Raw genomic sequence first — 109,557 nt, 5'->3', positions numbered from 1 at the left:
CTGCCGGGTGCGCCATTAGGCAGCTTTGGCACAAGTAGCGCTATATGGTGGGCGTAGCTCAGTTGGTAGAGCACGGGATTGTGACTCCCGTTGTCGAGGGTTCGATCCCCTTCGTCCACCCCATATTCTGAAAAGGCGCCAGATTAATCGTCTGGCGCCTTTGCTTTAAGAGCTTCAAGCGCGGATGTGGTGGAATTGGTAGACACACTGGATTTAGGTTCCAGCGCCGCGAGGCGTAAGAGTTCGAGTCTCTTCATCCGCACCAATTTCAAGGCGTCGCCCTACCGTCAGGTAAGGTGAGGTTCAACAAAGAAGATGTATGAGTTCTTTGTTAATGCAATATGGTGGGCGTAGCTCAGTTGGTAGAGCACGGGATTGTGACTCCCGTTGTCGAGGGTTCGATCCCCTTCGTCCACCCCATATTCGAAAGGCGCCAGATTTAACAGTCTGGCGCCTTTTTTGGTTTTAGCGGTTCTGATATTCGCGACTGCAGGTGTTGGGTCGCAGCGGCAGGGCGTTTCATCGTATTTATGTGTCTCGATGATGCCGCGCTGCCTGCTCGCCCTGTTTGCGGGGTGGGCCGTCAGGGAGATGGATGACGACCTCTTCTATATATAGAAGGGGCGGCGCAGAGCCCTGGCGTGATGGGATGTATTTGTCACCGGGGCGAGGTACTTCAGTGCCTTCGTACCGATAAATTGCCGGCTGTTTTCGGGTGAGTTTCCAGTAGGGTGACTTCTTGAGTTTGACCCACTAGAATGCATGCCCTTGATTGGGGTCGGAAATGGCCGGCTAACGTCTGTGCAACGAGGAATATCCATGCAAGTTTCTGTTGAAAATACTACTGCTATCGAACGTCGCCTGAGCATCACCGTTCCGGCTGAGCGTATCGAGACTGCGGTCAACAAGCGTCTGCAGCAGACTGCCCAGAAGGCCAAGATCGCTGGTTTCCGTCCAGGCAAAGTGCCAATGAGCGAAATCAAGCGCCGTTTTGGTGCTGATGCGCGTCAGGAAGCTGTTGGCGACGTGATCCAGGCTTCTTTTTACGAGGCTGTTGTTGAGCACAAGCTGAACCCAGCTGGTTCGCCTTCGATCGAGCCTAAGTCCCTGGAAGTTGGCAAGGACCTGGAATACGTCGCTACTTTCGAAGTATTCCCAGAGTTCACCGTTGCCGGTTTCGAGTCCATCGCCGTAGAGCGCCTGAGCGCTGAAGTGGCTGATGCCGACCTGGACAACATGCTGGAAATCCTGCGCAAGCAGAACACTCGTTTCGAAGCGGTCGATCGTGCTGCCCAGAACGAAGACCAACTGAACATCGATTTCGTTGGCAAGGTTGACGGCGAAGTATTCGCTGGCGGCTCCGCCAAGGGTACTCAGCTGGTGCTGGGTTCCAACCGCATGATCCCGGGTTTCGAAGACGGTCTGGTTGGCGCTAAAGCCGGCGAAGAGCGCGTTCTGAACCTGACTTTCCCTGCTGACTACCAGAACCTGGACCTGGCTGGCAAAGCCGCCGAGTTCACCGTGACCGTCAACAGCGTTTCCGAGCCTAAGCTGCCAGAGCTGAACGAAGAGTTCTTCGCTCAATTCGGTATCAAGGAAACCGGTATCGAAGGCTTCCGCACCGAAGTTCGCAAGAACATGGAGCGCGAACTGCGTCAGGCCATCAAGTCCAAGGTCAAGAACCAGGTTATGGACGGCCTGCTGGCTGCCAACCCGATCGAAGTGCCTAAGGCGCTGCTGTCCAACGAAGTGGATCGCCTGCGCGTACAAGCTGTTCAGCAGTTTGGTGGCAACATCAAGCCTGACCAACTGCCGGCCGAGCTGTTCGAAGAACAAGCCAAGCGCCGTGTCGTGCTGGGTCTGGTTGTGGCTGAAGTGGTCAAGCAATTCGACCTCAAGCCTGACGAAGATCGCGTTCGCGAAATGATCCAGGAAATGGCTTCGGCCTACCAGGAGCCTGAGCAGGTCGTGGCTTGGTACTACAAGAACGACCAACAGCTGAACGAAGTACGTTCGGTTGTGCTGGAAGAACAAGTTGTGGATACTGTTCTGCAGAAGGCTAAGGTGACCGACAAAGCGGTCTCTTACGAAGAAGCAGTCAAACCGGCGGAAGCAGCACAAGCCGACTGATTGTCCAACTCGTTGGAAATACAACCATAAGCCAGCCTCGCGCTGGCTTATGCGTTTTCAAGACATGACTATTTGGGAGTAACTGCAGAGCATGTTCCGTAATTCCTATATTCAGCAGAACTCTGATATCCAGGCCGCTGGCGGCCTGGTCCCGATGGTTGTCGAGCAGTCCGCTCGTGGCGAACGCGCCTACGACATCTACTCGCGCCTGCTCAAGGAGCGAGTGATCTTTCTGGTGGGCCCTGTAGAGGACTACATGGCCAACCTGATCTGTGCGCAACTGCTGTTCCTTGAAGCGGAAAACCCGGACAAGGACATCCATCTCTACATCAACTCCCCAGGCGGTTCGGTGACAGCGGGCATGTCGATCTACGACACCATGCAGTTCATCAAGCCAAACGTATCGACCACCTGCATCGGCCAGGCCTGCAGCATGGGCGCTTTCCTGCTGACCGCGGGTGCCGAGGGCAAGCGTTTCTGTCTGCCGAACTCCCGCGTGATGATTCACCAGCCACTGGGCGGTTTCCAGGGTCAGGCGTCGGACATCGAAATCCACGCCAAGGAAATCCTGTTTATTCGTGAGCGTCTCAACACGCTGATGGCCAAGCACAGCGGGCGCACCCTGGAAGAAATCGAGCGCGACACCAACCGCGACAATTTCATGAGCGCCGAAGCCGCACGTGATTATGGGTTGATCGACGCAGTGATCGACAAGCGCCCCGCTTAATATAAGCCGCTCAAAATAGGGCTGGTCGGCATGTCCGACCACTGGCGGGCTTGAAAAAGCCCGCATAAGCCTTCATCTTGTGTTGCAAGCCTATCGGATTTGGATCGAACGAATGACTGACACCCGCAACGGCGAGGACAACGGCAAGCTGCTCTATTGCTCCTTCTGCGGCAAAAGCCAGCATGAAGTACGCAAATTGATTGCCGGCCCCTCGGTGTTTATCTGCGACGAGTGCGTCGACCTGTGCAATGACATCATCCGCGAGGAGGTGCAGGAAGCCCAGGCCGAGAGCAGTGCGCATAAATTGCCTTCGCCTAAAGAAATCAGCGGCATCCTTGACCAGTACGTGATTGGTCAAGAGCGTGCAAAGAAGGTTCTGGCCGTAGCGGTATACAACCACTACAAGCGCTTGAACCAGCGTGACAAGAAAGGCGACGAAGTCGAGCTCGGCAAGAGCAACATCTTGCTGATCGGTCCTACAGGCTCGGGTAAAACCCTGCTTGCAGAAACCCTCGCTCGTCTGCTGAACGTTCCGTTTACCATTGCCGACGCCACCACCCTCACCGAGGCTGGCTACGTGGGTGAGGACGTCGAGAACATCATTCAGAAGCTGCTGCAGAAGTGCGACTACGACGTAGAGAAGGCCCAGATGGGTATTGTCTACATCGACGAAATCGACAAGATTTCGCGCAAGTCCGACAACCCGTCGATCACACGGGATGTTTCCGGTGAAGGCGTGCAGCAAGCCCTGTTGAAACTGATCGAAGGCACGGTTGCTTCCGTACCGCCACAAGGCGGCCGCAAGCACCCACAGCAGGAATTCCTTCAGGTTGATACGCGCAACATCCTGTTTATCTGTGGCGGTGCGTTCTCCGGTCTGGAAAAAGTTATCCAGCAGCGTTCGACCCGTGGCGGCATTGGTTTCAGTGCCGAAGTACGCAGCAAGGAAGAAGGCAAGAAGGTAGGCGAGTCCCTGCGTGAAGTCGAGCCTGACGATCTGGTCAAGTTCGGTCTGATCCCGGAATTCGTAGGCCGTCTGCCGGTCCTGGCGACGTTGGACGAGCTGGATGAGGCTGCTCTGATTCAGATCCTCACCGAGCCGAAGAACGCCCTGACCAAGCAATACGCCAAGCTGTTCGAAATGGAAGGGGTAGACCTCGAATTCCGTACCGACGCGCTCAAATCGGTGGCCAAGCGGGCACTGGAGCGTAAAACCGGTGCACGTGGTTTGCGTTCGATCCTCGAAGGCGTGTTGCTCGACACCATGTACGAAATCCCCTCGCAGTCTGAGGTGAGTAAAGTGGTGATTGATGAAAGCGTTATAGAGGGTAGGTCCAAGCCACTGTATATCTACGAAAACAGTGAGCCGGCTGCCAAGGCTGCGCCAGACGCGTAAGCGTTTTGCAGTTGCGGTACAAACAAGGGGCCTTTAGGGGCCCCTTTGTTTTTGAAGCGTTTTTTGTCGTGAGATGTTTCCTGCGTTTAACTGCTGGCAATAAGCTTGTTTTTTTTGCATGCAGCCCCCATCTTGGTTTCAGGCTTATTTTTCATCTGTCATAGAGGCGAAATCATGAAGACCACCATCGAATTGCCTCTCCTGCCGTTGCGTGATGTCGTCGTCTATCCGCACATGGTTATCCCGCTGTTCGTGGGGCGCGAGAAGTCTATCGAAGCCCTTGAGGCAGCGATGACGGGCGACAAGCAGATCCTGCTGTTGGCCCAAAGAAATCCTGCCGATGATGATCCGGGCGAAGACGCCCTGTATCGCGTCGGCACCATTGCGACTGTTTTGCAGCTGCTCAAGCTGCCCGATGGCACCGTCAAGGTGCTGGTGGAAGGTGAGCAACGCGGCGCGGTCGAGCGCTTCATGGAGGTGGACGGCCACCTGCGCGCCGAAGTGGCGCTGATCGACGAAGTCGAAGCCCCTGAGCGTGAGTCCGAAGTCTTTGTACGCAGCCTGCTCTCGCAGTTCGAGCAGTATGTGCAGTTGGGCAAGAAGGTCCCGGCTGAAGTCCTGTCGTCCCTCAACAGTATCGATGAGCCAAGCCGCCTGGTGGACACCATGGCTGCGCACATGGCGCTGAAGATCGAGCAGAAGCAGGACATTCTCGAAATTATCGACCTGTCGGCCCGTGTTGAACACGTGTTGGCGCTGCTGGATGCCGAAATCGACTTGCTGCAAGTTGAAAAACGCATCCGTGGTCGTGTGAAGAAACAAATGGAGCGTAGCCAGCGCGAGTACTACCTGAATGAGCAGATGAAGGCCATTCAGAAGGAACTCGGCGACAGCGAGGAAGGCCACAACGAAATCGAAGAGCTGAAAAAGCGCATCGACGCCGCAGGCCTACCGAAAGACGCTCTGACCAAAGCCACTGCCGAGTTGAACAAGCTCAAGCAAATGTCGCCGATGTCAGCTGAAGCCACCGTGGTTCGCTCCTACATCGACTGGCTGGTGCAGGTGCCGTGGAAAGCCCAGACCAAAGTGCGCCTGGACTTGGCGCGTGCCGAGGACATCCTCGACGCTGACCACTATGGTCTTGAAGAGGTCAAGGAACGCATCCTCGAATACCTCGCCGTGCAAAAGCGCGTGAAGAAGATTCGTGGTCCCGTGTTGTGCCTGGTTGGCCCGCCTGGTGTGGGTAAAACCTCCTTGGCGGAGTCGATTGCCAACGCCACCAACCGTAAATTCGTGCGTATGGCCCTTGGTGGTGTGCGTGACGAAGCCGAAATTCGTGGTCATCGCCGTACTTATATCGGTTCGATGCCAGGAAGATTGATTCAAAAGATGACAAAGGTGGGTGTGCGCAACCCGCTGTTCCTGCTCGATGAAATCGACAAAATGGGCAGCGACATGCGTGGCGATCCGGCGTCCGCTCTGCTGGAAGTGCTCGACCCCGAGCAGAACCACAATTTCAACGATCATTACTTGGAAGTCGACTACGACCTGTCCGACGTAATGTTCCTGTGCACCTCCAACTCCATGAACATCCCGCCAGCTTTGCTGGACCGGATGGAGGTGATTCGTCTACCGGGTTACACCGAAGACGAGAAGATCAACATCGCGGTCAAATACCTCGCGCCCAAGCAGACTTCGGCCAACGGCCTGAAGAAAGGCGAGATCGAATTTGAGGTCGAGGCGATCCGTGACATCGTGCGCTACTACACCCGCGAGGCCGGTGTACGGGGCCTGGAGCGCCAGATTGCGAAGATCTGCCGTAAGGCGGTCAAGGAGCATGCGCTGGAAAAACGCTTCTCGGTGAAGGTGACGGCGGATTCCCTGGAGCACTTCCTGGGCGTACGTAAATTCCGTTACGGCCTGGCTGAGCAGCAGGATCAAGTCGGGCAGGTGACAGGCTTGGCGTGGACTCAGGTGGGCGGCGAGTTGCTGACTATCGAAGCCGCAGTGATCCCGGGCAAGGGGCAACTGATCAAGACCGGTTCCCTCGGTGACGTGATGGTCGAGTCCATCACAGCCGCGCAGACCGTGGTGCGCAGCCGCGCCAAGAGCCTGGGGATCCCCCTGGACTTCCACGAGAAGCACGACACCCACATCCACATGCCGGAAGGGGCGACGCCCAAAGACGGCCCTAGCGCTGGCGTGGGCATGTGCACGGCCCTGGTATCGGCGTTGACCGGCATTCCGGTGCGTGCTGATGTGGCAATGACGGGTGAAATCACCTTGCGTGGCCAAGTACTGGCCATTGGTGGCCTTAAAGAGAAATTGCTGGCCGCACATCGGGGTGGCATCAAGACCGTGATCATTCCCGAAGAGAATGTTCGCGACTTGAAGGAAATTCCTGACAATATCAAGCAAGATCTGCAGATTAAACCGGTTAAATGGATTGACGAGGTCCTGCAAATTGCGCTGCAATACGCGCCGGAGCCCTTGCCGGATGTGGCTCCGGAGATAGTTGCAAAGGACGAAAAACGCGAGTCTGATTCCAAGGAAAGAATTAGCACGCATTAATGCGGTTAAGCCTGGGGGCTTCCTTGACAGCTTTTTAGAGCCCTTGTTATAAAGCGGCTCTTAAGTGTCTGTAGGCCATTCAGCACTGGTTTTTGCTTTCACCAAAAAACTTAGAATCATACTCAATAGATATATAAGGGGACTTAGAGTGAACAAGTCGGAACTGATTGATGCTATCGCTGCATCCGCTGATATCCCGAAAGCTGCTGCTGGCCGTGCGCTGGATGCAGTAATCGAATCCGTCACTGGCGCTCTGAAGGCCGGCGACTCCGTGGTACTGGTAGGCTTCGGTACTTTCTCTGTGACTGACCGCCCAGCTCGCACTGGCCGTAACCCACAGACTGGCAAAGCACTGCAAATCGCTGCTGCCAAGAAACCAGGTTTCAAAGCCGGTAAAGCCCTGAAAGAAGCCGTTAACTAAGCTTCGCTCAAGCCTTACCTACCCGGGTCGAACGCAGGTTCGACCTGGCAGCGGAGCGGCAGCTGACCCACGTATCCATCGGGTCGCCACGCCGGGGGGAGAAATCAAGCCCCCGTCCGCTCCGCCAGTTGCGAGAAGGCGCATCCTAGGATGCGCCTTTCTTATATCCGTACTCTACCCACGCTCCACGGTTGCCTATTTTTGAAGATCAACCGTTTCTGGGGGACGCATGCTGCAAAATATCAGGGACAATTCACAAGGCTGGATTGCCAAGACCATTATCGGGATCATCGTCGCGTTGATGGCGTTCACCGGTATCGAAGCCATTTTCCAGGCTTCGGGTAACAACAAGCAGGACGTGGCCAAGGTCAACGGTGAAGAAATCACCCAGACCGAGCTGAGCCAGGCCGTCGACATGCAACGTCGCCAGCTGATGCAACAGCTGGGCAAGGATTTCGATGCTTCGCTGCTGGATGAAAAATTGCTGCGCGAAGCGGCCCTTAAAGGTCTGATCGATCGCAAGCTGCTGCTGCAAGGCGCGGCTGATTCCAAGTTTGGCTTCTCTGAAGCGGCACTGGACCAGGTGATCCTGCAGACTCCGGAATTCCAGGTGGACGGCAAGTTCAGCGCCGAACGCTTTGACCAGGTGATCCGTCAACTGGGCTACAGCCGCATGCAGTTCCGTCAGATGCTGACTCAGGAAATGCTGATCGGCCAGGTTCGTGCAGGTATCGCCGGTAGCGGTTTCGTGACCGACGCCGAGGTGCTGGCATTTGCCCGTCTGGAAAAACAGACCCGCGACTTCGCCACCGTCAACATCAAGGCCAACCCTGCGGCGGTGAAGATCACCGACGACGAGGTCAAGGCTTACTACGACCAGCACGCCAAAGAGTTCATGACGCCGGATCAAGTGGTCATCGACTACCTGGAACTGAAGAAGTCGTCTTTCTTCGACCAGGTGACCGTCAAGGACGATGAACTGCAGGCTGCCTATCAGAAAGAAACCGCCAACCTCGCTGAACAGCGTCGTGCGGCGCACATCCTGATTGAAGTCAACGACAAGGTCACTGACGCCCAAGCCAAGGCCAAGATCGAAGAGATCCAGGCACGCCTGGCCAAAGGCGAGAAGTTCGAGGCCCTGGCCAAGGAGTTCTCCCAAGACCCAGGTTCGGCCAGCAATGGTGGTGACCTTGGCTTTGCCGGCCCAGGCGTCTACGACCCGGACTTCGAAACCGCCTTGTACGCGTTGAACAAGGACCAGGTTTCGGCACCGGTGCGTAGCACCTTTGGTTGGCACCTGATCAAGCTGCTGGGCGTTGAAGCACCTCAAGTGCCGACCTTTGCCAGCCTGAAAGACAAGCTGACCAAAGAGCTCAAGACCCAACAGGTTGAGCAGCGTTATGTCGAGGCGACCAAGCAATTGGAAGACGCGGCATTCGAAGCCTCCGACCTGGCACAGCCAGCGTCCGACCTGAAGCTGACCGTGCGTACCTCTGCGCCGTTTGGCCGTGAAGGTGGCGAAGGTGTTGCGGCCAATCGTGCCGTGGTCACCGCTGCATTCAGCCCGGAAGTGCTGGATGAAGGTGCCAACAGTTCCGCTATCGAACTGGACCCGGAAACCATCATTGTGCTGCGTGCCAAGGAGCACTTGAAGCCTGCGCAACTGCCGCTGGAAAGCGTCGCTGCAGCGATCCGCACCCAGATGACCAAGGAGCGCGCCAGCGCGGCTGCCAAGGCTCATGCTGACGAGTTGATCGCCAGCCTGCGCGATGGCAAGACCCCGCTGAATCAGCCGGTCGACGGTCAGGCGTGGAAGGTTACCGAAGCTGCTACCCGTAATCAGGAAGCGATCGAGCCTGCCGTGCTGCAAGCCCTGTTCCGCATGCCTAAGCCTGCGGCCAAGGACAAGCCGACCTTCACCACCGTGACCCTGGCCGATGGTAGCCTGGTGATCGTGCGCTTGAATGGTGTTAACGAAGCGGCTGCTCCAACGGACGAAGAAAAAGCGCAAATCCGCCGCTTCCTCGCCTCCCGTGTTGGCCAGCAAGACTTCGCGGCGTACCGCAAGCAGTTGGAAGAAAAGGCTGACATCAAGAAGTTCTGATGTCGCTTTGAACAAGAAGCCCCCGGCCTGAAAAGACCGGGGGCTTTTTTATGTGCGCTAGAGTGAACGTATTGCGCGCGCGAGCGCTATCACCTGGGAAGGAGTGTCGAGCGTGTCGGTTCAAGGAATGGATGGGTGGCTGATTCGCCGCGCCAGTGTGGCGGATGCTCCTGCGGTGCTACAGGTGTTTGACGAAGTGATTGCCTGGTTCGTCGGCATGGGCAATGACGCTCAATGGGGCACTGAGCCCTGGTCTGCTTTGCCCCGGCGGATCGAGCAAGTATCGCAAGCTTGCGCGATGCCGCAAGCGTGGGTCGTCGAGGGTGCTGACGGTTGTATCCTGGCTGCGCTGGTGTTGGGCGAGTCGATGCCCTATGTGCCTGCAGCGACTGAGCCGGAGGTTTATGTGCGATTGTTGATTGCTGCACGTGGCGAGTACGCGCGCGGAGTTGGCCGACGCCTGATGGCCTTTGCCGACGACTGCGCGCGCGCTGCAGGCGTGCAACGCCTACGGGTGGATTGCTATGCAGGTGGGTCCGGTGCGTTGGTACGTTTCTACGAGTCTTGCGGGTATACGCGAATCTCAGTGCTTGACGTGAAGGGATGGCCGGCTCAGTTGTTGGGTCGCCGTCTTTGACGCGCCGATCAGGGCAAGCAACATCAGCAAAATGACTGCCCATGGAAAGGCCGTGACGCCCCAGGCTTGAAGCAGTACACCGCCCGCCAAGCCACCGCCGGCGATGCCCAGGTTCCATACGGTCACCAGCATCGATTGCGCGGCATCGGCTGATTCTCCCGCCGACTTGGCCAGTGCCGTTTGCAGCAATGCCGGCAGGCCGCCAAACGCCAGGCCCCACGATGCGACCGCAAAATAGACGATCGCCGGCACACTGATCCAGAACGCCAGCACTACAGCGATCAGTCCAAATAGCCCACAACTGATCAACAGCAATACGCGCAGCCACCGGTCGATCAGCACGCCAGCCAGCCAGATACTCAGCAGTGCCGCCAGGCCGAACACCAGCAGTACCCGGTCGATTTCCACTGCAATCCCGGCAGGCATTAGCAGTGGGGCGATGTAGGTGTACAGAATGTTGTGGGCCAACACGTAGGTAAAGGTCACCCACAGCACCGGACGAATGCCGGGTAGGGTCAGCACCTGGCGTAACACCATGCGTTTTTCGGCGGGCTGGCCGGCAAAATCCGGGAGCTGCCAACGCGCCCAGACCAGCAGTATCAGTGTCAGCCCGGTCATGATCGCAAAACTCAGGCGCCAGCCGACAACGTTACCCAGCAAGGTGCCGGCTGGCACGCCCAGGGATAAGGCCAGTGGTGCGCCAAGCATCGCCACGGCAATCGCACGACCTTGCAGATGTGGCGCTACCATCCGGCTGGCATAACCAGCCAGCAACGCCCACAGCAGCCCGGCGAATACCCCGGCAAAGAAGCGTGCCACCAGCGTGAGCCCATAGTGACTGGATAAGGCGGTCACGCTGTTAACCAAGGCAAAACCGCCGATGGCGAGCAGCAACAACGGACGTCGACGCCAACCGCGGGTCAGCAACGTCAGGGGGATGGCGGCCAGCAATGAGCCCAACGCGTAGAGGGTGACCAGTTGGCCAACCAGTGCAGGCGACACGCCCAGGCCATCGCCCATCTGTGGCAACAGCCCGGCGGGCATGGCCTCAGTGAGGATGGTAATAAAGCCCGCACTGGCCAGTGCCAGCAAGCCGCCCAGCGGCAGCGTATCCGGGGAGTCGCTAACAAGTGAAGTCATGACGCTGTATCCATGCAAAAGGGCAAGGACGCAGAGTAGGGGGCTGCTGTCTGCGGAAAAACAGGCTAAGGTTCCGAACTTATCGGACACACTCGTCCGTAATGCAGGGTCACATCATGGACAGTTTGGGCAGCCTTTCGGTATTTGTGCAGGTCGCAGAGACCCGCAGTTTCACGGCTGCGGGGCGCGTCTTGGGCGTGTCATCCTCGGCGGTGGGCAAAAGTATCGCGCGTATGGAAGAGCGCCTGGGCGTGCGGTTGTTTCATCGCAGTACGCGCAGTATCACGCTCACCGGCGAAGGCACGTTATTCCTTGAACGCTCGCGGCGTATCCTGGCCGAGGTCGAGGCCGCCGAACGCGAGCTAACCGAAGCCAGTGCGACGCCTCGGGGCAAGTTGCGCATCAGTCTGCCGCAGGTGCGTGGGTTGTTGATGCCGGTGCTCAGCGACTTCATGCGTGCTTACCCTGAGATCGAGCTGGATGTGGATTTTTCCGACCGCATGGTGGACGTGATCGAAGAGGGTTTCGACGCGGTCATTCGCACCGGCAAACCGGAAGATTCACGGCTGATGGCCCGTCACCTGGGGCACTACCAGTTGGTGTTGGTGGGCACCCCGGCTTACTTCCTTCAGCACGGCACTCCGCAGCACCCCCACCACTTGAGCGACCACGCCTGCCTGCGTCACAAATTCTGCGCGACAGGCAAACTGGAGCCTTGGCCATTGCGTCTTGCGCCCGGCGCCGCAGAGCCGGTCTTGCGCGCTCCGTTGGTGAGCACCACCATCGAATCCCTCAACCATGTGGTGCACGAGGGGTTGGGCATTGCCTGCCTGCCGGATTACATGGTCAACAGGGCCGTGGGGGAGGGGGGCCTGCAACGGGTATTGGATGATTACCTGGAGCACCGTGGCAGTTTCTGGATGTTGTGGCCATCAAGCCGCCATGCCTCGGCCAAATTGCGCGTGTTTATTGATCATATGTGTGCAGGGCTTTTTCCTGCAGGCACCGTCGCGTAGGCCTGTGACGTTTTACCGACAGGAATGCGCGCGCCAAGGCCTCGTTCTGTTGCACAATACCGCCCGGACCGTTTTCCTCAGGATTTTCAATGTCGACATCATTTCACTTGCGTAGCCTCGGGCTGGCGCTGGTGCTGGCGGGCGCCGCGGGCTGCTCGTCACCCAAGACCGCTATTTATGAACATGAGAATTTCGACGACTCCGGTACGTTTTCGCGCGATTACCCGGTCAGTGATGTGGCAGCGTGTGAAGCCGCGCGCCGCGCCTTGCTGAGCCAGGGCTACATCATTACCAGCAGCGACCCTAAGCTGGTGGTGGGTAACAAGAGTTTCCAGCAGACCGGCGAGACCCATCTGCAGATCAGCTTCAACGTGGTGTGTGCCGATGATGGCAAAGGCACCAACCATTCGACGATGTTCGCCAACGCCTTGCAGGACCGCTATGCGCTGAAGAAGGTCAACAACTCGGCGAGCCTGGGCGTGGGCGTGTTGGGGTCGGTATCGATGCCGATTGGCTCCACGGATGACTCGATGGTGAAGGTGGCCAGCGAAACCGTGTCCGCACCGAAGTTCTACGAGCGTTACTTTGCGCTGGTGGACGTGTTCTTGCCGCAAGAGGTGAAGAAGGCCGAGCACATTGCCGAGAAGCCAAAGGCTGACTTGGGCGTGCCGGAGCCAAAAGTCGCACCGGCTGCCGAGAAGGTCGAGGCGCCGAAGGCAGAACCCGCAGCGTCGGAGCCGGTCGCACCGCCTGTCGAGCCTGCGCCGATTGCGCCGCATGAAGAGCCGGCCGCCGCGCCCGCGACGACCAACCCAGAACTGCCAGCGCCGACAGAAGCGATTCCACCGCTGCCGACGCCTGCGCAGTAAATCAGACCGCTACGGGGTCGGCCTTGTCGACGTTGATCCCGTAGCGCCTGATCGCCTCACTGACTTTATCGCGGCCGATCACGCCGTCATCCGCCAACGCCTTCAAGGCCGCCAGTGCGATGAAGTAGCGATCTACCTCAAAGAACTCCCGCAAGGTTTCCCGCGTATCCGATTGCCCGAAGCCATCGGTACCCAGCGCGACAAAGCGTCGGCCCGGTACGAATGGGCGGATCTGGTCGGCGAATAGCTTCATGTAATCCGTGGCGATCACCAGCGGTCCAGCTTCGTTGACCAAACATTGTTCCACATAACTCACACGCGGCTCGCTTTCCGGGTGCAGCAGGTTCCAGCGTTCTACCGCATGCCCTTCACGGCGTAACTCGGTGAGGCTGGTTGCGCTCCACACGGCACTGCGCACGGCAAAATCCTTTTCCAGCAACTCAGCGGCGGCGATCACCTCCCGCAGGATCGAACCGCTGCCCATCAGTTGCACCTGTGGCTGTTCGCTTGCGCTCAGTCGGTATATGCCCTTGAGAATCCCATCCTCGACACCTTCGGGCATGGCCGGGTGTGGGTAGTTTTCGTTGAGCAGGGTGATGTAGTAGTAGATGTCCTCCTGTTCGACATACATGCGCCGCATGCCCTCGCGAATAATCACTGCAAGCTCGTAGGCAAAGGTCGGGTCGTAGGACACGCAGCACGGGATCACCGACGACAGAATGTGGCTATGGCCGTCGTCATGCTGCAAGCCTTCGCCCATCAGCGTGGTACGTCCCGCCGTGGCCCCCAGCAGGAAGCCGCGTGCGCGTGCGTCGCCCGCCGCCCAAGCCAGGTCGCCTACGCGCTGGAAGCCGAACATCGAGTAAAAGATGTAAAACGGCACGGTCATCAGGCCGTGGTTGCTGTAGGACGTGCTCGCCGCAATCCATGAGGAAATGGCACCGGATTCGTTCAGGCCTTCCTGCATGATCTGTCCGTCTTTGCTCTCCTTGTAGTAGCTCAATTGCCCGGCGTCCTGTGGGGTATAGAGCTGGCCGACGGCGGAGTGTATGCCGATCTGACGGAACAGGCTTTCCATCCCAAAGGTGCGCGATTCGTCTGGCACGATAGGCACGATCAGTTTGCCCAGGTGCGGGTCCTTGAGCAGGGTGCCGAGGATGCGCACAAAAGCCATGGTGGTGGAGATCGCGCGGTCGCCGGTGTCCTTGAGCTGGGTGGCGAATGCGCTCAGTTCGGGGATCTGCAGCGACTCGACGGCACTGTGGCGCGCGGGTACATAACCGCCCAAGGCTTGACGGCGCGCAGCAAAGTAGCGGGCTTCCTCGCTGTCGGCGGCGGGCTTGATGTACGGGATGTCGGCGAGCTGTTCATCCGCCACTTCCAAGTCGAAACGGTCGCGGAAGGCTTTCACCGCGTCGGCACCCATCTTTTTCAGTTGGTGATTGATGTTTTGGCCTTCGCCGGCTTCGCCCATGCCGAAACCCTTGACGGTCTTTGCCAGGATCACCGTCGGTTGGCCGGTGTGGCGCACAGCGGCAGCGTAGGCGTTGTAGACCTTGTCCGGATCATGCCCGCCCCGTGAGAGTTTCCAGATATCGTCGTCGGACATATCCGCAACCAGCGCAAGCAACTCCGGGTATTTACCGAAGAAGTGTTCGCGCACGTAGGCGCCGTTCTGGGATTTGTAATTTTGATAGTCGCCGTCCACGCACTCCATCATGCGCTGGCGCAATAGGCCGCTCCTGTCCCTTTCCAGCAGGGCATCCCAACCACCGCCCCAGATCACCTTGATCACGTTCCAGCCAGCAGCGCGGTACAGGCTTTCGAACTCTTGGATCACCTTGGCATTGCCGCGCACCGGGCCGTCCAGGCGTTGCAGGTTGCAGTTGACCACGAAGATCAGGTTGTCGAGTTTCTCGCGCCCGGCCAGGGAGATGGCGGCCAGGGATTCCGGCTGGTCCATTTCGCCATCACCGAGGAAGGCCCACACTTTGCGGCCCTGGTGTTGCTTGAGGTCACGAAATTCCAGGTAACGCATGAAGCGCGCCTGGTAAGCGGCTGTGATCGGGCCGAGGCCCATGGACACGGTGGGGAATTGCCAGAAGTCCGGCATCAGCCGTGGGTGCGGGTAGGAGGAAATGCCTTCGCCACCGGCTTCGCGGCGAAAGTTATCCAACTGCGCTTCGCTGATGCGGCCTTCCAGGTAGGCGCGCCCGTAGATGCCTGGGGAGGAGTGGCCCTGGATGTACACCAGGTCGCCGTCGAAGCTGTCGGTACGCCCACGGAAGAAATGGTCGAAACCTACGTCATACAGCACGGCGGCTGACGCATAGGTCGCGATGTGCCCACCCACACCTGAGTGTTTGCCTGCACGCAGTACCATCGCCATGGCGTTCCAGCGGATGTAGGCATTAGTGCGGCGTTCTATGGCCAGGTTGCCGGGGTAGGGCAGTTGGCGGTCCACCGGGATGGTGTTGACGTAGGGGGTGGTGACCCGCCCGTAGAAGTCGCCATGCCGCGCCACGTCGAAATCCAGCAACTGATCGATCAGGTAATGAGCGCGCGGGCGGCCTTCGGTGGACAGCACCGATTCGATGGACTCCAACCACTCGCGGGTTTCCTGTGGATCGTCGTCGCGTCTGACTGCGTTATTCGGGGTCATGTGAGGCTCCAGGGTAGGCGGGTTTCAAGTGGCGGGCTCCTTGTGGGAGTGCCGTCAAAGTAATTGCAATTGCAACTACATGATCGAATCTAGCGCGGGATGAGCTACTATTGCAACCTTCTTGAAATTCCCCGGATGGTGTTGCATGTCGTCGAAAGAGCCTGATGTATGGTTCCGTTTTGTCAGGGCCCACAGGACGGTCATCCGTGAAATCGAACGGCGCCTGGCCGATGCCGGCTTGCCGCCCTATGCCTGGTATGACGCGTTGTGGGGCCTGGAAAGCGGCCCCGACGGCACCCGCCGCATGCACGAACTGGCCGATGTACTGGCTATCGAGCGCTACAACCTGACACGCTTGGTCGACCGCCTGGAAAAGGACGGCCTGGTGGTACGTTCGCGTTCCGACGGCGATGGCCGTGCGGCGTTTGCCACCATCACGGATGCCGGGCGGGTATTACGTAAAGAGATGTGGAAGATCTACGAGAGCACAGTGGATGAGTTGTTCCTGTCGCAAATCGAGCCAGAGCAGCGCCAAGGGTTTGCCGATGTGTTGAAGCGAGCGGCGGGGATGGCGGTGGAGGCGGGTGTGCAGACCCGTGGCCGTCGCAGAATCTAACGAGCAATCGAAAACCCTTGTGGGAGCAGGCAAGCCAGCTCCCACAGTTAATCGCATTCCAGTGCATAACGATTCATCGCTATCTCAACCTGTCGCCAATCCAGGCGCTCTTTCTCCACCAGCGCCCTTAGCGCCGACACCACAACCCAATACCGGCTCGGCGCATGTCCCAGCGCGACAAACCTTGCGTCGACGTACCCCGCCAGTTGATCGACGATCGGCTGCGGATAACCGGTGACGGCAATCACGGGTGCCTCGCTTCCCATAAGGCATTCGCGCAAGTGGCAGCTACGCTTGGTGGCCGTGGGATGCAGGCGATTCCAACGCTCAGCGACGGCTGCCTCGCGCGCTAATCGGGTGTAGCTGGGGCAGCTCCACACTTGCGAAGTCACTCCCCAATCCTGCTCCAGCAATTGCGCTGCCTGGATGACCTCCTCAAGGGCCTGCCCCGCGCCGAGCAATCGAACATCACCATTTGGCCGGCGCTGGAGGGGGTACATACCCTGGAGTGCCGCCTCACGGTCCCTTTCATCCAATGGCATTGCGCGCTCGTGATCATGCAGCGCCAGGTAGTAAAACCCCGGCTGGCCCTCGACATACAAGTTGCGCAACCCGGCCAGCACAATCGCTCGGGCTTCTTCACCGCAGGATGGGTCGTACGGCGTACAGCGTGGGTGGGTGGTCAGCCAAAGAGGCAAGGACGGCTGTGCGCCCTTGGGCCAGGGGGACGGGTGGTTCTCGATGTCGTTGCACAAAATGCCGCGCAGCGCCGTAGCCTCCGACAGGGCACATAACTGCGCCGACGATGCCGCGCTGTGCAGGTACAGCATTGGCTTTTCCGAAGTATTGCGTGCAAACCACGTGGGCCAGTTGCCCAGGCGCCGAGAGCGTGTCTGGCCCCGAATCACCCACGCCTGACGGCTGAGTTCCAGCGTATTGGCCATGGTCATCACGGTGTACAACGGCGAATGGCAGGATTGGCCGGCAGTGTCCAGAGCGTCGAGGCAGAGTTGTGCCGCGTGGGCGGTAGAGGCGGGCATGGGTCGAGTCCCCTGATGGCGAATACCCATACCCTACTGGAGAAATGTATTTGATTGCAATTGCAATGATTGCAATAGTTGGTGAAAACCCAGGTGCTAAATTCCTGCAACGCTGCTACGTTTAATCCTGAAGCGCAGGAACGTCATGGCGTCGACATTTTTTCGTCATGACGGCACTTTAGGCTGGTGATGCAGGTCACTTATCTGCAGCCGCTTTTAATTCAAGAAGGAGTCCAGCATGGACGATTACCAGGAAGAACTGCTCGAGTACCACGCGATTGAGCTGGACCCGCTGGAACCGGCAGACGACGCAACCGAGCTGTAAGACCGACTTCAGGCGGAATGCCGCTGACTGCGGCGAAATTCCCCTGGGGTCTGGTTGTTCCACCGCCTGAACGCCCGTTGAAACGCTTGGGCTGAGGCAAAACCAAGCAGGTAGGCGATTTCGCCGAATGCCAGTTCCGTATCGCGAATGTAGGTCATGGCCAGATCGCGGCGGGTATCGTTGAGAATCGCGCGGAACTGAGTGCCTTCTTCGGCCAGTTTGCGGCGCAGTGTCCAGGTAGGCAGCTTCAAGCGTGCCGCCACTTCTTCCAGGTCGGGTTCCCGGCCACCATTGAGCATCGGCCCGAGCAACCGGGTAATGCGCTCGCGCAGGCTGCGGGTGCGCGTCAACTGCTCCAATTCCCGTTCACACAGCTGCAACAACAGGTGCCAGGTACTGGGACAATGCTGTGGGTTGCGCAATGCCAGGGCGTGCTGGTTCAGACGCAGTTGATTGGACTCGGCGCCGAACAGAAGGTGACCGTCCCCCAACACGCTGTACTGCTCGCTGTAGTCGGGTGCTTCGAACTCGATTTCGATACGTTGCGCCTGCACCGGCTGCTGCACCAACGCCGACAACTGAAACAGCCAGCCGGCGATGATCGAGTCCACCACAAAGCGGTTGTAGGCGTTGTACGGGCTGATGGAATAGAACCGCAGCCAGGCGCCTTCGGCATCTTCATGAAAGCTCGATTGCCCGCGATAATTGGAGCCGTACAGCGCTTCGAAGCGAGTGAGGGCGCGCGCGGCCTCGCGGACATTGGGGGCTTGCGCGGCGGTGACACCCGCAAGCCCCGCCTGGCTCAAACGACTGAGCTGGCCCATGCGCAGGCCCAGGCCGGGGTTGCCGGTGAGTTGGATGCCCGCATGGCCCAAACGCATGTAGCGCGGGATCGACAAGCGTGCCCCGGCCTCGGCGAGGCGCGCTGGATCAAGGCCGTATTGCAGCAGCAGCGGTTGCGGATCCAGGCCGTGGCTTTGAATGGCATCGGCCAGGGTGTGCACGAAGCCCACCGACAGGTCCCCCAGCCGTACCGGCTTCACAACCACACATTCAACAGGCGCGCGCCACGGGCACCGTCGTCGGCGCTGATCTGCCCGTTGCTGCTGAGGAAGCTGTGCCCGGCGGTGCCCAGGTCCCAGAACTGCCCACGCAGGAACACACTCATGCCCGCAGCGGCTTGGCTGATGGGTTGTTGGCTGATCAAGGTCAGGCGACGCCACGCTTCGCCCTCACTGAGTTCTTCGGGCCTGAGGCTGATTTCTGGCGGCGTGGATACGCTTTTGAAGCCGCGCCAAGGCCGGTCCCAAGTGTCGCGACCGAGTACGAACGCCGGCACCGCAATCAATTGCGCGCCTTGCTCGTTGAGCTTGCGGTAGTTGTCGGGGTACCAACTGTCACTGCCAACCAGCACGCCCAAGCGCCCAGCCGGGGTGTCGACCACGCTCACGACGTTTTCGTCGCCGGGTGCGATAAACCCGCGCTCATCGTAGATCGGGTAGAGCTGGCGCTGGGGCTGGCCCACGGGCAAGCCGTCGGCGTTGAACACCAGGCTGGCATTGAACAAAGCGCCATGGCCGACCTGCAATTGTCCCTGGCTCACACTTGGATTGGGCAGGGCGATGGAGCCGGCCACCAGGGTGACGCCAAACTCCTTGGCCAGGCCGCCAAACAGCGCCTGGTAGTCGCGGGCCATGCCGGAAGCCTTCATGCGCAGGTAGGCGTCATCGGTGCGGTTGTCGCCGGTCGCGCTGATCCAGGCGCGGGCAAACTGCAGTGGATTGCTGACGGACAACCAGTTCATCGCGTCCTTTGCATGCAACGCCTGGTACACCTCATTCTTTTCGCCCTTGAGCATCAGCCAGGTGCCGATGTGCTCGGGCAGCACCACGATGGTCTTGTCGTTGATCAACCCCTGGTCGCGGGCCTTTTGCAGGTAGGCCGCGAGTTTCAGGTGCAGGCGCTCCAGGCTCTGGTAATCCGCCGGGAACAGCTCCGGCTGGATGCCCAGCAAGTTGCCGCGATCGGCCGGCAGGCCTTCGTTCACGGCGAGGGTGATCCGCAGGTCCGACAGGTAATGCGCCACGGGGCGCTCCTGGGTCCAGACCAGATACGCGGCGATGGCGGCAACCAAGGCCAGGGAGACGGTAAAAGCTAGAAGTTTACGCATGGGGCAACAGACAACAGACCGTGTGCAGGGTTCGCCGACTAGGGTAGGGCCCGCGCAACGGATTGCCAAGGGGCGCTGTGCATTTGGATCAATAACTTGTCAGTTTCGGTCATTGAGCCGTCGTCCACTGCCTCTTAGTCTGTGGGACATAAACCGATGGCGGGCCATTCGAGCCTGCCACGTCCCGTGATGATCTGTTGTGGAGCTTGACCATGACCGCTGCTGCCTACCCGCATCTGCTGGCCCCGTTGGACCTGGGTTTTACCACCTTGCGCAACCGCACCCTGATGGGCTCGATGCACACTGGCCTGGAAGAAAAGCCCGGTGGTTTCGAGCGCATGGCGGCCTATTTTGCCGAACGTGCCCGTGGCGGCGTGGGCCTGATGGTCACCGGCGGCATTGGTCCAAACGATGAAGGCGGCGTGTACGCGGGGGCGGCCAAGCTGACCACCGACGAAGAAGCGCAAAAGCACAAGATCGTCACCCAGGCGGTGCACGCAGCGGGCGGCAAGATCTGCATGCAGATCCTCCACGCCGGCCGTTATGCCTACAGCCCCAAGCAGGTTGCACCGAGCGCGACCCAGGCGCCGATCAACCCGTTCAAGCCCAAGGAGCTGGACGAAGAGGGTATCGAGAAGCAGATCCAGGACTTTGTCACGTGCTCGCTGCTGGCCCAGGTCGCCGAGTATGACGGCGTGGAAATCATGGGTTCCGAAGGCTACTTCATCAACCAGTTCCTTGCCGCGCACACCAACCATCGCACCGACCGCTGGGGCGGCAGCTATGAAAACCGCATGCGTCTGGCAGTGGAAATCGTGCGTCGGGTGCGGGACGCGGTAGGCCCAAACTTCATTATTATTTTCCGCCTGTCGATGCTCGACCTGGTGGAAGGTGGCAGCACCTGGGAAGAAATCGTGCAGTTGGCCAAGGCCATCGAGAACGCCGGTGCGACCATCATCAACACCGGCATCGGCTGGCACGAAGCGCGAATCCCGACCATCGCCACCAAAGTACCGCGCGGTGCGTTCAGCAAAGTCACTGCCAAGCTGCGCGGCGCCGTGCAGATTCCGCTGATCACCACCAACCGTATCAACACCCCGGAAGTGGCCGAGCAAATCCTGGCCGAAGGCGACGCGGACATGGTCTCGATGGCACGGCCGTTTCTTGCCGACCCGGAGTTCGTCAACAAGGCGGCGGCCGGGCGTGCGGATGAAATCAACACCTGCATCGGTTGCAACCAGGCCTGCCTGGACCACACCTTTGGCGGCAAGCTGACCACCTGCCTGGTCAACCCGCGGGCGTGTTATGAGACTGAGCTGAATTACTTGCCGGTGAAGCAGATCAAGAAAATCGCAGTGGTCGGCGCCGGCCCTGCTGGCCTCGCCGCTGCCACGGTCGCGGCTGAACGTGGCCATCAAGTGACCCTGTTCGACTCTGCCAGCGAGATCGGCGGCCAGTTCAATGTCGCCAAGCGCGTACCGGGCAAGGAAGAGTTCTTCGAAACCCTGCGCTACTTCAAGCGCAAGTTGCAGACCACCCACGTTGAGCTGTGCCTCAACACCCGCGTGGATGTCGAGCAACTCAAGGCGGGCGGCTATGACGAGATCATCCTGGCCACCGGCATTGCACCGCGCACGCCGGCGATTCCCGGCATCGAGAATGCCAAGGTGCTGAGCTACTTGGACGTGATCCTGGAACGCAAACCGGTTGGCAAGCGCGTGGCAGTGATCGGTGCGGGCGGTATTGGTTTCGACGTGTCGGAATTCCTCGTGCACCAAGGCGTGTCTACCAGCCTGGACCGCGAAGCGTTCTGGAAAGAGTGGGGCATCGACACCCAACTGCAAGCCCGTGGCGGCGTGGCCGGTATCAAGCCTGAGCCTCACGCCCCGGCACGTGATGTGTTCCTGCTGCAACGTAAAACCTCCAAGGTCGGCGACGGCCTGGGCAAGACCACCGGCTGGATTCATCGAACCGGCTTGAAGAATAAACACGTGCAGATGCTCAACAGCGTCGAGTACCTGAAAATCGACGATGAAGGCCTTCATATCCGTATTGGTGCCGACGGCGAGCCGCAGGTGTTGGCGGTGGACAACATCGTCATTTGCGCCGGCCAGGACCCGCTGCGCGAGCTGCAGGACGGCCTGGTCGCGGCAGGCCAGAACGTGCACTTGATCGGCGGCGCTGACGTGGCGGCCGAGTTGGATGCCAAGCGCGCTATCAACCAGGGCTCACGCCTCGCTGCCGAGCTGTAAGGCCAAAGGAGGGGCGGTGATAGACTACCGCCTCTTTTTTTGACGCAGATGCACTTCGATGGGCCCCTTCGATTGGCTTCCCAATGCCCCGCTTGAACCCTTGCAGCTCGATTGGCTGCAAGGTGTGGAGTTGGCCGTGTTACGGCTGGACTGTATCGACCCGCTGATCAGCGGCAACAAGTGGTTCAAGCTCACCGGGCACTTGGCCCAAGCGCACTGCGCCCACGGCATCATCAGCCTGGGCGGTGCGTATTCCAATCACCTGCATGCGTTGGCGGCAGCGGGGAAACGCTTTGGTTTTCCCACCGTCGGCCTGTTGCGCGGCAACCCTCAAGAAAACGCCACCATCCACGACCTGAAGGCCTTTGGCATGCAACTGCATTGGCTAGGCTATGGCGGCTATCGTGCGCGGCATGAGCCGGATTTCTGGCAACCGTGGCGCGAGCACTATCCGCATCTTCATCCAGTGCCCGAAGGGGGTGGCGGGCTTGCCGGTGCGGTCGGTTGCGGCGTGCTGCTCGAACAGGCGCGCGCGCAGTTGCACACGTTGGGCTGGGACGATTACGACGCGTGGTGGCTGGCGGCAGGTTCGGGGACCACACTGGCGGGGCTGGTGTTGGCGGAGGCGGGGGCGCACCCGGTTTACGGCGCCATGGCGGTGCCGGATGGCCACGGTATCGCGCAGAACGTGCAGGCTATCGTGCAGGGTGAGTACGAGCTGTTCGACGCTAGCCGAGGCGGTTTCGCCAAGGTCGACCCGGTGTTGCTCGAGTTTATTCAAACCACGGAGCAAGCGTGCGGCTTGCCACTGGAGCCGCTCTACACCGGCAAAGCGCTGTTGGCATTGAAGCAGCAGGTCGAGGCCGGGCGCTTTCGCCCCGGCACCCGCCTGATCTTCATTCATACCGGCGGCCTGCAAGGCCTTCGAGGGTTTAATAGTTAGCGCGCTTACCCGGCATCATCCGCAACGCGGTGTTATCGCGCAGGATGTAGTGGTGATAGATCCCCGCCAACGCGTGCAGCCCAATCAGCCAGTAACCGACCTTGCCGAACAGCACGTGCCAGCCTTCTATTTCCTTGGCCAGCGCCTTGTTTTCGGCGATCAATGGCGGCAACTCGATGCCGTAGAACATCACCGAATGCCCCTCGGCACTGACGATCAGCCAGCCGGCAATCGGCATGCCGATCATCAACGCGTACAACGCAAAATGCATCACGGTTGCCAACAGGCTTTGCCATTGCGGCGGTGCGGGCACGATCTTCGGTGCCATTCCCAGGCTGCGCGCAAACAGGCGCAGCCATACCAGTACAAACACGGTGAGGCCGAACATGAAGTGCATTTCGACGATCAACGTTCGCCCACCACTGCCTTTGGGGAACTGCCCGCGTAACTCAATGCAGGCGTAGACCACCGCCAGCAGCACCACCATCAACCAGTGCAACGCAATCGACATGGTGCTGTAACGCGTATCGGAGTTTTTCCACGGCATCGCTGTGTTCCTCACTCATCAGGTCAAACCTCCGTTCTTTGGCGACGGAGTCCTTTAACTGTATGCCGGTTTTGAGCGCTTTGCCTGGCGCAATGCCGTTGTCTTGACCTCTATCAGTGGCTTTGCGGCATTTCACCGCGGGCCAGGCGCAGGTTGATATCGGCGATCACCGCCGGCAGCTCGTTGATGGTGTCGATCAGGTAGTGCGGGCGTGAACCTTCGAACATCGTTTCGATGCGCGTGCGTTCGCTCGCCAAGGTCGCGGCGTCCAGGGTGCGGAACTGCTCGTAGGTCAGGCCCAGCGCGTTGCCGGAGCAGGTCAACGCCACGGTCCACATCCCCGCGCGGCGACCTTCGAGGATGCCCGGCACGGTGTCGTCGACCTTCACGCAGGCCGCCACATCATCAATGCCCAAGGCAATCACGTTGGCCAGGGCCTGGGCCGGCCAAGGGCGACCGTTGGGCACCTCGTCGGTGGCCACTACATGGTCGGCGATATAGCCGTTGGTGGCGGCCAGGGCGACCACTTTGTCCATGACTTGCTTGGGGTAACCGGAGCAGGAACCGATCTTGATCCCGTTCAGGCGCAGCCGCGTAATAGTGTCGAGGGCGCCGGGAATCAGGGCCGAGTGCTCGGCGATCTTCTCGATTTGCAGTGGCATGAAGCGCTGGTAGATCGCGGTCACGTCATCATCCGTCGGCGTACGGCCCAAGGCCTTGCGGTAGCGTTCAGCAACCTGCGGCTGGTCGCAGAGGGTGCGGATATGGTCCCACTTGCCCATGCCCATCGGGCCACGGGCTTCGTCGATGGACACCTGTACGTCGAACTCGGCAAACGCCTCGACAAAAATCTGCGTGGGGGCGAAGGAGCCGAAGTCGACCACGGTGCCGGCCCAGTCGAGGATCACCGCTTGCAGGGTGTTGGGTTTTTGATAGTTCATGCGTGTGCTCCAGAAGAAGAAAGGGTGATGCCCATGGCCTGCAAGGCGTGTGCAATGGCGGTGACGGCGGCGTGCATGTCGGTGGCATCGACGTGGCCGATGCAGCCCACGCGGAAGGTGTCCACTTGGGTCAATTTGCCCGGATACAAGATAAAACCCTTGGCCTTGACCCGTTCGTAGAACGCCTTGAACTGGTAGCGCGGGTCCTGTGGCGCGTGGAACGTGACGATGATCGGCGCCTGGATCGCTTCGGGCAGGAAGCTGCGCAGGCCCAGTTCGGCCATACCGTCCAGCAGCGCCTGACAGTTACGCGCATAACGTTGATGACGCGCGGGCAAGCCGCCTTCTTCAGTGTATTGCAGCAGCGCTTCGTGCAGGGCTGCGACCACGTGCGTCGGCGGGGTGAAACGCCACTGGCCGGTCTTGGTCATGTAGGCGTGCTGGTCGAACAGGTCCATCGCCAGCGAGTGGCAGTTGCCTTGGGCGGCGGCCAGCGCCTGTTTGTCGGCGAACACAAAACCCATGCCTGGCACGCCTTCCAGGCACTTGCCCGAAGCGGCAATGAGCGCGTCGAACGGCACGGCACGGGCATCGATCGGCAGTGCGCCGAAGGAACTCATGGCGTCGATGATCAGGTACTTGCCGTGGCGTTTCACGACTTGGGCGATCTCGGCCAGCGGGTTGAGGATGCCGGTGCTGGTTTCGCAGTGGATCAACGCGACGTGGGTGATGGCCTTGTCGGCGTGCAGCAGGCGGTCCACGTCGGCTGCGGTGGTGGGTTCGTCTTCGGCGGTTTCGAAGGTACTGAACTCACGTCCCAGCACGTGGCAGATGTTCGCCAGGCGTTTGCCGTAGGCGCCGTTGATCAGTACCAGAACCTTGCCATTGCGCGGCACCAGCGTACCGATGGCGGCCTCGACGGCGAAGGTGCCGCTGCCCTGCAACGGCACGCAATCGTGGCTGTCGGCGCCGTCGATGATTGCCAGCAATTGCTCGCAGACGCTGGCGGTGAGCTGGTTGAAGCGCTCGTCCCATGAACCCCAGTCCACCATCATCGCCTGGCGGGTACGGGCGGAGGTGGTCAGGGGGCCGGGAGTGAGCAGGATGGGCGCAGCGGTGGTCATCACAAATCCTCGCAAAGCTTTGGCTGAATCTACGGCGCCTAAATTGCAGTTTGGCTTGTCATCAATCAAATTGTTTGTTGTTATGCGAGCTATCAGTGAGGCCGATAGCTATGAACCTGTTCCAACTGCGTGCATTCGATGCCGTGGCCCGCGAGGGCAGTTTTACCCGTGCGGCGGCGCGGCTGTTTATCAGCCAACCTGCGGTGACCGGGCATATCAAAGCCCTCGAGGAGCACTACCAGATCCCGTTGCTGCGCCGCACCGCCAGGCGCGTGGAGTTGACCGAGGAGGGCGCACGACTGGCGGCGATTACCCGGGCCATCTTTGGCCTGGTGGACGAAGCGCAGACCCTGCTGGAGGCCAATCGTCAATTACTGACCGGGCGTCTGGAAGTGGCGGCGGACGGCCCGCACCTGGTGATGCCGATGATCGCCAGTCTGCGGGCGCGCTACCCAGGCATCACCGTCAACCTGCGTTTGGGCAATGCCCAGGAAACCCTGGCGGCGCTGCTGTCCGAGCACGCGGACGTGGCGGTGCTCACCGAGGTGGAACCGCGCAGTGGCCTGCATCTGCAGCCCTTGAGCGAATCGCGAATCTGCGCCTTGGTGCCGGCCAATCATCCATGGGCGGCGCAGTCCGGGGGCATCGACCTCGCGCAATTGAACGAAGTGATCATGGTGCTGCGCGAACCCAGTTCCATCACCCGGCGCACCTTCGATGACGCCTGCCAGGCTGCCGGTGTGCAGCCCAAGGTGCTGCTGGAGTTGGACAGCCGCGAGGCGGTCACCGAGGCGGTTGCCGCTGAGTTGGGGGTTGGGGTGGTGTCGTCGATGGAGGTCAGCCCGGACCCGCGAGTCAAGGCCATCCCCTTGCAGGGCGACGGGCTGGTCAACCGGCACATGCTCGGCTGCATGGAGCGCCGCCGCTCATTGCGCCTGATCCAGGCGTTTTTCGAGTGGGTGCCTTGATGGTTTTTTGGTGGAACGAAGGGTTTTTGCGCTATAAACTCTGCCCCCAAAGCGCCGGCCAGTAGACGTTTGGGCGCGATGGACGAAAAGAGAGTGAGTCATGGGCGCACAGTGGAAAGTCAAACATAAAGAAGCGGCATCCAATGCCAAGGGCAAGATCTTCGGCAAGCTGGTGAAAGAAATCACCATCGCCGCGCGCAACGGTGCCGACACCGCGACCAACGCCCACCTGCGTCTGGTGGTGGAGCAGGCCAAAAAGGCCTCGATGCCCAAGGAAACCCTGGAACGCGCCATCAAGAAAGGTGCAGGCCTGCTGGGTGAAACCGTGCAGTACCACCGTGTGACCTACGAAGGGTTCGCCCCGCACCAGGTGCCGTTGATCGTCGAGTGCGTGACCGACAACATCAACCGTACCGTGGCGGAAATCCGCGTGGCGTTCCGCAAAGGGCAACTGGGGGCTTCCGGCTCCGTGTCCTGGGACTTCAACCACGTTGGCCTGATCGAAGCCTCGCCGGACACCCCGGACGCTGACCCGGAAATGGCCGCTATCGAAGCCGGTGCCCAGGATTTCGAAGACGGCGAAGAAGAAGGCAGCACCTTGTTCATCACCGAGACCACCGACCTGGATGCCGTGCAGAAGGCGTTGCCGGAGCAGGGTTTTACCGTGCTGTCGGCCAAGCTGGGCTACATCGCGAAGAACCCGGTAAGCGGGTTGACCGATGAGCAGATGGCTGAGGTTGAGGCCTTCCTGGAAGGTTTGGACAACCACGATGACGTGCAGGATATGTTCGTCGGGCTGGCTGGCTAAGCAACTGGAGTCAATGCTTGACCAGTGTGGGAGCTGGCTTGCCTGCGATAGCGGAGTGTCAGCTTTCACATCTGTGACTGATAGACCGCTATCGCAGGCAAGCCAGCTCCCACATTTCGATTGGGTTTATTCAGGCAGACTGCAGCAACGCTTCAATTTCCTCGAAACCAGGCCGCGCCAATACATCCGGCTGACAGCATCTGTCTCTTAACGCCAGCAGCTCCCCACTCACCCCCGCTTCAACCCGCTCCAACAACTCCCCCAACAACACCCCGAACGCCCGCACTTCAATGCGTTGCAGCGCGCGGGTTTCCAAGGTGTCCGCCGTGGCATGGAACGACGCCGCGCCAAAGTCCCCCAGCAGGCAGTCGCCCGCTTCATTCCACAGGATATTGTGGCCATACAGGTCGCCATGGGTGATGCCGTGCCGGTGCAGGTGCGCCGCTACCGAGGCGATCCCCCGGGCCATATGCAACGCCACTTCGATGCTGAAACGGGTGTCGGGCGTATAAATATCGCGGGTGCATGAGGCCAGGCTCGGCAGGGCGGCGAGGTTGCGGTAGCTCGGGTCGATCAGGTCCATCACCAGAGCGGCTTGGTCATCCGGATGGCCGACCACGCGGCCTTCCACCTTGATCAAGTTGGGATGCAGCCCGGCGGCAATGCACGCCTGCATTTCGTGCAGCGGCGAGCCGTCGCTGGTGATGGTGCCCTTGTAGAGTTTCACCGCCACGGGCTTGCCCGAGGCTTTCCACAAGGCCTTGCGGATGACCCCAGAGGCACCTTCGCCCAGCACTTCGGCCAGGTCCAGCTCGGCCCATGGGATGTTCGGCGTCGCATCGTCAGCCTGAACTTCAACCGCCATTTCCACTGGATTACCGGCGTAGGCCAGCCAGGTCAGGCTTGGCAGCGCCAGCAGCCATTGCGGCAGTTGGGTGAAACGGTTGGACGCGATGCGCAGCAGTTCGAGGTTATGGCAGTTGGCCAGGCTTTGCGGCAATTGCGCCAGATGATTGCCGGCGAGCATGAGCTTTTGCAGCAAAGGTCGCGCGCCCAGCTCATCGGGCAATTGGCTGATCTGGTTGTCGGTGAGGATCAACCAACGCAGCAGAGGCGGCAGCGCGGCAGCGGGTACAAGGCTGATCTGGTTGGCCTTGAAGCCGATCATGCTCAGCTTGGCGCATTGGCCCAGGCATTCCGGCAACGTGGTAAAGGCGTTGTCCGAGCAAAACAGCACACGCAGATGGGGCAGGCGGTGCAGGTCATCGGGCAGGCTGCTCAGGGCGTTGCCGCTGAGGTTGAGGATTTCCAGGGAGTCGGCCAGTTCGAAGATTTCCCGGGGGAATTCGGTCAGCCCGCAGGACAGGTCCAGGCGCGTGATGCCAGCCAGTTGGCCGGCTTTGAGTTGGGCGAGGGTATGCATGAACAACGCGATCTCAGGGCAATGGGGCGTGAATGGCGCTCATGATACCGGGGCGGCCTGCGGGTTGGCTTGTTGTAATTGACCCAGGCGGCTGGCGGTGCGGGCAAGGTCGATGGCCTGGCCATGCAACGCGTGTTCAAGCGGCTGCTCGCCGATCAGGGTCAGGTGCTTGTCCTTGTCGTAGAGCACGTCCACCAGGTTGATAAAGCGTTGCTGCACGGCAATCGGGCACTCCGCCAGGTGGGGCAGGCCGTCGATGATCCAGTGGTCGAAGTCCTGGCACAACAGCAGATAGTCCATCACCGCCGTCAGTTGCTCGCACAGGTCGTTGAACGTGAAGGCGATGGAGCGACCTTGCTCGCGGCGGCAGCGTAATTGGCGGTTGCCGACCGCCAGGGGCTGCGCCGGGCAATCGGCAGCAGGGAGGCCAAGTGTTTCACGCTGGCTGGCGGTGCCCGGCCACACGTATTTGCCAGTGGTGAAACGTTGCGTGCTCTGGGCCTGGGGCAGGCTGCGAAAGTCTTGCGGCGAGCTGACCTCCAGCACGTCCATGCGCGCAGCAATCAGGTCGATCACCGGCTTGAAACGTTCGTGGTACAGGGGATTGGGCAGCAGCCCTTCGGGTGGGTAGTTGGAGGTCACCAGCACCAGTACGCCGCGTTCGAACAGCGCCTTGAACAGGCGTGTAATGAGCATCGCATCGCCGATGTCATGGACGTGGAACTCGTCAAAACACAGCACCCGGCAACCTGCCAGTAGCTCATCCAGGGTGACGGCGAGAGCGTCGGATTGTTGGCGATGGCGGAACATGCCCTGGTGCAGTCGGGCGAAAAAATCGTGGAAGTGCACGCGTTGTTTTTCTGGCAGAGGCAACGCCTGGAAAAAACCATCCAGCAGCCAGCTTTTGCCACGTCCCACTGGCCCGTGCAGATACAGGCTGCGCGCGGGCTGGCCGGCGAGCAGGCGCTGGGTTTCGCGGGCCAGGGCATTGATAGCCGAGGTCTGGCCGACGCTGAGGGTGTAGCCCTGCTGCGCGGCTTTTTTCTGAAAAAAAGCTGGAATGGGCGAGGCGTCGAGTGTGTCGGTTTTTTTTGCGAACAAACGACGGATCAGGGAACGCGCGGCCAAGGCAAATCACTCTGCATTTCAGTGGTCGCTCACTTTAGGGCGCTCATCGCGATTTGACCAATAGAGAAGGGCGCGCCCAGCTATCTCGAAAAGGCATGCCGTCGGTGCATTTCCCCGAACACTGGCAGATTCCCGCTGACTGACTAACCTCTTACAACGTAGTCACCCCTGTACAAGGATTTGGGGCTGTGAAGGGACGAGCAGTAGGGATAGTCATGAGCGCGATGCTCTGCAACACGGCTTACGGCGCACAACTGCAAGTTGAGGTGCGTATTGACGTGCAGCGGGGCTGCCAGTTGGTGGGCATGACCCGCGAGGCGGGTATCGAGCAACTTGGCGTATTGGATTTCGGTAGCGGCCCGCGTCTGGATGACCCGGCCGGGCCCCTGAGTGCGGCTTTGATCAGCCAGCGCCAGCCACGCCTGGAGTGCAACCCCGACACGCCTTACCAGATGCGTGTCGACGGCGGACTGCATGGTGGCACCGGTGAAGTGCGTTACCTGAGCGCCGCCGTTCCTTCGAGCAAACCCATTCCCTATCGTATCTACGCCGATGCTGCACGGCGTATTCCGCTGCCGGTGGATGTACCGCTCAGCGGTCGTGTACCGGATTCCGGCAGTGTCGACTTGCCCCTCTACGGTCGTATAGAACCGCTCAAGGACATTCCCGCCGTCGGTCGTTATTCCGACCTGCTCAAGGTCACGGTCACATGGTGAGCCGTTGCCTGGCCCTGGTGGCCATGGGTGGCCTGCTTCTGCTGGCGGATGATGCGCAGGCGACGGCTGCCACCGGGCAGATCCACGCGCGCCTGGTGATAACGGCCAGTTGCGAGGTGAGCAAAGGCGTCGAAAGCGCCCCGGTGACCCCGGACAGTGGCTCGGCCTTGCTCGATTTCGGCAGTCATGGACCCACCTGGGACAACCGCCTGACCAGTGGCGTCACCGACAGTGACAAGGCGCCGTTGGCCGTGTCCTGCAACCCCTCGCTGGTCAGCAGTTTCACCGTGACCATCGATGGTGGCGTAAACGGCGACGGCACCACACGGCGCCTTAGCAACGGTCGCCAGACCATTCCCTATCGTTTGTCGGCTGACCCGCTGGGTCGCAGCACCTACAGCATCGGCCAGCAACGCAATTTCGTCGTGACCAAGGGTGCCCAAGTACCGATCCCGGTATTTGGCTCGGTGGTGGCGAATACCAGGGCCTTACCGGCCGGCATCTACACAGACACCCTGACGGTGACTCTGGATTGGTAAACCATGAGGATGAATATCATGCATGCACTTGTATCCAAGGCAGTTTTTCCATTACTGGCACTGGCGTGGGTGTCAGGATCACAGGCGGCCACGGTGGCCGGCACAGTGACTGCGACGCTGATACTGACCAGTAGTTGCCAGGTCAACGGCGCGGCGGCGACCGGTGGGATGAGCTTCGGTGCGTTGAACTTCGGTACTGCCAATAGCCTGTTCACCGAAGCCGATGGCCAGGTGCTGGGGGGCGGCGGCGGCGCATTGTCCATTCTTTGCTCGGCGGGAACATCGCCGACGCTGACGGTATCGGCCGGCGCCAACGACGGTAAATCCGTCGGTGGGGGGCGTGCGTTGTACGACGGCGTGGCCAACTACGTCCCTTACGACCTCTATACCGACAGTGGCCATTCGACCTTGCTGGCGATCGGCGGGGTGATCAACCTCGCGCCCAGCACCGGCGTGGCTCAGGCGGTGAATATCTATGGCAAGGCCAACGGTAAGGCAGGGCTGCCGGCCGGTACTTATACCGACACGGTAAACGTGACGCTGACGTTCTAACGAGCATGAACCGTGTGCGTTGGGCAGCGCTGGCGGTGTGCATCGGCTGGGGGATGCCGGTGTCGCTGCTGGCTGTGACCAGCCAATCGTTCCAGGTCAGCGCGACGATTACACCCGGCTGCCTGGTGGCCAGCGGCGGCACCAATTACGGAAGCCTGGCCTTTGGCAGCTATTCGGCATTGGCAACCAGTACTGCGTCGGTGGCACTGACCAGTTCGGTGGTTCTGCAATGCACGCCAGGGGTCGCGTTGAGTATGACGGTCGATGGCGGTTTGTATAACAGCGGCGGTCGGCGCATGCAGCTCAATAGCGGCACGGCCAAGGTGGCCTATCAGCTGTTTCGCGATGCGGCGTTCAGCCAAAGCCTTGGCATCAGCCAAAGCGTCAGCGTGGTCTACAGCAACGCCAACAACATTACCTTGCCGATTTACGGCCGGGTGCAGTTACCGGGCAACACGCCTGGGGGGACGTACAGCGACACGCTGCAGGTGCAGCTGACGTGGTAAGGCGATTGGCATAAGGAGTGGGACCTATGTTTTCAGCTTCCCGGCGGTGGTGGGTAGCGGGTTGTTTCGGTTTGCTGGGTTTGGCGGTGGGGCAGGCACAGGCGGCCAGCTCGGTGTTGATCTGGCCGATTGATCCGGTGTTGGAGGCCGATCAACAGGCCAGCGCGTTGTGGCTGGAGAACCGTGGTACCGAGACCGCCAACCTGCAGATTCGCGTGTTTGCGTGGAGCCAGAACGGCTTCGATGAGCAATACCAGAGCCAGCGTGATGTGATCGGCAGCCCGCCGGTGGCGAAGATCGAACCGGGACAGAAGCAATTGGTTCGCCTGACCCGTACGAAGGAGGTGCCGCCAGGCCAGGAGTTGGCATACCGCATCATCATCGATGAGATCCCGTCGGCAGTGCCCGTGGCGGCTCCGGCAGATGGCAAGACCGCCGCAGCGGTGCGTTTTCAGATGCGCTATTCGGTGCCGTTGTTCGCGTATGGTCCAGGCCTTTGGAGCAAGGTCGACGGCACCCGTGACCGTGACCCCAAGACCGCCGGTAAACCAGACCTTAGCTGGAAGAAAGTCACCGTTGCTGGCCACAATTATGTGGAGATGCGTAACCAGGGCGCAGTGCATGCCCGCCTGACCGATGCCAGCTTCAAGCAGGGCGGCCAGTCACGCCCGCTGGTGGACGGCCTGATGGGCTATGTGCTGCCGGGCGCGACCATGCGCTGGCAAGTGCCGGACGGTTTACCCGTGGACCAGCCCTTGCAGGTGCGGATCAATGGCGCAACACAACTGGAGAGTCTTGCACCGGGCCGATAGCGGCGTGCAACAGGGCAGGGAATAGCCCTTGGTTTTAGCGGATGGAGATGTCCATTGATGGACACAAAGCCTTGGTGAGCCTGGATCAGGCTCGTTGTCTATGGCGGTTGGTGTGGGTCGCGGGAAGCGTGTCTGGCCTGGTGTTTGCCCCGCTGGGCATGGCTGCGCCGTTGCCGCCCCCTCCCAGCAGTATGGAGGCTGTAGCCGATGCTCAGTTGTTCCTGGAACTGGTGGTCAACCAGCGGGATACCGGCCGGGTGGTTGCCGTCAGTCAACGAGCGGGGAGCTTGTTTCTGCCGGCGAGCGTGTTGCAGGAGATCGGGATGAAACTGCCGGGAGACCTGCCCGTCGAGGTCGACCTGGACAAGTTGCCGGGCCTGCACAGCGACTACGACACCCAGGCCCAGCGCCTGGTGCTCACGGTGCCCCCAGCGTGGTTGCCGGAGCAGTTTATCGGCAATCGCAATAACTACCCGCGTGGCCAAGCGCTGACCAGTTTTGGCGCGCTGCTCAACTACGATGCCTACCTCAACGACACCGACGACAGTGGCACCTACCTGGGCATCTTCAACGAAATACGCCTGTTCGATACCTGGGGCACGCTGTCCAATACCGGCCAATACCGCACCACCATTGGCCGTGAAACCGAAGGCAGCACCCTCAACAACGGCTACCGACGCTACGACACCACTTGGCGTTTCTCTGACGATGAGCGCTTGCTGACCTACGAAGCGGGCGATGTGATCAGCGGCGCGTTGCCCTGGAGCAGTTCGGTGCGCCTGGGTGGGGTGCAGGTGTCCCGCGATTTTGGTGTGCGCCCGGATTTGGTGACCTACCCCTTGCCGCAGTTCGCCGGGGAAGCCGCGGTGCCGTCGTCGGTCGACCTGTTTATCAACGGCTACAAATCCAGCAGCGCCGACCTGCAGCCCGGGCCCTACACCCTGACCAACGTACCGTTTATCAACGGTGCTGGCGAAGCGGTGGTGGTGACGACTGATGCCCTTGGGCGGCAGGTCTCGACCACGGTACCGTTCTATGTGACCAGCACGTTGCTGCAAAAGGGCCTGACGGATTTTTCGGTGTCGGCCGGTAATTTGCGTCGTGACTACACCGTGCGCGATTTTGGCTACGGGCCGGGAGTGACCAGCGGCACGTTTCGATACGGGCTATCGGATGCGTTGACCGTGGAAGGGCATGCCGAAGCGTCGAATGACCTGACCCTCGGCGGTGTGGGTGGCAACCTGCGATTGGGCAATTTTGGCGTATTGAATACGGCAGTGAGTCAAAGCCAGTTCGATGGCGGTTCGGGGCAGCAACTGAGCCTGGGGTATCAGTACAGCAGTCAGCGCTACAGCCTGTCCTATCAGCGGATTGAGCGCCGTGACCAATACGCCGACCTCACCCTGATCGACACCCCTTACGCCAGCCTCAGCAAGCGCAGTGAACAGGTGACGCTGAGCCTGAACCTCAATGACTTCGGCAGCCTGGGCGTGGGCTATTTCGATGTGCAGGCGGCGGATGATTCGCGCACTCGCCTGCTCAACCTGACGTGGAGCAAATCGCTGTGGCGCAACACCAGCTTTTACCTGTCGGCCAACCGTGAGATGGGTGACAGCAACTGGGCGGTGCAGGGGCAATTGATCGTTCCGTTCGATGTCTACGGCAGCCTTAGCATGGGCAGCGAGCGCAGCAATACCGGCCAGGTGCAACAGCGGGTCAATTACAGTCGCGCGGTCCCGGCGGCGGGCGGTGTAGGTTTCAACCTGGGCTATGCCAGTGGCGACGCCCCGACCTACCGCCAGGCTGACCTGACTTGGCGCTTACAGTCGGTGCAGTTGCAGGCCGGCGTGTATGGCACCCCTGATGCGCAAACCCGTTGGGCCGATGCCGCCGGCTCGCTGGTGTGGATGGACAAGCAGTTCTTTACCGCCAACCAGGTCAACGATGCCTTTGTCGTGGTGAGTACCGACGGTTTTGCCGGGGTGCCTGTGCGCTACGAAAACCAGGTGGTCGGCGAAACGGACCGCAACGGACACTTGCTGGTGCCCTGGAGCAGCGCCTACTACCGCGCCAAATATGAGATCGACCCGTTGAACCTGCCTACCAACGTGCAAGTTGCCAACGTTGAGCAGCGGGTGGCGGTACGTCGGGGCAGTGGCTATTTGCTGGAATTTCCGGTGCGCCGGGTGGTGGCGGCCAGTATCACGTTGGTGGATTCCCAGCATCAGGACTTGCCCCTGGGCAGCCAGGTACGTCATGAGCAAAGCGGTGGGGTGGCGGTGGTCGGCTGGGACGGTTTGGTCTACCTGGAAAACCTGGCGGCGCATAACACCCTGCAGGTCACGCTCGGCAGTGGGCAGAGCTGCCAGGCAACCTTTGATCTGGACACTTCCCAGGAGCAGGTGCCCCTGGTCGGTCCGCTGGTGTGTCAATGAGTTAAGGAGTGTGCGTGTGCGGGGCAAGGGACGGCTGTGGGGTCTGTTGGTAGCGGCGAGCTTGGGGATGGCGGGGCAGGTACACGCCGCATGCAGTGTGGTTGCTACCTCACCGGCCAGTTTTGGCTCGGTGAGTTCGATGTCGGTGCTCACCACGGTGCAGCCCAGTTCCACCCCCAACGCCGGCTTGAGCTGCGCACCGCTGTTGCTGTCGGTGCTGGGGAGTGGCGACCACTTCATCGCTACTGTCACGGGGTCGACCCAGGGCGGAATGCTTGGGCCGACGGGCGACGTGATCCGCTATACCCTCTATGCCAACAACACCACGACCTATCCGATGACACGCGGCACCGCGTTCGACTTTGGCGGCAGTGGCGGTATCGCTCAGTCATATGGGCTGGTGTTTGGCCCCGGTACAAAGACCCTGCCGCTGTACCTGGGCAGCCTCACGGGTAGCAACGTGGCAGCGGGCTTGTACAGCGAAACCCTGAGCATTGTCTGGAGCTGGAACTATTGCTCGGGCATTAACCTGATCGGCGTCTGCCTGGGCCGCGACACTGGGACCAATACGGCCACGTTGACCGTCAGCATGCTGGTGACCAACGACTGCCAGATCACCACGCCCCCCATCAGCTTCGGCAGCGCGCCGGTGGTCAGTGGTTTTTCCACCGTGACTGGTCAGGCCAGCGTCAACTGCACCAAGGGCAGTGCCTATACCGTCGGCCTCAGTGATGGCCAGCACCCGGTCAGCGCGGGAGGGCGACGGCAGATGATTTCGGGGACCAACCTGTTGGCCTACGACATTTTTGTGAGTGCCGGAACCACCCGCTGGGGCAGTGTGGGCGCGGCGCGACGGGCCAGTGGCACGGCCGACGTCAACCCCGGTAATGGCCTGGGCACCGGTAGCCAGATCTTCAACTACAACGCCAAGATCTACACCGACCAGGCCACGCCACCGGGCGGCACCTATCTGGATAACGTGATCCTGGACGTCGGGTTCTAGAACGTCTGCAGCGGCGACGGCTGATCTACCGGGCTGACCATCGCGTAGTTGTAGCCGCCGCCCGACCAATACTCGGCTTGCAAGCCGTCGGCGCTGCGGCTGCCCCGAGGCAGGAAACCGTTATCCGGGCCTGGCGGGCGGATGTAGAAACTCATGCGCCGACCTTGCCGATCCTCATACAACACCATCGCCGCCGCGCCTTGATCGGTGGTGAGCAAACGCCCGCTGACCGGCGTAAACCCCGCTGCGCTCAAGTCCGGCAGGCGGTGGGCCTGGTTGAAGTAGCGGTCGAGCCAAGCCTGCATATTGCCACCACCCTGGGCCTGGTAATCGGCGGGCATGATGCCGTCCTGGGCAAACAGCCGGTAAGCCTGCATCGCATCGGCCATCGGCAGCAGCGGCGGTTGCGTGGCTTCGCGGGCATGCCAGCCCCCCAGGCCACCGAGGCTGACGGCAATCAGCAGCAGCGCCGCCGTGGCTAAATGCCGGCGTGATTGGTGCTTGATGCGCTGACGTATCAATGCCGGGTCAAGGTCCGGGTTGGCGGGCTGTTGCAGGGCACCGCCCAACGCGGCACGCAGCAAGTGCGCATCCTGCTGCCAGGCATGGACCTGGGCGGCCACGTCGGGGTGGGCTGCCATGTAGGTTTCAAGCACACGGCGGTCGCTTTCCAGGAGTTGGTGATCGACGTAGGCATGCAAATCGCGTTCGCTGGGGGGCAGGCTGATCATTTGAGTATCCGCAGGGAAGGGCTGGCAATTTCGCCATCGCTGAGTTGGCGCAGGGCTTGGCGTGCCCGGGACAGGCGCGACATCACGGTGCCGATGGGCACATCGAGGATCTCGGCGACCTCTTTGTAGCTCAAGCCCTCCACCGATACCCACAGCAACAGCGCGCGTTGCTCAGTGGTGAGTTGATCGAAGGCTTGCAGGGTCGACTGGGCGATGACCGTGCGTTCCACCGACGGCTGCGCGTCATCACGGCCAGTAAAGAATTCCAGCATGCGGGCATAGCGCCGCGTACGGCGGTGGGCGTCGAGGAACTGCCGGTAGAGGATCGAGAACAGCCACGCGCGCAGATCACCTTCCAGGCGTTTATCGGCCCAACGGGTGATTGCCCGTTCCAGGGTCGATTGCACCAAGTCGTCGGCGCTGCTGGCGTGACGGGTCAGGGACACGGCAAAACGCCGCAGCCTGGGGATGAGTTCACGTAACTGTTCGTCGAGTTCATGCATGGGAGTCTGGTTGGTCACTACGCTGGGACTAGGGAGACGTCCGGCTTCGACGGTTATTCCAGGCTGCGAAAAATAAATCCAAGGCCTGGGAATAGAGCGGATTGGCGTTCGTCCTAATGCTCCGACCTTATGTTTCACCCCCCTAAGGCCTTTGGCCCTGGAGTTCCTTCATGGTAGATCACTCATCACCGCCCCGTCCCCCGTTGAGTAAAGCGAGCCTGATCGCGCGACTCGCGGCGATTGGTGGCGTGGTTGCGGTTGTGGCGGGGGCGTTTGCCTACGTCAATGGCACCCTCGACCCACAACGCCTGCGCCCGAAAACCTTGGTCAACGCACTGGAAACCAACAATGGCGTGCACCCGGGCTTCCGTCGTAACCATGCAAAGGGGGTCTGTGTAGCCGGATACTTTGAAAGCAGTGCCGAGGCGCGAGCGTACTCCAGTGCCCAGGTGTTCAGCGAGGCCAAGACCCCGGTGATTGGGCGGTTTGCCTTGCCCAGCGGCAACCCTTACGCGCCGGACAGCAGTGTGCCCATCCGCAGCTTTGCCGTGCAGTTCAGCCAGGCCAACGGCCAGCAGTGGCGTACGGGGATGAACAGCATGCCGGTGTTCCCGGTCGGTACGCCCGAGGCGTTTTACCAGATGCTCAAGGCTGGCGCGCCCGATCCGGCCACGGGCAAGCCGAACCCTACAGCGATGCCAGCGTTTTTTGCCGCCCATCCCGAGACGGCGCCTTTCCTGGCGTGGGTCAAGACCGCCAAGCCGTCGGCGAGCTACGCAACCGAAACCTATAACGGCATCAACGCGTTTTACCTGGTGAGCGCCGACGGCAAGCGCCAGGCCGTGCGGTGGGGCGTGGTACCACAGAGTCAGGATGCCGTGGGCGATAGCGCGCCGGCCGGTGGCGACTTCCTCGAAAAAGACTTGGGGCAACGTCTGGCTGCTGGGCCTTTGCGCTGGCAATTGACGATGACCTTGGCCAACCCAGGTGATCCGTTGGACGATGCGAGCAAGACCTGGACTGGCGAGCACAAGGTGCTGAATGCCGGCACCCTGATTTTGCAAAGCAGCCAGCCGCAAGCTGACGGTGATTGCCGCGACATCAACTTCGACCCGCTGATTTTGCCCAGTGGCATCGAAGCCTCCAGTGATCCATTGCTGGCCGCCCGCTCGGCGGCGTATGCCAGTTCGTACCTACGCCGCGCCGGTGAAGTCAGCGCGTTGCACAGTGCCCCCCAGGAGTCGAAGCCATGAATGCTCAACCACGGTTTTTTGCTCCGTTGGCGCGCCTGCTGCACTGGTTGATGGCGCTGATGATCATCGCCATGTTGTTTATCGGCGCAGGCCTGGCGGCATCGGTTTCGGAACGGCATGAGTGGTTGATCCACCTGCACAAACCGCTGGGGATTGCGATTTTGGCGTTGGTGATCGTGCGGCTGGTGGTGCGCTTTTCCACGCAGCAACCGCCGTTGCCCGCTGACTTGCCGTTGTGGCAAGTGCTTGCGGCCAAGGCGTCCCATCTGGTGTTGTACGGCTTGATGCTGGTGTTGCCGTTGCTGGGCTGGGCAATGATTTCAGCCGCGGGGGACCCGGTGATGCTCAGCAGTTCGGTGCAGTTGCCGGCGCTGGTGGGGGCCAATGCGCCGTTGTTTGCGGTGTTGCGCAAGGCCCATGGGTATCTCGCCTACCTGTTGTTTCTGACGGTGCTGCTGCACCTTGCGGCGGCGCTGTTCCATGGGTTGATCCGCCGCGATGGTGTACTGCAGAGCATGACCGGCACCAAACCCTAGCGCAGGACGTTGACGATATCGGCGATGCTGCTCAACACGTCCTTGCCCAGTTGCATCGAGCGTTTGCCCGACCAACCGGTGTGCGCGTTGGGGGCGTCGTTGTTGTCTTTGAACGGCATTTCCAGGGTCAGCGACAGGCAGTCGTATTGTTCACCCACGGCGTTACACGCCAGCGTCATGTTGGCTTCGCCCGGCAGGTCGCGGGTGTAGCCGTGGGTGGTCTGGAAGTCGCGGGTCAGTGAGCTCAAGTGGCTGCGAAAATGTTTCTCCAGCTTTTCGATGCGCGGCGAGTAGCCGGGGTTACCTTCACAACCGGCGGTGAAGACGTAGGGGATTTCTTCGTCGCCGTGGATGTCGAGGAACAGGTCTACGCCGTAGTGTTCCATTTGTTGCTGGACGAACAGCACTTCGGGGCTGATCTCCTGGCTGGCACTCTGCCAGGCTCGATTGAGGTCCTGGCCCATGGCGTTGGTGCGCAGATGGCCGTGGAAAGCGCCGTCCGGGTTCATGTTGGGCACCAGGTAAAGATCGGCAACTTTCAGCAGCTTTTTCATCTCGGTATCGCCGTCTTGCTGCAGGCGTTCGATGATGCCTTCCATAAACCATTCAGCCATGTGCTCGCCGGGATGCTGCTGGGCGATGATCCAGATCTTGCGTCGACCTTCGCCACCCTGGCCCCGACGTAGCAGTTGGATATCACGGCCTTCGGCGCTTTTTCCGGTCGCCAACAGTTTTGTACCGGCGCGGTTCAACGCCTGGTCGATCAGCCAGTCGTGACGCTCACGGCTATAGGGTTCGAAATAGGCAAACCAGGCGTACTTTTGACGTGTCTGGAGGCTGATATGCAGGATTTCCCCATCAAAGCGCGAAGGCACCCGAAACCAGTTGATATGGTCATAGGATGCTACGGCGTTGTAGTCACTCCATGCGTGTGGGTAAGAGGACTTGCCCGCATTGCTCAGGCGAAACGTGTGGGTGTGGCCCACGTGCATGCCTTCGGCCTTGAAGTGGAACCATTGGAAATGTTGGCTGCGTGTGTCGGGTTTGATTGCCAGCAGCAACTGATAGGCGTCATGGGCATCCAGTACCTGGATATTGCCACTGTCGAAGTCGGTGCTGATCCTGATGGACGTCAAGGCCACGGTCATAGTCTGGTTGCCTGAATATGAGTGTTGTGGCAGATATCTTACACAGGCGCGGGGCAAAATCTTGACGCAAAATTGTTGCAGGGAGGAGGGGGCGTCGTCCTTGACGCCGCAGCAGCTTAGAGTCTATGAGATTGATTCTCAAGCGCTAATTCGCAAAGATCCGGTCTAGAGCGCTGGTTCGGCTTTCTTTTGGCGATGGTCTTTTGCTACCATGCGCGCCATCGAGCAACACACAGTCTTCATTAGCCTGAAGCCATGCCAGGGAAACTGGCAAAAAAAAGACCCGGCCAAAGAGCCGGGTCAAAAACCGTGATTAGCCTGATGAGGAGATATTCCAAGAGTCCGACCTAAGGTCCCTTGGTCTATCGACTGATCTCGCGATCAGCTAGGTCCAATAATAATCATTATCATTTGCAAGTCAAATGTTTTTATCCATGAGATAGAAATATTTTTGCTTCGCGTCTGTTATGCGTTCGCTTGAGCCTCTGGCGCCTGCAACGACCGCTCCACCATCGCCTTCGCCATATCAATCAAGTACACCACGGAAAACGCCAGGTCACGTTGGTTGCCCTGATGGCTGCTTGCTGATTCATAAGCGGTAGCGGCGGCGCTGCGTAGCAGGTCAGAGGCATGTACCAGGGCTTCTTCCTGGCTGATGCCGGGTTTTATCGCAAACAACGCCCCGTCCGGGTGTTGCGCCGACAGTTCTTCTTTCAGGTAATAGTCCAGCGCACGTTGAGCTGCGCCGCTGCTGCGCATGTCGTGCAGTTCATCGTGTCCAGGTGGTTCTGGCAGGTGGCTGGGGCTTGTCGTCATGGCGGGCGGTGCTCCGGGTGGGTGTCGAAAACCTCATACCCGATAATAGTACGTATCGTATTTATGTCGTTTTATGGATTACTACAAACTGTTTATTGCCCTGCAAAATACCTCGCGTATGGTCACGCTCCATGGATAACTGGATAGCGTTGGTCAAGGCCAACATGAAAGAGCGCAAGGTCACTCAGGGCGAGCTAGCTGAACGCTTGGGCATGACCCAGGGCGGCGTGGGCCACTGGCTCAACAAGCGACGGGTACCGAGCCTCGAAGACATGAACCGCCTGCTCCGAGAGTTGGGGCTCGGTGATCTGGAAGTGGTGCTGGAGATTCGCGAACGCAGCGAAGATGAACCCCGGTCACCGCAAGAACACTACAACCCGTATTTCCGCTACCCGGTCAACGAATGGAAAGGCCTGTGCGAAGTCCGTGAAGACCGTGCGACCTATAGCGCGTCACGCTTCGAACTGACGGATTACCACGCCGCGGGCGAAGCCTACTGGCTACCCGTCACGGGCGACGCCATGACCGCGCCCAGCGGCTTGAGCATCAGTGCAGGCATGATGATTCTGGTGGACCCGGCGATTACCGCCGAACCCGGAAAACTGGTAGTCGCCCAATGGGCCGATAGCGCTCAGGCGACCTTCCGCCAGTTACGCGAAGAGAGCGGCCAGCTTTACCTGGTGCCACTCAATCCGACGTATCCCAAAGCACTGTTCACCGACGACTGCCGCGTCCTTGGCGTCGTGGTGCAGGCGACAGCCAAGTTTTAATCGGCCGTATCGAGTTCCACCAGCGCGCTGCCTTCGGCAACCATTTCACCCTCCTGGCAGAACAGCACCTTGACCACCCCCGCCTGGGGCGCGCGGATACTGTGTTCCATCTTCATCGCCTCAAGCACCACCAACTGTGCGCCGGCTTCAACCGATTGGCCCACCGCCACCAACACACGTACGATGCTGCCGTTCATTGGCGCTGTCAGGCCGCCCTGGTGGCTCTGGTTGGCTTCCACCGCGGCAATCGGGTCGAACAGGCTTACCGCGTGCATCTCGCCATCCCACCGCAGATACACGGTTGCTTCGTTGCGAACGGCCAGATGGGCGCGACGCACGCCCTGATCTTCAATCAGCAACTGCTCACCGTGCAGATGAGACTTTCCAGTCAGCGTGACCAGCCGATCCTGACCATTACAGCTCAGATGCAGGGACACTTCGGCGGGTAAGCCCGTGCGGAACCCACGCGTGTCCGCCCAAGGCCCATCACCCGCCGGCAAGCTCTGTATGAAGGCCGAACCGGCAGCCTGCCAGAACGCCTCACTCAACGCTCCGGGCTCGGGCAGCAACTCATCCTGATAGCGCGGAATAAATCCGGTATCCAGCTCAGCTGCCGCAAAGGCCGGGTGGCCGATGATCCGGCGCAAAAAGCCCAGGTTGGTCTTGAGCCCGCCGACGGCGAATTCATCGAGCATGCTCAACAACCGCAACCTTGCCTGTTCACGGTCCTCGCCCCAGGCAATCAGTTTGCCAAGCATCGGGTCGTAGAAGGGGGACACGCTATCCCCTTGTTCCACGCCACTGTCCACGCGGCGTCCCGGGCCTGGTGCGGACTCGCGATACAGCGTCAGGTTGCCGGTGGCCGGTAGAAAATCATTGGCCGGGTCTTCGGCATACAAGCGTACTTCGATCGCATGCCCAATCAGCGGCACCTGCTCTTGAGTGATCGGCAATGCCTCACCCTGGGCCACACGAATCTGCCAGGCGACCAGGTCCAGGCCGGTAATCGCTTCCGTTACAGGGTGTTCCACTTGCAAGCGCGTGTTCATCTCCATGAAGAAGAACTCGCCGCGCGCATCCAGCAAGAACTCTACGGTGCCCGCGCCCACGTAGCCGATGGCCTGGGCCGCATGTACGGCGGCTTCGCCCATGGCTTTGCGTTGCTCAATGCTCAGGCCAGGCGCCGGTGCTTCCTCGACGACTTTTTGATGGCGGCGCTGGATCGAGCAGTCACGCTCATTGAGATACAGGCAATGCCCATGCTGGTCGGCAAACACCTGGATTTCCACGTGACGCGGCTTGAGCAAGTATTTCTCCACCAGCATCTGCCCATTGCCGAACGACGATAGCGCCTCACGCTGACCGGAGGCCAGGGCTTCGGCAAGCTGGCTGACGTCTTCGACCACCTTCATACCCTTGCCACCGCCGCCGGCCGTGGCTTTCAGCAACACCGGGTAACCGATGCGCTCGCACGCCGAACGGAAGGTTTCCAGGTCCTGGGCTTCACCGTGATAACCCGGCACCAACGGCACGCCAGCCGTTTCCATCAGGGCCTTGGCCGCAGACTTGCTGCCCATGGCGTCAATGGCCGAGGCGGGCGGGCCGAGGAAGATCAGCCCTGCGGCTTCAATTGCACGGGCAAAGCCTGCGTTTTCCGACAAAAAGCCATAGCCTGGGTGAATCGCCTGGGCGCCGCTGGCATGGGCCGCTGCAATCAATTTGTCGGTTTGCAGGTAGCTGTCGGTGGCCTTGCTGCCGCCCAGGTCCACACGGATATCGGCTTCACGGCTATGTCGGGCATCTCGGTCGATGGCACTGTGTACCGCCACGGTAGTCAGGCCCATGGCCTTGGCGGTGCGCATTACCCGGCAGGCAATCTCGCCGCGATTGGCCACCAGCACGGTGGTCAGTGTGCTCATGAGCGCGGCTCCTGTGCTTGCCAGCTCGGCGCACGTTTTTGCAGGAACGCGCGCAATCCTTCCTGGCCCTCGGCGCTGACACGGATACGCGCGATGGCATTTTCACAGTAGCGGCGCAGGGCCGGGGTAAGGGCGCCGCTGCCGACTTCTCGTAGCAGGTCCTTGCTGGCGCGCATAGCCGCCGGGCTGTTCTGCAGCAGGTTGGCGATCCACTGTTCCACGCGCAGGGCCAATTCAGCGCTTGGGTAGCTTTCCGCCAGCAAGCCGATTTCCCGCGCTCGCTGCCCGCCAAAGCGTTCGGCGGTCAGTGCGTAACGCCGCGCCGCCCGTTCGCCGATGGCTTGCACAACAAATGGGCTGATCACCGCAGGGGCGAGGCCGATGCGCACTTCCGACAGGCAGAACTGCGCATCATCGGCGCCAATCGCCATATCACAGCAACTGATCAGGCCCAGCGCGCCGCCGTAGGCTGCGCCTTGCACCACCGCCAAGGTCGGGATTTTCAGCTTGGCCAGGTTGTACATCAGTTCTGCCAGCTCACGGGCGTCGTCCAGGTTGGTGTGGTAATCCAGCTCGGCCGATTGCTGCATCCAGGCCAGGTCGGCACCCGCGCTGAAATGCTTGCCGCGCCCGCGCAGCACCAAAAAGCGCAAGGAGGGATCGCCCTGCACGTGGTCGAGGGCGATGATCAGTTCGCGGATCATCTGGGCATTGAACGCGTTGTTCTTGGCTTCACGACTGAGCCACAGCGTGGCAAAGCCACGGCTGTCGGTGATCAGTTCGAGGGTGTTGAAATCGCTCATGGGATACAGCTCCATTTACATGCGGAACACGCCGAAGCGGCTCGGCTCGATGGGGGCATTCAACGCGGCAGAGAGCGCCAGCGCCAGCACGTCGCGGGTTTGCAGCGGGTCGATGACACCGTCATCCCACAGGCGCGCGCTGGAGTAATAAGGGTGGCCCTGGGTTTCGTACTGGTCGAGGATCGGCTGCTTGATTGCGGCTTCTTCTTCGGCACTGAACGCCAGCCCTGCGCGTTCGGCCTGCTCGCGCTTGACCTGCACCAGCACGCCGGCGGCCTGTTCGGCACCCATCACGCCAATGCGTGCATTCGGCCACATCCACAAGAAGCGCGGGTCATAGGCGCGACCACACATCCCATAGTTACCGGCACCAAAGCTGCCGCCGATGATCACCGTGAACTTCGGCACCTTGGCGCAGGCCACGGCGGTCACCAGCTTGGCGCCGTGTTTGGCGATACCGCCGGCTTCGTATTTCTGGCCGACCATGAACCCGGTGATGTTCTGCAAGAACAGCAGGGGAATTCCGCGCTGGCAGGCCAGCTCGATAAAATGCGCGCCTTTTTGCGCGGCTTCGGCAAACAGAATCCCGTTGTTAGCCAGGATCGCAATCGGGTAGCCATGCAGGTGTGCAAAGCCGCACACCAGCGTCGTGCCAAACAGCGCCTTGAACTCATCGAACACCGAACCGTCCACCAGCCGCGCGATCACTTCGCGCACATCAAAGGGCTGCTTGGCATCGGCGGGTATCACGCCGTACAACTCTTCGCTGCTGTATAGCGGCGCCACTGGCGTGCGTTGCAGTAGTTCGCCTTGTTTGCGCCAATTGAGGTTGGCCACGCTGCGCCGGGCCAGCGCCAGCGCGTGTTCATCGCTGTCGGCGTAATGGTCGGCCACGCCGGAAATTTTACAGTGCACGTCGGCACCGCCCAGGTCTTCGGCGCTGACCACTTCACCGGTCGCGGCTTTCACCAGCGGCGGCCCGGCGAGGAAGATGGTGGCTTGCTGGCGCACCATGATCGCTTCATCCGCCATGGCCGGCACATAGGCGCCACCGGCGGTGCACGAGCCCATCACCACGGCGATCTGCGGGATACCTTGGGCGCTCATGTTGGCCTGGTTGAAGAAGATGCGCCCGAAGTGCTCGCGGTCGGGGAACACCTCGTCCTGGCGTGGCAGGTTGGCGCCGCCGGAGTCCACCAAATAGATGCACGGCAGGCGGTTCTGCTCGGCGATGGTCTGGGCGCGCAGGTGTTTTTTCACGGTGAGCGGGTAGTAGGAGCCGCCTTTTACCGTGGCGTCATTGGCGACGATCATGCATTCGACGCCTTCCACCCGGCCGATCCCGGCAATCACGCCAGCGGCGGGCACGTCTTCGCCATACACCTGATGGGCGGCCAATTGGCTGAGCTCCAGGAACGGCGAGCCCGGGTCGAGCAGGCGATTGATGCGCTCGCGCGGCAGCAGTTTGCCGCGCGAGGTGTGCCGCTCCTGAGCTTTAGCGCCGCCGCCTTGCTGTACATGGGCTAGCAGTGAGTGCAGGGCGTCGACCTGTTGGCGCATCGCCGCGCTGTTGGTGGCGAACTCAGCCGAACGCGGGTTGAGCTGGGTGTGCAAGGTGGCCATGGCGCGCTCCTTCAGCGGGTTTCGTTGAAGAGTTCGCGACCGATCAACATCCGACGGATCTCACTGGTGCCTGCGCCAATTTCGTACAGCTTGGCGTCGCGCAGCAGGCGTCCGGCAGGGAATTCATTGATGTAGCCGTTGCCGCCGAGGATCTGGATTGCATCAAGGGCCATCTGTGTGGCGCGCTCGGAACTGAACAGAATCACCCCAGCGGCGTCCTTGCGCGTGGTCTCGCCGCGCTCGCACGCCTGGGCCACTGCGTACAGGTAGGCGCGACAGGCGTTGAGCTGGGTGTACATGTCGGCGACCTTGCCCTGGATCAGTTGGAACTCGCCGATGCTTTGGCCGAACTGCTTACGGTCGTGGATGTACGGCACGATCAGGTCCATGCACGATTGCATGATGCCGATCGGGCCACCGGCCAGTACCACACGCTCGTAGTCCAGGCCGCTCATCAACACTTTCACGCCGCCGTTGAGGCTACCGAGTATGTTTTCCTCAGGCACTTGCACGTCATCGAAAAACAGCTCGCAGGTGTTGGAGCCGCGCATGCCCAGCTTGTCGAACTTGCTGCCCCGGCTGAAGCCTTTCCAGTCGCGCTCGACGATGAAGGCGGTGATGCCGTGTGGGCCTTTTTCAAGGTCGGTCTTGGCGTAGATCACGTAGGTGTTGGCGTCGGGGCCGTTGGTGATCCAGGTCTTGCTGCCGTTGAGCACGTAGTGGTCGCCGCGTTTATCCGCGCGCAACTTCATCGAGACCACGTCGGAACCGGCGTTTGGCTCGCTCATGGCCAGCGCGCCGATGTGTTCGCCGCTGATCAGTTTGGGCAGGTACTTGAGCTTCTGGGCGTGCGTGCCGTTGCGGTTGATCTGGTTGACGCACAGGTTGGAGTGGGCGCCGTAGGACAAGCCCACCGAGGCCGAGCCGCGGCTGATCTCTTCAATGGCGACCACGTGCGCCAGGTAGCCCAGGCCGGCGCCGCCGTATTCCTCTGGCACGGTGATGCCCAGCAGGCCCATGTCACCGAACTTGCGCCACATATCGACGGGGAACAGGTTGTCACTGTCGATCTGTGCCGCACGGGGTGCCAGTTCCTTGGCCACGAAGGACTGCACTTGATCGCGCAGCATGTCGATGGTTTCGCCGAGGGCGAAGTTCAGGGACGGGTAACTCATGACAGGCACCTTAAATTGAACGTTGTTTTTGTGTGGCGGGCGGTCGGGGAGGGCGCTCACCTTTACGTTAACGTAAGCCTTGCGTTGCAAGGCTGTCAATCGTAGTTTACGTTTACGTCAACCAAGCGCTATCCACCTACAACAAAGACAATAGGGGTCGTTATGGAACAACCGAACCAGAGCTACAGCCGGGGCTCTCAGGACAAGACCTTGTTGGCCATGACCATTGGCCACGCCTTCGATAGAACCGCTGCGCACTACCCTGATGGCGAGGCCTTGGTGGTGCGCCATCAGCAGCGCCGCTACACCTGGCGGCAGCTGGCCGAGGCGGTTGAATTGCACGCACGTGCCTTTATTGCACTGGGCATGCAAACCGGCGACCGCCTGGGGATCTGGGCGCCCAACTGTGCCGAGTGGTGCATCAGCCAGATCGCCAGCGCCAAACTCGGGGTGATCCTGGTCAACATCAACCCGGCGTACCGCAGCAGTGAGTTGGAGTACGTGCTCAAGCAGTCCGGTTGCCAGTGGCTGGTCTGTGCCGGCTCGTTCAAGAGCTCCGATTACCACGCCATGCTGTTGGAGTTGAAGCCGGACCTGCGCGGTATGATCAGCCTGGACCAAAACCCGCCGCCGGAGTTCATGCCCTGGTCGCAACTGGCGGCCCTCGGCGCTGGCGTTCTGCCCGAACAGTTACAGACGCGCCAAGCCAGCCTGCACTTCGACCAGCCCGTGAACATCCAGTACACCTCCGGCACCACCGGTTTCCCCAAGGGGGCCACCCTCAGTCACCACAACATCCTCAATAACGGCTACATGGTCGGCGAAAGCCTTGGCCTGACCGCGCAGGACCGCCTGGTGATTCCGGTGCCGCTGTACCACTGCTTCGGCATGGTGATGGGCAACCTGGGCTGCATCACCCACGGCACCACGATGATTTATCCGAATGACGGCTTCGACCCGCTGCTGACCCTCACTGCTGTCGCCGAAGAATGCGCCACCGGCCTGTACGGTGTGCCCACCATGTTCATCGCCATGCTCGATCATCCGCAGCTTGGCGACTTTGACCTGTCAACTCTGCGCACCGGCATCATGGCCGGTGCTACATGCCCCATCGAAGTGATGCGCCGGGTGATCAGCGAGATGCACATGAACGAGGTGCAAATTGCCTACGGCATGACCGAAACCAGCCCGGTCTCGCTGCAGACCGGCGCCAACGACGACCTGGAACGCCGTGTCACCACAGTAGGGCGCACTCAGCCACAGCTGGAAAACAAGATCATCGACCCTGCCGGCAACACTGTCGCGCGCGGCGAGATCGGCGAGTTGTGCACCCGTGGCTACAGCGTGATGCTCGGCTACTGGAACAACCCCGACGCCACCCACGAAGCCATCGACGACGCCGGCTGGATGCACACCGGCGACCTGGCGAGCATGGATGAGCAGGGTTATGTGTGCATCGCTGGACGCAACAAGGACATGATCATTCGCGGAGGCGAAAACGTGTACCCGCGTGAGCTGGAAGAGTTTTTCTTCACTCATCCTGCGGTGGCGGATGTGCAGGTCATCGGCATTCCCGATGAGCGCTACGGCGAAGCCATCGTCGCTTGGGTCAAGTTCCATCCCGGTCACGTGGCCAATGAGCTTGAGTTGCAAACGTGGTGCAAGGGGCGGATCGCACACTTCAAGACGCCCAAGCATTTCAAGTTTGTGGAGGAGTTTCCGATGACAGTGACGGGCAAGATCCAGAAATTTCGCATGCGTGAAATCAGCATCGAGGAGCTGCGCGACGACTGTTGATACGCGGTGCATGTCTACAGCTTTGCGCTGGAAGGCGGTGCCTAAAGTGGAGGATTGTCTCGCCACTTGAGGGCCCTGCCTATGACCAGCACTACTATTGATCCCCCCGCGCGCTTGGCTGTAAGCGAACAGAGCCCACATGGGCGCGTGATCAAGGACAACACCCCAGATTGGTACACGGATGCGCTGGATGAGCGCAAAACCGAACTGGCGTCATTGGAACTGAACATTCCTGACTGGTACAAAAAGGCCCCGGCGGCTGCAAAAGAGCGCATGAGTGCGATTCACGTGCGCAGCAGGAAGTCGTTGAATCAACTCGATCAGATGTTCAAGGAGTTGAAAGGGCCGGCCGAGTATGCCGAGCCGCTGTTAGCGGCCGCGATCGAAAAAAAATTCGGGCAGCGCCTGGATACCAGGCAGGTATTCTATGCCCGCAAGATGGAACAGAAAGAATGCGAAATCGGCCCCCAGGAAGTCTCGACCAGCCACTCCAGCCCACTGGCTTCGCAGTTCTATTTCTACCGGGGTACCAGCCTGCTGGAAGCCGCGCTGAACAACTTCACCGAGGCCGAAGCGACCGAACCGGTGTGCGCGGATTGCCACCTGATCACCCTTTACAACTTTTTTCGCTACCCAAGCACCCGGCTTCACCCTCCAGGTAACGTCCAATCCGTCACGCTGGGTATCAAGGCGCATGCGTTTGCCGCAATGTGCCGGGAACTGGACCTGGGCGACTCGTACTACGAGTATGTGCGAACCTACATCAATAGCCGGATTCATATCTCCACCACAGAAGCGGGAATCGGCAAGCTGTACAGCACCCTGATTCTGAGCCACCGGCATCAATTGGAACTCGCCGCAGAGGTTGCCTTGATGAAAGGCGACATCCAGTCCGACGGTCACCAGTTGATCATTGACCTTTTGCGAGACCAGTCGAAGGGCGAATGGGCAGGGGAAGAAGTAAGGTTTTCGCCGTTTCGGTTACTCGCCTTCGATATCGAAAATATTCTAATCATTGGCCCGGTCGAGTGGCGATCCAACCTTAGAAATGCTGAGTTGGTGCCTCACCCCTGTATCGTCTACATCCCGGGTGACCCACTTCATCCGCTCAAGGCCTATGACAATATCGCCGCGTTTACCGATTACCTGACGACACGCCTGTGTCGTGTCGAATATCGCACCTTCTTCAGCCAGTTCTTGCCTCTTGCCAGCCAGGATGCATTTTTCACCCGGCTCAAGGCGTTTCTGGACCCGGACGCTCGTTATACCGATAACGTGGATTTTGCCAGCGCACAAAAGAGCCGGGTCAATCATCAGGGCAGCTATGCGCCGTCATGGCGTGACGTCTGGTCGGATAGCGCTATAAGGCGGATGCGACTGACCGTGGAAAATGCGCGTACCAGCGTGGTGCCTACCGACGATGTCGATGAGCGTGTCTACAACGCCTGGCTGTGGTCGTTCGGCAGTCGTGCACTGGACATTCTCAATCTCGCCTCGTTCGTGGTGCCTTTCCTGGGCGAGGTCATGCTGGTCGTCGCCGCTGTACAGATGGCCTACGAGATAGGCGAAGGTATTGAAGCATGGTCGCACGACGATGCCCGAGAGGCCTGGGCACATTTTTCGGCGGTGGGACTCAACCTGGCAGGGCTTGCGGTGCCCAAAGTATTGTTGGCAGGCAAAGACACCTCTTTCATCAAGCACCTGGTGCATGTGGAGTTCGGTGGGCGTACGCGTTTGTATGCGTTCAACTCGGAACACTATCTGCACCGGATCACGTTGCCCGACGGGCAAAAGCCCACTGCGCAGGGCTTGTATCGGCATGAAGACGCGTTGTACCTGCCTGCACGGGACGGAGGTCATTACAAGGTCCGCGCCAGCAGCAAACCTAATGAGTTCAAGCTCCTGCACCCCGAAGGTGATTCACGTTATGCCCCCCGAATCCGACACAACGGGGAAGGGGCCTGGGTGCATGAATTCGAGCAGCCTTTGACCTGGGACCGCAAGACCCTGTTACGGCGCGTGGGTCATACCGTCGATCACCTGAGCGACAGCCAACTGGAGCAGGCCAGGGCGATCAGCGGCGTGTCTGATGATGAGTTGCGTCGTGTCTTCATTGAGCATCAAGCGCCCGCACCGCTGTTCAAGGACATGCTTCGTCGGTTTGAGTGCGCCGGCAGGTATCAGGCGGCTATGGACCAGTTAGCGCACCCAGACCCTGCGGTGTTTTGTCGTGTCGACTGGAAGATGCAGGTGCAGTTTTTGGTGGAGGGCGGGATGTGGCCTGAGTCTCGGGTATTGGTGGCGTTGGATGCAGAGGGGAATGAGGTCTGGCGTTCGGCTGCGCCGGAAGAGCCAGGCCAAGTGGTCCAGTTGGGGCACGAGCAACTGAACAGTGGTTTGCTGTTTCCATCGTTTGTTGAGCAATTGACGGAGCCTGAAATGCGTGAATTGTTGGGTGAGCGCGTGATTACGGAGCGGGAAATCGGCGAAGTTTACTTTCGTACCCGAGATGTCTTTGATAATGGCCCTTCCTCTCGTACCGTGTTGCCGGGTGATGAGAACGATCCATTGATGCAGCACTTACGCGGACCTTATGCAAGGGCCGTAAGGTATCGGGACCGCCTGCTGAGCGCGGGCAACAAAAGCCGAAGCACGCTTTTCAATCGCGATATCTCAGCCGGCGATGTGTCCACTGACGCCAACGTTAAACTGATCCAGCGCGACTTTCCCGGTATACCAAAACTGGTTGCCGAAGAACTGATGACCCATGCCAACAGTCAGGAACTGGCTCGCATGCAGTCCACCTCGCGTGTGCCGCTTCGGCTGGCAGAAGAGGCACGTGTTTACGTGCAGAAGGCGCGTGTTATGCGGGCACACGCTGATCTTCTGTTCGACAATCAGTTGACGCTGGATAGCGTCCACCTGGCGTTGCACAAAATGGCCTCCCTGCCTGGGGTGCTGGAGGGAACCTGCATCGAGCTGCGTGCGCAGACCTATGATGGTCTTTTGTTGGATCGGGTGGGCGATGTGGTGGCCCCCCGTCAACTTCGTCTTATCCATGCGGATTTGAAAGAGTGGAAGCTCTTGAGCAGCCCGGGAACAGTAGAGTACTGGCGCCGCGACAAGGATGCCTTCTTCAACGCCTTATGGATGGCAAGCAGTGGCAAGTTCACCGGGTGGCCGACGTTCAGCGCGGCAGCACAAAAGCTGAAAAGGCAGATTGCACAACAACCCCTGATTGACGTGGCGAGTCGGCGCGTACTGGGCTTGCGAGCGATCAGGCCCGGTTTCAAATCACCCATGCGTCTGGCTGACGGTCGCGTTGGTTATCCGCTCAGCCCGTTGGGTGGTGCTACCGAGCGACCGTCGGTGTGCCAAAGGGCGGCGATGGCGCTCTACCCCTCCAGGTCCACGGAGGAGGTTGAGGCAATGCTTGACCTGGTTGATGCGGACGATGCCGTGCTGCTGGCGAAGCTGACTCAACTTGAAAGGGAGTTTGCAGAGCTGGACACGGCGCTGACCAAGTGGCAGCAGGAAGGTGGGTCAGTCTATGCGAGTGCCAGGCGTAGGGTGTCGGGTACTCTCAAGGCCGTTTGGCGCAGAGTGGGTGCCGAGGCACTCGCAGGGGATGGAGCGCCGATCGGTCATGTGCTGGACCTGTCGGATGAGATGATCGGCGAGCTGCCCGCGATCAGCGCAAACATGGATCACATTGGTTGCCTGAAGCTGCGTCGAATGGCACTTTCAGACGAGTCCTTGCCTTTTCTGAGTGCGTTTGGCGGCGTGCGCTGGCTGGATATCGGGGAAAACAATCTGACCCAACTGCCAGAATTTGCGAACGGTGGGGCGAGGCTCACCAAACTGTACTTGAGTGGAAATGATATCCAGCTGACCGAACCAAGCCGCCTGCGCCTGGAGGGCATGCAGAGTCTGAAGATACTCAATCTTGAAGACAACCGTCGTTTGGGATGGCGCGCCGATTTGCGTGGTTTGCGAAATCTGAACCAGCTGTATCTGGCCAACACGGGCACGGACTCATTTCCTTCCGGTGCCGAGCACGCGCCTCGCCTGGCTCACATTGACCTGCATTCAAACCGGATCACCACGCTACCTGAATACGCTTATCAGCATCTTGAGCGCATCAATGTGCATGACAATCCCTTGTCAGCGGCCACGCTCGCCCGGTTGGGGCTGCCTTTCAATGTGGCGCAGTGGGGTGAGCACATCAGCGTGGACGAAGCGCGTGGCGTGTGGCTGGCAGGGTTGTCGCCCATGGAGTTGGCGCGGCGCGGCGCGATTTGGGATGAGCTCAGGGGCAGCCTGGGGTCAGCGGCTTTTTTTACAGTCATGGCCGATATTACCCGCAGTGCCGAGTACAGCAGCGAAGCGGCTCGCCCGGTACTGGTCGAGCGAGTGTGGGACATGTTGGAGGCTGTGGGCGAAAGACAGGGCATTCGTGAAGCGTTATTTACAGCCGCCGATGACCGGGTTACCTGCGGTGATGGCAGTTCGGTGGAGTTCATGAACCTTGAAAGTGAGCTGCTGGGGGCAAGGGCACTTGAGCTGGCAGAGACGGATAATGCCGAGGGTGCGTTGATTGCTACCGCCAGGAAGCTGTTCCGTTTAAACCTGGTAGACGCCCTTGCTCTAAGGGATGTTGCGGCGAGAGGGCCTGGGTTTACCGAGCAGGTTGAAGTCGTCCTGGCCTACCGGACGCGGCTTGCAGACCGACTGGCGTTGCCGGTCAAGTCACGCGGCATGTTGTTTCCCCGGCAGGCTGATGTGGCTCAGGCGGCTGTCGATGCCGCTTGTGAACAGGTGCTCAGGGACGAGCGCAGCCCTGCTGCTGAGGAGGCCTTTTTTGTCGGGCGCATGTTCTGGGAAACGCATCTTCGCGCTCGCTATCCTCAAGAGCTCAACGCGCTGATGGCGCCGGAGCTTGTGCTGATCGATGAGAAAAGTGCTGCGCTGTTCGAGCTGTCGGATTTGCAAGGCCAACAGGATGCAGGTGCTGACTGGCAGATCAAACATGATGAGGCCGCCGACCGGTTGGCACGCCTGTTAGGCAAGCGCAGGGATGAACTCCTGGTGAATGGCTCGATGCAAAGTGTATTTTACGAACAAGAGCTCAATCAGCTGGGGGCCGAACGGCAGGCGCTGGAGCAGAGGTCACTGAGGGTTTTGACGCGCAGGGTGTTGAACAACTTCGCAGCGGTAGAGGGAACATTGCTCTAAACGGTTATGTCAGACAGCACAAAGGGGACCCAAAGGTCCCCTTTAATTTGTCGTTGCGTGCTCTTTTTTTATTATTGAGGGGCGGTCTATTGTTGTTTTTGGCAACCGTTACCCTTTACCGCTGTTTTTGGCGACCCCCATCCGGGGTCAAGAGCAAACGTATTTTTTTGAGCGCTGATCTGCTTCTTCGTTACCGATCCAACCAGTGGGTAGCTACCTGAGGTAGTTTTATTTTTCTCTAACCGGTTGCGGGTTTCGGCATTGCCGTTCCCTGCGAAGCACATCTTCTCCAAAAAAATCTGTTAGCTGCGTCTCTGCCGTGTTGTTTTTGTTATGTCAGAGTCGTTTCGTCTTATTTTTATTAGGTTTGGCGCTTTTTATTCTTGTTATGCAATAGAGATAGCAGAAGCCGTGCCAACTTTTTAAATTCCTTTAAAATCAATAGGTTGTATTTTGTGAAGGAAATGCCCTACGGCAAATGCGACAAAATATGTTCCCGTGTTACTCGATAGGTAGGCGGGCGGTAACACATTGTCACGGCTAAGCTACTCAACCGGCGTTACGCGCCTTGGCCACGCGTGACCCGCTGGGCCGGCCCAGCACGCTGCTGATTTGCTGGCCCGCGCCAATCAATGCCTCCAGGTCGATACCGGTCTCGATGCCCAAGCCATTGAGCAGGTACACCACGTCTTCGGTGGCGACGTTACCGCTGGCGCCCTTGGCATAAGGGCAGCCGCCAAGGCCCGCGATGGAGCTGTCGAACACGTTGATCCCTTCCAGCAGGCTGGCGTAGATGTTCGCCACGGCCTGGCCATACGTGTCGTGGAAATGCCCCGCCAGTTTGTCCCGTGGCACTTGAGCGCCCACCACCTCGAACAACCGCCGCGTGGCGCCTGCGGTGCCGGTGCCGATGGTGTCGCCCAGCGACACTTCGTAGCAACCCATGGCATACAGTTCCCGCGCGACCGCCGCGACTTGCTCCGGGGCGATCTCACCCTCGTAGGGGCAACCCAAAACGCAGGACACATACCCACGCACACTGATGCCATGTCTCTTGGCCGCCGCCATGATCGGGGCGAAGCGCTCCAGGCTTTCACTGATGGAGCAATTGATGTTGCGCTGCGAAAACGCCTCGGACGCTGCTGCAAACACCGCGACTTCCTTGACGCCGGCCGCCAACGCGTCCTCAAAGCCACGCAGGTTCGGCGCCAGTGCGCCGTAGGTCACCCCGGGCTTGCGCTGGATCTGTGCAAACACCTCGGCAGAACCGGCCATTTGCGGTACCCATTTGGGCGAGACAAAACTGCCCACTTCGATATAGCTCAAGCCTGCGGCACTCAGCGCGTCCACCAACCGAACCTTGTCTGCCACGCTGATAGGTTGGGCTTCGTTCTGCAAACCGTCGCGCGGGCCGACTTCCACCAGGCGCACATGAGAGGGGAGGGACATGGCTGTTACCTTCTGATCAATGGCCAACCTGGCTCATGGTGTGGGCGAGGGCCTGGGTGCAGCGCTCTTCGGCGGTGTCCAACTCCAGCTTCATCTGTTCGATGTCCAGCAGTTGCTGTTCCAACTGCTCGCGACGCTCGGCGATCTTGCCCAGCATGCTGTTGAGTTGCACATGGTTGCCGCTGGTGGGGTCGTAGAGTTCGATGAGTTCGCGGCATTCGGCCAGGGAAAAACCGATGCGTTTACCGCGCAGGATCAGCTTGAGGCTGACCTTGTCCCGCGCCGAGTAGATGCGCTCCTGGCCCCGGCGTTCCGGGGCCAGCAGGCCTTGTTCTTCATAGAAGCGAATGGCGCGGGTGGTGATGTCGAGCTCGCGGGCGAGGTCGGAGATGCTATAGGTGGTGCTCATGGACGGCGCTCAAGAAAGTCTTGGCGTTAAGCTAAAGGCAGGTTGACGTTAACGTCAAGCCTGCTTGCCATCCAACTTCTTTTCATGGGCCGTGACCTGTTGGCACAACTCGATCATCTGCTCGCGCATCCAGCGGTTCGCCGGGTCCTGGTCGGTGCTTTCGTGCCAGTACAAATGGGTTTCCACGGGCGGCACGTCGTTCACCGGCAGGTTGAACCAATGCAGTTCGTGGCGGCGCGCGAAGCGTTCGGGCACGGTCATCACCATGTCGGTCTGCTGCAGCACCTGCGAGGCCATCAAGTAATGCTGGGAGCGCAGGGCGATCTTGCGTTGCAGGCCCATCTTGCCCAGAGCCAGGTCGACATGCCCCAGGCCGTTGCGGCGGCTGGAGATGTGAATGTGGGTCAGCCCGAGATAATCATCCAGCGTCAGCTTGTCCTTGCCCGCCAGCGGATGGCCCTTGCGCATCGCGCACACGTATCGGTCTTCCATCAGTTTGACGTGGCGCACCTGCGGGTCGGTGTTGAGCGGTGCATCTACGGCAAAATCCAGGCGCCCGGCGGCGAGTTCCTTGGTGGTTTCACGGCGTTTGGACAGGAAACTCTCGATCACCACCGTGGGCGCGAGGCGGCGCAGGCGCTGGAACAGCAGCGGCAAAATCACCGCTTCGGTAAGGTCCGTCATGCTGATGCGATAGGTCTTGGCCGCCTGCTGCGGGTTGAAGATGCGGCTTTCCTGCACCGACACCCGCAGCAACGACAGCGCGTTGCGCACTGGGCCGATGATGTTCTGCGCCATGGGCGTCGGCACCATGCCTTGGGCGGTGCGCACGAACAGCGGATCGTTGAAGGTCTCGCGCAGACGCGCCAGCGCGTTGGACACCGCCGGTTGAGTGATGCCCACAATCTGCCCGGCGCGGGTCAGGTTGGCTTCGGTGTAGATCGCGTCGAAGACGATAAAGAGGTTGAGGTCGACCTTGCTCAGATTCATTTTGTTGCGCTCTTATTGTTAGGTGGCCATACGTCGATCATATATCGGTGATGAATGTTAATACACGCCGAGAATAGGTTAGGTAAATTTTCGTAGCTCATCTAGCATCGAACTCATGACCTAAACAACCTCTCAGAGAAGGGAGCTGCTCATGGATTTCGCCTATTCGCCCAAGGTTCAGGAACTGCGTGAACGCGTCACCGCGTTTATGGACACTTACGTTTACCCGGCCGAGCCGGTGTTTGAGCGCCAGGTCAGCGAAGGCGACCGCTGGCAGCCCACCGCGATCATGGAAGAGTTGAAAGCGAAGGCGAAGGCCGAAGGCCTGTGGAACCTGTTCCTGCCGGAATCCGAGCTGGGTGCCGGCCTGACCAACCTCGAATACGCGCCGTTGGCCGAAATCATGGGCCGCTCGCTGCTGGGGCCGGAGCCGTTCAACTGCTCCGCACCTGACACCGGCAACATGGAAGTGTTGGTGCGCTACGCCAATGAAGAGCAAAAACAACGCTGGCTGGAGCCTCTGCTGCGCGGCGAGATCCGCTCGGCCTTCGCCATGACCGAGCCGGAAGTGGCCTCCTCAGACGCCACCAACATGGCTGCCCGCGCCGAGCGCCAGGGTGATGAGTGGGTGATCAACGGCAAAAAATGGTGGACCTCCGGTGCCTGCGACCCGCGCTGCAAGATCCTGATCTTCATGGGCTTGAGCAACCCCGATGCGCCGCGCCACCAGCAGCACTCGATGATCCTGGTGCCGGTGGACGCCCCCGGCGTGAAAATCGTGCGCCCGCTGCCGGTATTCGGCTACGACGACGCGCCTCACGGCCATGCCGAAGTACTGTTCGACAACGTGCGGGTGCCGTACGAAAACGTCCTGCTCGGCGAAGGCCGTGGCTTCGAAATCGCCCAAGGTCGCCTTGGCCCAGGCCGCATCCACCACTGCATGCGCTCTATCGGCATGGCCGAGCGCGCACTGGAGCTGATGTGCAAACGCTCCGTCAGCCGCACCGCGTTCGGCAAGCCGCTGGCCCGTCTGGGCGGCAATATCGACAAGATCGCCGACTCGCGCATGGAAATCGACATGGCGCGCCTGCTGACCCTGAAAGCGGCGTACATGATGGACACCGTGGGCAACAAAGTGGCGAAAAGCGAAATCGCCCAGATCAAGGTCGTCGCGCCGAACGTGGCATTGAAGGTGATCGACCGCGCGATCCAGATTCACGGCGGTGCCGGGGTTTCCAACGACTTCCCGCTGGCCTACATGTACGCCATGCAACGCACCCTGCGCCTGGCCGACGGCCCGGATGAAGTGCACCGGGCGGCGATTGGCAAGTTCGAGATTGGCAAGTATGTGCCTCGGGAATTGATGCGCAGCGGTCAGTAAGACCGCATCGCGGGCAAGCCCGCTCCCACACGTTGATTTGTGAACACATTCAAAATGTGGGAGCGGGCTTGCCCGCGATGAGGCCAGTGCCAACACCAGAAAACTTTCTGCCTCAGTACACCCAAACCTCCACCCGCCGATTCTTGATCCGCCCCTCATCCGCCGTATTCGCCGCCACCGGCATCTGCGCGCCAAACCCTTGGATATCCCTTAGCACCACGCCGTTCTTCACCAGCTCCCGGCGCACCGCCATCCCTCGCAACTTCGACAGCAACGCTGCGCGCTGCGGGTCATTCTTGGCGTCACCGAACCCCACCAGTGTCACCTGTTTGTCGAGCTTTCCGTGCTTCTTCAGATACGCCACTACCCGCTGCAAATCCTGGCGCGCCTTGTTGTCCAGGCTCGCGCTGCCTTCTTCAAAACGGAAGTTCACGGTCAGGCGCTGGGCATCCCGTGCGATGGCTTGATAACCCTCCGGCATCGACGGGCGCGGCTCTACAGCCATCGCCTGCACTTGCTGCGCGATAAACCCGCTGGCCGCGACAATCGCTTGGCCTTTGCTGCTCTGGGTAAAGTCCACCAGTGCCTTGGCCCAAGGGTTGTGGCCCGAAGGCGGCAGGTAGAAAAACAGCCGCCGTGACAACGGGTAATCCTCGGTGGCGATCAGGCTGTTCAAAGGCAGCATCGGTTGAGAGTCACCGTCGACAATCGCCACCGCTTTGGCCTGGCGCACATAGGGCAGGCCGATAAAGCCGATGCCCTGGGGGTCATGGCTCACTGCATCGGACAACTGCTCGCTGGACTCGAATCGCTTGGCCGCAACCGCCAAGGGCTTACCGCGCCGGCTCAGCACCAGCTCCTTGAAGGTGTCGTAGGTGCCGGACTGATCATCCCGAGCATATAAATGAATGCTTCCACCGACGCCGCCCAACGCTTCCCAGGTGCTGACCTCGCCATTGAAGATCTGCGCCAGTTGTTCGGTGTTCAGGGTATTCAACGGGTTTTGCGGGTTGAGGATGATCGCCAGGCCATCGATGGCAATGACTTGTTCGGCGTCGGGGCTTTTCAGGTCGCCCAGGGGTTCGAGGTCGACCAGCTCGCTGTCCTTGATCGGTCGGGAGGCTGCCGCCAGATCGGCAGTGGACTTTTTCAGCGCGCTGAACCCGGTGCTGGAACCGTGGGCCGCAACTTCGATCGTCACCGTCTTGCCCTGGCGAGTCTTGCCGAGCACGCGCTGTTCATTGGCGCCCGCACCGGGTTCACTGTGCACCGCCTGCAGGCCCTGATGCTCCATCAACCCTTTGACCAACGCAGGGCCGAGGGCGGCGCCAATGGTGTTGGAACCCTGGATGCGCAACGCGGGGCCTTGATCGGGAGCGGGTAGGGGGACAGCAACAGCGGACAGGGGGAACAGGACCAGCAGGAACAGAACGCGCAGCCTCATGCCGGCACCTTCTTAAGCCAAAGGGAGTGCCGCGAGAATAAGTCAGTAAGATTTCAGCAGTGTGACTGGCACACTGCTGATCAAAAAGGTTGTCAGCTCAGTTCTAGCCAGATCGGCGCATGGTCCGACGGCTTTTCCAGCCCGCGCAGCTCGTAATCCACTCCGGCATCCTTCACTCGTGGCAGCAAGCCATTAGACGCCAGGATCACATCAATGCGCAGCCCACGCTTGGGTTCATCCTCAAACCCACGGCTGCGGTAGTCAAACCAGCTGAAACGGTCGGCTACGTCCGGGTTGAGGTGGCGAAAGCTGTCCACCAGGCCCCAGTTTTTCAGGCGGGCCATCCACTCGCGCTCTTCCGGCAGGAAGCTGCACTTGCCGGTCTTGAGCCAGCGTTTGGCGTTGTCGGCACCGATGCCTATGTCGATATCTTCCGGGGAGATGTTGATGTCACCCATCACCACCAGCGGTTGCTCGTTGCTGAACTGGCTTTCCAGCAGTTGCTGCAGGTCCTCGTAGAAGCGCTGCTTGGCCGGGAACTTAGTCGGGTGGTCGCGGCTTTCGCCCTGAGGGAAGTAGCCGTTCATGATGGTAATCGGGTTGCCGTTTTCATCGGCGAAGCTGCCCCAGATAAACCGGCGCTGGGCGTCTTCTTCGTCGGTGGCAAACCCTTTGTGCACGCTCAGGGCTTCTTTGCGCGAGAGCAGCGCTACGCCGTAGTGGCCTTTCTGGCCGTGGTAGTACACGTGATAGCCCAGGGCTTGTACTTCGGCGAGCGGGAACTGGTCATCGTGGACCTTGGTTTCCTGCAGGCCGATCACATCCGGTTGGTGCTTCTCGATCAGTGCCGCCAGCTGATGAGGGCGCGCGCGCAGCCCGTTGATATTGAAGGAGACGATTTTCATGGTCGGCAGTCCAGTCTTGGCAAAAGGGCGATGCTAGCCGACAAGTCGGATGGGGGCCAGCGTGGCGGTAGGACAGTTGCACTGCTAATGTCTGGGAACGACTCGTGCTGTGTAGGTTCGTACCCATAAGAACGCTGCCTTTTGAGCAGCGCCCAGGGAGATTGACTGTATGCCGGACACTTCAACTGCACCCGCTGAAATTCGCCTGCTCAACAGCGGCTATTCCCGCGAAGCCCGTTCCCTGTTGTACCAGGCCTATCGGCATGAGCCGACCTTCGCCTACATCTTCGAAGCCGAGCGCCCAGGCTACGAACAACGGGTGCGGGCCACGGTGCGTGAACTGGTCAAGCAACATTTCTTTCAGAAACTTCCCGCCATCGGCCTGTTCGTCAACGACCGGTTGATCGGCATTGCGCTGATCGCGCCGCCGCAACGGCGCCTGGGCATTACTGAGAGTTGGGCCTGGCAACTGCGCATGTGGCTAAGCACCGGCGTACGCGGTACCCGACGCTATCTGGACTACCACCATGCGGTGCTGGCATGCCTGCCTAGCGAGTCGGTGCACGTGCTGCCATTGTTGGGCATTCACCCGCAGTTCCAGGGCAAGCACTACGGTGAACAGCTGCTGGAAGCGGTGCACAACTGGTGCGCCGAAGACCCGCATTCGTCCGGCGTGGTACTGGACACGGGGAACTCTCGCTACTTGGAGTTCTACAAACGCCAGGGTTATGAGGAGATCGGCGAGGTCGCCGTGGGACCTATCCTGGAGCATGTGTTTTTCCATCCCAACCCTCAGCCGTTACATGCTGCAACGCCTTGATCCAGAATTATTCAGATAAATCCAGGTTCAAAGAATCTCCCTTGCTCGTGTAGCATCCCCGCCTATGAAGTTTCCAGGAAGATACACCAGCGGCTTGATTCTGCTGTTCACAAGCTGCGGCGCGTTGGCGCAAAGCGAACTGGACGTGCGGATCAAGCCCTCAAACGACGCGTTGAAAGCCAACATCGAAGGCTACATCGGCGGGGTGGGCGATCGTGATGAAGAGGCGTTGCTGCGGTTCAGCCGCGGCGCCGAGGAGCAGGCGCGCAAAGCCGCCCAGGCTCTGGGCTTCTATCAGCCACAGATCGAAAGTGACGTGAAGGGCGGCAAGAACCCGCGCCTGATCCTCAGCATCGACCCCGGCGAACCGGTGCATTTGCGCAACGTGACCATTCGGGTCGACGGCGAGGCCGCGAACCTCAAGGCGTTTCGCGTGCCCGCCAGCGACGACCTCAAATCCGGTGCCGTGCTCAACCACGGCCATTACGAAGACGCCAAGCGTCTGATCCAGAACCAGGCCTCGCGCTACGGCTTTTTCAGTGGGCGCTTTACCCGCCAGAAGCTCTCGGTGGACCCGCAGGCCGGTGTGGCCGATATCGAACTGATCTACGACAGTGGCCCGCGCTATACATTGGGCAAGGTCAACTTCAAGGGCGATACACCCTTTGATGACGAACTGCTGCAACGCATGGTGCCGTTCAAAAGTGGCACCCCTTACGACTCCGAACTGATCGCCGAACTCAATCAGAACCTGCAAGGCAGTGGCTTCTTCGAAGGTGTGCGCGTGGACGCAGCGCCAGCCGCTTCGACCAACGATGTGATCCCGGTGGCGGTGCAACTGGAAACCCGCAAGCCGCGCACCATGGGCCTGGGCCTCGGTTACTCCACCGACGTCGGCCCGCGCGGCAAAGCCAACTGGACCCGGCACTGGGTCAACCCCCAGGGCCACAGCTATGGCTGGGAGGCCGAGTTGTCGGCGCCGCGCCAGAACGTCGGCCTGTGGTACGACATTCCACTGGACCCACCGCTCACAGACAAGCTGCGTTTTGCCGGTGGTTACCAGAACGAAGAAATCGCCAACACCGACACCGTGAGTAAATTGCTCACCCTCGGCCCTGAATGGCACAGCAAGTTGCCCAGCGGCTGGACCCGGGTGATCTCACTCAAATACCAGCGCGAAGAATATCGCCTGGGCAATGATTCCGGCCTCAGCAACCTGGTCATGCCGGGCGTCAGCTATTCCTACCTGCGCAGTGACAACCGCATCGACCCGCACAATGGCTATCGCCTGCAGTTCGATACCAAGGTGGCCAAGGAAGGGCTGGGCTCCGACACCAACCTGCTTTATGGCACGGCCATGATCAAGGGCCTGACCACCCTGTGGGATAACCACCGCTTCCTCGCGCGTGCGCAGTTCGGCGGCAGCGCCACCAATGGCTACAAGTCGGTGCCGCCGTCGCTGCGCTTCTTTGCCGGTGGCGACCAGAGCGTGCGCGGCTACGAGTATCAGACCTTGTCACCCGAGAACGATCGGGGCGACCGCATCGGTGGTCGCTACATGGTAGCCATGAGCGCCGAGTATCAATATTCCATCGCCGAAAAATGGCGGATCGCGACCTTCATCGACCAGGGCAACTCCTTCAACACCCTGGAAATGCCCAGTTTGAAAACCGGCGTCGGCGTCGGTATCCGCTGGGTTTCGCCGGTTGGCCCGATTCGCCTTGACCTGGCCCATGCCCTCGAAGATCCGGGCGGCATTCGTTTGCACTTTTCCATGGGGCCTGAGCTGTGATGCGTGGTTTGAAAGTAGCGGGGCTGGCCGTGTTGACCATCCTCGCGTTGGTGTTGCTGGCGCTGTGGACGGTACTCGGTACCCAGGCCGGCAGCCACTGGGCCCTGGGCCGCGTGCCGGGGTTGACCATCGAGAACTTCCAAGGCCACTTGGGTGGCCAGTGGAGCGCCGATCACCTGCTGTGGCAGCAGGATGGCAGCCGTGTCGAGCTCACCACGCCGACGTTTGATTGGTCGCCCGCGTGCCTGTTGCGCATGACCTTGTGCATCAATCAGTTGGATGTGGAGCAGGTCAGCCTGCAATTTCCTCCCAGCACCGAAGAAAGCAGCGGGCCGATCCAATTGCCCGAGCTGAAGCTGCCGGTTGCCATCCAGTTGGGCGACGTTCGCGTAGGTAGCCTGCTGTATAACGGCAGCGAAGAACTCAAGGGCCTGCAATTGGCGGCGCATTGGACCTCTGCTGGCATGCAGATCGACTCGGTGCACCTGCAACGCGATGGCCTTGTCTTGGACCTGGCCGGGTTGCTGCAACCTGTCGGCGATTGGCCGTTGATCGCCACCGGTAACCTGAGCCTGCCGTACGCGCCGGATGGCGCACCGTGGAAGGTCGCGCTCAAGGTCGATGGTGACCTGCTCAAGACCCTCAAGCTCGACGCCGACAGCAGCGGCTACCTGCCCGCCAAGCTCACCGGCGAGCTGCAACCGCTGGTTCAGAACCTGCCAGCTCAGGTGCATATTACCGCCGATGGCTTCAAGCCCAGCGCCGACCTGCCCGACACCCTGCAACTCAATCAACTGGACCTCACCGCCAAAGGCGACCTGAGCCGTGGCTATCAACTGCTGGGCAAAGCCGTGCTACCTGCGCAAAAGGGCCCGGTGGACCTGCTGCTGCAAGGCAAGGTCGACGCCAAGGGCGCGCAGATTGCCGGCTTGGACCTGACGGCAGGCGAAAAACAAAGCCTCAAACTCACCGCCCAATTGGACTGGCAGCAAGGTTTCAGCGCCGACGCCAAGATCGACTGGCTGGATTTCCCTTGGCATCGCCTCTATCCGCTGATCGACGAGCCTCAGGTCGCGTTGCGTACCTTTAATGGTGAGATTTCCTATAAAGACGGCAACTACCTGGGCAACCTCAAGGCCGACCTCGACGGCCCGGCGGGCAAGTTCAATGTGGTCACGCCGTTCAGTGGCGACCTCAAGCAAATCTTCCTGCCCGAGCTGAAACTCACGGCAGGCCAGGGCAAGGCCGAAGGCCACCTGAACGTCCAGTTCGCCGATGGCATCGCCTGGGATACGGCGCTGGACCTGTCGGCACTGAACCCGGCGTACTGGGTCGCCGAGTTGCCTGGCACCCTCGCCGGGCCGCTGCGCAGCAAGGGCGAGTTCAAGAGCGAGCAACTCAAGCTCAATGCCGACCTCGACCTCAAGGGTCGCCTGCGCGGGCAAACCGCTGTGCTGGCGGCCAAGGCCGAAGGCGCGGGTGAGCAGTGGACCCTGGCCAACCTGGATATTCGTCTGGGTGACAACCGCATCAACGGCAGCGGTAGCCTGCAACAACGCCTGGCCGGGCAGATTGATATCAAGTTGGCGCGCCTGGCCCAGTTGTGGCCGCAATTGCGCGGGCAGATCAATGGCCGTCTCGACGTTGCGGGCAGCCTCAAGGCACCGCAGGGCAAACTCGATCTCAAGGGCCAGCAACTGGCTTTCGCCGACAATCGCCTGCAAAACCTCACCCTCGACGCGACCCTCGATAACGCCCAGCGCGCGAAAATCGACCTCAAGGGCAGCGGCATTCAATCCGGCGACACTCAGGTCGGCACGCTCACCGCCAGCGCCCAAGGCGATATCAAGAGCCAGAAGGTGCAACTGGACCTGGCCGGACCGCTGGTCAAGTTGGCCCTGGCGTTGGACGGCAACCTCGACAAGGGTAATTGGCGCGGGCGCCTGGCCAGTGGCGATGTGCAGGCCGGTGGCCAGGACTGGAAGCTGCAAGCCCCAGCGAAGATCGAGCGCCTGGCTGACGGCAAGCTGACCTTCGCCGCACATTGCTGGGTGTCCGGCGCGGCGAGCCTGTGCGGTGAAGACCAGCGCCTGATGCCCGAGCCCAAGCTGCGTTACCACCTCAAGCAGTTCCCCATCGACAGCCTGGCGGCGTTCTTGCCCAAGGACTTCGCGTGGCAGGGCAAGCTCAACGCCGACGTGCAACTCGACCTGCCCGCCAGCGGCCCCAAAGGCGTGGTGTCGGTAGACGCCAGCGGCGGCACCCTGCGGGTCAAGGACAAGGACCAGTGGCTGGACTTTCCCTACGACACCCTGAAGCTGGAAACCACTCTTAACCCCAAGCGTATCGACACTCAGTTGAATTTCCGTGGCGGCAAGCTCGGCGAGCTGATGGTGCAGGCGCAGATCAACCCGCTGCCCAAGAACAAACCCATCACCGGCAATTTCAGCCTCACTGGCCTGGACCTCGCGGTGGCGCGGCCATTTGTGCCGATGGTGGAAAAACTCAACGGCAAGCTCAACGGTAACGGTCGCATCTCGGGTGGTCTGTTGGCGCCTCAGGTCAACGGCAATGTGAACTTGATCGGCGGTGAAGTCTCCGGCCCCGAGCTGCCCATCAGCCTGGAAGGCCTGAACGTGCAGGCGCTGATCGCCGGTGAAAGCGTGCAGCTCAATGGCGCGTGGCGCAGCGGCAAGGCCGGGCAGGGCAGCCTCAAGGGGCAGATCGATTGGGGCCAAGCGTTGGTGGTGGACCTCAGCCTTCAAGGCTCGCAGTTGCCGGTCACGGTGGAGCCCTACGCCGTGCTGGAAGTGGCGCCCGACCTGAAAATCAGCATGAAGAATGACAAGCTGGCCATCGCCGGCAAGGTGCAGATCCCGCGCGGCGATATCACCGTGCGCGAGCTGCCACCGTCCACCGTCAAGGTGTCGGATGACACCGTGATCGTCGGCAGCCAGACCGAGGAGGGCAAACCGCCGATGGCCATGGCCATGGATATCGACGTGGCAGTGGGTGAAGACCAGCTCAACTTCTCGGGCTTTGGCCTTACCGCCAAGGTCCAGGGCCACGTGCATATCGGTGACAACCTCGACACCCGAGGCGAGCTATGGCTTAACGATGGCCGCTACCGCGCCTACGGCCAGAAACTCGATGTGCGGCGTGCGCGCCTGCTGTTCGCCGGTCCGCTCGACCAGCCGTACCTCGACATCGAGGCCATCCGCAAGACCGACGACATCATCGCCGGTATCCGTCTGAGCGGCAGCGCCGAGCAGCCCACCACGCAGATCTTCTCGGAGCCGGCCATGAGCCAGGAGCAGGCGCTGTCCTACCTGGTGCTGGGCCGTCCGTTGAGCAGCACCGGTGAAGACAACAACATGCTCGCCCAAGCCGCATTGGGCCTGGGCTTGATGGGCAGCGCCGGGGTTACTTCGGACCTGGCCAAGAACCTGGGCATCCAGGACTTTGAACTCGACACCCAAGGCAGCGGCACCTCCACGGCGGTGGTGGCCAGCGGCAAGATCACCGAAAAGCTCAGCCTGCGTTATGGGGTGGGCGTGTTCGAACCAGCCAGCACGATCGCGTTGCGGTATTTGTTGAGCAAGAAGGTGTATCTGGAAGTGGCAAGTGGTGTGGCCAGCTCGCTGGATATCTTCTACAAACGGGATTTTTGAGGCTCACAGGCAAAGAAATGTGGGAGGAGGCTTGCCCCCTCCCACATTGATCAGGGGTGTTTCTAGAGTTTGGGAGCGCATGTCAGCGCAACCCGCTCATAGTTCAGCGCCTTATTGCGTTCCCCCAGCGCATAGCTTGCCTCGCATTGCCGCTCGGCCCACTTGATGATCAGCGTGCCGGTGTCCTGCTCAACCAACGCCAGCGCCTTGCCGCTGGGGTCGGCAATGGCTACCTGCTTGCCTGCACGGTCTTCCAGTGAGGCGCCGAACGGAATCGGTTGGTGTTGGGCATCAAACAACTCGAACTGCACCCGTCGCCCGCTCTTGCTGGCATAGCGTGCCAACACCACTGCCCCGCGTCGCGGCACCACTTGCTGGGTGGCGTTATCAATCTCGATGTCGCCGCCCAGGTCACGCGTGTCCAGGCTGATCCAGTTAACTCGGTAGGGTTGCGCATTCGGCACCACTGCATAGCCGTTTCCGGCGGTCTTTGCCCCGCTGAAACTGCCGATCTTCACCCCCGACACGCCTTCGACCTGCGCCAGTGCAAACGTCTCGCCCACGGTCTGCCCCAGGTTGATACCGCCCGCGTGGGCCACCACCGATCCTGCCACGTTGAGGTTCTGTGTGTTGTACCCACGGCCCTGGCTGTAGCCGCCGCTGATGTCCATCACCGAGGTGCGGGTGCTGAGGTTGGCTGAACCGGTACTGCCGCCGGAGCTGCTATAGCCGCCTTGCAACGAGTAATAGGTGTCGCTGTTCTGCGTCAGGTAGCCGTTGATGCCCATTTGCGTGGTGTCATTGTCTTTTTGCGTACTGGCAGAAACGAACGCCCTTGGCGCGCGCGGCGCCGAGCCCAGCGGGAAGGACAATGACAGGTTGACCAGAGTGTCGTTGTTCGCCGGTCCATAGTTGCCCACATCCTTGGTGTAGGTGGCGCCAAGGTTGTAGCTGACGTCGCCCCAGTAGTTGCTGTAGCCCGCCGACAGGCTTTGTGAACCGCCGCGGCCCCAGTAACGCTGGTCACTGGCGTTGACGTACACGCTGCCAAACTGCTGGTTGCGGCCCAGGCTCTGGTTGACGGTCAGGTCGGTACGGGTTTTCGAGTTGCCCGTGCGCTTCTGGCCCTCGTTGCTCAACTCGTCGACATGGTCGCTCAAGGTGCGGTAGCCCTCGGTGGAATACCGATAGGCCGCCAGGGTGAAGTTGGTGTCAGTGCCGGTAAAGGTCTTGGCATACAGCGCGCGCAGGCTGTTACCCGTGACCTGCTGGCCAAAGGTGCGGCTCACGGAGTGAGTCATGTCCAGTGACACTGCGCCAATCACCGTGTTGCGCCCGGCTCCGACCGACAGCGCCTGGAAGTCTTGGGTGGCTTGCACCCCGACAATCCCCGACAAGTTGCTGCTCACGCCATACGCAAGGGTGCTGCTGACAAACTGCGGCTTCTTTTGTGTATCGCTATTGCTGTTGTATTGGCCGGCCGAGACGCTGTATTTCAACTGGCCTTCACGCACCATGATCGGCAGGCTGGAAAACGCCTGCACGGTCACCCGACGTTGGCCATTGGCTTCGATCACGGTGATCTCGAGGTCACCGTTGGAGCCGCTGGGGTAGATGTCGCTGATCTCGAACGGGCCCGGCGGTACGTTGGCGGTGTAGAGGATGTAGTTGTTCTGGCGAATTTCCACGGTGGCGCTGGACTGCGCAATGCCACGGACGATCGGCGCGTAGCCGCGTTCGCTGTCAGCGCGCATGCCGTCATCGGAAGCCAGCTTCAGGCCGCGATATCGCACGCTGTCGAACAGGTCCGCATCCGAGAAAATATCCCCGGCACTGAACTGGCCCTTCAACACGGTCACGTCATGTTGCAGGTAACTGCGGTTGCTTTTGAACGTGCTGGGGCTACCGGTGCTGCTGTTGAAGTTCGACTCGTTGCGCAGCCGCCACGCGCCCAGGTTAATGCCGTTGCGCAGGCCCAGGTTATTTGAAAGCGTCGTGTCGGCGTCGGTGCTGCTGCGGTTGCTGCTCAGTTGGTAATTGATAAATGCAGCGGGTACGCCTTCGTCCCACAGGGCCGGGTCGACATAACCGCGACGGCCGCGCGCCATGGCGCGTTGCGGCACGCTGACCAGCAGGCGCAGGCGCGGTATGTCGTAGCGCACGCTGGCATGCTCGATCAGTGCGGGCAGGTCCAGGCAGGCATTCGGGTCGGTGTCGACGAGCTTGCCGCTGGCCTGCAAGGCATCGGTATCGACCCCCAGTTGTTGCAACATTTCCAGGGTCAGGCAGGCTTCTATTCGACCGTTGCCGGGGTTGCGGCGAAAGTCGATATCGCGCCGGCCCACCAGGATCTCGTTGCCGTAGAGGTCGACCCGGTAATTACCCGGCACCACACTGCTGCTGGAGAGCAGGGCGTGCAGGTCGACGGAAGAGGCCGCACCTTGTAAAAAAGACGTGTTGAACTGTTCATCGCCTTCTGCCTGGCACACCGAACTGAAGCCCAAGGCAATCAATAACGGTGCCAATCCATCGCGCTTAAATACAAACATGCAGGAACCCTATATCACCTCCGATACGAACTAGCGGAGCGAAGAGAAATACAGTGAAAGTGCGGCTGCGTTAAACGCAGGCGCGTTATGGCGACTCTTTGTTCAAGCCGGCCCGAGTGGGCGCGCTATTGGAAAGTTGCGCGGTGTAACGGTCTTGTGCGCCGTAGTCATTGATGCTGCTGAACTTCAACTGCAACGCCTGGGTGGACTTGAGTTGCTTGAGCACAAACTCTTTTCGTTCACCGGGCGCAATCATCATCGAATCGAACGGGTGTTCACTGACGGCACCGGCCTGTAGCGTGATGTCGGCAATCGACACGTGATAAACCCCGGGGTTGCTGACCTTGAGCACGGGCTTGCCATCAAGTTCGGCCAACTGCCAGGCCAGTTCGGTCGGTGCCAGGTAAGCGTTGTTGTTCAGCCCCGCTGGGCGGAAGAACACCTTGATGCGCTGGCGCACGGCAAGCTGCAAGGTGTTCTGGGTTTTCGAGGCCTGGGGGATTTCCTGCACGTTGAGCCACACCACCGACTCGCGGTCAGTGGGCATGCCCGTGCCTTCGTAGATCACCCGCAACAGTTGCTGCTCATTGTCCCGGACCCTTGCCAACGGCGGGGTCACGGCAAAGGGCACCGTGCTGGCATCCGCGGTGTCGACCCAGGACTGGATCAACACGTCTTCTCCGCTGTTGCGCACGGTGATCCCAGCTTCTTTGTGTTGTCCATCGAACACCAGGCGTGTGCTACTCAACGAAATACCGGCTGTGGCCTGGCCGACCGCAAGCAAACCGAGCAGGCCTGCGCAGAAGGACAGTGAAGGGCGAAAAAACATAATGGCTACCGCTAGGATCGAGAGATGTGCGAGGCCCGCAGGCCCCGCATCGGGCTGGAGTTATTCGTACTGCAGGGTGAACGGCAGGGTCGCGTCGCCGCGTCCGGCCACGGCAGAGGCCGCGTCGACGGTGGTGACATAGGCGGCCGAGAATTTCAGCGTGGTGTTACTGTCCTGCAGAGTGTTCTCGATCTTCGCGGTGCTCGGCGAGCTCAGGTCGATCAACGCACCGTTGGCATCCAGCAGGGCGATACCCACGTTCTTGGCAGCGCCCAGACCGTCGATCAGCTTCAGCACTTTGGTGCCGGTGACGATGCCGGAACCCGCGCCCTTGGTCGGCTCGAAAATCATCGCCACCTTGGTGCCAGCGTTGCAGTTGATCTTCATGTCGAAGTTCTCGGCGCTCAGGGTGCCGTTGCCTTTCGGCGCGGTCGCGGTGCCCATGTCCTTGATCGACACTTCGCCCATGTTCACCGAGATGGTTTTGTTAGCCCCGATACCCTCGACGGAGCAGGCATCGTTGTTGATGGATCCGGTAAAGTTGATGGTGCCGCTGCCGGCCTTGGTCGGTGTTACCGGAGGGTCGGCGGCGAACGCAGTGCCGGCGGAGAAGATCGACAGGGCCAGAAGAGTGCGAGACAGCTTCTTCATGTTGTTTTCCTTGGTGGGGTTAAAACAACACGATAAGGCGCCGGTGATTAGTAGGACATCAGACGATCCCTAGAAGTGAGTGTTAGTTGAACAAGTTGCGCTCTATGCAATAAGCCAACAAGTCTTGGTCGCTGCTGACTTCCAACTTGCGCATGGCCGCGACTTTTTGTGTGCTGATGGTTTTGGCACTGCGGTTCAACCCGCGTGCAATGTCATTGACACTTTGTCCTGATACAAACAAACGCAGAATTTCGTGTTCCTTAGGGGACAGCCGAGTGAAGCGCTCGTCAAGATCGGACGATTCCAGTACCGAGGTCGGTTGCGTGCCCTTGCTGCGAACCGGACTGCCTCGGGCAATGGCCTTCAGCGCCGCCTGGATCTCGTTGTGCAGTTGGTTTTTCTGGATCACCGCGAGCACGCCCAGCTCCTGCAAGCGCGTGAGGATCAACGGGTTGGAGATCATCGTCAGTACCAGCACGCGCACGTGGGGAAAGTGTCGCACCAGATACTCCACGAGCTTGAGGCCGTCGCCGTAGGGCGAGTCCGCGGGCATGTTGAAGTCGGTGATCACCAAGTCCACGGCGGTGCTTTGCAGCAGCTCGATCAGTTCGTTGGAACACACGGCTTCGCCCACCACGCGAAAGCGTTCATCGCGCTCGACCAGTTCCCGTACCCCGACCAGCACGATGGGGTGATCGTCTGCAATGACAACGTTGAGGGTTTCCATCGGTTGATTATCCAGAGTGAGGTTATTCAAGAGTGTCGAGCAACGCGGTGAGTCGAGCGAGGGTCTGCCGTACGTCCAGAGCCAGGGCCGGGGTGACCGCCATGCCAGTCAGGCGCAGTTCAAGCTCGACAAAGGCACCAGCCATGTCAGCGACCTGTACCGCGCCCAAGGCTCCGGCCATGCTGTGCAGTTGCTGCGCCGCGCCATTGGCGTCCCGATTGTCTAGCGCGGTCAAGGTGGCCTGCACATCCTGACGCAGCGTCGTGACAAACAGCTCGCGCATTCTGGGCGACAACGGCGGCATGTCGACGACGGCAGGCACCTCGATCTTGCAGTGTTTTTCCAACTGCGTGCGCAGAGTGGCTAGGTTCAGCGGCTTGACCATCCAGGCATTCATACCGACGGCTGCACACTGTTGGCCTTCTTCGCGCAGGGCATTGGCGGTGATCCCGATGATCGGCAGTGCGGTGTCTTGTCGGCGCAGTGCCTCGGTCAACTGATAGCCATTCATCACCGGCATGTTCACGTCGGTCAGCACCAGGTCAAAGCGCCCTGGCACCCACTGCATCAGCGCCTGTTCGCCGTTGGCAGCCAATGTCACCGTGCAGCCCAGCGCTTCCAGTTGTTCCTTGATGATTGCGGCGTTGATCACGTTGTCTTCGGCCACCAACACCTGCAGGTTCAACGGCCGTGCTGTGGCGGGTAGTGCAGGGCGGTGACCGCGGGTGGCACCTTGCTGTGCCAGGTGGACGGCCCAGGCGATCGCACGGATATCGTCAGCGTCGACGGCCCAATCGGCACCGCTTGGCTGCGCCGGGTTCGGCCCGCCTGCCGTGGCGAGAATGCGTGTGCCGGACCAAGCCAGGTCGTGGCCCAGATCAACCAGCAACGCGCCGGGCGGCATGTCGTTCGAAAACGCGCGGCCATCGAGCCCCAACCGCTTGAGCCAATTGACCAGGTGATGCACCCGTTCAGGCACTTGAGCGCGTACATACACGGCAGGCATGCCGGGGCTGAAGACGGGGCAGTCTGCCAGCGCGCCGGGGGCGGGTTCCAGGGCGATTTGCAGGGTAAAACTGCTGCCCAGGCCGGGTTCGCTCACCACGTTCAATTGGCCTTGCATCAGCTCGCACAGCCATTTGCAAATCGCCAGGCCCAGGCCGGCACCGGCCTGGCTGGTGGCATCTTCGGCCTGGTAGAACGGGTCGAACAGCTGTTGTTGCTGCGCCTGGGAAATGCCCACGCCCGAATCACTGACCTGCCAGTGCAGGCTCACCCGGCCCTCGGTATTGTCCAGGACGCGCAGGCGCAACACGACGTGGCCGTTATCGGTGAACTTGATCGCATTGCTCAGCAGGTTATTGAGGATCTGGCGGATGCGCAGTGGGTCACCGCGCAGCCGATCCGGCAGGCCTGCGTCGATACAGGCATACAGTTGCAAGCCCTTTGACCGGGCAAAGGCGCTGTAGGTACGCACACTGTCTTCGGTCAGTTCCAGCGGGCAGAACTCCTGGAGTTCGAGCGTCATCTGCCCGGCCTCGATCTTCGACACGTCCAGCACATCACTGATCAGTTGGAACAGGGTGGTGGAGGAGCGTTGGATGGTCTGCAGGTAATCCTGCTGACGCGGCGCGAGGGGCGTCAGGCCGAGTAGCTCCAACGTCCCAAGTACACCGTACAGCGGCGTGCGGATTTCATGGCTCATGGTCGCGAGAAAACGGCTCTTGGCCTGGTTCGCCGAGTCGGCAGCCTGGCGTGCGTCTTCCAGGGCGGCAGCGTCTTCAATATGCCGGGTCACGTCATGCATCGCGCACAGCCAAGCGTCCTGGCCCTGGTAGCGGGTGGGCAGGAAGGCGACATGCAAGTGACGGCCATCGCTCTCAAGGTCGGCCTGGCCGGGTGCAGTCGAGTGCTGTTGTTTGAGTAGGTCGAACAGCGGGCGCGCGTCTTGCCACTGCTGGGCGCGCTGGTTCTGCAAGAGCACGCGATGATCGCTGCGACGAATTACGCACAGGCCGGTGGGCGCGGTGTCGATGACGGCGCGGCTGAACGCTTCGCTTTCGGCGATGCTGGCATGGGCTTGATGGGCGGGCAGTACCACCCGCGCCCTGTACCAACGATTGAAAACGCGACCGCTGCCGAGTATCGCCAGCACCAGCGCCACCAGGCAGAGCAATGGCCACAGTGCGTAGTCGAGAAAACGTTGCAGGCTGATCACATAGATCGCCGTCCAGTGGTGTTCGCCCTGGCTGGTGAGCTTGAACACCAGGCCGTCGCGGTTGAAGTTCACGCCTTCCTGCAGTGCTTGGCCGGGTTTCACGGCACCTGTCAGGACTACGCCACCGGGGGTGATCAACGTGAAGTCGTCGTAGATCGACCATTGCATCAGCCGCTCGATGTTATTGACCTTGGACAGGTCCAGCAGCGAAGCCACCACCACCCAAGTGTTGGCGCCGTCGATGGTCAGCGCGGTCGACGCCAGGTTGATATCGACATAGCCCAACAGCATGGGGGCGTCCTTGCCATCGGGGGCGGTGTCATAGGGTTCCCAGTGCACGAGGTGATCCGTGAGTGATGCGTTCTGTACACGCAGGCGCTCATTCAATTGGGTCATCACGTCTACCAGCACGCCGATGTGCACGTGGCCGCCATCACGCAGTCGGCCAGTGGCGGGCACGCTGATGTCGAAATTATCCGGCCCGTTGACCACCACCACCTGCGGGGCCTGGTAATGGGACGCTGCCCAGAACGCGCTGTAGTACGCCGACAGGTAGGTGCCCAGGGCGAAGACTTTGGGGTATTGGTACGTGCTGATTTTGTCGGGGTTGATTTTCAGGCTGTAGGGCAAGGAGAACGGCAACCCACGGCCTTCATAAATATTCGGGCCTTCTTCAGGCAGCGGCTTTTGCATAAACGGCGGCAGCAGGGCGGAGGGGTTGAATTCGCCCTTGGTGCTTCCTTTTGAGATATCGCCGAGAAAGGCTTCCTGTTCGCGGATGTTTTCCATCAGCCGGGCGAAGTGAAACTGCAAGGTGTCGCGCTGCTCATCGACCATGCGCAGCACCCCCAGGTAGCTGATGCCCAGCAACAGCAGCACCAACGCGCCCAGCACCAGCAAGCCTTTATTCAGGCGCAGCGAACTGCTGGTGAGTTTCTCCAGAAAGGCGTTGGGGTGATGCATGACGCGGTGACCTCGCAAGCAAGCGGTGTTCGTTCACACCCGGCCAGCGGGTCAATAGGCACTCGCCGGCCCGTCCTGGGTCAGCAAGTACTGGAACTGATCCGAAGACACGGCGTGGGAGATCAGGAAACCTTGGACCTGAGTGCAGTCGATCTTACGCAACAGCGCAAGTTCTTGCGCGGTTTCCACCCCTTCGGCCACTACGGTCAAACCGAGCTGGCGGCCGAGGCTGACGATACTGGTCAGCGCCTGGGCCAATTCTTCGTTGGCGTTGCAGCCTTGCACCAGTGCCCGGTCGATCTTCAATTCGGTGAAAGGCGCCGACACCAGGTTCATGTACGAGCTGTAGCCCTTGCCGAAATCATCCTGGGACAAACCGAAGCCCTTGATCCGCAAGCGGCACGCCCCGGCGTAGAAGTTGCTGATGTCGTCGGGCACTGAGCACTCCATCAACTCGAAACAGATACGCGCGGGCAACCCCTGGTGCTTCAACACGAAGGCGAGGATACGGTCGGGCAGGTCGTGGCTGTTGAGCAAGTGCGTGGGCAGGTTCACCGATACCGGGATGTCATAGCCTTGTTGGCGCCATGCGGACTGGGCCGCCATCGCCTGTTTCAGCACGCACCACAGCAAGCGCTCCTCCAGCCCGCAGGCGATCAGCGCCGGCAGGAACGCACCGGGGAGCAACGTGCCATGTTCGGGGTGTACCCAGCGCACCAAGGCTTCGGCGGCGACGATGCGGCCATTGCTCAAGGCTTTCTTGGGCTGGAACCAGGCTTGCAGGGCGTCGTTATCCAGTGCCGTCACAATCGCCTGGCGGTCGATGCCGGGATGGCTGTCGACCAGAGCGACCTGGCGCAATGCCTGCAGTTGATCGGTCAGGCAACGCAGTGCGGCGGCATTCACCGGTTTGGAAATCAGCCCGATGACCTTTACCTGCAGGTTGCTGGCCACCAGGCTTGCGCCCATCAACATGCGCCGTGACGCGGCGCTCATGATTGCCAGGGCAGGGCGCGAAGGGTGCGCCGCGAGACCCTGGATAAATTGCACGCCGTCCATGCCCGGCATCAGCAGGTCGGTGAGCACCAGGTCAAAGTCCCGGTGTTTCAGGCAGGCCAGCGCTTCTTCGCCGTCCCTGGCGCACACCAGATCGAAATCCCCCAGCTCGTTGAACAGGTTCTGCAAATACACATGCTGAAAGGGGTGGTCTTCGACAATCAAAATGCTACAGGGCTTCATGGGTGACTCGTTCGTAGGGAGCCAGGACAGTGAACAAGGCTCGTAGCGTGAAGGGTTTGACCAGGCAGTGATCCATGCCGGCCGCCAGACACAAGGCATCTTCACCGCGCAGGGCGTTGGCGGTGGCGCCGATGATCGGGAGAGTGCAGCCCTGGCGTCGTAGGGCCTCGGCCAGTTCGTAGCCATTGAGACGGGGCATGTTGACGTCGCTGAGGACAATATCGAAGGTGCCGTCGTGCCAGCGCGACAAGGCGTCTTCGCCGTCACCGGCCAATTCCACCGTGCAGCCGAGCTCTTCGAGTTGGTCGCGCAGGATCAACTGATTGATGACGTTGTCTTCGGCCACCAGGATATGCAAGTGCAAGGGGCGCAGGTCGCGCAGTTCAAAGCGCTCCTGAGGCTGGGCCACTTGCCCGCCTTGGGCATGGTGTACTGCCTGTTGGATGGCGTTCAGGTCGTTGAGGTTGACCTGCCAGCTGTCGCCGCTGAGCTGTGGCGCGTGGGCGCCGTTGCAACTGGCAAGTACCCGCGGTCCCTGCCAGCTCAGGTCGATGCGGCGTTCGACCAGTTCCAGCAGTACAGACGACGTGGACAGGCCGGTACTGGACGGCAGGCCGACTTGCGCGCGGGCGCCCCAGCGCCGCAGCCACCCGCAAAGGCTGTCGGCCAGCTCAGGGATAGGCGAGAGCACGTAGACGGTGTCCGGCGCCAACGTCGGCAGGCTCGGCAACGGACGGCCGCACGGTTGTTCCAGCGGCACGGTCAAGGAAAAACTGCTGCCCAGGCCCGGCTCGCTGACCAGGCGCAGGTTGCCGTTCATCAAGTGGGTCAAGCGCAGGCAGATGGGCAGGCCCAGGCCGGTGCCGGCGACGACATTGGTGTTGCCTTCGGTCTGGTAGAACGGCTCGAAAATAGCCGCTTGGTCGTGATGGGCAATGCCTTTGCCGGTGTCCGAGACCTGCCATTGCAGGCATACCCGTTCGCCTTCGCGGCTCAGCGCCTTGACCCGCAGCACCACGCGCCCGGAGTCGGTGAACTTGACCGCGTTGCTCAGCAGGTTGTTGAGGATCTGGCGAACGCGGCTGGCATCGCCGATCAAGCGTTGCGGCAGGTGCGGGTCGAGACAGGCGTACAGCTGCAAACCCTTGCTCTGCGCCGCTGCTGCGTAGCCCTGCACCACTTCCTGCACCAGGGTTGGCACGCAGAACTCGCTCAACTCCAGGGCCAGTTGCCCGGCTTCGATCTTCGACACGTCCAGCACATCGCAAATCAATTGCAGCAAGGTGGCGGAGGACCCTTCGATGGCGTGCAGGTAGCTTTTCTGCTGGGCATCCAGGCGGGTGCGGCCGAGCAATTCCAGGGTGCCGAGCACGCCATACAACGGTGTGCGGATTTCGTGGCTCATGGTTGCCAGGAACAAGGTCTTGGCCTCATTGGCGGCATCGGCCGATTGGCGCGCCTGTTCCAGTGCCGCTTCGATTTGCGTGCGTGCACTGATGTCGCTGAAAGCACACAGCAGCACGTCTTCACCTTTGTAGCGGGTAGGCGCGCAACTCAGGTAAAGGTGGCGGCCGTCGGCGGCTTCGAAGTAATCGGTGAGGCATGGGGCGTCTGGGTCGAACGCATGGCGAATCCAGCCGGGGCCGAGGTGTGCGCCGCACTCACCGAGCCATTGCTGGGCGAGGGTGTTTTTCAGCACCACCGCGCCGTCGGTTCGCCGCAGCACGCACAGTGCCACGGGGGCGGTCTGGATCACGTCGCGGCTGAACAGCTCACTTTCCACCAGCGCCTGGATACGGTGGATCGCCGGGGTGATGAAGCGGTGCTCGAGGCGGCGAGTGAGCAGGCACACCAGGCTGATGCTCAGCAGGCAGAACGCCAATGCACCGAGCATCTGGGGCCAGAGCGCCGCCAGCACTGCGCGCAGGTCGATGGAGTAGGTGAGCTGCCAGTCCGACGACTTCAATTGTTTGCGCAACACCAATTGCTCGGGCAGCCAGCCGTCGCCGACAAAGCCGAAGAAGTCTTGCTGGTGCAGATGCGGCAGGTTTTGCCCGGGCGGCGGTTTGTGGCTGTTGCTGTTGCTGAACAATGGCATGCCTTGGGCATTGAACATGGTGAACTCGCCGGCGCTGTGGTCGCTCAAGGCGTTGGAGACTTCACGGTCATCCATCTCCAGGCCGAGCCAGCCGGAGTTCACGTCGCGTTCGTCCAGGCGGATGAAGATGTACAACTGCGAATGGTCGTCGGAGGCATGGGTCAGCCATAGCTCCTGCAAGGCGCCGGTAAGCTTGAGGGCTTCGAGTTGCTCCAGCAGGGCCAGGGGGAAGTCGCCGCTGACCGGGGTGGCGTTGTACAACCGCAGTACCTGGGCCTCGGGGCTGACATACAGCAGGTTCAGCTGCTTGGCCTTTAAATAGTCGCGCATGCGCTGGGTCAGCCAGATGCTCCACTGCTTGCCCGGGGTTTGCCCCAGCAGCAGGCGGATCTCTTCTTCGGACACCGGCAGGTTTGCGTCGGCCTTGCGTGTGGCCGACAGGCTGAGGCTTTCCAGCAAGGCTTCTCGGGTGGTGAAAAACGTATGGGCTTCTGCGATGGCGCTGCTCATGTAGCTGCGGCGTTGGGAGACTTCATTGTTGAAGGTAAACAGCAGGAAGCTGTACACGCCCCCCAGGATGCCCACCAGCAGCACCAACGCAAAAATGCGCAACAGGCGCCTTGCTGCATGGGGCGTGGACAGGACGGGGCTGATCTGATGAAGGTAGCTCTTTAGTCTCATCCGGGCACTCTATGGGCGGCCCGGCGTAGGGAAAATCAGACGATCCTTAATTTTTTACAGGTAGTTCACGATAAAGGTGACTTCGGTGTTGGCACTGCCGGCCTTGAGATCGCCGGTCGGCAGGCGGTAATACGCCGCGGACAAGGGGATCTTGAAACTAGTACCGGTGGTGGTGAAACCGTTGAAGGTGTAGTCAGTGCCGAATGCGACAGGTTGCCCGGTTTCGTTCATCAATTGCAGGCCGATGCCGGTGGCAGTGGAGCCGGCATTCAGCGCCACTACACCTTTTGTCGCGTCGATGACTGGTGTCGTGGCCTTGAGCGAATAGGTCACTTTTTTGATGCCGGTCTGGCACTGGTTCAAGCCGATGTTGAAGCGAATGGTCCGAGGGGTCGAGCCGGCATCGCGAAACTCCCAGAGCTGATAGTCGTCGCCCATGGCCACCGGTACGGACGGGGTTTGGCAGGACGCGGCGTTCAGCACGAGCGCGTTGGTCAGGTTGAACTTGGAGATGATCAGTTCGTCGTCTTTCAAGGTGGCCAGGTTGCCAGACGCAATCTTGACCTGTGAAGCCAGCGGCCCGGACTTGATGATTTCCAGCCGGACCGACCCCGCCTGAATGCCATAACCACCGGCCTTGAGGGTGAATGGCGCAGTCTCATAGCGACTCAGTGTGTCGATCCAGATCCGGAACGACAGCCCCGTCTTGCCCAGGGGGAAGGTCGACCCAGTGGTGACTGTGCCAAATACAGGGTTTATCACCATGCCGTATTGCGAGGCGGCACTGCAGCTCCAGCTGTTTTGAGCGGATTGCACGGTTTCCTGGTAAACCACCGTGCCGTCGGGTGTGTCAGCGGGAATTGTCAGGCTGCCGGTGGCCAGGCTTGCGCCGAAATTGAGGGTTTCATTGGTATTGACGCTGGCTGTGCAATTCGCGGCGAAGGCGGCGGGCGTGCCTATCAAAGTGAGCGCTGTGAGGCAGGTTAGCTGTTTCAAATAGGTCATGGGGAAAGGCGACAACGGTTGGCCAAGGGGTTATGAAGACTAATCGGCCGATGTGTTGTGGCCCATCAGGCAATCCCTAGAACGCCACCGCTCATCCGGCAATTAGCAAGCAAGCTAATTATTCCATTTGACATTCGCTGCCTAAGCAGTAACATCTGGTCATACTTTCACTGCCTAGGCAGTAATAAGGTGACTTCCAAATGAAACACTTCACCCCCGACAACTTCCACAACTGCCACCTCGGCCTGTTGCTGGGCCGCGCCGCATTGCTCAAAGACCGCATCATCGACACCCACATGGAGCCGTACGGCATCACCGCCGCGCAGTTCAAGGTGTTGGTGATCATGGCGCTCTACGGCATCGACACCCCGGCCGAGCTGTGTCGCCACCTGTCGCTGGACAGCGGCTCGATGACGCGCATGCTCGACCGCCTGGAGCAAAAGGGCCTGCTTGAGCGCCAACGCACCGCCCAGGACCGTCGCCAGGTTCAGCTCGTATTGACGGCCGAAGGCCAGAAACTCGCGGACACCTTGCCCCACGTCGGCACCGACGCCTTGAACCAATTGGCGGGCTCCCTGGAACCCGGCGAGCTGGAAGCCCTGGAACGGATTCTCAAGAAAATTCTGATAGCCGCAGGTGACTCGATCACGCTGTTGCGGGTAGGTAAATGATGAACACACGCGCACTTAGCCTCGTGTTGGTGGCCATGAGCATGGCCGGTTGCGCCAATTTCAGTGGTCTCGACACCCAGGGCCAGCGCCTTGATGCCAATACCCTGCAAACCGGCAAGTCGTTGAGCGGCGTAACCTTGTCGCAGGCTGCCTGGCCCACCGCCGACTGGTGGAAAAGCCTCGGCGACCCACAACTTGACGGCCTGATCCAGGAAGCCCTGCAGAACAGCCCCGACATGCAAGTGGCCAGCGCCCGTGCCCACCAGGCCGAAGCTGCGGCCTTTGCCGCCGACGCCGCGCGCATGCCGACCCTGGACGCCAGCGCCGGTATCAGCCGTTCGCGCCTGGCCAAGGACCAAGACCCGCTGGGGCAGGGCGATGCCTACGCCACCGTGCGTAACATCGGCGCCAGCTTCAATTACAACTTCGACCTGTGGGGTGGCCAGCGCGCCGCCTGGGAAGCCGCGCTGGGCCAGGCCCGCGCCGCCGAAGTCGACCAACAGGCCGCCCGCCTGACCCTGGCCGCCAACGTGGCCAAGGCCTACAGCGACCTGGGCCAGGCGCATATCGTGCGTGACCTGGCCAGCGATGACCTCAAGCGCACCCGCCAGATGCTCGACCTGGGCAAGCGTCGCTTGAGCTCGGGCATTGACAGCCAGTACCAGTACCAGCAGACCGAAAGCCTGGAAGCCAGCTCCCAGTCGCAATTGATCGACGCGGAAAAACAACTGTCGAGTGCCAAGATCGCCCTGGCCGTGTTGCTCGGCAAAGGCCCGGACCGTGGCAGCGAGTTGACCCGCCCCAACGTGCTCAAGCCTAGCGCCGTGGCCGTGCCTTCGGTGTTGCCTGCCGAACTGCTGGGTCGCCGCCCTGACCTGATCGCCGCCCGTTGGCGTGTCGAGGCCGCGAGCAAAAACGTGGCCGCGAGCAAGACCCGCTTCTACCCCAACCTCAACCTGAGCGCGAGCGCTGGGGCGGAGTCGTTGCTGGGGGATGCGATGTTCGGTTCGGCCAGCCGCTTCTTCAGTATTGCGCCGACCATTTCGCTGCCGATCTTCGACGGCGGTCGCCTGCGTGCTGACCTCGATGCGCGCGACGCCGACTACGACCTGGCCGTGGCCCAGTACAACAAAACCCTGGTGCAAGCCCTGGGCGATATTGGCAACACCCTTGCTCAGTTGCGCGACACCGGCCGGCAGATCCAGGCCCAGCAACATGCTGCCGACATTGCCCAGCAGTCCTACGACACCGGCGTGCAGCGCTACAGCTCCGGCATCGGTAACTACCTGGATGTGCTCAGCATCGAGCAGCAATTGCTGCAGGCCCAGCGTCAGCTGGCGACCTTGAATGCCGCGCAGATCGATCTGTCGATTCAATTGATGCAAGCCCTGGGTGGCGGGTTCAACGCCGCAAATGTGGCAGCGGCCACCCCAGCAACGCGTACGGAATAATTTGAGGTATTAGTCATGGCCACTGCCGACAGCAACGCCGCAACAGAAAAAGACACCAACCCACGCAAGCGCAAGGTCATGCTGATTGGCCTGGCGCTGATTGTCATCCTCGGCATCGTGGGCGTATGGGGCTGGTATGAGCTCTACGGGCGCTTCAGCGAAAGCACCGACGACGCCTACGTGAATGGCAACGTGGTGGAAATCACCCCGCTGGTCACCGGTACTGTGGTGAGCATCGGCGCCGACGATGGCGACCTGGTCCACGAAGGCCAGGTGCTGGTCAACTTCGACCCGAACGATGCGGCTGTCGGCCTGCAAAGTGCCCAGGCCAACCTGGCCCGCACCGTGCGCCAGGTGCGTGGTTTGTACAGCAACGTCGATGGCATGAAAGCCCAGGTATTGGCGCAACAAGCCAACGTGCAAAAGGCCCAGGACAACTACAACCGTCGTAAGAACCTTGCCGCCGGCGGCGCGATTTCCCAGGAAGAACTGTCCCACGCCCGTGACGACCTGACCTCGGCGCAAAACGCCCTGGCCAACGTGCAGCAGCAGTTCAAGACCAGCAGCGCGCTGGTGGATGACACCGTGATCTCGTCCCACCCGGACGTACAAGCCGCCGCAGCCCAATTGCGCCAGGCCTACCTGACCAATGCGCGCAGCACCTTGATCGCACCGGTCACCGGCTATGTGGCCAAACGCACCGTGCAGTTGGGCCAGCGCGTACAGCCAGGCACGGCCTTGATGGCCGTGATCCCGCTGGACCAACTGTGGATCGACGCCAACTTCAAGGAAACCCAGCTGCGCAATATGCGCATCGGCCAGCCAGTAGACATCGAGTCGGATATCTACGGCAGTGACGTCAAGTTCAGCGGCACCATCGACAGCCTTGGCGCCGGCACCGGCAGCGCGTTCGCCTTGCTGCCCGCGCAGAACGCCACCGGTAACTGGATCAAGATCGTGCAACGGGTACCGGTGCGCATCCACGTCAACGCCGACGAACTGGCCAAGCACCCACTGCGGGTAGGGCTGTCCACCGTGGTCAACGTCGACCTGCATGACCAGAGCGGCCCGGTGCTGGCGCAACAAGCGCCGCAAAAAGCCTCGTTCACCACCAACGTGTATGACCGCCAATTGGCCGAAGCCGACGCCATGATCACCCAGTTGATCCATGACAACAGCCTCGCCGCTCCCAAGGCTGTGCAACGCTAATGAGCAATAACGCCTCCTTCACGCCACCCAGCCTGTTGATGGCCACTATTGGCCTGTCGCTGGCGACCTTTATGCAGGTGCTCGACACCACCATCGCCAACGTGGCGTTGCCGACCATTTCCGGCAACCTCGGCGTGAGTTCGGAGCAGGGCACCTGGGTGATCACCTCGTTTGCGGTGAGCAACGCTATCGCCTTGCCGCTGACCGGTTGGCTGAGCCGCCGGTTTGGCGAGGTGAAGCTGTTCCTGTGGGCGACCATCCTGTTCGTTCTGGCCTCGTTCCTGTGCGGTATTTCCACGTCCATGCCCGAGCTGATCGGCTTTCGGGTGCTGCAAGGCTTGGTAGCGGGGCCGTTGTACCCGATGACCCAGACCTTGCTGATCGCGGTCTACCCACCCGCCAGGCGCGGCATGGCCCTGGCGTTATTGGCGATGGTCACGGTGGTCGCGCCTATTGCGGGGCCGATCCTCGGCGGTTGGATCACCGACAGCTACAGCTGGCCGTGGATCTTCTTCATCAACGTACCCATCGGCATTTTTGCGGTGATGGTGGTGCGTTCGCAGTTGAAGAAACGCCCGGTGGAAACCAGCTATCAGCCGATGGACTACGTCGGCCTGCTCAGCCTGATCGTCGGGGTGGGTGCCTTGCAGATCATCCTCGACAAGGGCAATGACCTGGACTGGTTCGAATCCAACTTCATCATCATTGGTGCGGCAATTTCGGTGATTGCCCTGGCGGTGTTCATCATCTGGGAGCTCACTGACAAGCACCCGGTGGTCAACCTGCGGCTGTTTGCTTATCGCAACTTCCGCATCGGTACCATCGTGTTGATCCTGGGGTATGCGGGCTTCTTCGGCATCAACCTGATCTTGCCGCAGTGGCTGCAAACCCAGATGGGCTACACCGCCACCTGGGCCGGGCTGGCGGTAGCGCCGATCGGTATCCTGCCGGTATTGATGTCGCCGTTCGTGGGCAAGTACGCGCACAAGTTCGACCTGCGCTTGCTGGCGGGCCTGGCGTTCCTGGCGATTGGCTTGAGCTGCTTCATGCGGGCCGGCTTTACCAATGAAGTGGACTTCCAGCATATCGCCCTGGTGCAGCTGTTCATGGGTATTGGCGTGGCGCTGTTCTTCATGCCCACCTTGACCATCCTGATGTCCGACCTGCCGCCGCACCAGATTGCCGACGGCGCTGGTTTGGCGACGTTCCTGCGGACCTTGGGCGGTAGCTTCGCGGCGTCCTTGACCACCTGGATCTGGATTCGCCGGGCTGACCAGCACCATGCGTACATGAGCGAGAACATGACCACCTACGACTCGGCGACTCGCGATGCGTTGCAGGCGCTGGGTGGGGCAGGGCACAAGGCCTACGCGCAACTGGACCAGATTCTCACCAGCCAGGCGTACATGATGTCCACCGTGGATTACTTCACGTTGCTGGGGTGGATGTTCATGGGGTTGATGTTGCTGGTGTGGTTGGCGAAGCCGCCGTTTACGGCGAAGGCGGGGCCAGCGGCTTCAGGCCACTGATCAACTAAGATTGGAATGCAATCCCCTGTGGGAGTTGGCTTGCCGGCGATAGCATCACCTCGGTCTATCAGATGTACCGAGGTGTCCGCATCGCAGGCAAGCCAGCTCCCACATTTTGATCAGTGTTGAGGCTGAGATTTAGGCGCCAGGCAACGCCAACTGCGGGTTCACAAAATCAAACGCCGCTAACTGAAACCCTTGCTCATCCACCTGCAACGCCCATCCTTGTTTGTCCCAGTCCCCCAGCACAATACGCTTGGCCGCTTGGTCGCCAATCTGCAGCTTATGAATGGCGGGGCGGTGGGTATGGCCGTGGACCAGAGTGCGCACGCCAAACTGTTGCATCACCCGTGGCACTTCCTCGGGGGTCACATCAACGATGTCGTTGGCCTTCATGCGCGTTTGCGCACGGCTCTCGCTGCGCAGCTTGCGCGCCAGTTTATGGCGGGTGCTGAGCGGCAGGTGTCGCAGGATAAACAGCACAATCGGGTTACGCAGGATGCGCCGCAGCTTCATATAGCCAACGTCGCGGGTGCAGAGGCTGTCGCCGTGCATCAACAGCACGGGTTCACCTGCCAACTGCACGACACTCGGGTCCTTGAGCAAGGTGGCACCTGCAGCTTTGCAGAACGCCTTGCCGATCAGGAAATCGCGGTTGCCATGCATGATGAAAATCGGGGTGCCGCTGTCGCTCAGTTCGCGCAGGGCTGCGCAAATCGAACGCTGAAAGGGTGTCATCCCATCGTCGCCAATCCAGGCTTCAAAAAAGTCCCCCAGAATGTACAACGCCTGGGCGCCACGGGCGCGGCCGTGGAGCAGATCCAGAAACGCCCGGGTGATGTCCGGGCGCTCCTCTTCCAGATGCAAGTCTGAAATCAGCAATATCACCCAACGATCTCGGCTTTCTCGACGATAACGTCTTCTACCGGAACGTCCTGGTGACCGGCTTTACCGGTGGTTTGCACGCCTTTGATCTTGTCGACGACGTCCTGGCCTTCGGTGACTTTACCGAATACCGCGTAGCCCCAACCCTGCACGTTCTTGCCGCTGTGGTTCAGGAAGGCGTTGTCGGCGACGTTGATGAAGAACTGCGCGGAGGCCGAATGCGGCTCCATGGTACGGGCCATGGCGACGGTGTACTTGTCGTTGGAAAGGCCGTTGTCCGCTTCGTTCTGGATGCTTGGGCGCTTGTCTTTCTTTTCTTTCATGCCAGGCTCAAAACCGCCGCCCTGGACCATGAAGTTGCCGATGACACGGTGGAAAACGGTGTTTTCGTAGTGGCCGGCGTTCACGTACTCGATGAAGTTGGCGACGGTGATCGGCGCTTTCTCGGCGTTCAGCTCGATGACGATGTCACCGTGGTTGGTGGTCAGTTTGACTTGAGTCATGGTCGTTTCTCTTTCAAGGAATTCGTGGGTGTGGACGCATGCAGCGCCTTACCGGTTTGGCGAAACTTGGGCCAAGGCGCGCAGTTTAGCGTGCCCAGCAGGAATTTCGAGGTGGTTTTTTATCGCGTTCGTCATTAAAGCAGTAATTAAAGCAGCAGTTTTTGGTCGCGACCTGTCAGTGTCTTGACCGCTTCGGCTATTATGAGCGCTTTGTTTTATCTGGCCCCAACCGGCCACGAACCTGTCTGTTCAAGGATCCTATGAGCAAGCCCACTGTCGACCCTACCTCGAACTCCAAGGCCGGACCTGCCGTCCCGGTCAATTTCCTGCGCCCGATCATCCAGGCGGACCTGGATTCGGGCAAGCACACGCAGATCGTCACCCGCTTCCCGCCAGAGCCCAACGGCTACCTGCACATCGGTCACGCCAAGTCGATCTGTGTGAACTTCGGCCTGGCCCAGGAGTTCGGTGGCGTCACGCACCTGCGTTTCGACGACACCAACCCGGCCAAGGAAGACCAGGAATACATCGACGCCATCGAAAGCGACGTGAAGTGGCTTGGCTTCGAATGGTCCGGTGAAGTGCGCTATGCCTCGCAATACTTCGACCAGTTGCACGACTGGGCCGTCGAGCTGATCAAGGCCGGCAAGGCCTACGTCGACGACCTGAGCCCGGAACAAGCCAAGGAATACCGCGGCAGCCTGACCGAGCCGGGCAAGAACAGCCCGTTCCGCGACCGCTCCGTAGAAGAGAACCTCGACTGGTTCGCCCGCATGCGTGCCGGTGAGTTCCCGGACGGTGCTCGCGTGCTGCGCGCCAAGATCGACATGGCCTCGCCGAACATGAACCTGCGCGACCCGATCATGTACCGCATTCGCCACGCCCATCACCACCAGACCGGTGACAAGTGGTGCATCTACCCGAACTACGACTTCACCCACGGTCAGTCGGACGCCATCGAAGGCATCACGCACTCCATTTGCACCTTGGAGTTCGAAAGCCATCGCCCGCTGTACGAATGGTTCCTCGAGCACCTGCCAGTGCCGGCGCAGCCGCGTCAGTACGAATTCAGCCGCCTGAACCTGAACTACACCATCACCAGCAAGCGCAAGCTCAAGCAACTGGTCGATGAAAAGCACGTGCATGGCTGGGACGACCCGCGCATGTCCACGCTGTCGGGCTTCCGTCGCCGTGGCTACACGCCTGCGTCGATCCGAAACTTCTGCGACATGGTCGGCACCAACCGTTCCGATGGCGTGGTGGATTTCGGCATGCTCGAATTCAGCATCCGCAACGACCTCGACCACAGCGCCCCACGCGCCATGTGCGTGCTGCGTCCGCTGAAAGTTGTGATCACCAACTACCCGGAAGACAAGGTCGACCACCTCGAACTGCCGCGTCATCCGCAAAAAGAAGAACTCGGCGTGCGCAAGCTGCCGTTCAGCCGTGAAATCTACATCGACCGCGATGACTTCATGGAAGAGCCGCCAAAAGGCTACAAGCGCCTGGAACCGGCGGGCGAAGTGCGCCTGCGCGGCAGCTACGTGATCCGTGCCGACGAAGCGATCAAGGACGCCGATGGCAACATCATCGAACTGCGTTGCTCCTACGACCCGGAAACCCTGGGCAAGAACCCGGAAGGCCGCAAGGTCAAAGGCGTGATCCACTGGGTGCCGGCTGCGGCCAGCATCGAGTGCGAAGTGCGCTTGTACGATCGCCTGTTCCGCTCGCCGAACCCTGAGAAGGCCGAAGACAGCGCGAGCTTCCTCGACAACATCAACCCTGACTCCCTGCAAGTTCTCACTGGTTGTCGTGCCGAACCCTCGTTGGGCGACGCACAGCCGGAAGACCGTTTCCAGTTCGAGCGCGAAGGTTACTTCTGCGCGGATATCAAGGACTCGAAACCAGGTAAACCGGTATTCAACCGTACCGTGACCTTGCGTGATTCGTGGGGCCAGTGATTAGTCAGAAGGGTTCATCGTGCTAACGATCTACAACACACTCAGCAAGACCAAAGAAGTCTTCAAGCCGCTCGATGGCAACAAGGTGCGCATGTACGTGTGCGGCATGACCGTGTACGACTACTGCCACATCGGCCACGGCCGCAGCATGGTTGCCTTCGACCTGGTGACCCGCTGGTTGCGTTTCAGCGGCTATGACTTGACGTACGTGCGCAACATCACCGACATCGACGACAAGATCATCAACCGCGCCAACGAAAACGGCGAGTCGTTCGATGCGCTGACCGAGCGCATGATCGCCGCCATGCACGAGGACGAGGCACGCCTCAACATCCTCAAGCCAGACATGGAGCCGCGTGCCACGGACCACATTCCGGGCATGCACGCCATGATCCAGACCCTGATCGACAAGGGTTACGCCTACGCCCCAGGCAATGGCGACGTGTACTACCGCGTCGCCAAGTTCATGGGCTACGGCAAGCTGTCGCGCAAAAAGATCGAAGACCTGCGCATTGGTGCACGGATCGAAGTCGACGAAGCCAAGCAAGACCCGCTGGACTTCGTGCTGTGGAAAGCCACCAAGCCGGGCGAGCCGAGCTGGGAGTCGCCGTGGGGCGCGGGCCGTCCGGGCTGGCACATCGAGTGCTCGGTGATGTCCACCTGCTGCCTGGGCGAGACCTTCGACATTCATGGCGGCGGCAGCGACCTTGAGTTCCCGCACCACGAAAACGAAATCGCCCAAAGCGAAGCCGCCACCGGCAAGACCTACGCCAACGCCTGGATGCACTGCGGCATGATCCGCATCAATGGCGAGAAGATGTCCAAGTCCTTGAACAACTTCTTCACCATTCGCGACGTGCTGGAAAAGTACCATCCTGAGGTTGTGCGTTACCTGCTGGTGTCGAGCCACTACCGCAGCGCGATCAACTACTCGGAAGATAACCTTAAGGACGCCAAAGGCGCCCTGGAGCGGTTCTACCATGCGTTGAAAGGCTTGCCTGTTGTCGCCCCAGCCGGCGGCGAAGCGTTCGTTGAGCGCTTCACCCAGGTGATGAACGACGACTTCGGCACTCCGGAAGCCTGCGCCGTACTGTTCGAAATGGTGCGTGAGATCAACCGCCTGCGCGAGAGCGATCTCGACGCAGCGGCAGGCCTTGCGGCGCGCCTGAAAGAACTGGCCAGCGTGCTGGGCGTGTTGCAGATGGAAGCCGATGACTTCCTGCAAGCCGGCGCTGAAGGGCGTGTGGATGCGGCAGAAGTGGATGCGCTGATCCAGGCGCGTTTGGCTGCACGTACCAACAAGGACTGGGCGGAATCCGACCGACTCCGCGACCAACTCACCGCCATGGGCGTGGTGTTGGAAGACGGTAAGGGTGGGACGACGTGGCGGTTGGCTGATCAGGCTTGATAGGTAAACGCTGAATAAAAAACGCCCCGACTGGTTCGGGGCGTTTTTTTTGCAAAATAGCGATGCCCCCCCTTAGCGTTTCCACCACCCATTTAAGTCACGCTTTACTGGGAATGCACTTGCATGCAACAGAAAACAGGTAAGTGCTAGCCATCCGATGAAGATGTGTTCGTTAATTATTTCAGGCCTGTGCCCTATGAGTGGATATTCATCAAATGCCGCAATTTTGTAATGTATTCTCATGGCGAGCATGTTCGGTATTAAACCTAAGAAAAGTCTTATGTATCCTAGATTTTGACTGGAGAGTATTACTCTCAGTGAGAATGCGCAGAGGACTCCAGTGATTGACAACAGAGGGAATAACCAGATAGTCATTTTTTTGTTTCCTGATACAGCTGTTCTAATGTAATGCTATCTATAATTGCTTCAGCTCCCAATGAACTTGGTCTCATGATTTTATAGGCGCGTATACGGTCGCTGTCGAGGTATCTGAATAAGCGCCAAGCATCTGGCTTTAACACATGCCTTACAACACTGTAGGCGGACAGTCCGATATCAACTGAGCCATAGGCCATATTAGCCTCTCGTTCACCGTGCCCCATAGCTAATGCAGCCGACTGATAAGCGCTGCGAACCGGACCCACCGTATCCGATTGCCCTGTCATCATGTTACGCCCACCCTCATATACGTTATTTGCACCATGCGCCATTAGCGGCACTCCCGCGATAAGGCAGAGCGTACCAACAGAGGCGTAGCAAACTCCGGCCCCCGTCGCTATTTGTAGCGCGCCCGCAACAACTCCGATGCCATTTCGTCCAATCGCTATGGATTGGTCCAGCAAGCTCCGCTGTTCTCGCTTTATTTCGGTGAGCCCTTCCGTGACAGTTTTTTTTCCCTGTTTTACATCGCCAACGATACTGCGCGCGTAATACGCAACTTCCCGATTGAATATTGACCGTGTCATACCATCCTGCAGATGGCGCGCGCTGATGGTGCACGCTTGGCTGGTGAGTCTTCCTGCAGCTTGGCTGACTTCCCATAAGTCTTGAAACGTTGGGGCCTGGTTTTTGCTTTTCGATGTCATCGCCCGGCTTCCCATGAGCCGTAACCACTGGTGCCCGCGAGATGATGGGTCCAGATGATCTCTCGATAACGAAGGGCCAGGTGTTCCTGCGCTTCTACATCGGTTAACAGGACAGCGTGCGGAACCTCGACCGTCAGGTTGGCGATGATGCAGCCCCTGATATCGACGGTGTAGTACTTCTCGCGCTGACCCGACGGCGACGTGCGATAAAAGTTAATTACGCAGTCCAGTTCTTCTCTGTTCGATAAAGCCACGGCTAATAAAGGCGATGATTTATCAATGTTTTTTGTGATGACCACCGGACCGTGGGTGGATGCCCTGACGTTGCCCGTATTGAGCATGTTGTGGTTATAGGACATCACCATGATTTCGTCTTTATGACCCTCCTGGCACTTATTGCCGATAGAGTCCTGGGTCGAACAGCCCGCCGAAATCAGGCCTTGGGATTGTCCTTTGATGGACATGTAGCCGTGGTATGCCATGGGGTAAACACTCTGAGTTGTCTGCCCCGAACATACGGAAAAAATGAAATAGGAAATATCGGACGCTTCGCTTTTTATAGTGCGAGTTGGATGTAGGAATGTTCGAGGTTTGCAGCTGGAAGTACGCAGGGCGCGCAGCTATCAACAGTTATGTGGATTCGCCTTTTCTGCCGCGCGGCGCACGTAATCCACCCACTCATATTCAAGGCCTTGGTGTTCCCTGACGCCATGACGGCAAACCTCGCTGAACTCACTCTCGAAGCTGGGGAATTTGGCCTCACCTTCATGATCATCATTGAAGAGGGTGAGGTACAGCCTGTCCACCTGGTCTATCACCTGGTCATAAAGCTCCGGCCCGCCGCCGATATGAATCTCTTCGGGCGCAAACGCCGCTGCGCATTCCAGGGCCGATGCCAAGGATTGGCAGATAATGGCGTGTTCGTGCCGATACGCAGGATTGCGCGTCAGCACGATATTGGGCCGATCCACAAGCGGTCGCCCGCTAAGCGCAATCACCGACTCAAATGTCTTGCGCCCCATGATCACCGGCTTGCCGATGGTCTTGGCAGCGAAGCGGCGCATGTCATCGGGGACATTGCGCAATAGCCCGCCGGCTTTGCCGATGGAGCGGTTGTGGCGGCCCATGCCGGCCACCAGTGCGAGGGGAATGCCCATCATGACGTCACTGCTTTCGCAATGGCATAGCGGCTCTGCACAAAACCGTTGTCCGACGCGTAGGTGCCGAGATGGCGAAGTTCATGCTCGCTGCCCACCTGGCTGAACAACGAAATCCCTTCGCCCAGCAACACCGGAATACGCGTGATGATCAACTCGTTGATCAACCCCGCTTCAAGAAACGCCTGGACCGTCTGCCCGCCGTCGATATACAGATGTTTCATGCCGCGCTCGGCCAACAGCTCGACCAGGGCGCTGACATCCGCCTCAAGTACTTCGACCTTGCCTTGCAAATGCGCGGGAATCTCCAGCGGTTGGTGAGACAACGCTATGACGGGCAAATCTTCATACGGCCACTCAGGAAACGACAGGACTTTCTCCAGGGTCTTGCGCCCCATGACCAATGTGTCGACGGTGGCGATGAAGCTTTCATACGTCACGCCGTTCAAGGCTGCGGTTTCGTATTCTGGGCGGTGTAGCCATTCGATGTCACCGTCTGGTCGTGCAATGAAACCGTCAACGCTGGCTGCGATAAATACGGAACACTTGATATCCATGGCGGGCTGAAACTCCTTTTGTTTTGACGTGTGCCGAATCCTAGCTTTAGATGATCGCCACGAGCAAACCCACGATTGAAATGGCAGTGATTAAAATGGATTGTATTTTCTGCAACATTGTCCGCAAAACCTCCCCAGCCCACATCCTCTGGGAAGACGACCAGCACATGGCCTTCCTCTCGATCTTCCCCAATACCCCCGGTTTCAGCGTGGTGATCCCCAAGCAGCATTACGGCAGTTACGCGTTTGCGCAGTCGGATGAGGTGCTGGCGGCGCTGGCGGTGGCGGCGAAGAAGACGGCCTTGCAAATCGACAGGGCGTTTCCTGATGTGGCGCGTACAGGGTTGATCATGGAGGGGTATGGCGTGGATCACCTGCATGCGAAGTTGTTTCCCATGCATGGGACGGGCTCGGACAGTACGTTCAAGCCGCTGAGTTCGAAGGTGGACAAGTTTTTTGAGGCGTATGAAGGCTATATATCGTCCCACGATCATGTGCGGGCGGATGATGCCGAGTTGGCAGAGTTGGCGGCCAAAATCCGATCTTTCGCCTAGCGCAAAGCCAAATGTGGGAGCGGGCTTGCTCGCGAATACGGTGTGTCAGTCAAAGATATATTCACTGATACACCGCATTCGCGAGCAAGCCCGCTCCCACATTTTGAACTGTGTTTGCCTGAGAAATCAGCGACGGCTGCTGACCTCGGCGGGCACATCATCACCCGCCATGCGCTTGCGGAACAACGCCGTACGCGCCAACAGCAACGTGGTCACCGGCACGGTGATCGACAACAAAATTGGAATCAACCAGCCGTGCAACACCGGCCCGGACTTGAGCACCGAGAAATACACAATCGACGCCAACGCCACGCACCAAGCCCCCAACGTCGAGGCCAGTGCCGGCGGGTGCATGCGCTGGAAGAAGTCTTTCATGCGCAGCAACCCAATCGCGCCAATCAACGCAAACACGCTGCTCAGCACCAACAGCACCGCCACGATCACTTCCACCCATAACGGCATCATTCAATCACCTCGCCACGCAGCAGGAATTTCGCCAGGGCAAATGAGCCCACAAAACCGAACAGCGCAATCAGCAGCGCCGCTTCAAAGTAGGTGTCACTGGCATAACGAATACCCAGCACCAGCATCATGAGCATCGCCAAGATGTACAGGTAGTCCAGCGCCAGTACGCGGTCCTGGGCCGACGGGCCTTTGAACAGGCGCACCAGGGTCAGCACCATGGCCAGGGAGAACAGGAACAGGCTGAACAGGATCGCATTGGAGAGCAGGGCACTCATTCGAAGATCTCCATCAAGGGCCGCTCGTAGGTGGTCTTGAAGTGCTCGATAAACGGCGCTTCATCCTCCAGGTCGAACACGTGCAAGAGCAAAATGCTGCGGTCCAACGCCAGTTCCGACCAGATGGTGCCGGGCACCACGGTAGTAATCATCGACAGGGCGGCAAGGCCGTTGGCGTCGCGCAGGTCCAGGGGGATCTTGATAAAGCGCGAGCGGGGCGGGCGTGAGCCGCAGGTCAGCACGCCCCAGGCCACTTGCAGGTTGGAGACGATCACGTCGCGGCCCACCAGGAAAAACAGGCGAATGATCACGCCAGGACGGCGGATGCGGATCGGCAACGGGCGCAGCGGCGCCATCAGCAGCGGCGCCAGAAAGCCCAGCAGCGCGCCCAGCAACAGGTTGCCGGGGCTTACCGACAGGTTCAGCACCAGCCATAACAACCACAACGCCAACGACAACCACGGGGCAGGGAACAGGCGTTTCATGGTTGCACCTCCAGCGCGGCGGCCTTGGCTTCAGGGCTAGGCACGGGACGCGTGGCCATCACCGCCATCACGTAGTGTTCCGGGTTGTTCAGGCTGACGGCGGTGTCCTGGGTGTAGCGCATCAGCGGTTCGGCCTTGAAGGTCAGCAAGATGCTCAGGCCCAGCAGGAAGAAGATCGGCACACACTCGTAGCGGCGCAGCAGCGGCGAGGGTCGCTCTTCCGGGGTCCAGAAGCGTTGGATGCCGAGGCGGGCGAAGGCGATCAGCGAGGCGAGGCCAGAGAGAATCAGCAGCGCCACCAGGCCCCACGCAGCAGGGCGGATCGGTGCGTCAACGCTGACTCCAAGGCCCAACGGATTGACCAGCGCACTCAACAAGCTGAGCTTGCCGATAAACCCGGACAGCGGCGGCATGCCGATGATCAGCAGGGCGCAGGCAATGAAGCTCAAGCCCAGGAATGCCATGGTCCAGGGAATCACCTGGCCAACCACCGCCTGTTGCTCATCGTCGAGGTTCACGCCAGGACGCGGATGCAGGGATTCCATGGCTTTAGGCAGCGCATCGATTTCTTCGTCCAGCGGCAGGTCGTTCGCCGAACGTGAACGCTCGATCAGTTCAGCCAGCAGGAATAGCGCGCTCAACGCCAGGGTTGAGCTGACCAGATAGAACAGTGCACCAGCGGTCAGGCTGGGTTGGGCGAAGCCGACGGCCGACAGCAAAATCCCCGCCGACACCAAAATGCTCAAGCTGGCCATGCGCTCCAGTCGCTGCGCCGCCACCATCGCCAACCCGGCGCAGATGATCGTCGCCATGCCGCCATACACCAGCCAGTCGCCGCCAAACAGCGCCGACGCACCGGCCTGGCCCGAGAACAGCAAGGTCCACAGGCGCAGCACGGTGTACACGCCGACCTTGGTCATGATCGCAAACATCGCCGCCACCGGCGCACTGGCCGAGGAGTAGGCGGGCGCCAGCCAGAAGTTCAGCGGCCACATGCCGGCCTTGGCCAGGAACGCCGTGGCAAGAATCGCCGCACCAGCATGCAACAGGCCGCGATCGGCTTCCGGCACCAACGGGATTTTCAATGCCAGGTCAGCAAAGTTCAGGGTGCCGGTGACGCCGTAGATCATGGCCGCGCCAATCAGGAACAGCGACGACGCCAACAGGTTGATCGCAATGTAGTGCAATCCCGCCGACACCCGTGCGCGGCCTGAACCGTGCAACATCAAGCCATACGACGCTGCCAGCAGCACCTCGAAGAACACGAACAGGTTGAACAGGTCGGCGGTGAGGAACGCGCCGTACAGGCCCATCATCTGCACTTGGAACAACGCATGGAAACTGGTGCCCGCGCGGTCCCAGCGGGCCATGGCGAACAGCAGCGCGCTCACGCCGATGATGCCGGTGAGCACCAGCATCAGCGCCGACAGTTGGTCCACCACCAGCACAATGCCGAACGGCACCTGCCAGTTGCCCGGCAGGTACACGCCAATCGAACCGGGGCCGCCTTTTTGCGTCCAGTACAGCAGCAGCACCGCGATGCCCAGGCCGATCAGGCTGGAGACCAGGTTGATCTTGGCCTTCAACGGCCGACGTTTTTCGCCGAGCATCAGCATCAATGCGGCGGTCAGCAACGGCAGCAGGATCGGCGCGACGATCAGTTGATTCATCCACGTCATTCCTTGGGCTCCCGGCCGTCTACATGGTCAGTGCCGGTCAAGCCCCGGGAGGCGAGCAGCACCACCAGGAACAAGGCCGTCATGGCGAAGCTGATCACGATCGCCGTGAGCACCAGGGCCTGGGGCAGGGGATCGGTGTAGTTGAGCAGGTCTTGCGGCACGCCGTCCTTGATGATCGGCTCCTTGCCGATAAACAGGCTGCCCATGCTGAAAATGAACAGGTTGACCCCGTACGACAACAGGCACAGGCCCATCACCACCTGGAATGTCCGTGGCCGCAGGATCAACCACACGCCGGAGGCCGCGAGGACCCCAATGGCGATTGCGATGACTTCTTCCATCAGGCGGCTCCTTCTGTTGCGGCAACCACTTTGGCCTGGTTGCTCGGTTTATGCGCGCGTACCGACTGGTGACCGAGGGCGGTGAGCATCAGCAGCGTCGAGCCGACGACCATGGCGTATACGCCGACGTCGAAGAACAAGGCGCTGGCGACATGAATATCCCCCAGCAGCGGCAGGCTGAAATGCCAGGTGTGTGTGGTGAGGAACGGGTAACCGGCAAACAGCGCACCGAGACCGGTAAGGGTCGCCGAGAACAGGCCGAAGCCCATCCAGCGCATCGGACGCAAACTCATCTGCGCCTCGACCCACTGCGTGCCCGCCACCATGTATTGCAGGATGAATGCTACGGACATCACCAGGCCGGCGACAAAGCCGCCGCCGGGTTGGTTGTGGCCGCGCATGAACAGGTAGAACGACACCACCAGCGCAATCGGCAGCAGCAGGCGCACCAGCACCGCCGGCACCATCATGAAACCCAAGGCGGTGTCGCTGGCCTGGCGCGGGTTGACCAGGTCGGTGGCCACGTCCGGCGCCAGTTGGCGCTGTTGGGCGGGCAGTTGCATGCTTTCTTTCGACGGGCGGAAGCGACGCAGCAGGGCGTATACGGTCAGCGCCACGGCGCCGAGTACGGTGATTTCGCCCAGGGTGTCGAAGCCCCGGAAGTCCACCAGCATCACGTTCACCACATTGCTACCGCCGCCTTCGGGCAGCGCGCGGCTGAGGTAGAACGAGGAGATGTCGTTGGGCGTCTGGCGCGTCAGCATCGCGTAGGACAGCAGTGCCATGCCGCCGCCCACCACGGTGGACAGCAGGAAGTCGCGCAGGCGGCGGATACGCGCCTTGCGCAGGGAGCTTGGCAGTGGCGAAACTTCTTCGATCCGCCGTGGCAGCCAGCGCAGGCCCAGCAGGATCAGCACGGTGGTCACCACTTCCACGACCAGTTGCGTCAGCGCCAGGTCCGGCGCCGAGAACCACACGAAGGTGATGCAGGTCATCAGGCCGCACACGCTGACCATGGTCAGGGCCGCCAGTCGGTGGTATTTGGCTTGCCAAGCAGCGCCCAGCGCGCAGGCAATCGCTAGCAGCCACAGGGTCACGAACACGATGGAACCCGGGATTTTCGGCCGGTCGCCCCAGCTGAGGCCGCTGTGCAACATTGGGATCACACCGGCGACCACCGCCGCCAGCACCAGCAGGAACAGCTGGGTTTGCAGGCGCTTGGTGCTGATGCGTTTTTCGATCTTGCGCACGCCGCGCATCATCACCACCAGGCAGCGCTCAAAACCACGCTTGCCGTTGAAGTAGCTGATCAGGGGCGGGTATTTGAAGCGGCCACGCTTGAGTTGCTTGCGCAGGATCAAATACAGCACCACGCCGCAGCTCATGGCCACCAGGCTCATGATCATCGGCGCGTTCCAGCCGTGCCAGATCGCCAGGCTGTATTCCGGCAGCACGCCGCCTACGACCGGCAGGGCGGCAGCGGCCAGGATCGAACCCACCACCTGCGCCGGAAAAATCCCTACCAGCAGGCAGGTAAATACCAGCAACTCCACCGGTGCGCGCATCCAGCGTGGAGGCTCATGGGGCGTGTGCGGCAAGTTGGTGGCGGTGGGGCCGAAGAACACATCAACGGTAAAGCGCAGCGCATAGACCACGCTGAACGTACCCGCGACGGTCGCGATCACCGGCAGGGCGAATTCCACCCAGGCCGTCGACGAGATAAACACGGTCTCGGCAAAGAACATCTCTTTGGACAGGAAGCCATTGAGCAATGGCACGCCGGCCATGGATGCACTGGCGACCATCGCCAGCGTTGCGGTAAACGGGATCAAGCGGACCAAACCACTGAGTTTGCGAATGTCCCGGGTGCCGCTTTCGTGGTCGATGATCCCCGCCGCCATGAACAGCGAAGCCTTGAAGGTGGCGTGGTTGAGGATGTGGAACACCGCGGCGACGGCGGCCAGCGGGCTGTTGAGACCCAGCAGCAAGGTAATCAAGCCCAGATGGCTGATGGTGGAATAGGCCAGCAGGCCCTTGAGATCGTTCTGAAAGATTGCGCAGTACGCGCCGAGGAGCAGGGTGATCGCGCCGGCACCGCCGACGATGTAGAACCATTCTTCGCTGCCGGACAGCGACGGCCACAGGCGGGCCAGCAGGAACACGCCGGCCTTCACCATCGTCGCCGAATGCAGGTACGCCGAAACCGGCGTCGGTGCCGCCATCGCGTGGGGCAGCCAGAAGTGGAAGGGGAATTGCGCGCTTTTGCTCAAGGCGCCGATCAGCACCAGGGCCAGCATGACCGGGTACAACGAATGCGCGCGAATCTGTTCGCCCGCCGCCAGTACCAGGTCCAGGTCGTAGCTGCCGACGATATGCCCCAGCAACATCACGCCCGCCAACAGGCACAAGCCGCCCGCGCCCGTGACCATCAACGCCATATAAGCGCCACGTCGCGCATCGGCGCGGTGGTGCCAATAACCGATCAACAGGAACGAGAACAGGCTGGTCAGTTCCCAGAAGAACACGATCTGGATCAGGTTGCCGGAGATCACCAGCCCGAGCATGGCGCCCATGAAGGCCAGGAAAAACGCAAAGAAGCGCGGCACCGGGTCGTCCGGCGACATGTAATAGCGTGCATACAGCGACACCAGCGTGCCGATGCCCAGCACCAGCATCGAGAACAGCCAGGCAAAACCGTCCATGCGCAGCACGAAGTTCAACCCAAGGCTGGGCAACCACATGAATTCTTCGCGGATCACGCCACCGTGGGCGATCTGGGGGTAGAGCAGGGCGACTTGAATGGTGCCGACCAGGGCCACAAGGCCGGCCAACAGGGATTCGGTGTTACGTGCATTGTGCGGCAGCAAGGCCGCCAGACAGCTGCCGAGAAACGGCAGAAGCAGTAGAACTATCAGGGACATAGGCTTCTAATCTGCGGGAGTTTGGGATGCATCATACGTGCCGCTTTCACGATCACCAAACGGCAACATGTGGCAGGATCCTACAAGGTAAGCCGAAAACTCGTATAACGCACTGACAGATAGATCGTTCCCACGCTCTGCGTGGGAGCGATCATCAGCTCTGACGTTCTTGCTCCAAGTCGCCTTGCGCCGCCAACGCCTTCCGCCCCTTGGTCTTCATCTCACTCACAATCACCGCCGCCACAATCAACGCCGCCCCCAGCATCGCAATCGGCGGGAAGCGCTCCCCGGCAATCCGCCCAACCACGCCTGCCCACACCGGTTCCCCGGCATAAATCAACGTCGCCCGTGTTGGCGAAACACTTTGCTGCGCCCAGTTCATCGCCACCTGAATCACCGCACTGGTCAAGCCCAGGCCCACTGCGCTGAACAGCAGCAACCACGAGAACCCCGGCAGCGCCTCACCCATTGGTACCACCATCATGAACGACAGCACCGAAGCCGTGGCCAGTTGCACCACGGTAACCCGGCGCACATCCACCTGGCCGGCAAAGGCGCCGATCAGGATGATCTCGGCGGCAATCGCCACCGCGCCGATCAGCGTGGCGATTTCACCAGGGCTGAAATTCAGCGAAGCGCCCGCAGGCCCGGTCAAGAGCATCAACCCGGTAAACGCCAGCATGATGCCAATGCTCGGCATCAACCCCGGGCGACGTCCCAGCACCAGCCACTGCAACAGAGGTACAAAGGGCACGTATAACGCGGTGATAAACGCCGACTGGCTGCTCAGGATCGTCTGCAGGCCAATGGTTTGCAGGCCGTAGCCAAACATGATCGCCACGCCGATAAACACCCCGGCCTTCAACTCGAATAAGGTCAGGTCACGCAGGGTGCGCAGCGAAAAGAAGCCGACCACGATGGCGGCGGCAGCAAAACGCAGGCCGACGAAGAACATCGGCCCGCTGACGGTCATGGCGTGCTGTACCAGCAAAAAGGTGCCGCCCCAGATCATGGTGATCACCACCAAGATGCATTCGGCTTTGCTGAAACGGTTGAAACGCGAAGGGGATTTTGGGGTGGTCATGGCGGCTCGGTCTTGCAAGGGAAAGGCACGGATCGCACAATGCGCCGCACGCTGGGCAGTATACTGCTCACACCCACCTGTTGAGCAATATAGTGCACAAAGAAAATCCGCAACGGGCCTCGGTCCTGCAGCACGTCAGCCAGAACGTTCGTCGCCTGCGCCACGCCGCCGACTTGAGCCAGACTGCGCTCTCGGAAAAGTCCGGGGTCAGCCGGCGCATGCTGGTGGCCATCGAGGCGGGGGAGAAAAACGTAAGCCTGTCCACATTGGACCGGGTGGCCGAAGCGTTGGACGTGGCTTTCAGTGACCTGATCCAGGCGCCTGACGTGCGCGACCACAGCCGCATCAACGAATTGGCTTGGGCAGGGGAGATCGATGGCAGCAAGGCGGTGTTGCTGGCCAAGGCCACCGCACGCCGCGAAGTGGAGTTGTGGGAATGGCGTCTGGAACCCGGCGACCGCTATTGCCCCGACCCCGATCTGGAAGGCTGGAGCGAACAATTATTTGTGTTCGAAGGCAGCCTGACCCTAGTGGTGGCAGGCGTGGAAAACCTGATCGGCGCCGGCGAGTTCTTTATGTTCGCCAGCCACCAGCACCACATCTATCGCAATGACGGTGACGTGGCTGTGCGCTTTATACGTAACGTGGTGATCTAACTGTTCGCCAGGCAACAGTGGATGGACACTTTGCTGGTTTGAAACGTCGCCCTTCACGCGATTTCATCGGCAACCTGCTGATTTTACTGACGATTCAATTCAGGCACGACTCCTGCAAACACTCCAGTATTCCTTCGGAGCCTGGAGTCGGCCCATGTCAGCCCACCCTCTACACCCTGCCCACATCATCCGTTCGGACGCGGAAGCCATCGAAGTCGCGACCCGTCTGGCCAAAAGCTTCGCCGTTGACGCCAGCGTGCGTGATCGCGAGCGCCGTTTACCGGTGGCCGAGCTTGACGAATTTTCCGCCAGTGGCCTGTGGGGCATCACCATTCCCAAAGCCTACGGTGGCGCCGAGGTGTCCTATGTGACGGTGGCCGAGGTGATCAAGTTGATCTCCGCCGCCGACCCGTCCCTGGGGCAGATTCCGCAAAACCACCTCGGCGTGGTGGACATCCTGCTGCAAACCGCCACCGAGGAACAAAAGCGTTACTACTTCGGCAAAGTCCTGGCTGGCTACCGTTTCGGCAACGCGTTCTCCGAAGCCAAGAGCAAGAACGCCGGCACCTTCGATACCCAGATTCGCTTCCACGGCGACACCGCGCAAATCAACGGTGAGAAGTTCTACTGCACCGGCGCGCTGTTCGCCCATATCGTGCCCACGGTGGGCAATAACGAAAAAGACCAGGCATTCATTGCCTTCGTCGAGCGTGACGCCCAAGGCTTGAGCGTGATCGACAGCTGGGACGGCTTTGGCCAGCGCACCACCGCCAGTGGCGGCGTGACGCTCGATGGCGTGACTGTGCCCCTGAGTGCGGTGATCCCGGCCCATCTGGCTTTTGACCAGCCCACTGCCAACGGCCCTATTTCACAGATCATCCAGGCAGCGGTTGATACCGGCATCGCCCTCGGCGCCCTTGAACAAGCCAAGATTTTTGCGCGCCAGGCCCGCCCCTGGATCGACAGCCAGCAGGATCACGGCTGGCAAGACCCGTTCACCATTGCCGCCATCGGCGACCTGGAGTGGCGCGTACACGGCACTGAGGCCATTCTCGCCAAAGCCGGAAAAGCTGTGGACCAGGCGCTCGCCGAACCCAGCGAAGACACCGTCGCCCACGCCTCACTGGTCGTAGCCCAAGCCAAAGTGCTGTCCGCCGAAACCGCCTTGCTCGCCAGCAGCAAACTGTTCGAACTGGCCGGCACCCGCTCCGTCACCGGCAAGCACAACCTCGACCGCTTCTGGCGCAACGCCCGCACCCACACCCTGCACGACCCGGCCCGCTGGAAATACCACCTGATCGGCAACTTCGTGCTCAACGGCGTGAAGCCTGCACGCCACGCCTGGAACTGAGGAGCTTACCCATGACCGCCCTGAACCTTGCGCGCCAACTACTGGACAGCACTCGCCGCCATGTGGAGACCAGCGCCGACCCCTACGTGATCAGCCGCTTTGGCGACCTGCAGATTCGCGTCGATGTGGCCGCCGCCTTGCTCGAACGCGCCGAAACCCACCCAAGCCCCGTGGCCGCGACCGAAGCACAAATCGCTGCTGCCGAAGCCTTGATTGCCGCCAGCAACGCCGAATTCGAACTCACCGGCCAACGCACTGCGCTGCCCTCGACCCTCGATGACCCCCTGCGCGCCAAATACCAGATTGTCGGCAACTACCACCTCAACGGAGTGCTTTGATGTCCCGTGAAATCCGCTTGAATGCCTTCGACATGAACTGTGTCGGCCACCAATCCCCCGGCCTGTGGGCACACCCGCGTGATCGCTCCTGGCAGTACAAGGACCTGGAATACTGGACCGACTTGGCCAAGATCCTTGAGCGTGGCAAGTTCGACGGGCTGTTTATCGCCGACGTGTTGGGCATCTACGACGTGTACAACGGCAACGGCGAAGCCGCCATCCGCCAGGCTACTCAAGTGCCGGTCAACGACCCGCTGTCGTTGATCGCACCGATGGCGCTGGTCACAGAACACTTGGGTTTTGGCCTGACCGCCTCGCTGTCTTTCGAGCACCCATACCCGTTTGCCCGCCGCCTCTCGACACTCGATCACCTGACCAAAGGGCGCATCGGCTGGAACATCGTCACGTCTTACCTGGAAAGCGGCGCAAAAAACATCGGCCAGAAAGCCCAGACCGAACACGATGCGCGCTACGACTACGCCGAGGAATACCTGGAGGTCTGCTACAAACTCTGGGAAGGCAGCTGGGAAGAGGGCGCGGTGCTGCGCGACCGCGAGCGGCGGATTTTCAGCGATCCGAGCAAAATTCATGAGATCCGCCACGTGGGCAAACACTTCCAGGTGCCCGGCATTCATCTGTGCGAACCGTCGCCGCAACGCACGCCGGTGCTGTACCAGGCCGGTGCGTCCAGCCGTGGCAAACAGTTCGCTGCCGAACAGGCCGAGTGCGTATTTGTTGCCGCGCCGTCCAAGGTGCTGCTGAAAAAAACCGTCGCCGACATCCGCCGCCGCGCCGCCGAGGCCGGGCGTGATCCAAAGAAAATCCTGATCTTCAACCTGCAGACGGTGATCGTCGACGAAACCGACGCCAAGGCCAAGGCCAAGTTCGAAGAGTACAAGTCCTACGTCAGCTACGAAGGCGCGATGGCGCTGATCTCCGGCTGGACCGGTATCGACTTCAGCCAGTTCAAACCGGATGAGCCGCTCAAACATGTGCACACCAACGCCATTCAGTCGGCGGTGGAGGCGTTCTCCACGGCCGATCCGAACAAGGTGTGGACGCCGAATGAACTGGCCGACTGGGTGGGTATCGGCGGCTTTGGCCCGTTGTTCGTCGGCGGCCCGGAAACCGTGGCGGACCTGTTGCAAGAGTGGGTCGAAGAGACCGACGTGGACGGCTTCAACCTTGCCTATGCGCTGACTCACGAGACCTTTGTCGACGCCGTTGAATGGCTGGTGCCGGAGTTGCAGAAACGTGGCGTGTACAAGACCGAATACGCCCAGGGCACGTTGCGCGAGAAGTTGTTTGGTGAGGGCGCGCGGTTGGGTGCCAATCACCCAGGCGCCGGCTATCGCGACCTCAGGGCCACCACCCTCTGATTGAAACACCTCGGTCAATGTGGGAGCTGGCTTGCCTGCGATAGCGGACTGTCAGTTGATACATTTGTAGCTGACCCATTGCTATCGCAGGCAAGCCAGCTCCCACATTTGATCTTCATTGTTTCATCTATATCGGCCAGCGGACCACCGCACGCACACCCCCCAATAGGAGCTTTACCCCTATGAGCGTGCATGAACTCAAACGCCCGCAGGTTTTGGAATGGCCTGCCGAACTGCTCGGCCATCTGCCCAAGGCACTGGAACAACTGCACCACTGGGCGCAGATCACGCCGCTGCACACCGCCCTGCGCCACAAACGCTACGGCCAGTGGTATGCATGGCGCTGGATCGACGTGTTACGTGATGTGGAGCGCCTGGCCGATGGCTTGCGCCAGCAGGGTTTCAGCGAGCAATCGCGGCTGGCCCTCAGCGGCGCCTTCGAACCGAACCTGCTGCTGTTGGCCCTGGCCGCCCAGACTATCGGCGGGCAGGTGCTGACGCTGGCCGACACACTTGAACCGGAGGCGTTGCAGCAGCACCTATGGCGTATCCGTCCCACCCATTCCTATACCCAAAACCGCCAACAGGCACGGCATTGGCAAACGGCCAACCTGTTGGATTTTGCCCAACTGCTCGGCCCGCTGGACCCGGCACAGCACCTCACACGTTGGTGGCAACCCAGCGGCGAAACCGCGTTGTGGAGTGAAGAGGGCACCGATTGGCAGGGCGGCCTGGCGGTGGTGCTGGAGCAGTGGTTGAACAGCGGCCACGGGTTGGCCTTCCCGGAAAGCCTGGGCTCGGCGCAACGTGATCGCCGGGAAGTGGCCCCCACCGGCCTGCTGTTGTCGCCCGCCCGCTTGCAGCATTTGGCCGATGAGATCGAAAGCCGCCTCGCACCCCACGGCACCTGGCGCCGACGCTTGTATGACTGGGCTATCGCCCACCCGCACAGCGGCCTGCGTCGCCTGCTGAAAAATCGCGTGCGCAAACTGCTGGGCTTCCAACGCCTGGCCTATATCTGGCAACCCCTTAAATCCAATCCTTCGCCTGCGTGGCTGGCTGAATTCAAACGGGATATCGCATGAGCCAAGCCATTCTCCAGGTGCGGGACATCTCGCTGTCGTTCAAAGGGGTCAAGGCCATCAATGCCTTGTCCTTCGACGTGCAGCGCGGTGAGATCTGCGCGCTGATCGGGCCTAACGGTGCGGGCAAGAGTTCGTTGCTCAATGTGCTCAACGGCGTGTATCGCTTTGATGCCGGCGAGATCGTTTTCGAAGATCAGCACTTTCACCGCATCGACCCGTTGGGCGCTGCTCGTCGTGGCATTGGCCGTACCTTCCAGAACAACGCGTTGTTCAAGAAGATGAGTGTGCTCGACAACATCCTCACCGGCCTGTCACGGCACATGCGCAGCACCTTTATCGAACAGGCCCTTGGCTTGCCCCGCGCCCGGCGTGAGGCGCAAGCCTTCCGCCAGCGCGCCCAGGGCATTCTCGAATTCCTCGAGTTGCAAGCTCATCGCGATGTGCTGGTGGGCAACCTGTCCTACGGCTTGCAAAAGCGCGTGGAGCTTGGCCGGGCGTTGATCGCCGGTCCCAGCTTGTTGCTGTTGGATGAACCGATGGCCGGGATGAACGCCGAGGAAAAACAGGAAATGGCGCGCTTCGTCGCCGACGTGAACCGCGACCTCGGCACCACGGTGGTGTTGATCGAACACGACATCGGCGTGGTGATGGGCCTGTCCGACCATGTGGTGGTACTCGATTACGGACGCAAGGTCGGCGACGGCACACCGGCCGAGGTCCAGGCCAACCCCGAGGTGATCGCCGCCTACCTGGGAGCCGTGCACTGATGACCTTCTTCTTTGAAACCCTGCTCGGTGGTCTGCTGGCCGGCACTATGTATTCGCTGGTCGCGATCGGTTTTGTACTGATCTACAAGGCCAGCGGTGTGTTCAATTTTGCCCAAGGCTCGATGCTGCTGTTTGCGGCGCTGACCTTTGTCAGCCTGCATGACCAGGGCGTGCCGTTTGCCTTGGCGCTGCTGCTCACGGTCATCGTGATGATCGTCGGCGCCTTGCTCATCGAACGCCTGGTGCTGCGGCCGTTGGTGAACCGTTCGCAGATCACCTTGTTCATGGCCACGCTGGGCCTGTCGTTCATCATCGAGGGCTTGGCCCAAGGTTTGATGGGCTCGCAGGTACGCGCCCTGGACCTGGGTATCGACGACGTGCCGTTGTTTGTCGGGCCGCTGATGCTCAGCCAATTCGACCTGATCGCCGCTGCCGCAGCGGTGGTGTTGGTGACGGTGTTGGCGCTGCTGTTCAACAAGACCCGCATCGGCGTATCGCTGCGCGCCGTGGCGGATGACACCACGGCGGCGCTGTCCATCGGCATCAACCTCAACCGTATCTGGCAGATCGTCTGGGCGGTGGCCGGTGTAGTCGGGCTGGTGGCCGGGTTGCTGTGGGGCGCACGCCAGGGCGTGCAGTTTTCGCTGTCGCTGGTGGTGCTCAAGGCGTTGCCGGTGTTGATCATCGGTGGTTTCACCTCGATTGGCGGAGCGATTGTCGGTGGGCTGATTGTCGGCGCGGCAGAGAACCTGGCCGAGGTGTATATCGGCCCGTTGATCGGCGGCGGCATCACGCCGTGGTTCGCTTATGTATTGGCCCTGGCCTTCCTGTATATCCGTCCCGCCGGCCTGTTCGGCGAGCGCGCCATCGAGCGAGTCTGAAACCATGTCGATCCCTATTGCTCAAGAAACCGCGCCGTTGCTGCTGGTCCAGCGGCGCATCCCTTGGGGCCTGCTCGGCCTGTTGGCCCTGGCGTTTATCGTGGTGCCGCTGTGGGGCAATGACTATTGGCTGAATGCGATCCTGATCCCGTTCCTGGTGCTGTCCCTGGCTGGGCTGGGGTTGAACCTGCTCACCGGTTACACCGGGCAAACCTCGGTGGGCGCGGCGGGGTTCATGGCCGTCGGCGCGTTTGCTACGTATGGATTCCTGCTGCGCCTGCCAGAGTTGGGCTTGCCGGTGGCGCTGCTGGGGGGCGGGATCATCAGCGCGTTGGTCGGCTTGCTGTTCGGCTTGCCCAGTTCGCGGATCAAGGGTTTCTACCTGATGGTCACCACGTTGGCCGCGCAGTTTTTCCTGGAGTGGCTGTTCGTCAAATTCCCTTGGTTTTACAACTATGGATCGTCCGGGACCATTTCCGCGCCAAAGCTTGCGCTGTTCGGCCATGACCTCAATACGCCGCTGGGCTGCTACTTGCTGACGTTGGTAACGGTGGTCGTGCTGACCTGGACCGCTATCAACCTGGTGCGCAGCCAAGTCGGGCGCAACTGGATGGCGATCCGCGACATGGACACCGCCGCCGCCGTGGTCGGCATCCCCGTGGTGCGCTACAAGCGCCTGGCGTTTGCGGTCAGCTCGTTCTACCTGGGCATTGCCGGTGCGCTGTGGGCCTTTGCCTACCTGGGCACGGCCAGCGCCAGCAGCTTCGATATCAATCGCTCGTTCCAGATCCTGTTCATCATCATCATCGGTGGCATGGGCAGCATCGCTGGCAACTTCGTCGGTGCGGCGTTTATCAGCCTGTTGCCGATCTTTCTCAGCCACGCCGGGCAGGCCTTGTTCGGCGGTTCGGTGGATGCGGGGCAGTTGCAGAACCTGCAAAAAATCATCTTTGGCGTGTTGATCATCGTGTTCCTGATCAAGGAACCCGAGGGCTTGATTCGCCTGTTGCACAACCTGCGTGACCGTGTGCGGCAGTGGCCGCTGCGTTTCTAACCCCACAAGAGAATCCTTCATGCGTGCATCTTTGAAACGTTCCTTCGCCGGTGCTGCCTTTGCACTGGCGGCATTGGCCGGTGCTGTGCCCCAGGCCGTGGCTTCGCCGGACCAGCAGTTCATTCCCCTGGCCACCTACCGCGTCGGCGCCTATGCCTCCAGCGGCGTGCAGGTGTGGGCCGGGATGATCGACTACCTGCGGTACATCAACGAGGTCGAAGGCGGCATCAACGGCGTCAAATTGGTATGGCAGGAATGCGAGACCGAGTGGACGGCAGAGAAGGGCATCGAGTGCTACGAGCGCTTCAAGAATGGCCTGGATGGCGCGCCGGTGGCGGTGTACCAGCCCAATGGCGCGCCGGCAGCCTATGCGCTGAGCGAGCGGGCGGAAGTGGACAAGATCCCGTTGATCACCCTCGGCTATGGCCGCACCGAAGCCACCGACGGCACGGTGTTCCCCTACAACTTCCCGGTGATGCTGACCTTCTACAGCGAGGCCTCGACCTTGGTGAACTACATCGCCCAGCGCGAGGGCGGGTTCGACAAGCTCAAGGGCAAGAAGATCGCCACGGTCTACCACGACTCGGCCTACGGCCGCGAAACCCTTGGCCCGCTGAAATTGCTCGCCGAAAAGTATGGCTTTGAAAACATCCAGATTCCGGTCGCCGATCCCGGCAACGAGCAATCCGCGCAATGGCGCCAGGTACGCCAGGCCAACCCGGATTGGGTGTTCCTGCGCACCTGGGGCGTATCCACCCCCGTCGCGGTGAAGACCGCTGCACGCTTCGGCTTCCCGGTGGACCATATCATTGGCGATATCTGGGCCAGTTCCAGCGAAGACGTATTGCCTGCCGGCGCCGCTGCCAAAGGCTACCTGGCGCTGACGCCGTACCCGGCAGGCAGCGACTTCGAGATCCACAAACGCCTCAAACAGTACGTCCTCGACAAGGGCCACAGCGACCTCAAGGATTTGAAAAACTTCGGCAGCGTCTACTACAACTCAGGCCTGGTGAACGCCGCCGTGGCGGTGGAAGCGATCCGCACCGGCCAAGCCAAGTTCGGCAAGCGCCCGCTCAATGGTGAAGAAGGCCGCTGGGGCCTGGAGCACCTGAATATCGATGACGCACGGTTGAAAGCCATGGGCTATCTGGGCCTGATGCAAAACCTCAAGCTTT

General features: G+C 60.5%; 90 protein-coding genes and 3 tRNA genes (1 of these 93 running past the window's edge). 49 read left to right on the top strand and 44 right to left on the bottom strand.

The genetic code is table 11. The features are described from left to right. The first annotated feature begins 47 nt into the window (after positions 1-47). From CFE47_RS16380 to CFE47_RS16335, 10 genes are all read left to right on the top strand, one after another. Positions 48-123, top strand: a tRNA-His gene (locus CFE47_RS16380). Between the two features lie 57 nt (positions 124-180). Beyond that, positions 181-265: transfer RNA gene (locus CFE47_RS16375), tRNA-Leu, on the top strand. Positions 266-344: 79 nt separating this feature from the next. Then, a tRNA-His gene (locus tag CFE47_RS16370) sits at positions 345-420 on the top strand. A 399-nt stretch (positions 421-819) separates the two neighbouring features. Next, positions 820-2,130, top strand: coding sequence for a trigger factor (gene tig, locus CFE47_RS16365; RefSeq protein ID WP_286838502.1), 1,311 nt, complete (start codon positions 820-822; stop codon positions 2,128-2,130). A 91-nt stretch (positions 2,131-2,221) separates the two neighbouring features. Further along, positions 2,222-2,857 carry an ATP-dependent Clp endopeptidase proteolytic subunit ClpP gene (clpP, locus tag CFE47_RS16360; RefSeq protein WP_017736926.1) on the top strand — a complete coding sequence of 212 codons (636 nt, stop codon included), beginning with the start codon at positions 2,222-2,224 and terminating at the stop codon, positions 2,855-2,857. 112 nt (positions 2,858-2,969) lie between these two features. Then, positions 2,970-4,253 carry an ATP-dependent Clp protease ATP-binding subunit ClpX gene (gene clpX / locus CFE47_RS16355; RefSeq protein ID WP_286838499.1) on the top strand — a complete coding sequence of 428 codons (1,284 nt, stop codon included), beginning with the start codon at positions 2,970-2,972 and terminating at the stop codon, positions 4,251-4,253. A gap of 174 nt (positions 4,254-4,427) precedes the next feature. Beyond that, positions 4,428-6,824 (top strand): endopeptidase La, encoded by a 2,397-nt coding sequence (gene lon, locus CFE47_RS16350; protein WP_135288929.1) that lies wholly within the window; start codon positions 4,428-4,430, stop codon positions 6,822-6,824. Positions 6,825-6,957: 133 nt separating this feature from the next. Further along, positions 6,958-7,245, top strand: coding sequence for an HU family DNA-binding protein (locus CFE47_RS16345; protein ID WP_221034285.1), 288 nt, complete (start codon positions 6,958-6,960; stop codon positions 7,243-7,245). A 229-nt stretch (positions 7,246-7,474) separates the two neighbouring features. Continuing rightward, positions 7,475-9,349, top strand: coding sequence for a SurA N-terminal domain-containing protein (locus tag CFE47_RS16340; protein WP_286838497.1), 1,875 nt, complete (start codon positions 7,475-7,477; stop codon positions 9,347-9,349). Between the two features lie 112 nt (positions 9,350-9,461). Further along, a complete protein-coding gene (locus CFE47_RS16335) occupies positions 9,462-9,986 on the top strand; it encodes a GNAT family N-acetyltransferase (RefSeq protein ID WP_286838494.1) in 525 nt (174 codons plus the stop codon). On the opposite strand, the gene CFE47_RS16330 is transcribed toward CFE47_RS16335, so the two are convergent. Continuing rightward, positions 9,933-11,126: an MFS transporter gene (locus CFE47_RS16330; RefSeq protein WP_286838492.1), complete on the bottom strand. Its 1,194-nt coding sequence runs from the start codon at positions 11,124-11,126 to the stop codon at positions 9,933-9,935. The genes CFE47_RS16335 and CFE47_RS16330 overlap by 54 nt on opposite strands. A 116-nt stretch (positions 11,127-11,242) precedes the next feature. On the opposite strand from CFE47_RS16330, the gene CFE47_RS16325 reads away from it, so the two are divergent. After that, positions 11,243-12,142 (top strand): LysR family transcriptional regulator, encoded by a 900-nt coding sequence (locus CFE47_RS16325; RefSeq protein ID WP_286838491.1) that lies wholly within the window; start codon positions 11,243-11,245, stop codon positions 12,140-12,142. Positions 12,143-12,231: 89 nt separating this feature from the next. After that, positions 12,232-13,011 (top strand): DUF2242 domain-containing protein, encoded by a 780-nt coding sequence (locus CFE47_RS16320; RefSeq protein ID WP_185706419.1) that lies wholly within the window; start codon positions 12,232-12,234, stop codon positions 13,009-13,011. A 1-nt stretch (position 13,012) separates the two neighbouring features. Here CFE47_RS16320 and aceE read toward each other — a convergent pair whose 3' ends face one another. Beyond that, on the bottom strand, positions 13,013-15,673 hold the full coding sequence (gene aceE / locus CFE47_RS16315) for a pyruvate dehydrogenase (acetyl-transferring), homodimeric type (protein ID WP_286838489.1): 2,661 nt from the start codon (positions 15,671-15,673) through the stop codon (positions 13,013-13,015). Positions 15,674-15,818: 145 nt separating this feature from the next. Here aceE and CFE47_RS16310 point away from each other — a divergent pair, with 145 nt between their 5' ends. Continuing rightward, entirely contained in the window at positions 15,819-16,289 is a 471-nt protein-coding gene (locus CFE47_RS16310) for a MarR family winged helix-turn-helix transcriptional regulator (RefSeq protein WP_286838487.1), read from the top strand. A 47-nt stretch (positions 16,290-16,336) separates the two neighbouring features. On the opposite strand, the gene CFE47_RS16305 is transcribed toward CFE47_RS16310, so the two are convergent. From CFE47_RS16305 to CFE47_RS16295, 3 genes are all read right to left on the bottom strand, one after another. Continuing rightward, positions 16,337-17,329, bottom strand: coding sequence for a transketolase-like TK C-terminal-containing protein (locus CFE47_RS16305; RefSeq protein ID WP_286838484.1), 993 nt, complete (start codon positions 17,327-17,329; stop codon positions 16,337-16,339). Positions 17,330-17,662: 333 nt separating this feature from the next. After that, on the bottom strand, positions 17,663-18,697 hold the full coding sequence (locus CFE47_RS16300; RefSeq protein WP_286838481.1) for an AraC family transcriptional regulator: 1,035 nt from the start codon (positions 18,695-18,697) through the stop codon (positions 17,663-17,665). Next, entirely contained in the window at positions 18,694-19,824 is a 1,131-nt protein-coding gene (locus CFE47_RS16295) for a carbon-nitrogen hydrolase family protein (RefSeq protein WP_185706424.1), read from the bottom strand. The genes CFE47_RS16300 and CFE47_RS16295 overlap by 4 nt, the downstream gene beginning before the upstream one ends. A 212-nt stretch (positions 19,825-20,036) precedes the next feature. On the opposite strand from CFE47_RS16295, the gene CFE47_RS16290 reads away from it, so the two are divergent. Further along, positions 20,037-22,076: an NADPH-dependent 2,4-dienoyl-CoA reductase gene (locus CFE47_RS16290; protein ID WP_286838479.1), complete on the top strand. Its 2,040-nt coding sequence runs from the start codon at positions 20,037-20,039 to the stop codon at positions 22,074-22,076. Positions 22,077-22,134: 58 nt separating this feature from the next. Then, positions 22,135-23,019 carry a 1-aminocyclopropane-1-carboxylate deaminase/D-cysteine desulfhydrase gene (locus tag CFE47_RS16285; protein ID WP_286838477.1) on the top strand — a complete coding sequence of 295 codons (885 nt, stop codon included), beginning with the start codon at positions 22,135-22,137 and terminating at the stop codon, positions 23,017-23,019. Here CFE47_RS16285 and CFE47_RS16280 read toward each other — a convergent pair. The 3 genes from CFE47_RS16280 to CFE47_RS16270 form a co-directional block, all read right to left on the bottom strand. Continuing rightward, a complete protein-coding gene (locus CFE47_RS16280) occupies positions 23,009-23,566 on the bottom strand; it encodes a cytochrome b (protein WP_286838475.1) in 558 nt (185 codons plus the stop codon). The two genes, CFE47_RS16285 and CFE47_RS16280, sit on opposite strands and share 11 nt — an antisense overlap. 113 nt (positions 23,567-23,679) lie before the next feature. Then, positions 23,680-24,507, bottom strand: a complete 828-nt coding sequence (gene phnX, locus CFE47_RS16275) for a phosphonoacetaldehyde hydrolase (protein ID WP_286838473.1) — start codon at positions 24,505-24,507, stop codon at positions 23,680-23,682. Then, positions 24,504-25,631, bottom strand: coding sequence for a 2-aminoethylphosphonate--pyruvate transaminase (locus CFE47_RS16270; protein ID WP_286838470.1), 1,128 nt, complete (start codon positions 25,629-25,631; stop codon positions 24,504-24,506). The genes phnX and CFE47_RS16270 overlap by 4 nt, the downstream gene beginning before the upstream one ends. Before the next feature lie 110 nt (positions 25,632-25,741). Here CFE47_RS16270 and CFE47_RS16265 point away from each other — a divergent pair, with 110 nt between their 5' ends. Further along, on the top strand, positions 25,742-26,599 hold the full coding sequence (locus CFE47_RS16265; protein WP_286838468.1) for a LysR substrate-binding domain-containing protein: 858 nt from the start codon (positions 25,742-25,744) through the stop codon (positions 26,597-26,599). Positions 26,600-26,699: 100 nt separating this feature from the next. Next, on the top strand, positions 26,700-27,407 hold the full coding sequence (locus CFE47_RS16260) for a YebC/PmpR family DNA-binding transcriptional regulator (protein WP_185706438.1): 708 nt from the start codon (positions 26,700-26,702) through the stop codon (positions 27,405-27,407). Between the two features lie 130 nt (positions 27,408-27,537). On the opposite strand, the gene CFE47_RS16255 is transcribed toward CFE47_RS16260, so the two are convergent. Both CFE47_RS16255 and zapE read right to left on the bottom strand, forming a co-directional pair. Continuing rightward, positions 27,538-28,830 carry a protein kinase gene (locus tag CFE47_RS16255; RefSeq protein WP_286838465.1) on the bottom strand — a complete coding sequence of 431 codons (1,293 nt, stop codon included), beginning with the start codon at positions 28,828-28,830 and terminating at the stop codon, positions 27,538-27,540. Between the two features lie 39 nt (positions 28,831-28,869). Next, positions 28,870-29,958, bottom strand: coding sequence for a cell division protein ZapE (gene zapE / locus CFE47_RS16250; RefSeq protein ID WP_286838463.1), 1,089 nt, complete (start codon positions 29,956-29,958; stop codon positions 28,870-28,872). A gap of 215 nt (positions 29,959-30,173) precedes the next feature. Here zapE and CFE47_RS16245 point away from each other — a divergent pair, with 215 nt between their 5' ends. The 7 genes from CFE47_RS16245 to CFE47_RS16215 all read left to right on the top strand — a co-directional run bounded on the left by CFE47_RS16245 (position 30,174) and on the right by CFE47_RS16215 (position 36,521). Further along, the gene (locus CFE47_RS16245) at positions 30,174-30,674 is read left to right on the top strand and encodes a Csu type fimbrial protein (RefSeq protein ID WP_446677023.1); all 501 of its coding nucleotides are present in this window, start codon (positions 30,174-30,176) and stop codon (positions 30,672-30,674) included. Continuing rightward, positions 30,668-31,213, top strand: a complete 546-nt coding sequence (locus CFE47_RS16240) for a Csu type fimbrial protein (RefSeq protein ID WP_286838462.1) — start codon at positions 30,668-30,670, stop codon at positions 31,211-31,213. The genes CFE47_RS16245 and CFE47_RS16240 overlap by 7 nt, the downstream gene beginning before the upstream one ends. Before the next feature lie 18 nt (positions 31,214-31,231). Continuing rightward, on the top strand, positions 31,232-31,765 hold the full coding sequence (locus CFE47_RS16235) for a Csu type fimbrial protein (protein ID WP_286838459.1): 534 nt from the start codon (positions 31,232-31,234) through the stop codon (positions 31,763-31,765). Positions 31,766-31,770: 5 nt separating this feature from the next. Further along, positions 31,771-32,271, top strand: a complete 501-nt coding sequence (locus CFE47_RS16230) for a Csu type fimbrial protein (RefSeq protein WP_286838458.1) — start codon at positions 31,771-31,773, stop codon at positions 32,269-32,271. A gap of 26 nt (positions 32,272-32,297) precedes the next feature. Continuing rightward, positions 32,298-33,083 carry a fimbrial biogenesis chaperone gene (locus CFE47_RS16225; RefSeq protein WP_286838456.1) on the top strand — a complete coding sequence of 262 codons (786 nt, stop codon included), beginning with the start codon at positions 32,298-32,300 and terminating at the stop codon, positions 33,081-33,083. A gap of 41 nt (positions 33,084-33,124) precedes the next feature. Beyond that, positions 33,125-35,518: a fimbria/pilus outer membrane usher protein gene (locus tag CFE47_RS16220; RefSeq protein ID WP_286838454.1), complete on the top strand. Its 2,394-nt coding sequence runs from the start codon at positions 33,125-33,127 to the stop codon at positions 35,516-35,518. Positions 35,519-35,585: 67 nt separating this feature from the next. Beyond that, on the top strand, positions 35,586-36,521 hold the full coding sequence (locus CFE47_RS16215) for a Csu type fimbrial protein (RefSeq protein ID WP_286838506.1): 936 nt from the start codon (positions 35,586-35,588) through the stop codon (positions 36,519-36,521). Here the strand turns inward: CFE47_RS16215 and CFE47_RS16210 are convergent. After that, positions 36,518-37,252 (bottom strand): anti-sigma factor family protein, encoded by a 735-nt coding sequence (locus tag CFE47_RS16210; protein ID WP_286838451.1) that lies wholly within the window; start codon positions 37,250-37,252, stop codon positions 36,518-36,520. The genes CFE47_RS16215 and CFE47_RS16210 overlap by 4 nt on opposite strands. After that, on the bottom strand, positions 37,249-37,755 hold the full coding sequence (locus CFE47_RS16205) for a sigma-70 family RNA polymerase sigma factor (protein ID WP_286838449.1): 507 nt from the start codon (positions 37,753-37,755) through the stop codon (positions 37,249-37,251). Before CFE47_RS16205 ends, CFE47_RS16210 begins: the two co-directional genes overlap by 4 nt. Positions 37,756-37,925: 170 nt before the next feature. Here CFE47_RS16205 and CFE47_RS16200 point away from each other — a divergent pair, with 170 nt between their 5' ends. Next, entirely contained in the window at positions 37,926-39,008 is a 1,083-nt protein-coding gene (locus tag CFE47_RS16200) for a catalase family peroxidase (protein ID WP_286838447.1), read from the top strand. Beyond that, positions 39,005-39,544, top strand: a complete 540-nt coding sequence (locus CFE47_RS16195) for a cytochrome b (protein ID WP_286838445.1) — start codon at positions 39,005-39,007, stop codon at positions 39,542-39,544. Before CFE47_RS16200 ends, CFE47_RS16195 begins: the two co-directional genes overlap by 4 nt. Here CFE47_RS16195 and CFE47_RS16190 read toward each other — a convergent pair. After that, complete coding sequence (locus tag CFE47_RS16190) at positions 39,541-40,692, bottom strand: M14 family metallopeptidase (RefSeq protein WP_286838444.1); 1,152 nt, start codon at positions 40,690-40,692, stop codon at positions 39,541-39,543. The genes CFE47_RS16195 and CFE47_RS16190 overlap by 4 nt on opposite strands. A gap of 465 nt (positions 40,693-41,157) precedes the next feature. Then, entirely contained in the window at positions 41,158-41,508 is a 351-nt protein-coding gene (locus CFE47_RS16185) for a DUF6124 family protein (RefSeq protein WP_286838442.1), read from the bottom strand. 131 nt (positions 41,509-41,639) lie between these two features. Between CFE47_RS16185 and CFE47_RS16180 the strand changes: the two genes are divergently transcribed. Then, positions 41,640-42,278, top strand: a complete 639-nt coding sequence (locus tag CFE47_RS16180) for a LexA family protein (protein WP_286838440.1) — start codon at positions 41,640-41,642, stop codon at positions 42,276-42,278. On the opposite strand, the gene CFE47_RS16175 is transcribed toward CFE47_RS16180, so the two are convergent. From CFE47_RS16175 to CFE47_RS16160, 4 genes are read right to left on the bottom strand one after another with little or no spacing between them, the layout of a single operon-like run. After that, positions 42,275-44,197: an acetyl/propionyl/methylcrotonyl-CoA carboxylase subunit alpha gene (locus CFE47_RS16175; RefSeq protein ID WP_286838437.1), complete on the bottom strand. Its 1,923-nt coding sequence runs from the start codon at positions 44,195-44,197 to the stop codon at positions 42,275-42,277. The two genes, CFE47_RS16180 and CFE47_RS16175, sit on opposite strands and share 4 nt — an antisense overlap. After that, positions 44,194-45,000, bottom strand: coding sequence for a gamma-carboxygeranoyl-CoA hydratase (locus CFE47_RS16170; protein ID WP_286838435.1), 807 nt, complete (start codon positions 44,998-45,000; stop codon positions 44,194-44,196). The genes CFE47_RS16175 and CFE47_RS16170 overlap by 4 nt, the downstream gene beginning before the upstream one ends. Positions 45,001-45,015: 15 nt before the next feature. Continuing rightward, the gene (locus tag CFE47_RS16165) at positions 45,016-46,623 is read right to left on the bottom strand and encodes a carboxyl transferase domain-containing protein (RefSeq protein ID WP_286838433.1); all 1,608 of its coding nucleotides are present in this window, start codon (positions 46,621-46,623) and stop codon (positions 45,016-45,018) included. A gap of 11 nt (positions 46,624-46,634) precedes the next feature. Next, a complete protein-coding gene (locus tag CFE47_RS16160; protein WP_185706473.1) occupies positions 46,635-47,798 on the bottom strand; it encodes an isovaleryl-CoA dehydrogenase in 1,164 nt (387 codons plus the stop codon). A gap of 162 nt (positions 47,799-47,960) precedes the next feature. On the opposite strand from CFE47_RS16160, the gene CFE47_RS16155 reads away from it, so the two are divergent. Beyond that, positions 47,961-49,595, top strand: coding sequence for an AMP-binding protein (locus tag CFE47_RS16155; RefSeq protein ID WP_286838431.1), 1,635 nt, complete (start codon positions 47,961-47,963; stop codon positions 49,593-49,595). Between the two features lie 81 nt (positions 49,596-49,676). After that, positions 49,677-54,830 (top strand): NEL-type E3 ubiquitin ligase domain-containing protein, encoded by a 5,154-nt coding sequence (locus tag CFE47_RS16150; protein WP_286838429.1) that lies wholly within the window; start codon positions 49,677-49,679, stop codon positions 54,828-54,830. A 549-nt stretch (positions 54,831-55,379) separates the two neighbouring features. Here the strand turns inward: CFE47_RS16150 and CFE47_RS16145 are convergent. Genes CFE47_RS16145 through CFE47_RS16135 form a run of 3 tightly spaced genes read right to left on the bottom strand, consistent with a single transcriptional unit; the run spans position 55,380 to position 57,678 of the window. Then, the gene (locus CFE47_RS16145; protein WP_286838426.1) at positions 55,380-56,279 is read right to left on the bottom strand and encodes a hydroxymethylglutaryl-CoA lyase; all 900 of its coding nucleotides are present in this window, start codon (positions 56,277-56,279) and stop codon (positions 55,380-55,382) included. Positions 56,280-56,295: 16 nt separating this feature from the next. Then, entirely contained in the window at positions 56,296-56,688 is a 393-nt protein-coding gene (locus CFE47_RS16140) for a MerR family transcriptional regulator (RefSeq protein ID WP_185706479.1), read from the bottom strand. Between the two features lie 54 nt (positions 56,689-56,742). Continuing rightward, entirely contained in the window at positions 56,743-57,678 is a 936-nt protein-coding gene (locus CFE47_RS16135; protein ID WP_016974062.1) for a LysR family transcriptional regulator, read from the bottom strand. A gap of 151 nt (positions 57,679-57,829) precedes the next feature. Here CFE47_RS16135 and CFE47_RS16130 point away from each other — a divergent pair, with 151 nt between their 5' ends. Next, the gene (locus CFE47_RS16130; RefSeq protein ID WP_286838423.1) at positions 57,830-59,059 is read left to right on the top strand and encodes an acyl-CoA dehydrogenase; all 1,230 of its coding nucleotides are present in this window, start codon (positions 57,830-57,832) and stop codon (positions 59,057-59,059) included. A 112-nt stretch (positions 59,060-59,171) separates the two neighbouring features. Here CFE47_RS16130 and CFE47_RS16125 read toward each other — a convergent pair whose 3' ends face one another. Beyond that, entirely contained in the window at positions 59,172-60,503 is a 1,332-nt protein-coding gene (locus CFE47_RS16125) for a substrate-binding domain-containing protein (protein WP_286838421.1), read from the bottom strand. Between the two features lie 92 nt (positions 60,504-60,595). Continuing rightward, entirely contained in the window at positions 60,596-61,408 is an 813-nt protein-coding gene (xthA, locus tag CFE47_RS16120) for an exodeoxyribonuclease III (protein WP_286838419.1), read from the bottom strand. Positions 61,409-61,577: 169 nt separating this feature from the next. Here xthA and CFE47_RS16115 point away from each other — a divergent pair, with 169 nt between their 5' ends. The 3 genes from CFE47_RS16115 (at position 61,578) to CFE47_RS16105 (ending at position 67,691) form a co-directional block, all read left to right on the top strand. Then, positions 61,578-62,228 (top strand): GNAT family N-acetyltransferase, encoded by a 651-nt coding sequence (locus CFE47_RS16115; protein ID WP_185706487.1) that lies wholly within the window; start codon positions 61,578-61,580, stop codon positions 62,226-62,228. 64 nt (positions 62,229-62,292) lie between these two features. Next, positions 62,293-64,020, top strand: a complete 1,728-nt coding sequence (locus CFE47_RS16110) for an autotransporter assembly complex protein TamA (RefSeq protein WP_286838417.1) — start codon at positions 62,293-62,295, stop codon at positions 64,018-64,020. After that, on the top strand, positions 64,020-67,691 hold the full coding sequence (locus tag CFE47_RS16105; RefSeq protein ID WP_286838415.1) for a translocation/assembly module TamB domain-containing protein: 3,672 nt from the start codon (positions 64,020-64,022) through the stop codon (positions 67,689-67,691). The genes CFE47_RS16110 and CFE47_RS16105 overlap by 1 nt, the downstream gene beginning before the upstream one ends. 62 nt (positions 67,692-67,753) lie before the next feature. Here CFE47_RS16105 and CFE47_RS16100 read toward each other — a convergent pair whose 3' ends face one another. From CFE47_RS16100 to CFE47_RS16065, 8 genes are all read right to left on the bottom strand, one after another. Then, a complete protein-coding gene (locus tag CFE47_RS16100) occupies positions 67,754-70,240 on the bottom strand; it encodes a fimbria/pilus outer membrane usher protein (protein WP_286838413.1) in 2,487 nt (828 codons plus the stop codon). A gap of 85 nt (positions 70,241-70,325) precedes the next feature. Further along, positions 70,326-71,069: a fimbrial biogenesis chaperone gene (locus tag CFE47_RS16095; protein WP_286838412.1), complete on the bottom strand. Its 744-nt coding sequence runs from the start codon at positions 71,067-71,069 to the stop codon at positions 70,326-70,328. Between the two features lie 60 nt (positions 71,070-71,129). Continuing rightward, positions 71,130-71,720, bottom strand: a complete 591-nt coding sequence (locus tag CFE47_RS16090) for a fimbrial protein (protein WP_286838410.1) — start codon at positions 71,718-71,720, stop codon at positions 71,130-71,132. An 82-nt stretch (positions 71,721-71,802) separates the two neighbouring features. Then, positions 71,803-72,447: a response regulator gene (locus tag CFE47_RS16085; RefSeq protein WP_286838407.1), complete on the bottom strand. Its 645-nt coding sequence runs from the start codon at positions 72,445-72,447 to the stop codon at positions 71,803-71,805. A 22-nt stretch (positions 72,448-72,469) separates the two neighbouring features. Continuing rightward, positions 72,470-75,628 carry a hybrid sensor histidine kinase/response regulator gene (locus tag CFE47_RS16080; RefSeq protein ID WP_286838405.1) on the bottom strand — a complete coding sequence of 1,053 codons (3,159 nt, stop codon included), beginning with the start codon at positions 75,626-75,628 and terminating at the stop codon, positions 72,470-72,472. 51 nt (positions 75,629-75,679) lie between these two features. Then, entirely contained in the window at positions 75,680-76,867 is a 1,188-nt protein-coding gene (gene pvrR, locus CFE47_RS16075; protein ID WP_286838403.1) for a response regulator cyclic di-GMP phosphodiesterase PvrR, read from the bottom strand. Continuing rightward, a complete protein-coding gene (locus CFE47_RS16070; RefSeq protein WP_286838401.1) occupies positions 76,854-79,646 on the bottom strand; it encodes an ATP-binding protein in 2,793 nt (930 codons plus the stop codon). Before CFE47_RS16070 ends, pvrR begins: the two co-directional genes overlap by 14 nt. 54 nt (positions 79,647-79,700) lie before the next feature. Then, complete coding sequence (locus CFE47_RS16065; protein WP_286838399.1) at positions 79,701-80,651, bottom strand: fimbrial protein; 951 nt, start codon at positions 80,649-80,651, stop codon at positions 79,701-79,703. 200 nt (positions 80,652-80,851) lie between these two features. Between CFE47_RS16065 and CFE47_RS16060 the strand changes: the two genes are divergently transcribed. From CFE47_RS16060 to CFE47_RS16045, 4 genes are read left to right on the top strand one after another with little or no spacing between them, the layout of a single operon-like run. Then, on the top strand, positions 80,852-81,322 hold the full coding sequence (locus tag CFE47_RS16060) for a MarR family winged helix-turn-helix transcriptional regulator (RefSeq protein WP_185706493.1): 471 nt from the start codon (positions 80,852-80,854) through the stop codon (positions 81,320-81,322). Further along, positions 81,322-82,773: an efflux transporter outer membrane subunit gene (locus CFE47_RS16055; RefSeq protein ID WP_286838504.1), complete on the top strand. Its 1,452-nt coding sequence runs from the start codon at positions 81,322-81,324 to the stop codon at positions 82,771-82,773. Before CFE47_RS16060 ends, CFE47_RS16055 begins: the two co-directional genes overlap by 1 nt. Before the next feature lie 15 nt (positions 82,774-82,788). Beyond that, positions 82,789-83,982, top strand: a complete 1,194-nt coding sequence (locus tag CFE47_RS16050) for an HlyD family secretion protein (RefSeq protein ID WP_286838398.1) — start codon at positions 82,789-82,791, stop codon at positions 83,980-83,982. Then, positions 83,982-85,511: a DHA2 family efflux MFS transporter permease subunit gene (locus CFE47_RS16045; protein ID WP_185706497.1), complete on the top strand. Its 1,530-nt coding sequence runs from the start codon at positions 83,982-83,984 to the stop codon at positions 85,509-85,511. Before CFE47_RS16050 ends, CFE47_RS16045 begins: the two co-directional genes overlap by 1 nt. Positions 85,512-85,649: 138 nt before the next feature. On the opposite strand, the gene lpxH is transcribed toward CFE47_RS16045, so the two are convergent. Next, positions 85,650-86,399, bottom strand: a complete 750-nt coding sequence (lpxH, locus tag CFE47_RS16040) for a UDP-2,3-diacylglucosamine diphosphatase (protein ID WP_286838396.1) — start codon at positions 86,397-86,399, stop codon at positions 85,650-85,652. Beyond that, positions 86,396-86,899: a peptidylprolyl isomerase gene (locus CFE47_RS16035; protein WP_016977438.1), complete on the bottom strand. Its 504-nt coding sequence runs from the start codon at positions 86,897-86,899 to the stop codon at positions 86,396-86,398. The genes lpxH and CFE47_RS16035 overlap by 4 nt, the downstream gene beginning before the upstream one ends. A 260-nt stretch (positions 86,900-87,159) precedes the next feature. Here CFE47_RS16035 and CFE47_RS16030 point away from each other — a divergent pair, with 260 nt between their 5' ends. Both CFE47_RS16030 and cysS read left to right on the top strand, forming a co-directional pair. Further along, the gene (locus CFE47_RS16030) at positions 87,160-88,860 is read left to right on the top strand and encodes a glutamine--tRNA ligase/YqeY domain fusion protein (RefSeq protein WP_286838393.1); all 1,701 of its coding nucleotides are present in this window, start codon (positions 87,160-87,162) and stop codon (positions 88,858-88,860) included. Positions 88,861-88,879: 19 nt separating this feature from the next. Continuing rightward, positions 88,880-90,268 (top strand): cysteine--tRNA ligase, encoded by a 1,389-nt coding sequence (gene cysS, locus CFE47_RS16025; protein WP_185706503.1) that lies wholly within the window; start codon positions 88,880-88,882, stop codon positions 90,266-90,268. Positions 90,269-90,639: 371 nt separating this feature from the next. Here cysS and CFE47_RS16020 read toward each other — a convergent pair whose 3' ends face one another. The 4 genes from CFE47_RS16020 to CFE47_RS16005 all read right to left on the bottom strand — a co-directional run bounded on the left by CFE47_RS16020 (position 90,640) and on the right by CFE47_RS16005 (position 93,067). Then, the gene (locus CFE47_RS16020; protein ID WP_286838391.1) at positions 90,640-91,353 is read right to left on the bottom strand and encodes a DUF4225 domain-containing protein; all 714 of its coding nucleotides are present in this window, start codon (positions 91,351-91,353) and stop codon (positions 90,640-90,642) included. After that, complete coding sequence (locus CFE47_RS16015) at positions 91,350-91,835, bottom strand: Hcp family type VI secretion system effector (RefSeq protein WP_185706511.1); 486 nt, start codon at positions 91,833-91,835, stop codon at positions 91,350-91,352. Before CFE47_RS16015 ends, CFE47_RS16020 begins: the two co-directional genes overlap by 4 nt. A gap of 141 nt (positions 91,836-91,976) precedes the next feature. Further along, entirely contained in the window at positions 91,977-92,480 is a 504-nt protein-coding gene (locus tag CFE47_RS16010) for a dihydrofolate reductase (protein ID WP_286838389.1), read from the bottom strand. Positions 92,481-92,509: 29 nt separating this feature from the next. Further along, positions 92,510-93,067 carry a dihydrofolate reductase family protein gene (locus CFE47_RS16005; protein ID WP_286838386.1) on the bottom strand — a complete coding sequence of 186 codons (558 nt, stop codon included), beginning with the start codon at positions 93,065-93,067 and terminating at the stop codon, positions 92,510-92,512. A 95-nt stretch (positions 93,068-93,162) separates the two neighbouring features. Between CFE47_RS16005 and CFE47_RS16000 the strand changes: the two genes are divergently transcribed. Then, a complete protein-coding gene (locus CFE47_RS16000) occupies positions 93,163-93,621 on the top strand; it encodes an HIT family protein (protein WP_286838383.1) in 459 nt (152 codons plus the stop codon). Between the two features lie 126 nt (positions 93,622-93,747). Here CFE47_RS16000 and CFE47_RS15995 read toward each other — a convergent pair whose 3' ends face one another. The 7 genes from CFE47_RS15995 to CFE47_RS15965 form a co-directional block, all read right to left on the bottom strand. Beyond that, on the bottom strand, positions 93,748-94,086 hold the full coding sequence (locus CFE47_RS15995; protein ID WP_026136444.1) for a Na+/H+ antiporter subunit G: 339 nt from the start codon (positions 94,084-94,086) through the stop codon (positions 93,748-93,750). After that, positions 94,083-94,361, bottom strand: a complete 279-nt coding sequence (locus CFE47_RS15990; protein ID WP_003211751.1) for a K+/H+ antiporter subunit F — start codon at positions 94,359-94,361, stop codon at positions 94,083-94,085. Before CFE47_RS15990 ends, CFE47_RS15995 begins: the two co-directional genes overlap by 4 nt. After that, positions 94,358-94,846, bottom strand: a complete 489-nt coding sequence (locus CFE47_RS15985; RefSeq protein WP_065953101.1) for a Na+/H+ antiporter subunit E — start codon at positions 94,844-94,846, stop codon at positions 94,358-94,360. Before CFE47_RS15985 ends, CFE47_RS15990 begins: the two co-directional genes overlap by 4 nt. Beyond that, positions 94,843-96,525 carry a monovalent cation/H+ antiporter subunit D gene (locus CFE47_RS15980; RefSeq protein WP_185706523.1) on the bottom strand — a complete coding sequence of 561 codons (1,683 nt, stop codon included), beginning with the start codon at positions 96,523-96,525 and terminating at the stop codon, positions 94,843-94,845. The genes CFE47_RS15985 and CFE47_RS15980 overlap by 4 nt, the downstream gene beginning before the upstream one ends. Next, a complete protein-coding gene (locus CFE47_RS15975; RefSeq protein ID WP_003192163.1) occupies positions 96,522-96,866 on the bottom strand; it encodes a Na+/H+ antiporter subunit C in 345 nt (114 codons plus the stop codon). The genes CFE47_RS15980 and CFE47_RS15975 overlap by 4 nt, the downstream gene beginning before the upstream one ends. Then, on the bottom strand, positions 96,866-99,787 hold the full coding sequence (locus CFE47_RS15970; protein ID WP_286838371.1) for a monovalent cation/H+ antiporter subunit A: 2,922 nt from the start codon (positions 99,785-99,787) through the stop codon (positions 96,866-96,868). Before CFE47_RS15970 ends, CFE47_RS15975 begins: the two co-directional genes overlap by 1 nt. A 154-nt stretch (positions 99,788-99,941) precedes the next feature. After that, positions 99,942-100,871: a DMT family transporter gene (locus tag CFE47_RS15965; protein WP_286838369.1), complete on the bottom strand. Its 930-nt coding sequence runs from the start codon at positions 100,869-100,871 to the stop codon at positions 99,942-99,944. Between the two features lie 92 nt (positions 100,872-100,963). On the opposite strand from CFE47_RS15965, the gene CFE47_RS15960 reads away from it, so the two are divergent. The 9 genes from CFE47_RS15960 to CFE47_RS15920 all read left to right on the top strand — a co-directional run. Beyond that, entirely contained in the window at positions 100,964-101,527 is a 564-nt protein-coding gene (locus tag CFE47_RS15960; protein ID WP_286838366.1) for a helix-turn-helix domain-containing protein, read from the top strand. Positions 101,528-101,681: 154 nt separating this feature from the next. After that, positions 101,682-102,878, top strand: a complete 1,197-nt coding sequence (locus CFE47_RS15955; protein WP_286838363.1) for an SfnB family sulfur acquisition oxidoreductase — start codon at positions 101,682-101,684, stop codon at positions 102,876-102,878. Positions 102,879-102,889: 11 nt separating this feature from the next. Next, positions 102,890-103,216, top strand: a complete 327-nt coding sequence (locus tag CFE47_RS15950) for an acyl-CoA dehydrogenase (RefSeq protein WP_286838361.1) — start codon at positions 102,890-102,892, stop codon at positions 103,214-103,216. Beyond that, entirely contained in the window at positions 103,216-104,595 is a 1,380-nt protein-coding gene (locus CFE47_RS15945) for an LLM class flavin-dependent oxidoreductase (RefSeq protein WP_286838359.1), read from the top strand. Before CFE47_RS15950 ends, CFE47_RS15945 begins: the two co-directional genes overlap by 1 nt. Positions 104,596-104,777: 182 nt before the next feature. After that, positions 104,778-105,680, top strand: coding sequence for an AMP-binding protein (locus CFE47_RS15940; protein WP_286838357.1), 903 nt, complete (start codon positions 104,778-104,780; stop codon positions 105,678-105,680). Continuing rightward, on the top strand, positions 105,677-106,447 hold the full coding sequence (locus tag CFE47_RS15935; protein WP_286838355.1) for an ABC transporter ATP-binding protein: 771 nt from the start codon (positions 105,677-105,679) through the stop codon (positions 106,445-106,447). Before CFE47_RS15940 ends, CFE47_RS15935 begins: the two co-directional genes overlap by 4 nt. Further along, a complete protein-coding gene (locus CFE47_RS15930; protein WP_286838353.1) occupies positions 106,447-107,328 on the top strand; it encodes a branched-chain amino acid ABC transporter permease in 882 nt (293 codons plus the stop codon). Before CFE47_RS15935 ends, CFE47_RS15930 begins: the two co-directional genes overlap by 1 nt. 4 nt (positions 107,329-107,332) lie before the next feature. Next, entirely contained in the window at positions 107,333-108,382 is a 1,050-nt protein-coding gene (locus CFE47_RS15925; protein ID WP_286838351.1) for a branched-chain amino acid ABC transporter permease, read from the top strand. 19 nt (positions 108,383-108,401) lie between these two features. Then, on the top strand, positions 108,402-109,557 hold the 5' portion of the coding sequence (locus tag CFE47_RS15920; RefSeq protein WP_286838349.1) for an ABC transporter substrate-binding protein. 185 nt of this gene lie beyond the right edge of the window; 1,156 of the gene's 1,341 nt are visible here — the first part of the coding sequence; it begins with the start codon at positions 108,402-108,404; the stop codon falls past the right edge of the window.

Origin of the sequence: Pseudomonas sp. PGPPP1 (genome assembly GCF_002255865.1) — a bacterium.
Lineage (GTDB): Bacteria > Pseudomonadota > Gammaproteobacteria > Pseudomonadales > Pseudomonadaceae > Aquipseudomonas > Aquipseudomonas cremoris.
This window is presented reverse-complemented; position numbering and strand designations above follow the sequence as displayed.

Coding starts and splice junctions, on each gene's coding strand:
- tig (WP_286838502.1), top strand. CDS start 820: ATGCAAGTTTCTGTTGAAAATACTACTGCTATCGAACGTCGCCTGAGC.
- clpP (WP_017736926.1), top strand. CDS start 2,222: ATGTTCCGTAATTCCTATATTCAGCAGAACTCTGATATCCAGGCCGCT.
- clpX (WP_286838499.1), top strand. CDS start 2,970: ATGACTGACACCCGCAACGGCGAGGACAACGGCAAGCTGCTCTATTGC.
- lon (WP_135288929.1), top strand. CDS start 4,428: ATGAAGACCACCATCGAATTGCCTCTCCTGCCGTTGCGTGATGTCGTC.
- CFE47_RS16340 (WP_286838497.1), top strand. CDS start 7,475: ATGCTGCAAAATATCAGGGACAATTCACAAGGCTGGATTGCCAAGACC.
- CFE47_RS16330 (WP_286838492.1), bottom strand. CDS start 11,126: ATGACTTCACTTGTTAGCGACTCCCCGGATACGCTGCCGCTGGGCGGC.
- CFE47_RS16325 (WP_286838491.1), top strand. CDS start 11,243: ATGGACAGTTTGGGCAGCCTTTCGGTATTTGTGCAGGTCGCAGAGACC.
- CFE47_RS16320 (WP_185706419.1), top strand. CDS start 12,232: ATGTCGACATCATTTCACTTGCGTAGCCTCGGGCTGGCGCTGGTGCTG.
- aceE (WP_286838489.1), bottom strand. CDS start 15,673: ATGACCCCGAATAACGCAGTCAGACGCGACGACGATCCACAGGAAACC.
- CFE47_RS16310 (WP_286838487.1), top strand. CDS start 15,819: ATGTCGTCGAAAGAGCCTGATGTATGGTTCCGTTTTGTCAGGGCCCAC.
- CFE47_RS16305 (WP_286838484.1), bottom strand. CDS start 17,329: ATGCCCGCCTCTACCGCCCACGCGGCACAACTCTGCCTCGACGCTCTG.
- CFE47_RS16295 (WP_185706424.1), bottom strand. CDS start 19,824: ATGCGTAAACTTCTAGCTTTTACCGTCTCCCTGGCCTTGGTTGCCGCC.
- CFE47_RS16290 (WP_286838479.1), top strand. CDS start 20,037: ATGACCGCTGCTGCCTACCCGCATCTGCTGGCCCCGTTGGACCTGGGT.
- CFE47_RS16285 (WP_286838477.1), top strand. CDS start 22,135: ATGGGCCCCTTCGATTGGCTTCCCAATGCCCCGCTTGAACCCTTGCAG.
- CFE47_RS16280 (WP_286838475.1), bottom strand. CDS start 23,566: ATGCCGTGGAAAAACTCCGATACGCGTTACAGCACCATGTCGATTGCG.
- phnX (WP_286838473.1), bottom strand. CDS start 24,507: ATGAACTATCAAAAACCCAACACCCTGCAAGCGGTGATCCTCGACTGG.
- CFE47_RS16270 (WP_286838470.1), bottom strand. CDS start 25,631: ATGACCACCGCTGCGCCCATCCTGCTCACTCCCGGCCCCCTGACCACC.
- CFE47_RS16265 (WP_286838468.1), top strand. CDS start 25,742: ATGAACCTGTTCCAACTGCGTGCATTCGATGCCGTGGCCCGCGAGGGC.
- CFE47_RS16260 (WP_185706438.1), top strand. CDS start 26,700: ATGGGCGCACAGTGGAAAGTCAAACATAAAGAAGCGGCATCCAATGCC.
- CFE47_RS16255 (WP_286838465.1), bottom strand. CDS start 28,830: ATGCATACCCTCGCCCAACTCAAAGCCGGCCAACTGGCTGGCATCACG.
- CFE47_RS16245 (WP_446677023.1), top strand. CDS start 30,174: ATGAGCGCGATGCTCTGCAACACGGCTTACGGCGCACAACTGCAAGTT.
- CFE47_RS16240 (WP_286838462.1), top strand. CDS start 30,668: ATGGTGAGCCGTTGCCTGGCCCTGGTGGCCATGGGTGGCCTGCTTCTG.
- CFE47_RS16235 (WP_286838459.1), top strand. CDS start 31,232: ATGCATGCACTTGTATCCAAGGCAGTTTTTCCATTACTGGCACTGGCG.
- CFE47_RS16230 (WP_286838458.1), top strand. CDS start 31,771: ATGAACCGTGTGCGTTGGGCAGCGCTGGCGGTGTGCATCGGCTGGGGG.
- CFE47_RS16225 (WP_286838456.1), top strand. CDS start 32,298: ATGTTTTCAGCTTCCCGGCGGTGGTGGGTAGCGGGTTGTTTCGGTTTG.
- CFE47_RS16220 (WP_286838454.1), top strand. CDS start 33,125: ATGGAGATGTCCATTGATGGACACAAAGCCTTGGTGAGCCTGGATCAG.
- CFE47_RS16215 (WP_286838506.1), top strand. CDS start 35,586: ATGGCGGGGCAGGTACACGCCGCATGCAGTGTGGTTGCTACCTCACCG.
- CFE47_RS16210 (WP_286838451.1), bottom strand. CDS start 37,252: ATGATCAGCCTGCCCCCCAGCGAACGCGATTTGCATGCCTACGTCGAT.
- CFE47_RS16205 (WP_286838449.1), bottom strand. CDS start 37,755: ATGCATGAACTCGACGAACAGTTACGTGAACTCATCCCCAGGCTGCGG.
- CFE47_RS16200 (WP_286838447.1), top strand. CDS start 37,926: ATGGTAGATCACTCATCACCGCCCCGTCCCCCGTTGAGTAAAGCGAGC.
- CFE47_RS16195 (WP_286838445.1), top strand. CDS start 39,005: ATGAATGCTCAACCACGGTTTTTTGCTCCGTTGGCGCGCCTGCTGCAC.
- CFE47_RS16190 (WP_286838444.1), bottom strand. CDS start 40,692: ATGACCGTGGCCTTGACGTCCATCAGGATCAGCACCGACTTCGACAGT.
- CFE47_RS16185 (WP_286838442.1), bottom strand. CDS start 41,508: ATGACGACAAGCCCCAGCCACCTGCCAGAACCACCTGGACACGATGAA.
- CFE47_RS16180 (WP_286838440.1), top strand. CDS start 41,640: ATGGATAACTGGATAGCGTTGGTCAAGGCCAACATGAAAGAGCGCAAG.
- CFE47_RS16175 (WP_286838437.1), bottom strand. CDS start 44,197: ATGAGCACACTGACCACCGTGCTGGTGGCCAATCGCGGCGAGATTGCC.
- CFE47_RS16170 (WP_286838435.1), bottom strand. CDS start 45,000: ATGAGCGATTTCAACACCCTCGAACTGATCACCGACAGCCGTGGCTTT.
- CFE47_RS16165 (WP_286838433.1), bottom strand. CDS start 46,623: ATGGCCACCTTGCACACCCAGCTCAACCCGCGTTCGGCTGAGTTCGCC.
- CFE47_RS16160 (WP_185706473.1), bottom strand. CDS start 47,798: ATGAGTTACCCGTCCCTGAACTTCGCCCTCGGCGAAACCATCGACATG.
- CFE47_RS16155 (WP_286838431.1), top strand. CDS start 47,961: ATGGAACAACCGAACCAGAGCTACAGCCGGGGCTCTCAGGACAAGACC.
- CFE47_RS16150 (WP_286838429.1), top strand. CDS start 49,677: ATGACCAGCACTACTATTGATCCCCCCGCGCGCTTGGCTGTAAGCGAA.
- CFE47_RS16145 (WP_286838426.1), bottom strand. CDS start 56,279: ATGTCCCTCCCCTCTCATGTGCGCCTGGTGGAAGTCGGCCCGCGCGAC.
- CFE47_RS16140 (WP_185706479.1), bottom strand. CDS start 56,688: ATGAGCACCACCTATAGCATCTCCGACCTCGCCCGCGAGCTCGACATC.
- CFE47_RS16135 (WP_016974062.1), bottom strand. CDS start 57,678: ATGAATCTGAGCAAGGTCGACCTCAACCTCTTTATCGTCTTCGACGCG.
- CFE47_RS16130 (WP_286838423.1), top strand. CDS start 57,830: ATGGATTTCGCCTATTCGCCCAAGGTTCAGGAACTGCGTGAACGCGTC.
- CFE47_RS16125 (WP_286838421.1), bottom strand. CDS start 60,503: ATGAGGCTGCGCGTTCTGTTCCTGCTGGTCCTGTTCCCCCTGTCCGCT.
- xthA (WP_286838419.1), bottom strand. CDS start 61,408: ATGAAAATCGTCTCCTTCAATATCAACGGGCTGCGCGCGCGCCCTCAT.
- CFE47_RS16115 (WP_185706487.1), top strand. CDS start 61,578: ATGCCGGACACTTCAACTGCACCCGCTGAAATTCGCCTGCTCAACAGC.
- CFE47_RS16110 (WP_286838417.1), top strand. CDS start 62,293: ATGAAGTTTCCAGGAAGATACACCAGCGGCTTGATTCTGCTGTTCACA.
- CFE47_RS16105 (WP_286838415.1), top strand. CDS start 64,020: ATGCGTGGTTTGAAAGTAGCGGGGCTGGCCGTGTTGACCATCCTCGCG.
- CFE47_RS16100 (WP_286838413.1), bottom strand. CDS start 70,240: ATGTTTGTATTTAAGCGCGATGGATTGGCACCGTTATTGATTGCCTTG.
- CFE47_RS16095 (WP_286838412.1), bottom strand. CDS start 71,069: ATGTTTTTTCGCCCTTCACTGTCCTTCTGCGCAGGCCTGCTCGGTTTG.
- CFE47_RS16090 (WP_286838410.1), bottom strand. CDS start 71,720: ATGAAGAAGCTGTCTCGCACTCTTCTGGCCCTGTCGATCTTCTCCGCC.
- CFE47_RS16085 (WP_286838407.1), bottom strand. CDS start 72,447: ATGGAAACCCTCAACGTTGTCATTGCAGACGATCACCCCATCGTGCTG.
- CFE47_RS16080 (WP_286838405.1), bottom strand. CDS start 75,628: ATGCATCACCCCAACGCCTTTCTGGAGAAACTCACCAGCAGTTCGCTG.
- pvrR (WP_286838403.1), bottom strand. CDS start 76,867: ATGAAGCCCTGTAGCATTTTGATTGTCGAAGACCACCCCTTTCAGCAT.
- CFE47_RS16070 (WP_286838401.1), bottom strand. CDS start 79,646: ATGAGACTAAAGAGCTACCTTCATCAGATCAGCCCCGTCCTGTCCACG.
- CFE47_RS16065 (WP_286838399.1), bottom strand. CDS start 80,651: ATGACCTATTTGAAACAGCTAACCTGCCTCACAGCGCTCACTTTGATA.
- CFE47_RS16060 (WP_185706493.1), top strand. CDS start 80,852: ATGAAACACTTCACCCCCGACAACTTCCACAACTGCCACCTCGGCCTG.
- CFE47_RS16055 (WP_286838504.1), top strand. CDS start 81,322: ATGAACACACGCGCACTTAGCCTCGTGTTGGTGGCCATGAGCATGGCC.
- CFE47_RS16050 (WP_286838398.1), top strand. CDS start 82,789: ATGGCCACTGCCGACAGCAACGCCGCAACAGAAAAAGACACCAACCCA.
- CFE47_RS16045 (WP_185706497.1), top strand. CDS start 83,982: ATGAGCAATAACGCCTCCTTCACGCCACCCAGCCTGTTGATGGCCACT.
- CFE47_RS16035 (WP_016977438.1), bottom strand. CDS start 86,899: ATGACTCAAGTCAAACTGACCACCAACCACGGTGACATCGTCATCGAG.
- CFE47_RS16030 (WP_286838393.1), top strand. CDS start 87,160: ATGAGCAAGCCCACTGTCGACCCTACCTCGAACTCCAAGGCCGGACCT.
- CFE47_RS16020 (WP_286838391.1), bottom strand. CDS start 91,353: ATGACATCGAAAAGCAAAAACCAGGCCCCAACGTTTCAAGACTTATGG.
- CFE47_RS16015 (WP_185706511.1), bottom strand. CDS start 91,835: ATGGCATACCACGGCTACATGTCCATCAAAGGACAATCCCAAGGCCTG.
- CFE47_RS16010 (WP_286838389.1), bottom strand. CDS start 92,480: ATGGGCCGCCACAACCGCTCCATCGGCAAAGCCGGCGGGCTATTGCGC.
- CFE47_RS16005 (WP_286838386.1), bottom strand. CDS start 93,067: ATGGATATCAAGTGTTCCGTATTTATCGCAGCCAGCGTTGACGGTTTC.
- CFE47_RS16000 (WP_286838383.1), top strand. CDS start 93,163: ATGGATTGTATTTTCTGCAACATTGTCCGCAAAACCTCCCCAGCCCAC.
- CFE47_RS15995 (WP_026136444.1), bottom strand. CDS start 94,086: ATGATGCCGTTATGGGTGGAAGTGATCGTGGCGGTGCTGTTGGTGCTG.
- CFE47_RS15990 (WP_003211751.1), bottom strand. CDS start 94,361: ATGAGTGCCCTGCTCTCCAATGCGATCCTGTTCAGCCTGTTCCTGTTC.
- CFE47_RS15985 (WP_065953101.1), bottom strand. CDS start 94,846: ATGAAACGCCTGTTCCCTGCCCCGTGGTTGTCGTTGGCGTTGTGGTTG.
- CFE47_RS15980 (WP_185706523.1), bottom strand. CDS start 96,525: ATGACGTGGATGAATCAACTGATCGTCGCGCCGATCCTGCTGCCGTTG.
- CFE47_RS15975 (WP_003192163.1), bottom strand. CDS start 96,866: ATGGAAGAAGTCATCGCAATCGCCATTGGGGTCCTCGCGGCCTCCGGC.
- CFE47_RS15970 (WP_286838371.1), bottom strand. CDS start 99,787: ATGTCCCTGATAGTTCTACTGCTTCTGCCGTTTCTCGGCAGCTGTCTG.
- CFE47_RS15965 (WP_286838369.1), bottom strand. CDS start 100,871: ATGACCACCCCAAAATCCCCTTCGCGTTTCAACCGTTTCAGCAAAGCC.
- CFE47_RS15955 (WP_286838363.1), top strand. CDS start 101,682: ATGTCAGCCCACCCTCTACACCCTGCCCACATCATCCGTTCGGACGCG.
- CFE47_RS15950 (WP_286838361.1), top strand. CDS start 102,890: ATGACCGCCCTGAACCTTGCGCGCCAACTACTGGACAGCACTCGCCGC.
- CFE47_RS15945 (WP_286838359.1), top strand. CDS start 103,216: ATGTCCCGTGAAATCCGCTTGAATGCCTTCGACATGAACTGTGTCGGC.
- CFE47_RS15940 (WP_286838357.1), top strand. CDS start 104,778: ATGAGCGTGCATGAACTCAAACGCCCGCAGGTTTTGGAATGGCCTGCC.
- CFE47_RS15935 (WP_286838355.1), top strand. CDS start 105,677: ATGAGCCAAGCCATTCTCCAGGTGCGGGACATCTCGCTGTCGTTCAAA.
- CFE47_RS15930 (WP_286838353.1), top strand. CDS start 106,447: ATGACCTTCTTCTTTGAAACCCTGCTCGGTGGTCTGCTGGCCGGCACT.
- CFE47_RS15925 (WP_286838351.1), top strand. CDS start 107,333: ATGTCGATCCCTATTGCTCAAGAAACCGCGCCGTTGCTGCTGGTCCAG.